A 112840-nucleotide genomic window follows, 5' to 3' on the forward strand; every position below is an offset into this window, starting at 1 on the left:
GCGTTGAACGTCTTGTCGACGTTCTTGCCCGACTCGACGTTCTTCAGCTTCGTACGCACGAACGCGGGGCCCTTGCCCGGCTTGACGTGCTGGAACTCCACGACCTGCCAGAGCTGGCCGTCGATGTTGAGGACCATGCCGTTCTTGAGGTCATTCGTGCTCGCCATGTCGCGCCAGCTCCTGTTGTTGGAAGGTCGGGTGGATCAGCGCGCGAGTCTAGCCGTCGCGGGGTGCAAAAAAAGATTTCGGAAGCGCGTTGCGAACCGCCTGGGCGGTGACAAGTAGCGGGTGAAGGTGGCTCGAGCCACCTTCACGGAGTTTCAGGAGTTTCACCGTGGTTTCCCCTCTCAACATGAAAGTCGCCGCCGGTGCGGCAGCTCTCCTGGTGGGCATCATCGGCGGGGCGTACGTGGCTGGTGCTGCCAGTCCGCAGGCCCAGACTCCTGTGGTGAGTTGGACGACGCCTTCTCGGGTGGCGTCGCCGAGCGCTCCTGCGATCCAGGTATACGTGCCGACGATCGCGCCCAGGGCAACGCTGCACAAGCCCGACCAACACCCGCCGGAGCACGCGAAGCACCATTCGCACGGCAATGGCGACTGACTTCGGTCAGTGATCAATGGAGAATGACCCTGTGACTTCGACCAAGTTCAGCCCACTGCACCTGGAGGCGCCTCGGCTCGTTGCCGACGTCGCCCTCGGTGAGCATCTGGCTGCCCTTGCTCGGGCGTCCGCCCCGAGCGGCACTTCTCGGGTGCGCCGCTCGGGGTGGAGGGTTCCCCTCGCTGCCATCGCCACCATCGCCGCCTCCGGAAGCGTGGCGTACGCGGGTCAGGCAGCACTCCACAGCGAGATCCGACCGGCCGCTCCTGCGGTCCCGGTGGATGCCTCGATCACCGAGGTCGCGGCGACCGCGGCCGACGCCACCGCTGCTGCGGCTGGCGCAGCCGTCCGCAGTCCCCGGCCAACCCATCCTCACGGCAAGATCGTCGGCCGTGGTCACCCCAAGACCGGCAGGGCCCTCGGTCATCCGGGCAAGCACGACGCCGGCAACCACGGGGCCCACAACCCTGACAAGGCGACGCCCTCCGGGGCCGACGACGACATGTCCCCGTGGCGGAAATCCGCCGGAACGGCGGGTACATCGACCCCGTGATGAGACCGGCGAAGGCTGACACCTCGACGGTTGCTCGAGCACGAGAGGGAGATCCAGACGCCTGGCGAGAGCTCTACGACGCTCATGCCGGGCGTCTGTTGCTGTGGCTGCGCAAGACGCCCCTCAGTGATCCGAGCCTCGATCACGAGGACCTCGCGATGGAATCCTGGACGCTGGCGGCGTCCAGGATTGCTGATTTCGACGAGGACGACGACGCCTTTCCGGCGTGGCTGTTCACCGTGGCACGCAACCATCTGATGAATGCCGTACGCAAGGCCGCCCGCCGGGCCACGTACGCCACCGCGGACCTCCCCGAGCAGATCGATCTGATCGATCACACGCTGAGGATCGAGCACGACGAACTCGTACGCGAGGCGATCGCGCAGCTGCCCGCACGTGAAGGTGAGGTGATCGCCTGCATCGACGTCGTCGACCTCGACGTGGCCACAACTGCCGCGATCCTCGGGATCAGCCGGGCGAACGTACGCATGGCCCGGTCGCGCGGGCTGGCGCGCCTCCGAAAGGCTGGCTGGAGGGTGTGAGGAGCGAGGTCACATGCCGCGCTCGCGCGCGCATGTGCGCCGAGCGACGAACTCCCGCGGCCGCAGGTCGCCCGGTCTAGCCGGCGGCGATGAATTCGAGTGCGCGGCGGTAGCCGTCGACGCCCTCGCCCTCGATGACGAGCACCGCATGCGGGCTCACCACCGACGTGTGCCGGAACTCCTCCGGCCGCTTCGAGGGAGCACTGATGTGGACCTCGACCAGCGGCGCCGTCAGTTGCGCACACGCGTCGAAGAGCGCGTACGAGTAGTGCGTCCACGCCGCAGCGTTGAGCACCACCGGGGTGGCGTCGTCCGCGGCGGTGTTGAGCCAGTCGAGCAGTTCGCCCTCATGGTTCGTCTGCCGCACCTCGACGTCGAGACCGAGGGTGCTCCCCCAGGTCACGCACAGCGCGGCAAGCTCCGCGTACGTGGTGGAGCCGTAGATCTCCGGCTGGCGCTTGCCGAGCCGACCGAGATTGGGGCCGTTGAGGACGAGGACCTTGCTGGTCATGCCGACACCGCCGCGTACGCCGCGCGAAGGTCCTCATCCGTCGGGCCACGCAGGATCACGGGGTTGCCCACCTTGGTCAGGACCAGGAAGCGCAGCACCGAACCGCGGGTCTTCTTGTCCACCCGCATCGCTCCGATGAGGTCGTCGAACGAGGCACCCGGGTACGACGTCGGCAGGCCTGCACGACCGAAGGTGTCGCGGTGGCGCTGCACCGTACTGGCATCGAGCAGACCCGCCCGGAGGGCGAGTTCAGCAGCGTACACGCACCCGATCGCGACCGCCTCGCCGTGGCGGATCCGGTAGTTCTCACGCTTCTCGATCGCGTGCGCCAGCGTGTGTCCGTAGTTGAGAGCTTCGCGGCCGGGGTGGCCGTCGGCTCCGCCGGTCTCCTTCAGGTCGGCGGCGACGACGTCGGCCTTCACCTGGATGGCCCGCTCGACCAGTTCGGCGAGCACCGGAGAGTCGGCCGTGAGCGAGCCGACCGGCGCCTGCTCGACAAGCTCGAGGATGCGCTCGTCGGCGATGAAGCCGCACTTGACCACCTCGCCAAGACCGGCGACCAGTTCGGCGGCCGGGAGCGTACGCAGGAAGTCGAGGTCGCAGAGCACCGCTGCAGGCTCGTGGAACGCTCCGACGAGGTTCTTGCCAGCGCCGGTGTTGATCCCCGTCTTCCCGCCGACGGCAGCGTCGACCATGGCCAACAGGGTGGTCGGCAGGTGCACGACGCGTACGCCCCGCAGCCAGGCGGCGGCGATGAAACCACCGACATCGGTCGTCGCACCTCCACCGAAGGTGACCACTGCGTCTGACCGGGTGAATCCGGCCTCGCCGAGTGCCTCCCAGACCGCACCACAGACCTCGAGCGTCTTGGCATCCTCGCCGTCGGGGAGTGCCAACTGGACGACGTCGTAACGCTCACTGAGTACGTCGATGACCGGCGGAGTGAGCGCCTCAAGCGGCTCGGGGTAGATGAACGCAACCCGCTGGACGGCCTCGCCCAGGATCGAGGGCAGCACGGAGGCCAGATCGCGACCCACGAGCACCTCGTACGCGGTGCCGACCGGGATCCGGCGCTGGATGCTGGTCATGCGTTGTCTCCCTTGGGTGCTGGGTCAACCAGCAGTGCTTCGATCTCGGCGACGACCGAGCCCGTGTCGCGGCCGTCGGTCTCGACGACGTACGTCGCTACAGCGTTGTAGATCGGAGCACGCTCGTCCAACAGTTTCTTGATCGTGGCGCGGACGTTGCCCACCAGCAACGGGCGTCCGTGGCCCAGACCAACACGCTTCACGGCGTCGGCGAGGCCGACGTTGAGGAACACCACCGTCTGACCGTCCAGGTGCTCCCGGGTGGCCGGATCGAGAATCGCTCCGCCGCCGAGGGACAGGATGCCGTCGTGATCGCTGATCGCCGAGGCAACCGCGTCCCGCTCCATCGCACGGAAGGCCGACTCGCCGTCCTCGACGAAGATGTCCTGGACCGACTTGCCCGCCAGATGGGCGATGTCGGCATCGGTGTCGCGGAACGTCACACCGAGCCGGTGCGCCAACCGCTGACCGACCGTCGACTTCCCCGCCCCCATGGGACCGACCAGGATCACCTTCGGGGGCATCAGTACGCGAGGTTCGCCAGGTAGGACTCGACGTTGCGCCTGGTCTCACCGACCGAGTCGCCACCGAACTTCTCGACCACGGCGTCGGCCAGCACGAGCGCGACCATCGCCTCGGCCACGATGCCCGCCGCCGGAACCGCACAGACGTCGGAGCGCTGGTGATGCGCCACTGCTTCTTCGCCGGTCGCGACATCGATCGTCCGCAGGGCCCGCGGGACGGTCGCGATCGGCTTCATCGCGGCGCGTACGCGCAGAACCTCGCCGGTCGACATGCCGCCCTCGGTGCCGCCGGCGCGTCCGGACGTACGCCGGATCGCTCCGGTGTCGTCCTTGACGATCTCGTCGTGCGCCAGGCTGCCCGGGGTGGCGGCGAGCTCGAAGCCGTCGCCGATCTCGACACCCTTGATGGCCTGGATGCCCATCATCGCCGCGGCCAGACGAGCGTCGAGGCGCCGATCCCAGTGCACGTGCGACCCGAGCCCGGGCGGCAGTCCGTAGACCACGACCTCGACGACGCCGCCGAGTGTGTCGCCGTCCTTGTGCGCCTGATCGATGCGGGCGACCATCGCGGCCGCCGACTCGGCGTCGAGGCACCGCACCGGGTCCGCGTCCAGTCGCGCGGTGTCGGGAGGAGTCGGCACGTCGCGGCTGGTGGTGCGTACGCCGCCGAGCTCGATCACGTGGCTGACGATTTCGGCGCCCAGGACCTGCTGGAGGAAGTTGCTGGCGACGCGACCGAGCGCGACCCGCGCTGCGGTCTCGCGGGCAGAGGCACGCTCGAGGATCGGACGAGCCTCGTCGAAGTCGTACTTCTGCATTCCGACCAGGTCGGCATGGCCCGGGCGCGGACGGGTGAGCTTGGCGTTGCGGCCGGTCTCCTTGAGCAGGGACGGGTCGACCGGGTCGACCGACATCACGGTCTCCCACTTCGGCCACTCGGAGTTGCCGACGTTCAGGGCGATCGGGCCGCCCTGGGTGACGCCGTGGCGTACGCCACCGGTGATCGTCACGACGTCCTGCTCAAAGGCCATCCGGGCACCGCGGCCGTAGCCGAGCCGACGACGCGCGAGCGAGTCGGCGATGTCGTCGGTCGTGATCTGGACGTGAGCGGGCAGCCCCTCCAGGATCGCGGTCAACTCAGGACCGTGGGACTCACCAGCCGTAAGCCAACGCAACATGGGCGCCATTCTCCCATTCCTCGTCCGTCACTCCGGTACCGCGTCCACGGTGCCAGCACGGCCGCTCAGGGGATGACACGCAAGTGCGGAGCGAGCGCCATACCGGCGTACGCCCCCGCGATCATGAACGGTCCGAACGGGTACGCCTTCTTGAGGATCCCGCGATCGCGCCGGATGACCATCAGGCCGACGCCAAACACCGCGAACCCGACGAATCCCGCGTAGAGGCCGATGAGCCAGGCGTTCCAACCGACCGCAGCCATGAGTATCCCGAGCGGCAGGGCGAGACGTACGTCTCCCAGGCCCATTCCCGCGCGGCGGATGAACCACAGCAGCCCGAAGATCAGCCAGGCGATGGCGCCACCACAGAGCTCACGGATCAGGTCATCGGTGTTGCGACGGACAAGCCAGTCGATCAGCGCGAGCAGGACGATGACTGCGGTGAGCGGGCGGACGACGATCCGAGGCAGGAGACGACGGCGCCAGTCGACGACGACCAACAACGCACACACCGGCGCCACGACCATGGCGACCCAACCGACGCGTTCAGGGATGACGTGCCAAGCCAGGGTCGTCAGAGCTAGGAGTGGCCACACCGCCCACCATCCGCGTCGAAGCCGGACAGCGAGCTCGACGTACGTCTCGGACAGCCCCTCGTCACGCAACATCCGGTGCAGCGAGGTTTCCTCCGCCGATCCTTCCGGAGGGAGCTCCACCGGTGGCGGCTCGGGAAGTCGCTGCACGACCGGCGGAATGGCGATCGCTCCGATGACCAACGTCACCAACTGCGCCAACTCCAGGGCGGGCCAGTTCATCCGGCGGGCGCCTCGATCAGGTCCTCTAAGACAGCCGGCTCGAGCGAAGCCCGCATCGCCTCCATCGGCGCCACCTGACCGGTGAACAACTCGAACTGCAACGCAGCCTGATGAATCAGCAGGTCATGCCCACTCACTACAGCTCCGGTCGCCGCGGACGCGAGCGGCGTCGGCCAAGGGTCGTAGATCGCGTCGAAGATGATCGGGATGTCCTTGTACCGCGCCACGAGGTCGGGCGTCTGAGCGGCCGCCGGGATCGTGGAGATCAGGATGTCGACGTTCTCCAGGACGGTCTCGATCGGATCCACCGAGACGCCGACGCGGTGGTACTGGTCGTCGAGCACCGATACCGTCTCCCCTGCCCGTTCGGCGTGCCGGGCCAGGATCGAGATGTGCTCGGCTCCGAGCTCGGCGACAGCAAGGCCAATCGAGGCCGCGGTAGCACCCGCGCCCAGGATCGCCGCATGCACGATCGGGTGCGAGGACCGCTCCCTGATGGCGGCCACCGCCCCGGGGAGGTCGGTGTTGTCACCGGCCCAGCCGTACGAAGTGCGTACCAAGGTGTTGATCGCACCGGCTGTACGCGCCCGCGGGGACATCGAGGCCACCAGCGGAAGCGCCTCCCGCTTGAGGGGCATGGTCAGCGACAGCCCGCGTACGTCAGGGCCACACGTCGCCAGGAATGCAGCCAGGCCTCCTGCTGGCACCAGATGCCGGCCATAGGTCCAGTTCAGGCCGAGCGCTGCGTACGCCGCGTTGTGCAGCGTCGGCGACTGTGAGTGCTCGATCGGGTCCCCGAGCACCGCGCAGATGTAGTCGGCAGAGATCGCGTCGGTCATCAGTGGCAATTCGGAGACGTGGTCGACGCGCACCAGGCCCGCAGCTGGTTGACCGCCGCGTTGTGCTCGGCCAACGTGGTGCTGAAGACGGTCTCGCCGGTGTCGAGGTTGACCGGGACGAAGTAGAGCCACGGACCGTCCGCCGGATTGAGCGCGACGCTCAGCGCCTCCTCACCCGGGGAGCCGATCGGGCCTGGCGGCAGACCGTCGTGCACGTAGGTGTTGTACGGGGACGGATTGTCGAGTTGCGCCTGGGTCGACCAGACGGTGCCCGTCGAGCCGTTGGCGTACGCCACCGTCGCGTCCGACTGCAGCCGCATCGGCTTGGCCAAACGGTTGTAGAACACCCGGGCGATCTTCGGGAGATCGTGCGAGCGCTTGCCCTCCCATTGCAGCAGGCTGGCCATCGTCACGACCTGTTCGGGGGTCATGCCCAGCTTCGCCGCGGCCTGGGTGATGCCGAGCGATTCCTGCACGGACACGGCCTTGGCGACCATCTGCTGCAGCAGTTCGGTCGCGGTCTCCTTCGGCGTGACGTCGTACGTGGCCGGGAAGAGGAAGCCCTCGACATCGTTGTGGGCGTACGCCGGGAGCCCCAGCGTCTCCGGGTGCTTGAGCGCCGCTTCGAGAGCTGAGCGGGTGATCTTGGTCTTCGACACGATGGCGTCGATCACGGTCGAGAGTCGGGATCCCTCGATGACCGTGACGCCGTTGCGGATCCGCTTGTCCGGGTCGTCCAGCACGGCCAGCGCAGCGTCGGAAGACATCTCCAGCTTGAGGTGATAGATCCCCGGCTGGATGCCTGCAGCCTTCGGGTCCTTGGCGGCGGCGGCCACGAACGCGTCCACCGACTTCACCACGCCAGCGGCTTTCAGTGTGTTGCCGATCTTGGCCGCCGTGTCCCCGGCGTGCACCTGGACGACCACGTCGCCGTGGCCGGCGCCCGAGAAGTCCGGGGCACCACCGCACGCAGTGAGTACGCCGAGGGCGAGGACGCAGCCCGCCAGGGCCGAGATCCGCTTGTTATTCATTGTCCACCAACTCTCCGGGCGCACGCCCGGACGTACGTTCCGTATCCAGCGCATGCTGAAGGATCATGACAGCCGCAGCCTGATCCACGACGGATCTGCGGTCTTGTCCTTTGCGGCCCATGTCGCGCAGCATCGACTCCGCACTCACTGTGGTGAGCCGCTCGTCGACCAGGCGTACGGGCACCGGCAGCCGACGAGCCAACTGGGCGGCGAAAGCCCGGACCTTCTCCGTGGCCGGGTTCTCCCCGCCCTTGAGCGACCGCGGCAAGCCGACCACGACCTCGAGCAGGGTCGATTCCTCGGCGATCTCAGCGGCGATGTCCTTGATCCGCTGCAGGTCACCTCGGCCGCGCTTGACGGTCTCCACCGGCGTCGCCAGGAAGCCCGTCGGGTCGCTCCTCGCCACTCCGATCCGGGCATCGCCCGGATCGATGCCGATCCGTACGCCGTGCCTCATCGGAGTCGCAGTCTCATCCGCGGACGAGCGTCGGCACCAGGGCCAGCGCGTCGTCGATCTTGTCGACGTCAGTGCCACCGCCCTGCGCCAGGTCGTCCTTGCCGCCGCCCTTGCCACCGAGGATCGGGCCGACGCCCCGCAGCAGGTCGTTGGCCCACAGCCCCTTGTCACGCGCGCCCGCATTGGTGGCCGCCACGATCGAGACCTTGTCGTCCCCGTCACCGATGAGGACCACAACAGCCGGCTTCTCGCCGAGTCGGCTGCGCACGTCCATCGCGAGCGTACGCACGTCGCCGCCCGATGCACCGGGCGCGCGGGCCGCCACAACTGCCACGCCGTCGACATCCGTGGCTGCGGCGGCGATCTGGCCGGCGGAGGCGAGCAGCGCCGCGACGCGGCCCTTCTCGAGTTCCTTCTCGGCGGCCTTGAGGCGTTCGATCAGGTCGCCCACACGTGGGATCAGGTCCTGCGGCTGCGTCTTCAGCAACTCGGTCAACTGCGCGACGACGTCCCGTTCGCGGGCGAGGTACTTGAACCCCTCGACCCCGGTGAAGGCTTCGATACGGCGGTTGCCGGAACCGACGGAGGCCTCACCGGTGATCGCAACCGTACCGATCTGGCTCGAGTGGGAGACGTGCGTACCGCCGCAGAGTTCGCGGCTCCACGGCCCGCCGATCTCGACGACACGAACCTTCGAGTCGTCGTACTTCTCCCCGAAGAGCGCGATCGCGCCCCAGTCCTTGGCCTGCGACAGCGTCATGTAGTCCCACGCGACTGGCAGGTCGGCGCGCAGCGCGTTGTTGGAGACCTCTTCGATCTCCTTCACCTGGCCGGTCGTCAGGCTCTGGGTCCAGCCGAAGTCGAGACGCAGATAGCCGGGCCGGTTGTACGACCCCGACTGCATCGCGGTGGGGCCGAGCACCTCGCGGAGCGCCGCGTGGACGACGTGCGTGCCGGAGTGCGCCTGTCGGGCGCCGATCCGCCACTCGGGATCCACCTGGGCCAGGAAATGCTTGGCACTCGGGGTCAACTCACCGTCGACGACGCGGACCTGGTGCACGATCAGCCCGTTCTGACGCTGTACGTCGAGCACCTCCAGTCGGCCACCCTCGAACTCGATGACACCGGCATCGGCGATCTGACCACCGGACTCGGCGTAGAACGGCGTCCGGTCCAGGACGAGCTCGCCGACCTCACCGTTGCCGAGGACGTCCGTCGCCTTGCCACCCGAGAGCAGGGCCACCGGCGCCGACTCGGTCGTCAGGGTCTCGTACGCGAGCCACTCGGTCGGCCCGTGGGCGTCAAGGATGCCCCGGTAGACCGACAGGTCGGCGTGCTGGCCCTTCTTCGACTTCGCGTCAGCTTTGGCACGCTCACGCTGCTCGGCCATCAAGCTCCGGAAGCCCTGCTCGTCCACACTCAGACCGGCCTCAGAAGCCATCTCCAGGGTCAGGTCGATCGGGAAGCCAAACGTGTCGTGGAGGGCGAATGCCTTCTCGCCCGACACGGTCGTGCCGCCGCCCTTCTTGACCTCGGTGGCAGCCAGATCGAAGATCTGCGTCCCCGCCTGGAGCGTCTTGCGGAAGGCGTCCTCCTCGGCAAAGGCGACCCGTGCGATCCGGTCCCAGTCGCCGAGCAGATCGGTGTAGGTCTCGCCCATCTTGTCGCGGCTGACCGGCATCAACTCCGGGAGCGCCGGGTCCTCATACCCGAGCAGACGGACGTTGCGGATCGCGCGTCGCAGGAGTCGGCGCAGGACGTACCCGCGACCCTCGTTGCCTGGGGTGACGCCGTCGCCGATGAGCATCAGCGAGCTGCGGATGTGGTCCGCCACGACCCGGAAGCGGACGTCGTCGTCGTACGAACTCCCGTACTTCTTGCCAGTCAGCTCCTGGGCCTTCTCGATCACCGGGAAGACCACGTCGGTCTCGTACATGTTGTTCCTGCCCTGGAGCAGGTAAGCGACGCGCTCGAGGCCCAGCCCGGTGTCGATGCCGGTCTGAGCGAGCTTGCCCGCGATGTCGACGTCGTACTTGCTGCGGGCTGCGGAGATGTCGTCCTGCATGAAGACGAGGTTCCAGAACTCCAGGTAGCGGTCGCCCGCGTCCCAGTCGCGGTCAGCGCCGTACGCCGAGCCGCGGTCGATCAGGATCTCCGAACAGGGCCCTCCGGGTCCCGGCACACCCATCGACCAGTAGTTCTCGCTCGGGGGAAGTCGCACAATGCGGTCGTCCGGCAGGCCGGAGATCTTCTTCCACAGCGCGACGGCCTCGTCGTCGCCGTCGAGCACCGAGGGGTAGAGGACGGACTCATCGAAGCCGAACCCCCCGTCGGCGATCGCCTTGGTGACCAGATCCCAGGCGAGCGTGATGGCGCCTTCCTTGAAGTAGTCACCGAAGGAGAAGTTGCCGCACATCTCGAAGAAGGTGCCGTGGCGCGTGGTCTTGCCGACCTCTTCGATGTCAGGCGTACGGATGCACTTCTGCACGCTCGTCGCGCGATCGAACGGAGGCGTCGCCTGGCCGAGGAAGTAGGGCTTGAACGGCACCATGCCGGCGTTGACGAACAACAGGTTCGGGTCGTCCAGAAGCAGCGACGCCGAGGGCACCGCCGTGTGTGGCAGTTCGGCGTTGTCTGCGAAATGGCTGGTGAATCGGCGGCGGATCTCCGCAGTGCTCAACCAGGTGTCCGGGCGGTCGTCAGTCACCGTCGCTCGCTCTCTCCAACTCGGGGTTCTTCTGAGATGCCAGCGCGGGCATTCCGTAACGCTGGCGAAGTTCGTGTCGTCTGATGTGGTGCGCATCGCGTACGTCGTGGGCGAACGTGGCTGCGCCGTGGCTGATCGCCTGCCACCGGTCCTTGGCACCGTCCTGGGTGAGGATCTCGGTCGCACGCCGGATCTTGATCGCGCCGTACAAGGTGGTGCCTGCGCCGGCAACGAACCAGAACACCGGCTTCATGCTCCCTCTCCTGTGCCCGAGGCCGCGGCGTCGGAGTCGACCGGTGCCCGGTGCCTGGCGCGATACTCGCGCAGCGCTTCCTTCACTTCGGCCTTGCGGTCCTTGCGGACCCGGATCAGCTCGCGCTTGATCTCGTACGAGATCTTGGCGCGGTTCTCCTCGGACAACGCATTGCGTACGCCATGGGCCAGGCTCGCGGCTTCGATCATGACCGTACGCGCGACCTGCTCGAACTGGGGCCGCGCCTTGAACTCAACCCTCGCGGCTGTCTCGACCTCGTCCTCGACCTCGCCGACGGACGTGATCACGTACTCGGTCCGAGCAGCTGGCTTCCGGGGTTCGGGCACCCCGACGTTCAGATCAGTCACCATGGGGACCTCGACCGGCGTCGGCAGGTTCGCGGTGACCGCAGCCCTGATCCGTCGCCCGGCGACCCTGATCGCGACCACCACGCCGAGCAACACCCCGAGGACGAACGCGCCGGCGACGGCAGCGACGATCACAGGGGTGCTCATAACCCCCGACCCTATCGCCCGCGGATAATCCGTCTGACCCGCTCCCAGCGCTCGCGGACACCGGCTTCAGCCCCCAACGAAGTCGGCTCGTAGTAGACCGCGTCGACCAGCTCATCAGGCAGGTATTGCTGCTCTGCCACGCCGTACGGGGCGTCATGGGCGTACTGGTAGCCAACACCGTGAGCCAGCTTCTTGGCCCCGGCGTAATGGGCGTCGCGAAGATGCGGCGGGACCTGTCCGATGCGCCCCTGCCGTACGTCCTGCATCGCGGCGCCGATCGCTCGAGTCACCGCATTCGACTTGGGCGCCACTGCGAGTGCGATCGTGGCGTGGGCGAGGGTCAACTGCGCCTCCGGCATGCCGATCAACTGGACCGTCTGGGCCGCGGCCACTGCGGTGGTCAGCGCGGTCGAGTCCGCGAGACCGATGTCCTCACTCGCCAGGATCATCAGCCGACGCGCGATGAATCTCGGGTCCTCACCCGCTTCGAGCATGCGCGCGAGGTAGTGCACCGCGGCGTCGGCATCTGAGCCGCGCACCGACTTGATGAACGCACTCACGACGTCATAGTGCTGGTCACCATCGCGGTCGTAGCGGGGTGCCGAGCGATCGACCGCCGTCTCCGCGTCCTGCAAAGTAATCGTGGGTCGACTAGCCGAAGGCGTATCGAGACCCGAGACCCCCGCGGCGGCCTCGAGATACGTCAGCGCCCGGCGCGCATCACCACCGGCCAGTCGGACGATGTGCTCGATCGCGTCAGTCGAGGCCGTACGCCCGTGGAGGCCGCGCTCATCCATCAGCGCCCGATCCAGCACAGCGGTGAGCTGCTCATCGGTGAGCGGCTGCAGGCGCACCAACAAGGACCGCGACAGCAACGGCGAGATCACCGAGAACGACGGATTCTCGGTCGTGGCAGCGATCAGAGTGACCCAGCCAGCCTCCACCGCCGGAAGGAGCGCGTCCTGTTGGGCCTTGTTGAACCGATGAACCTCGTCGATGAAGAGGACGGTCCCCTGCCCCCTGGCCAGATGCTCGCGCGCTCCACTGATCGCGTCACGTACGTCCTTGATGCCGGCCGACACCGCCGAGAGCTCCACGAACCACCAGCCGGTCACGTCGCTCACCATCGAGGCGATCGTGGTCTTGCCGGTGCCGGGCGGACCCCACAGGACAATCGAGAGCGGTCGACGATCCTCCAGCAACTGGCGGATCGGTGACCCGGGCGCCTTGACCTGGTCGTGGCCGATCAGGTCGTCGAGCGTTCGCGGCCGCATCCGCGCGGCCAGTGGTGCGCTCGCCGGCACCACAGGGCGTTCCGCCTCGACCTCGAAGAGACCGCCGCTGTCGAATGCTTCCTCCACCGAACGGACACTATCCCGGCAGACGCGCTGCTAGGGGCACCTGTTCAGCCGAGCCACGCGGCGAACGTCCAGCGGACCCCTGGGCCGACGACCACGCGCATGGATTGATCGTCCGCGCTCCCGACGTAATCCGTGCTGTAGATGTACGAAGTCGAGGAGCAGACACTGACCTGAAGTTCGGCAACGGATTTCCTGTTGGAAATAGTCGCCCCGCCATTGCCCAGACAATTGAATTTCAGCGTCAGGTGTCGGCCTGGAACTCGTTTCGGGATTCGAATTTCCGAGGGGCCCACACCGTTGTGCTCAACAACTTGCTGACCGACCGGCGGCTGCACCTCTTTCGATGGCAACGGAGATATTCCCGCGTTCGAGGGTGATTGACCAGGAGCTACCGCCGGATTCGTTTTCGCGCACCCGGCCAGAGGGGCCACAACGAATCCGGCGACGCTCGCGACCGCGAAAGCTCGAAAAAGTATGGCGTTATCCCCTTACGTCCCAGAAAGCCGGAATGTGATACGGCGCATTTGCAGTTCCCGATCCGACGACGCGCTCCTTGCACGTGGGCTGCAATTCCAGGTATTGCCAGGTGAACGACTCGCGGTCAGCACCGGCATGGAGCTGACCTCTGGTCCAGGTCGCCGGCACGGTCCAGGAGTCTCCGTACGTGATTCCCGCAGAAAGCGACGCGGACACGGACACTCCCAGCGACTGGTGCGCGGAGAACAGAATCGCACTCTCATCGAAACTGATATCGCCCGAGACGGTGGCTGACACCGAGATCCCCGCCGAAATGGTGATCGACAAGGTGTGTCCGCCGGGAGCACTCACGTACGGAACCAGGTCTTTGTAATTGTGCGAGCCGTTCGCCGTCCCGTACGACTCTTCGGGGGCACAGCCCGCAAAAGCCGGCAATGCTGTGGGCCCAAGAGCAACAAGCCCTCCGGCACCCATGACGACCGCAGCCGTTTGAGCAAACATTTTCCGCATTGAAGCCTCCACACTGTCAATTTGGCGTCTGAGCCCCGTCGATGCCCCGTTGGGATGCATTGTTCGTGACTATTTGTGACAGTGACGCTAACACTCATGGAGACCTCGCGTCAGGGCTTATCAACTGAATATTGCCTAAACGTTTTGTGAGACGTCCTGTGGAGCGGAACAGGCTGCACCTCACACTAGGAACGTGAGAACCGCGGCCAGTACCAGAGCCGCCAGACTCAACCAAGGCGCCCTCGGGAAGATGGCAAACACGGGGCCCGGGTCCTCGCCCTTGGACTTCGCCTCGCTGACCGCCGAGCGCAGGTAGTCGACCGCGTACGCCACACCGCTCTCGACGTACTGGCGACCAGCCGGGCTCGCGACAAGGCCCCGCGCCACATCAGCGTCGCCGCGAGCCAGGCTGGACCGCTTGAAGCCGATAGCCGGCGACGTGTACCGCTTACGCCCGACCGTCAGTTCGAGATAGGACCGGACCCGTACGTTGTCGACGGCCGCCGCCGGGATACGCAGATCTCGCAGACTGTTGGTCAAGACGATGGCATCGCCGTCGACGGCCACGTGAGGCCGGACGAGAACGACCCAAGCAACCCAGGCGACACCCCACACCACCAGGCACGCGCGGGCACCTCCGACGGTCGGGCTGTCGACGAACAGGTACGCGCCGAGCGCAGCAGCAGCGGCGGCGCTGATCCACCCGATGATTCGTGTTGCTGCCGCGCGTGCACGATCACCGCGAGGTGTGCGACCTCGCACGATCAGTAGAGCCGCACGCGTGGATCGAGTACGGCGTACAAGAGGTCGACGAGGAAGTTCGCCACGACGACGAACACGCTGACCAGGACCAGGATGCCGACGATGACCGGTAGGTCCTGGTTGTTGATTGCGTTGACCGATTCGTTGCCGAGGCCGGGCATGCCGTAGATCTTCTCGGTCACGATCGTCCCGCCAGCCAGCGTTGCCAGGTCGATACCGAACTGGGTCACGACAGGGGTCAACGCACTACGAAGGGCATGCCTGGTGATGACCCGGCGTTCCGGGATGCCCTTTGCTCGGGCGGTGCGGATGTAGTCCTCGCTGAGAACCTCGAGCATCGAACCACGGGTGAACCGGGTGTATGCGGCAGCTGTGATGAGGGCGAGCGTCATCCATGGAAGGAACAGGTGCCTACCCCACTGGAACAAGCCGTGATCGCTACTGGTCGGGCCGGGCGCACCGAGCCACGGAGCGTACCCAGCTGCAGGGAACCACGGATGGTGCGCGACCGTCAGCTTGTAATACAGGAAGTACAGGAAGAGCGATCCGAGGACCAACGACGGCATCGAGTAGAAGACCAACGCCATCACGTTGAGCACGCGGTCGGTGATCGTACGCGGACGGATCGCGGAGATGATACCGGATCCGACGCCGAGGATGAGCCAGATGATGGCGGCGCCGATGGCGATCGAGAAACTGACGGGTGCGTCGGCCTTGATGATCGAGACGACTGACTGACCGTGGTAGTAGTCGTACCCCAAATCGCCGTGGAGCGCGCGCCAGATGAAGTGCCCGTACTGGTACCAGAGCGGCTTGTCCAGCCCGAGCCGGTGGTTGATCAAAGCGATCATGTCCGGCGTCGCCATCTTGCCTGCCATGGTGCGGCCAACGTCCGTCGGAGCTGCGAAGAACAACAAGAACGTCGTGACGGTAACCAGGAACAGCACAAGGATCCCGGTCAGGGCCCGAACGAAGATGTAGCGAATCACTTCTGGAGCAGCCTTTCGATCCGCGGGTCGAGTGCATCGCGGATGCCGTCACCGAGCAAGTTGAAGACCAACGTGGTGAGTACGAGGATCGCGCCGGGGAAGAACGCGGTCCACCAAGCCTGATAGAAGAGCCCCTGGTCGGATGCGTCGCTGATCATTCCGCCCCAATCCGCGGCTGGAACCGGTAGACCAAGCCCGAGATATGCCAGCGTCGCCTCGGACACAATGTTCACGGGCACCAACAGCGAGAAATAGATCAGGATCGGCATCACCAGGTTCGGGAGCAACTCCACGAACATGATCCTGTAGGTGCTTGCTCCGAGGGACCGCGCCGCTTCGACGAATTCGCGTTCGCGCAGCGACAGCACCTGGCCGCGGATGATGCGTGCCATCGTCGCCCAACTGAAGAAGGCGAGCACCAGAACGATGATCGTCAGGCTCTGCCCGAAGATCGCGACCAGTGCGACAGCAGTCAGGACGAACGGCATGGCCAGCACCACGTCGAGAATGCGCGCGATTACCGTGTCGACGATGCCGCCGAGGTACCCGGCAAGGAGACCCAGGACGACGCCGATCACTACGGCAAGGGCGGTTGAGAGCAGACCGATGCCCAACGAGACCTGACTACCGGAGATCATGCGCCCGAGAACATCGCGGCCAAGGGCGTCGGTGCCGAACCAGTGTGCTCCGCTCGGCCCGATCGGTAGGCCATTGGCGTCCGTGCCATTCGGGTCTTGGAAGTTCGGGCTCTGGCCGATCATGTCGTTGAGCAGTGGGGCGAAGATCGCCACCAGGATGATCAGCAACAGGATCGCACCAGAGATCAGCGCGACCTTGTCCTTGCGCAGGCGACGCCATGCCAGCTGCCAGGGGCCGCGGGCAACCACACCCGTGCTTGCTTTGAGTTGCACAGCCTCTTCGGGAGGCGCTGTGGAGGCGCTCACAGGCCGACCTCCGATCCAGTGGACACGACGTCAGCGGTCACGATGCTGTCCTTGATCTGCGGGGTGAAACTTGCCAGCTCGTCGTCCTTCCTCAGCGGATGGAGGCAGTCGACGAAATGACGCTCGTATCCCTCCCCGGAAAGCAGGTCGGAAGTCGGGACGATCGTCGTGCAGTCCATCTCCGCCTTCGGGCACCGTGGGTGGAAACGGCAGCCCGAGGGAGGCGCGATCGGCGAAGGAAGGTCGCCCGCAAGCACGATCCGCTCTCGCCGATCGGCCGCGGTCGGGTCCGCGGCCGGCTTGGCCGACAGGAGTGCCCTCGTGTACGGGTGGGCGCTGGCGCTGAAGATGGTTTCGGACGGACCGGTCTCGATCACTCGCCCGAGGTACATCACAGCGATGCGATCGCTGATGTGCTGGACGACCGAGAGGTCGTGGCTGATGAACAGGTAGGTGAGCCCGAACTCCTTCTGCAGGTCCTGAAGAAGGTTGATCACCTGCGCCTGGATCGATACGTCCAGCGCAGAGACCGGCTCGTCACAGACGATCAGTTTGGGCTTCAGTGCCAGAGCGCGCGCGATCCCGATTCGCTGCCTCTGCCCGCCGGAGAAGTCGGCCGGGTACCGGTTGAAGTGCTCAGGATTGAGTCCCACGACCTCCATGAGTTCCTGGACCTTCGCCTTGCGAGCAGGACCGTCACCCATCTTGTGGATGGCCAGTGCGTCACCGATGATCGACCCGACCCGCCGCTTGGGGTTCAACGAGCCGTACGGGTCCTGGAAGATCATCTGCATCTCGCGACGCAGGGGTTGCATGTCCTTGCGCGACGTCTTCGTGATGTCGCGGCCGTCGAAGGTGAGCGAGCCGCTGTCGATGTCGTACAACTTCGTGAGGCATCGGGCGAGCGACGACTTGCCACATCCGCTCTCCCCCACCAGGCCGAGCGTCTCGCCTCGACGGATCTCGAGGCTGACGTCATCGACGGCGGTGAGTTTGACCTTGCCTCCGAGCAGGCCACGGCTGCCAACGGTGAACCGCTTCGTCACCCCAGTTGCTGAGAGGAGTACGTCGCTCATCGCGCAGCCTCGGCTCCCAGACGGCGCTGGCGAAGTGCCTCGCGCTCTTCTGTGGACGGTGCGAGGAAGCAGGCCGACAGGTGTAGCTCGCTACGGCTTACGGGACCCAACAGTGGAACTTCCTTGTCACAGCGATCGAATGCGTAGGGACACCTCGGCTGGAACACGCAGCCAGGTGGCAGATTGATGAGGCTCGGCGGGACGCCCTTCACGGGGCGCAGCGGCTCACCGCGTTTCACTCGGCTCGGCATCGAGTCGAGCAGACCTTCGGTGTACGGGTGGTGCGGCGCGGCGAAGAGCTCGTTGCGTTGGGCGCGTTCGACGATCGTGCCGGCATACATCACGGCCACCTCGTCGGCTACGTCAGCGATCACGCCGAGGTCGTGAGTGATCAGAATGATGGCGGTGCCGAATTCGTCTTGCACCTTGCGCATCAACTCGAGGACCTGCGCCTGAACGGTCACGTCGAGAGCCGTCGTGGGCTCGTCTGCGATGAGCAGCGCCGGGTCGAGCGCCATCGCCATGGCGATCATCACGCGCTGACGCATACCGCCGGAGAACTGGTGCGGAAAATCATCCACGCGCTGAGAAGGAAACGGGATGCCGACCATGCCGAGCAGGTCGATCGCCCGTTGGCGCGCCTGCTTCTTGGTGATCTTCGTGTCGTGCCCGCGAATCATCTCGATGATCTGCCAGCCGACGCGATACGACGGGTGTAACGACGTCAACGGATCCTGGAAGATCATGCCGATCTTGTTGCCAAGAACTGCACGTCGCTGGGACGGGGTCGCCGTGATCAGGTCCACGCCATCGAAGATGGCGGAACCCGACACGGTTGCCCCCCGGGTGAGCCCGGCCAGGGTTTGCGTCGAAACGCTCTTCCCTGAGCCGGACTCACCGACGATGCCGAGGGTCTTGCCCCGCTCGACTTCAAAGGAGATGCCTCGTACGGCTCTTACGACGCCGTCATCGGTGTTGAACGAGACATGCAGGTCTTTGACCTCTAACAGGGCCACAGGTGAATCCTCAGAATCTTCGAAGTGCTGGTACTGCTACTTGAGCGCGGCGATCAGGTCGCTGTTCGCCTTGCCGACGTTGTACGCCCAGAGGTCGAACTGCTGCGAGCCGAGGATCTCCGCCGGAAGGATGTGGCTGAGCGGAATGTTCAGTTCCGGACCGCCAAGTACCTTGATCAGTGCATCACGGCTCAGAGCCTCCGACAGTGCCTGGCGAACAGCAGCCTTGGCCATCGCACCACCGTTGTTCGGCGAAGCCGTGTTGAACACCACGTACGGGTTGTTCGACGACGACGGCGTGATGATCAGGTTGGGGTCGTTCGACGCCTTCAGACTCGGAATCGTCGTAGCGGGCGGGAAGGTGTCCCACTCCATGTCGGCGTTGGAACTGCCGGTCTGGAGTTGCTGCTGGATAGCAGCCTGGTCACCGGACTCGTCCACGATCACCTTGGTGAAGTTCTGCTTGCGGATCGGGTCGTCGGCCTGCTTCCACAGTGGGTTCGGCACGAACACGATCGACTTGGTCGGCACATAAGACTGGATGGCGTACGGGCCGTCGGAGATCGTGTGCTGTGCGAGATCGTTGCCACCAGGCAGGTAGTTCAGGTACTCGACCGGTACCGGAGCGCTGATCGCCGAAAGGCCGGCGAGCATCGACACGAAGTATGACGCCGGCTGCGTGAGGTGGTAGACCACCGTCGTCGCGTTGGGCGCCGTCACACCAGACAACTCATTGTTGTTGATCGCCGTCTTGAGCGAGGCGACCGTCGGCGTCTTCCCCGCATCAGTAGCGAACTTGGCGCAGAACGCCGAGTAGCCCTCGATCAGTCCCGAAAAATCGGACTGCCCAGTGAACGGCTGAACCGGGTTACACGACCGCTTGACACCGAGCACGACGTCCTGAGCTGTCACGGCGCGCGCCGGCGACGTGTTCCACATCACGCCGGGGCGCAGGTGGATCGTGATGGTCTTGCCGTCAGCGCTGATACCGCCATTGGCTTGAGTCGGGATCTCAGTGGCGAGGTCCGCCGCTGCCTTTGTGGTCTGGCCCTGGATCGCCGGGTACGTGAACAGCTGCCGGGAATAGAAGCGCATCGCCTCGTAGCCCGTGCTGTAGTACGTCACACTCGGATCCATGTAGTCGACGTCGCCGACGCCGAGCATGTGCAGAGTCGAGGCATCCGCACCCGTCTTCGTGACATTGAGCGGGTCGATCTGCTGAAGAGACGGAATCGCGATGGCGTTTCCGAGGTTCTTCGAGTGGTAGTTAGCCGTCTGCGGGTCCGTGATCGGGTAGATCGCGGCATCCTGCATGACCTGACGGTCTGCCTTCGCCCAGTCGGCTTGCGCAGTCGCCGGGTCAGTGGCCGCCGCAGCATCCTTGATGAGTTGGTTGGTGGTGGCGCTGTTGTAAAGGCCGAAGTTGCTGCCGCCGTTCCACGGGAACGACTGCTCCCCGGAGAACAACGGAAGGAAGAACGAAGCCGCACCGTCGCCATACCAGTCCGGACCCCAACCTGCGATCGCGAGGTCGAACTGCCCAGCCTTGGCGGCCGTTTTGGACTGGAGGTACTTGGTGTAGAAGTCTGCATTCGATGCGGGGAGTCCCTTGACGGTCACACCCGCGTTGGTGAGCTCCTGCTGGATCACCTGGAAGGCCTTGGTGCTGCCAACCGACTTGTTGCGGTACAGGATCGTCACTGTCAGGCCCGTGGACTTGATGTTGGCGGTACTGCCGCCACTGCTGCTGCCGCACGCCGTCAGTGTGATAGCGCTCGCCGTGCTGGCGGCGATGGCGAGGAATTTCCTGCCGAGTTTCACGTCTGCCTCCCTATGCATCTGGGAGCGCCCCACAGTGGGTAACGCCCCGGTGACGTAGGCAACACACTTGCATACGTGAACAGCGACTGAACAGTGTTTGGCGCCGGAAACGCCAACTATTTTGATGTCGAAGGAATCTTGTGTTGCCTGAGTAACGCACACGTTACCCACGGACGCGTTTTGCGCGCACATCGGGCGCTGAACACCTATGCCGTCGGGCCAACCTCAGCGATCCAGGGCACGCCGTCGATGGCGCTCCGCCCCGCGGATCTGACCGTTGTAGCGACTACGAACGTGGTTGCGCGGTCGGCGCCTCCGGGGTCGCGTCGACCCCGGCTTCCTTGCGCTGCTGCTCGGTGATCGGAGCCGGGGCCTCGGTCAGTGGGTCGAATCCGCCACCCGACTTCGGGAACGCGATCACGTCGCGGATCGAGTCGGATTTCGTGAGGTGCTGCAGCACCCGATCCATGCCCAGGGCGATGCCGCCGTGCGGCGGTGCGCCGAACTTGAACGCCTCGAGCAGGAAGCCGAACTTCTCGTCGGCCTGCTCCTCACTGATCCCCATCACACCGAAGACGCGTTTCTGGATGTCCTCGCGGTGGATACGGATCGAGCCGCCGCCGAGCTCCGAGCCGTTGCAGACGATGTCGTACGCATAGGCGAGCGCCGAGCCGGGATCGGTGTCGAAGGTGTCCGCGAACTCCGGCTTCGGCCCCGTGAAGGCGTGGTGGACCGCGGTCCACTCCCCTGCTCCGACGGCCACATCGCCACTGGCCACGGCGTCGCCGGCGGGCTCGAACATCGGGGCGTCGACCACCCAGGTGAAGGCGAACGTGTCCGGGTCGAGGAGACCCAGTCGCTTGCCGATCTCCAGGCGAGCGGCACCCAGGAGCGCACGACTCGGCTTGGCGGCGCCGGCGGCGAAGAACGCACAGTCCCCGGCCTTGGCGCCGAGGAAGTCGGCCAGACCGGCCTGCTCGGTCTCGGACAGGTTCTTGGCGACCGGGCCGCCCAGCGTGCCGTCCTCGTTGAAGAGCACGTACGCCAGGCCGCGGGCACCGCGCTGCTTGGCCCAGTCCTGCCACGCGTCCAGAGTCTTCCGGGGCTGGCTCGCGCCGCCCGGGTAGAGGACGGCTCCGACGTACTCGCTCTGGAAGACCCGGAACGGCGTCTCCTTGAAGTACGCGGCGCACTCGACGAGTTCCATGCCGAACCGCAGATCCGGCTTGTCCGAGCCGTACTTGGTCATCGCATCGGCGTACGTGATCCGCGGGAGCGGCGTGACGACCTCGACACCGATCGTCTGCCACATCGCGGTGACGACGTCCTCCATCATCTCGATGACGTCCTCCTGATCCACGAAGCTCATCTCGATGTCGAGCTGGGTGAACTCCGGCTGGCGATCGGCGCGGAAGTCCTCGTCGCGGTAGCAACGAGCGATCTGGAAGTACTTCTCCACGCCGCCGACCATCAGTAGTTGCTTGAACAGCTGCGGGCTCTGCGGCAGTGCGTACCAACTGCCGGGGTGCAAGCGTGCGGGTACGAGGAAGTCGCGGGCACCCTCGGGCGTCGAGCGCGTCAGCGTCGGCGTCTCCACCTCGACGAAGTCGCGGGCAGCGAGGGTGTCGCGGATCGCCTTGTAGACCTGCGAGCGCAGGCGAAGGGCAGCTGCAGGACCGCTCCGGCGCAGGTCGAGGTACCGGTGCTTCAGACGGGCCTCCTCGCCGGGCTCGTCGTCGAGCTGGAACGGCAGCGGCGCGCTGGCGTTGAGGATCTCGAGGTCGGTGACGACGATCTCGATCTCACCGGTGGCAAGGTTCGGGTTGACGTTGCCCTCGGTTCGCGCGACGACCTCGCCGGTCACCTTGATGCAGTACTCGCTGCGCAGGCTGTGGGCGACGTCCTCGTCACGGAAGACGAGTTGGACCACGCCGCTGGCTTCACGCAGGTCGATGAACGCGACACCGCCGTGATCGCGACGACGCGCGACCCATCCGGCGAGGGTGACGGTCTGGCCGACATTCGCGGCGCGCAGCGCGCCGGCACTGTGCGTCCTGAGGGAGTGGGTGCGGATCACTTCTGGTCCTTGCTGATTGGGAGTGCGTCGTTCTGGGTGATGGTCGGACGGAGGTCGGCAGCGGCCGGGACCCACGTCGCAGGGTCGATCGGGACCTGCTCCCCCGACCGGATGTCCTTGATCTCGGGGCCGTTCTCGTTCAGGAACAGCACGTACGGGATGCCGCGCTTGTCGGCGTACGCGATCTGCTTGCCGAACTTGTCGGCCTTCGGTGCGACCTCGGTCGGAGTGCCGTTGGTCCGCAGCTGTTGCGCAACCGCCTCGGCCTCCGCACGCCCGTCATCGCTGGTGAGCGCGACAAGGACGGCACTCGGCACGCTGCGCGAGGCGCGTACGACTCCTTGCTGGAGCAAGGGCACCAGCGCCCTGCTGACCCCGAAGGAGATCCCCACGCCTGGATAGGTCGTACGGCCGTCGCTGGCCAGCGAGTCGTACCGGCCACCCGAGCAGATCGAGCCGAGCGACTCGAAGCCGTCGAGGCGGGTCTCGAACACGGTGCCGGTGTAGTAGTCGAGTCCGCGTGCGATCGAGAGGTCGGCGACGACGCGGACACGGTCGTCGGTGATCGAGGCGCAGCCGTCGACGACGGCGGCGAGTTCGGCCAACCCTTCATCGAGCAGATCGTGCGTCACGCCGAGGGCACGTACGGCCTCGACGAAGCTGGTGTCGCCGCTGCAGATCTGGGCGAGTGCGAGCGTCTGGTCGGCCTGGTCCGCGCTCAGACCCGCGTCGCTCTGCAGCAGCGAGGCGAGCTTCTCGGCAGGCAGCTTGTCGAGCTTGTCGACGAGCTGCATGACCTTCATCGGGTCACTCGCACCGAGGCCGAGGTAGAAGCCCTGGATCAGTTTGCGGTTGTTGACCTGGATCCTGAAGCCCGGAAGGAACTCGAGACGACCGAGCGCCTCGGCCATCACCCGGGCAACCTCGACGTCATGGTGGAAGCCGAGCGTGTCCCGGCCGACCACATCGATGTCGGCCTGGGTGAACTCGCGGAACCGACCGGCCTGGGGGCGCTCACCTCGCCAGACCTTCTGGATCTGGTAGCGACGGAACGGGAAGTCGAGCTTGCCGCTGTTCTCCAGGACGAACCGTGCGAACGGCACAGTCAGATCGAAGTGGAGGCCCATGCCCGCGTCTCCGTCGCCGGTGTCCTGCAGCCGTTTGAGGACGTACACCTCCTTGGAGGTCTCCCCCTTGGCCAGCAACTGGTCCATCGGCTCGACCGCCCGGGTCTCGAGGTTGGCGAATCCGTGGAGCTCGAAGGTCCGGGCAAGGGTCGCGACGACCTCCTGCTCGACGAAGCGTTCGGCGGGCAGGAACTCCGGGAAGCCGCTCAGCGGCGTGGGCTTGGCCATCAGATCAGATCCTGCAGATAGGGGTTGTACGCGCGTTCGCGACCGATCGACGTCTGCTCACCGTGTCCGGGCAGCACGACGACGTCATCGGCCAGCGGCAGGATCTTGTCGCGCAGGCTCCGCAGCATGGTCGCATGGTCGCCACCGGGCAGGTCCGTCCGACCGATCGATCCGGCGAAGAGGAAGTCTCCGCTGAACATCACCTGGCTGATCTCGTTCTGGTCGAACGGCGTACGGAACGTGATCGAGCCGTTCGTGTGGCCGGGCGTGTGGTCGACGATGAAGTCCAACCCCGCCAGCTGCAGTTCGGCGCCGTCGCCGATCTCCACGACGTTGTCCGGTTCGGCGTAGGAGTAGCCGCGTCCGAGCAACTGCACGATGTCCGGGCCGTGCGCGGGTGTCGGATCGATCAGCAGCCCCCGGTCGAGCGGGTGGATGTACGCAGTCGCGTCGTACGTCCCGGCGACCGGCGTGACAGAGAAGGTGTGATCGGCGTGACCGTGGGTCACCAGGATCGCAACCGGCTTGAGCTTGTGCTCTCGCACGATCTCAGCGATGCCATCGCCCGCACCCATGCCCGGGTCGACCACGACGCACTCACTCCCGGCCTCAGTCGCCACGATGTAGCAGTTCGTCCCGAAGGGACCAGCGGGGAATCCGGCGACCAACACCGGGTCAGCCTAGGCCAGCGCTTGCGCCCGGAGCACATTGATACTCGGTGTTCACCAGCCCCAACCACGGCGCCAACAGCCAGCCCGTACGATGCAACGGTGACTGACCAGCAGTGGGGCCGAGTCGATTCCGATGGCACTGTCTACGTCCGTACGAGCGACGGCGAGCGCGCCGTGGGTTCGTACCCGGCGGGTACGCCTGAGGAGGCTCTGGCCTTCTTCTCCAACCGTTTCGACCAGCTCGCCTTCGAGGTTGAGCAGACCGAGCGCCGCGTACACGCCGGCAAGGCCAGCCCTGACGAGTGCAGTGACGCGGTCAAGACCGTACGCGCGAAGGTGGGCGAGGCCAACGCTGTCGGCGACCTGGCCGCCCTCACCGCTCGTCTGGATGCGTTGACCCCGGCCATTGCCGCGCAGCGCGAGGCTCGCAAGGCCGAGAAGGCTGCCAAGCTCGAGGAATCGCGCGGCGAGAAGGAGAAGTTGGTCTCCGAGGCCGAGACGTTGGCGGAGTCCAGCGACTGGCGCAATGGCGCCAACCGTCTGCGCGAACTGCTCGACCTGTGGAAGGCCCTTCCGCGACTGGAGCGTGCTGCGGATGACGCCCTGTGGCACCGGTTCTCCGCAGCCCGGACGACCTACACGCGTCGCCGGAAGTCTCACTTCGGCGAGGTGAGCGTCGCCCGTGACGCCGCGAAGGCTGTCAAGGAACGACTGGTCGCCGAGGCCGAGAAGCTGTCCGAGTCGACGGACTGGGGCGTGACGGCTGGTCGCTACCGCGACCTCATGCTCGATTGGAAGGCCGCCGGGTCTGCCGCGAAGGACATCGACGACAAGCTCTGGGCCCGCTTCCGGGCGGCTCAGGACGTCTTCTTCGGTGCTCGCGACTCCGCGAACAAGGCGCTCGACGACGAGTTCGCCGGCAACGCGGAGATCAAGGAAGGCATCCTCAAGGAAGCTGAAGCGCTCCTCCCGATCACGGACTTCGCTGCGGCCAAGGCGGCCTATCGCACTCTGGCGGAACGCTGGGAGGCGGCCGGCAAGGTCCCGCGGGATCGCATCCGCGACCTCGAGGCCCGCATCCGCAAGGTTGAGCAGGCCATCAAGTCCCACGAGGACGAGCAGTGGCGGCGTACCGACCCCGAGAAGACCGCGCGAGCCAACGACATGGTGGTCAAGCTCGAGGAAGCCATCGCGAAGGTCGAGTCCGACCTCGAGAAGGCTCGTGCCGCTGGCGATGACCGTGCGGTGAAGTCACTCGAGGAGAACCTGGCTTCGCGTCAGATGTTCCTCGACGCGGCCAAGCGCGCCTCCGCCGACTTCAGCTGACCGCCGAGACCCGGCATCCGTCAGGTCGAGACCCGACGGATGTCAGGCCGAGAACTGAGTTTGGCGCTCATCGACCGGAATTCAAGGATTTCGCCCTCAACGACCGCAGCATCCGGAGTGCGGATCTCGCGACGACGGATGCCCCATCTCGGCCTGACCGATGTCGGGTCTCGGCGCTCAGGCGGTGATGCGGTACGCGTCAAACACGCCCGGCACATGGCGTACGGCGTTGAGCACCGTGTTCAGGTGCTTCGCATCAGCCATCTCGAAGGTGAACTTCGACTTGGCGACGCGGTCGCGGGAGGTCGTCAGCGAGGCCGAGAGGATGTTCACGTGCGCATCCGAGATCGCCATCGTGATGTCCGACAGTAGGCGGGCACGGTCCAGCGCCTCGACCTGGATGTTGACCAGGAAGCTGGAGTTGCCGGTCGGAGCCCATTCGACGTCGACCAACCTCTCAGGCTGAGCCTTGAGCTCGGCAGCGTTGGTGCAGTCGGTGCGATGCACCGAGACTCCCCCGCCCTTGGTGACGAAGCCGAGGATCTCGTCCGGCGGCACCGGGGTGCAGCACTTGGCGAGCTTGACCCAGATCTCCGGTGACCCGGCGACGACGACACCAGCGTCACCACCGAGCACGGGAGAGCGTCGCGGACGGTGGACCGGCTCCGCGCGTACGACCTCCTGGTCCTCGAGGCCGTGCTCGTGCTCGACCCGATGCACGACGGCCTGGGCGCCGATGTTGCCCTCGCCGACGGCGGCATAGAGCGCGGAGACGTCGGCCAGGTTGAAGTGTGCGGCCACAGTCGACAGCGACTCATGCGACATCAGTCGCTTGAGGGAGTGCCCGTCCTTGCGGATGAGCTTCGCGATCTGCTCCTGGCCCTTCTCGATCGCCTCTTCGCGGCGCTCCTTGGTGAACCACTGCCGGATCTTCGACCGAGCCCGCTGCGACTTCACGAACATCAGCCAGTCCTGCGAGGGCCCGGCCGTCGGCGCGCGGGAGGTGAGCACCTCGACCGAGTCACCACTCTTGAGCGAGGACTCGAGCGGTACCAGCCGGCCATTGACGCGGGCGCCGACCGTCCGGTGGCCGACCTCGGTGTGCACGGCGTACGCGAAGTCGACCGGGGTGGCATCGGCCGGCAGTGCGATCACGTCGCCCTTCGGCGTGAAGACGTACACCTCACTGCGATTCATCTCGAAGCGCAGTGAGTCGAGGAACTCACCCGGGTCCTGCACCTCGGACTGCCAGTCCATGAGCTGCTTGACCCAGCCCATGTCGGCATCGGAGCGACGCTCGGTGTCGACGGCGTTGCGGCCGTTCTCCTTGTACTTCCAGTGGGCCGCGACACCGTATTCAGCGCGGCGGTGCATGGAGAACGTACGGATCTGCATCTCGACGGCTTTGCCGGCCGGACCGATCACCGTCGTGTGCAGCGACTGGTACAGGTTGAACTTCGGGATCGCGACATAGTCCTTGAAGCGACCCAGGACCGGGCTCCAGCGGGAGTGGAGCACGCCGAGGACCGAGTAACAGTCCCGGTCATTGTCGACGAGGATCCGGATCCCGACCAGGTCGTAGATGTCGGTGAACTCTTTCCCGCCGACGACCATCTTCTGATAGATCGAGTAGTAGTGCTTCGGTCGGCCGGTGACCGTGGCCTTGATCTTGGCGTCCGTCAGATCGCCCTCGACCTGCTTGATCACGTCAGCGAGGAACTGGTCGCGCGAGGGGGCCCGATCAGCGACCAGGCGGACGATCTCGTCGTAGATCTTGGGGTGCAACGTCGCAAAGGCGAGGTCCTCGAGCTCCCACTTGATCGTGTTCATGCCGAGGCGGTGAGCCAGCGGCGCGTAGATGTCGAGGGTCTCCCGGGCGGATCGTTCCTGGGACTTCTGCGGGACGTACCGCAGTGTCCGCATGTTGTGCAGCCGGTCGGCCAGTTTGATGACGAGCACGCGGATGTCCTTCGACATCGCGACAACCATCTTGCGGATGGTCTCGGCCTGCGCGTTCTCGCCGTAGTGGACCTTGTCGAGCTTGGTGACACCGTCGACCAGCGCTGCGACCTCGCCGCCGAAGTCGACGGTCAGTTCCTCCAGCGTGTACGGCGTGTCCTCCACCGTGTCGTGCAGCAAGGCAGCGACCAGGGTCGCCTCGGTCATGCCCAGCTCGGCGAGGATCACGGTCACCGCGAGCGGGTGGGTGATGTACGGATCGCCGCTCTTGCGCAGCTGCCCCTCGTGGAACCGCTCGGCGGTCAGGTATGCGCGCTCCAGGAGCGCAAGATCAGCCTTCGGGTGGTTCGTACGCACCGCACGGAAGAGCGGCTCGAGGACCGGGTTGCCACCGCTGGTGCGCCCCACGCGCGCCAGGCGCGTCCGCATGCTCCGTGCCGAGGACGCGTCGCGAGCGATCACACCCCGCTCCCGCGGGGGCGCGGGTGACCGTTCGGCGTCCTCCATGCAGGGAGTCTAGTGGTGCGTGTGTGACGTCCCGCGTGCGCGGGTCGTACTACTTGCGCTTGGACCGGGACGTGCGGTTGGGCTGCGGTCGACCGGCGGCGCCGGAGTCCCGTACGGGCGACTTGCTCTCAGGCGTCGTGCGTCCGCTCAGGTCGCCGGTCGGGCGATAGCCCGGGGTGTGCCCCTGCGTCGGGATCGGGTCGCCCTCGTCACCGATCATGTCGGCGTCCAGCGGCTCCTCGATCGCCATGTCCTCGGTGAAGACCGGCACCGCGGCGTACTTGTCGTCCTTCTTGGCCCTCGCGTTGGCACGACGCGCAGCCTCCTTGACGAGCTTCTCCCCGGACTTGATGTGCACCAGGAACGGGGTGGCGATGAAGATCGAGGAGTACGTACCGGCGGCCATACCAACGAACAGCGCCAGCGAGATGTCCTTGAGCGAGCTCGCACCCAGGAGCAGCGTCGACGTCACGAGAATGGCCGCGACCGGCAGCAAGGCGACCAGGGAGGTGTTGATCGAGCGGACCAGAGTCTGGTTCAGCGCGAGGTTCGCGGCACCCGCGTACGACTGCCTGCTGGCGCGCAGGTTCTTCGTGTTCTCACGCACCTTGTCGAAGACGACGACGGTGTCGTAGAGCGAGAAGCCGAGGATGGTCAGGAAGCCGGTGACAGTCGCGGGCGTGACCTCGAAGCCGGACAGCGCGTACACGCCGACGGTGATCACGACGTCGTGGGCAAGTGCCAACAGCGCCGCTGCAGACATCTTCCACTCGCGGAAGTAGGCCCAGATGAACAGCGCCACCAGCACCAGGAAGACGCCGAGACCCCATTCCATCTTGTGCAGGACCTGGGTGCCCCAGCTCTTGCCGACGGTGCTGGAACTGATCTGGTTGGCGTCGACTCCGGCGTCGGCGGCAAGGATGCTCTGCACCTTCAGATCATCGGCGCTGCCGCTGGGGATGGTCCGGGTCTCGACGAGGATCGAGGCCTTGTTGCTCACCGGGTTGTACGCGGTCGTGACCGTCGGGGTCGCAGCGGCAGCGATGCCCGATCCGTTGAGATCGTTGCGGATCTTATCGACCACGCTCTGCGAGGAGGTCGCCACCTGGACGGTGTAGGAGTTGCCGCCCTTGAACTCGATGCCGAGGTTCAGCCCACGTACGGTCAGGCCGAGGACTGCCGCCACCAGAATGACGCCGGACGCGGCGTACCAGAGCCACTTGCGACCGACGAAGTCGATCGACCTCTGCCCCGTGTAGAGCTGGTTGCCGATCCGTGAGAACGCGCCCATCAGGCCTTACCTCCGACAGTGATGGCGTCAACGCCGAGGGTACGTGCGTCCAGTCCGGAGAGCCGGTGACCACGATTGAAAAACCGGCGCAGCGACAGGAGCTTGACCAGCGGGTGCGTGAAGTAGAAGAACACCACCAGGTCGATGACCGTCGAGAGCCCGAGCATGAAGGCGAAGCCCTTCACGTCGTTGGACGCGAAGAAGTAGAGCGTCAGAGCCGCCAACAGGGAGACCGAGTCGGCTGCCAGACACGTACGCCGTGCCCGGACCCAGGCGGCATCGACCGCGACACGCATCGACTTGCCGTCACGCATCTCATCTCGGATGCGCTCGAAGTACACGATGAAGGAGTCGGCGGTGATGCCGACCGCGACGATCAGACCGGCGATGCCGGGCAGGTCGAGGGTGACGCCCGCGCCCTTGGAGAGCAGCGCCACCAGGGAGTACGTCGCGGCACCGGCGAACATCAGGGAACCGATGACCACCAGCCCGAGTCCGCGGTAGTACACGAGCGAGAAGATCATCACCAGGAGCAGACCGATCGCGCCGGCCCACAGTCCTGCGGAGAGTTGGCTCCCGGCCAACTCAGGTCCGATGACCTGGACTTCCTGGACGTCAAACTTGACGGGGAGCTGCCCGAACTTGAGGTTGTTGGAGAGCGACTTCGCCTGGTCGAGCGTGAAGTTGCCGGTGATCTGGGCATTGCCGCCGCCGATGCGCTGGCTCGCGGTCGGCGCCGAAACGACCTGCCCGTCGACGGTGATGGCGAACTGGCCGCCGGTGCCAGCGATGTACGCGGTGGTGTCCGCGAAGACCTTGCTGCCGGCGTCCTTGAGGCTCAGGTCGACCTCGTAGGAGGCCGAGTTCGCCGACTGCCCGTACGAGGCGCTGGAGAGCTCGGTGCCCTCGATGATCGCCGGGGTCAGGAGGTACTTGCGCAGACCCTGCTGCGCGGCCGGGATCGGGTTGCCGTTCGCGTCCTTGGCATTGGGGTCCGGCTGGTCGCACGTGACGAGCGGCTTTCCCGGGACGTCGTTGACCGGCGTGCCGCAGATGTAGCTCTCGTACGCCGTTGCCGCTGCCTGCTCGTCCAGGCCGGCGCCCGTGAAGTACTTCTTGGCGTCGGCGAGGCTCATCACGTCGCTGGGAGTGGCGCTCGGCGCCGCGGTGGCCGTCGGCGTCGTCGAGGCCGTCGGCTTGATGGAGGCGGACGGGGTCGGCTTGGCCGTGGTCGAAGGACTCGCGAACGGTGCCCTCTTCGCGAGCGGACCGACCGCGGACCTGGCGAGGCCCTGGCAGATGGTGTCGCTGCCGGTGGAACACACGACCAGACGGAAGCGCAATTGGCTCGGCGCCGAGATCGCCTTCACGATGTTTTCGGACGCCTGTCCCTTGCCGGGAATGGCCACGTCGATGCCGCTACCGCCGTCGGTCGTCACCTTGGCACCCGACACGCCGGAGCCGTTGGCGCGCTGATCGATGATGTCGCGGGCCAGCGCGAACGAGTCGGAGGTGAGGGTCTGTCCGCCCTGTTGGGTCGACGCCTTGAGCCGGACCATCTGGCCGCCCTGCAGATCGAGACCCAACTGCGGCTTCCACGCGTTGTTGACGCCGATGAGTACGTACGCGAGCGCCAGGATCGCGCCGAAGATGAAGAGCGTCCGCGACGGACGCATGGTCTGGCTCGCCATCAGTCGGTCTCCACAGCCTCGTCAGTCGGCGCAGCGGCGTCGTCAGCCTCGTCGGACTTCTCCGGGGTCACGTTCGCGATGGCCACGCGCGTGACATGGATGACGACGCCCGGCGCGATCTCGACGCCGATCTTGGCGGAGTCCTCGTCGACCGATGCGACGCGACCGAAAATGCCCGAGGTCAGCATGACCTCCGCGCCGACCGAGGCCGTCGCCTGGTCCCGACGCATCTCCTTGTTCCGCTTGGAGGCGGGTCGGATGAAGACCGCCCACAGAATGACGAAGAAGACTGCGTAGACAGCCAGCGTGACGTTCACAAGGACCAACCTCAAAAGGTGCGCAACAGATGAAGATCAGCGCGCCATACAGGTCGACGCTGACCGAGGTGTGAGTCTAGCCGTCAGCTGAAGTCGAGAGTGTCATCCGCGGACCCGTCCACCAGATAAGCACCGACACCTGCCGGCGGGGTCAGGCCGAGATGGCGCCAGGCAGCGGGAGTCGCGACCCGTCCGCGGGGCGTACGCGCCAGGAAACCGTTGCGGACCAGGAACGGTTCCGCCACCTCCTCGACGGTTTCCCGCTCCTCGCCGACGGCGACCGCGAGCGTCGAGATCCCGACCGGACCTCCCCCGAATCGACGCACCAGGGCATCGAGTACGCCTCGGTCCAGGCGGTCGAGACCGAGGGGATCGACTTCGTACAGATCCAATGCCTGCGAGGCGATCTCGTGCGTCACCACTCCGTCGGCTCGCACCTGCGAGAAGTCCCGTACGCGCCGCAGGAGCCGGTTCGCGATACGAGGCGTCCCGCGCGAGCGGGAGGCGATCTCGGCTGCTCCCCCGTCGGTGAAGGCGACATCGAGCAGACCTGCCGAGCGACGAACGATCAGTTCCAGTTCATCGGCCTCATAGAACTCCAGGTGCGCGGTGAAGCCGAAGCGGTCACGCAGCGGCCCCGGCAGCAGGCCTGCCCGCGTGGTGGCCCCGACGAGGGTGAACGGTGGCAACTCCAGCGGGATGCTGGTCGCGCCCGGCCCCTTCCCGATCACCACATCGACCCGGAAGTCCTCCATCGCCAGGTAGAGCATCTCCTCGGCCGGACGTGACATCCGGTGGATCTCGTCGACGAAGAGGACATCGCCCTCGTTGAGACCCGAGAGGATCGAGGCCAGATCACCCGCATGGGTGATCGCCGGGCCGCTGGTGATCCGCAGCGGAGCGCCCATCTCGGCAGAGATGATCATCGCCAGCGTGGTCTTGCCGAGACCGGGAGGACCACTGAGCAGGACATGGTCGGACGTACGCCCACGCTGCCGTGCCGCTTCCAGCACCAGACCCAGCTGCTCACGTACGCGCGTCTGCCCGATGACCTCGTCCAGGGTGCGCGGCCGCAGCGCAGCCTCCACAGCCCGATCGTCGGCGCCTGCATCGGCCGCCGTCACGTGCTCCTTGAGGTGCGCCGTCTCCGCGGCAAGAAGGTCGTCCTCGTGCATGTCAGGCCCTGCTCAGACTCTGCAGAGCGGCGCGCAGCAGCAGTCCGACGTTGGCGGCATCGCCGGCCTGGTCGGCCACCGCGTCCACCGCACGCTCGGCGTCCTTGACGTTGTATCCGAGCCCGACGATCGCCTGGGTGACCTGGTCACGCCACGTGGGCGTTGCCGACACGGCTGCGATCCGCGCGGCGACCGGCGCACCGATCCGGTCCTTGAGTTCGAGGATCAGACGCTGAGCGCCCTTCTGACCGATGCCCGGAACCCTGGTCAGCGACTTCACGTCGTCACCTGCGATGGCCACACGGATGCCATCCGGTGACAGCACCGCCAGCAACGCCTGAGCCAGCTTCGGACCAACGCCGCTGGCCGTCTGCACGAGTTCGAAGACCTGCTTCTCGTCGTCGTCGGCGAAACCGAAGAGCGTCAGGCTGTCCTCGCGTACGACCAGGCTGCTCGCCAACGTCACGGACTCACCCAGACGCAGTCCGGCGAGCGTGTTCGGCGTCGCCATCAGTTCCAGACCGATGCCGCCGACGTCCACGACGGCGCTCGACAGCGTCACGCCCGCGACCGTGCCTCTCACGTACGCGATCACCGGGTCCCCCTACCTGCTGCCGCAACCGCGGCGGCGTACTTGTTCTGAGCTTCCGTGATCCGCTCGTGCGCGCCGCCCCGCCAGATGTGTGTGATCGCGAGAGCGAGCGCATCAGCGGCGTCAGCCGGCTTCGGCGGCGCATCCAACCGCAGGATGCGGGTCACCATGGCCGTGACCTGCGCCTTGTCAGCACGGCCGTTGCCGCTGACGGCGGCCTTGACCTCGGACGGCGTGTGCAGCGCCACCGGTATGCCTCGGCGAGCAGCAACGACCATTGCCAGTCCACTCGCCTGGGCGGTCCCCATGATCGTGGAGACGTCGGATCGGGCGAAGATCCGTTCGATGGACACCGCATCGGGACGGTGTTCCTCGATCCAGGCGTCGAGTGCCTTCTCGATGGTGACCAGCCGCTCCCAGACCGGCAGCGTGGACGTCGTCCGCACCACGTTCACGTCGATGAGCCGAAGCGGCCGGCCCACACTTCCTTCGACGACGCCGACACCGCATCGGGTCAGACCCGGGTCGATTCCCAGTACGCGCATGTCACCGCCTTTCGAACGTCTGTTCGTAAAACGTAATTGACGCCGGCACCCCGGGTGCTCGCGACACGCTGCCGAAGGTCGTCCGGCATCATGAGCGTCATGACGCGCGATTGGCAGGACGACCAGCCGTACCACCGCTCCGGGTCCGGAGAGACCGTGGTGCTGATCCACGGCTTCACCAGCAGTTGGCACCTGTGGAAGCCGGTCATCGAGATCCTGGAGAAGGACTACGACGTCCTCGCGCTGTCGGCGCCCGGTCACCTCGGCTGGCTCTGGCCCGACGGCCTTGAGGTGTCCATGGACAACGCGGTTGCCCTGGTCGAGCAGCGTCTCGGCGAGCTCGGCGTCGGGCAGGCACATGTGGTCGGCAACTCGCTCGGCGGAGCGATCGCACTCTGGATGGCGTCGCGGGGCACCGCTGCCACTGCGGTCGGCCTTGCCCCGGCGCTCGGCTGGGTGTCGGGCAGCATCCCAGTCGATCGCCTGTTCCTCGCCTCCCGCAAGGCGGTCACCGAGGCCATGCCGCAGGCCGCCGAGATCTTGGGCTCTCCCGAACTCCGCCAGCAGATCCTGGGTGTCTTCATGAACCGCGGCGACCGGGTTCCGTTGGAGGAGGCCGTACGCATGTGGGAGGCCGTCCTGGCCGTGGACCCGATCGAGGACTACCTCCAGGTCCTCCACTCATTCGAGCTCCCGACCCTGACCACAGACCAGAAGGCAGCGATCATCTGGTGCGGGGACGACACCCTGCTCCCGTACGACACCTGCTCGCAGGGCTGGATCGATCACGCTCCGTACGCAGCCTTCAGCACGCTCGAGGGCGTGGGCCACTCCCCCATGTACGACGACCCGCAGCGGGTGTCGGACGCCATCATCGGCGCGATCAGGAGCGCGTGAGGCGAGCGTCGATCCCCTCACGGCTGTCGAGGACCATCTGGTCGAACGCCGCTGGCGGGATCAACCGGTCGGCGGTGAACCGTACGGCGCCACTGCTCGTCGGCAGACCACCCAGCAACCACGCCGCCCGCTCGATCGGCGCCGAACCGAACGGACAGAGCGAGAATCCGTGGGCGCGTACGACGATCGCCACCAGACCCCGGTCGCGGTACGCCAGGGCGGCCATCCCGTACTTGCGTGCGGGTATCGCCTCGGGCACCAGCTCCAGGGCTCGCGTGTAGTAACCGCGGATGATGTCCGCGTCTGCCTGTGCAAGTGTCTCCAGATACGCCTCGACCTCGGTCACGCAGCCAGAATGCCACGCGACCGAGGTCGATCGGATGAGGTCAGTCCTCGTCACTCATCTCAGCAAGAACTTCGTCCGTGATGTCAGCGTTGGTGAAGACGTTCTGCACGTCGTCGAGGTCGTCGAGTACGTCCACGAGCCTCATCACCTTCTCGGCCGTCGGTACGTCGCCGACCGGGATGTCCATGGAGGCGATGAACTCGGACTCGGCCGACTCATAGTCCAGGCCGGCTTCCTCAACCGCCTGACGGACCGCGATCACGTCGGTCGCCTCCGAGATCACCTGCCACGTGTCGCCGAGATCGTTGACGTCTTCGGCGCCAGCATCGAGGGTTGCCTCGAGCACCGCGTCCTCATCCACGTCCTTGCCGCCCTGCGCCTTGTTGAGGACGACGACGCCCTTGCGATTGAACAGCCGCGACACCGAACCCGGGTCGGCCATCGTGCCGCCGTTGCGCGTGACAGCGGTACGCACCTCCATCGCGGCGCGGTTCTTGTTGTCGGTCAGACACTCGACGAGCAGCGCGATGCCGCTCGGGCCGTAGACCTCGTACATGATCGTGTCGTAGGAGACGGCCTCGCCACCGATGCCGGCGCCGCGCTTGACGGCGCGGTCGATGTTGTCGTTCGGGACCGACTGCTTCTTGGCCTTCTGGATCGCCTCGTACAGCGCCGGGTTGCCGGAGGTGTCAGCGCCCCCAGCCTTCGCCGCGACCTCGATGACCTTGATCAACTTCGCGAAGCTCTTGGCGCGCTTCTGGTCGATCGCGGCCTTCTTGTGCTTCGTGGTTGCCCATTTGGAGTGGCCAGACATAGGTCCCTACTTCTTGAAACGGCACTGTTTGAGACGTGCACTGCTTGAAAGCGCACTGCTCGAAACGTGCACTGCGAACTGCGGATCCGAGTTTAACGACCGCGCACGAGGTCCACGAACGCGCCGTGGACGCGCCCGTCGCCATCGATCTCCGGATGGAACGAGGTGGCCATCAAATGCCCCTGACGGATAGCCACCGGATGCTCCCCGACCGCAGCCAGGATCTTGACCCCGTCGCCGACCTGCTCGACCCACGGAGCCCTGATGAAAACAGCGTGGACAGACCCGTCCACCCCGATCATTTCCAGGTCGGCTTCGAAGGAGTCGACCTGTCTGCCGAAGGCATTGCGGCGTACGGTCACATCCAGTCCACCGATGGTCTCCTGGTCGGCCGTACCATCCACGATCCGGTCCGCGAGCAGGATCATTCCGGCGCAGGTACCGAAGGTGGGCAGGCCCTCCCGAATGCACGCCCGGAGCGGCTCCAGAACCTCGAAGTGTCGCGCAAGCTTGGCGATGGTCGTGGACTCGCCACCGGGCAGGACGAGGCCATCGAGGCCATCGAGTTCGCGGGGCCTGCGTACGCCGAACGCCTCGACGTCCGAGGCCTCCAGGGCGCGTACGTGCTCGCGAACGTCACCCTGGAGCGCGAGGACGCCAATCCTCAACGGCGCCGCACCCAGGGTCACCAGCCGCGCTCAGCGAGCCGGTGCGGCTGAGGGATGTCCTCCACGTTGATGCCGACCATCGCCTCGCCGAGACCACGAGAAACCTTCGCGACCACGTCCGGGTCGTCGAAGAAGGTCGTCGCCTTCACGATCGCCTCGGCGCGCTGCGCCGGGTTGCCCGACTTGAAGATGCCCGAGCCGACGAAGACGCCCTCGGCACCCAACTGCATCATCATCGCGGCGTCGGCTGGAGTGGCGATGCCGCCGGCGGTGAAGAGTACGACGGGCAGCTTGCCGTTCTTCGCGACCTCGACGACCAGGTCGTACGGAGCCTGAAGCTCCTTGGCCGCCACGTACAACTCGTCCTCGGAGAGGGCGCCGAGCTGACGGATCTGCTGGCGGATCGTGCGCATGTGGGTGACCGCGTTCGAGACGTCGCCGGTGCCGGCCTCGCCCTTGGAACGGATCATCGCGGCGCCCTCGGTGATACGACGCAGCGCCTCACCCAGGTTGGTGGCCCCGCACACGAAGGGGACAGTGAACTTGAACTTGTCGATGTGATTCGCGTAATCGGCCGGGGTGAGCACCTCGGACTCGTCGATGTAATCGACACCGAGACTCTGCAGGATCTGCGCCTCGGCGAAGTGACCGATGCGAGCCTTGGCCATCACCGGGATCGAGACCGCCTCGATGATGCCGTCGATCATGTCCGGGTCGGACATCCGGGAGACGCCGCCCTGGGCGCGGATGTCGGCAGGCACCCGCTCGAGGGCCATCACCGCGACCGCTCCTGCGTCCTCGGCGATCTTCGCCTGGTCCGCAGTGACGACGTCCATGATGACGCCGCCCTTGAGCATCTCGGCCATGCCCCGCTTCACGCGGGAGGTGCCAGTGGTCGCGGTCGTGTCAGCGGGGTTCGACATGTCTCAATCCTACGGACGTGAACGACAAGCGAACGAACCGGCGTACGTACTGAGCGGTAGCTTGCGCTAGTCGGTCGACGTCGCCTCGGTCGCGGCCGCTCGAGTGATGTCGCGGGACTGGATGTGCACCGCATGGATCCGCTGCGCGACCGTGATCGAGCTCGCGACGGCGAGGTAGCCGAGCATGATCGGGATCGCCCACAGGATCCGGCGATCGACTCCCAGATCGTGCAGGAGCGCGGCGATCCCCGTGGTCACCAGGATGAAGACGAGCCGATCCGCACGCTCCGCGATGCCGACCTTCGCCTGCATACCGAGCGATTCGGCCTTCGCACGGGCGTACGAGGTGACGTTGCCCATCGCGAGACAGACGATGGCGAGAGCGGCGTACGCGTGGTTGTGACCCGGACCTACGTAGTACATCGCCAGCCCGCCAAAGATCGCAGCATCGCCGATCCGGTCGAGCGTCGAGTCGAGGAAGTTGCCGTAGAGCGACACGTTCCCCGTCGTACGCGCCATGTAGCCGTCGATCATGTCGCTGAACACGAAGGCGGTCACGACCATGACGCCGGTGAAGAGGTGTCCGGTCGGGAAGAAGATCAGGGCTCCTGCGACGACGCCCAGCGTGCCGACGAAGGTCACCGTGTTCGGGCTGACTCCCCACCGGATCAACAGGTTGCCGAGGGGGGCCCAGATGGCGGTCCAGAAGGCGCGGAATCTCTCAAGCATGGCTGGCTCAGGGTATCGGTCAACTGGGGCTATCGCCGCGTCACGGCCTAACGGCGGCGCGTCCAGTCGGTGCCGGGCGTACGCGACTCCAACCAGGCCTGGAAGCCGATCAGCGACTGGGGAGACATGGCCAGTTCGACGGCCCGGTCGCGTTCGACGCACCGCACGACGAGGTGCTCGGGATAGATCGCACTCGCCTCGAGGCCTTCGGGGGCGTGCGAGGACTCGTACGTGAGATCCGTACGGTGCCACACCCGTTTGGGAGCGCTCGAAAGTGTGAAGACCCGGAACCACTCCAGGTCGTCGCCGGAATACCGGCCCATGCCGAGCTGCCAACCGCGTCCGGGTCGGGAGACCCGGACGCGGTGGCTCAGCTCGAACGTCCCGCCTGAGCGGGAGATGACGCGACGGCGCAGCACGAGTGCGACGCCGTACGCGAAGGCCAGGGCGATGGCCGAGGTAAGGACCCAGACAGGCCAGTCATACCAAGGCATCGTGACCGATCAGACCAGCGTGACGTGTTCCGACAGGATCGACACGCGATCCTGCGCAACAGACAGGAAGCCGCCGTCGACCGTGGCGTGAACCTTCTCGCCGTTGGTCGCCACGATCTCGACCGTGCCCTCGCCCAGCAGCGAGAGGACCGGGGTGTGCCCGGTCAGGACACCGAGTTCGCCCTCGACCGTACGAGCGTTGACGACCGAGGCCTCCCCGGACCAGACGCGCTGGTCCGCGGAAACGAGCTCTACCTGCAGCGTCATCAGAGCGACTTCTGGATCTCGGCCCACTTCTTCTCGACGTCGTCCAGACCGCCGCACATGAAGAAGGCCTGCTCGGCCACGTGGTCGTAGTCGCCGTCCGCGATCTTGTTGAACGCGACGACGGTCTCCGACACCGGAACCGTCGAACCCTCGATGCCGGTGAACTGCTTGGCGACGTAGGTGTTCTGCGACAGGAAGCGCTGGATACGACGGGCACGCGACACGATGGTCTTGTCCTCTTCGGACAACTCGTCGACACCGAGGATGGCGATGATGTCCTGGAGCTCCTTGTTGCGCTGCAGGATCTGCTTGATCCGGATCGCGCAGTCATAGTGAGCCTGACCGATGTACTGCGGGTCGAGGATTCGCGACGTCGAGGTCAGCGGGTCGACAGCCGGGTAGATACCCAGCGAGGCGATCTCACGCGAGAGCTCGGTGGTGGCGTCGAGGTGGGCGAAGGTGGTCGCCGGCGCCGGGTCGGTGTAGTCGTCAGCCGGGACGTAGATCGCCTGCATCGAGGTGATCGAGCGACCACGGGTCGAGGTGATGCGCTCCTGGAGCGTACCCATCTCGTCCGCGAGGTTCGGCTGGTAACCAACGGCCGACGGCATACGACCGAGAAGGGTCGACACCTCCGAACCGGCCTGGGTGAAGCGGAAGATGTTGTCGATGAACAGGAGGACGTCCTGGTTCTGGACATCGCGGAAGTACTCCGCCATCGTCAGCGCCGACAGCGCCACCCGCAGACGCGTGCCCGGCGGCTCGTCCATCTGACCGAAGACCAGGGCGACCTTGTCGAAGACGCCGGCTTCCTTCATCTCGACGATGAGGTCGTTGCCCTCACGCGTACGCTCACCGACGCCGGCGAACACCGACACACCACCGTGGTTCTTGGCCACACGGGCGATCATTTCCTGGATCAGAACGGTCTTGCCGACACCGGCACCACCGAACAGACCGATCTTTCCACCGGTGACGTACGGGGTGAGAAGGTCGATGACCTTGATGCCGGTCTCGAACATCTGGGTCTTGGACTCGAGCTGGTCGAAGGCCGGAGCCTTGCGGTGGATGCCCCAGCGCTCGGTGACCTCGTACTTCTCGCCCTCTTCGAGGTTGAGCACGTCGCCGGTCGCGTTGAACACGTGACCGAGGGTCACGTCGCCGACCGGCACCGAGATCGGGAGACCGGTGTCGCGAACAGCCTGGCCACGGACCAGACCGTCAGTGGGCTTCAGCGAGATCGCGCGGACGATGCCGTCACCGATGTGCTGAGCGACCTCAAGCGGCAGGGTCGTGGTCTCGCCGTCAAGCGTGACGTCGCTCTCCAGCTTGTTGTAGATGGCCGGCATCGCGTCGACGGGGAACTCCACGTCGACAACCGGGCCGATAACGCGGGCGATGCGGCCCACAGTGGTGGTGTCAACCGTTGCAGTCATCAAAGATTCCTTAGTTACGTGGTTTCTCAGTCGTTGGCAGCGGAGGCGTCGGCGAGCGCGTTCACGCCACCCACGATCTCGCTGATTTCCTGGGTAATGCCGGCCTGGCGAGCCTGGTTCGCGATCCGGGTGTACTTCTTGATCAGTTCGGACGCGTTGTCGGTCGCCGACTTCATCGCCTTCTGACGGGCCGCGAGCTCGGAGGCAGCAGACTGCAGCAACGCGTAGTAGACGCGGCTGTTGACGTACTGCGGGAGCAGACCGTCGAGGACCGCCTCAGCACTCGGCTCGAACTCGTAGAGCGGGAGCACCTCGCCGGACGACGGCTTCTCGGCACCCTCGACGACCTCGAGCGGCAGCAGACGCACGGCGTGCGGCAGCTGGAGAAGCATCGACTTGAACTCGGTGAAGACGATGTGGACCTCGTCGTGACCATCCAGACCGCTGTCCGCCAGGAAGGTGCTGATCAGCTCGGAGCCGATCTCCTTCGCCACGTCGTACGTCGGCTGGTCGGAGTGACCCGTCCACGCCTTGACGACAGGGCGTCCCCGGAACTTGTAGTACGCCTCACCCTTGCGCCCGGAGACGAAGACGCTGACGTCCTTGCCCTCGGACTTGAGCAGCTCCACGAGCCCCTCGGCCTCACGCAGCAGCGAGGAGGAGTACGCACCGGCCAGACCGCGATCGCTGGTCACGACCAGGACGGCGGCCTTGGTGGACGTCTCCGGCTCGCTGGTCAGCGGGTGGTTGACGTTGGAGTACGTCGCCACCGCCGACACGGCGCGGGTGAGTTCACGGGCATACGGAGCAGCGGCGTTCGCACGCCCCTGCGCCTTGATGATCCGCGAGGCGGCGATGAGCTCCATGGCGCGCGTGATCTTCTTGGTCGACTCGACCGACTTGATCTTCGCGCGATATTCACGCAGTGACACTGCCATCAGTACTCACCTCCCTCGAAGCAATCAATGTGCGTCAACGCGATCAGCCGCGCTTCTGCTTGACGATGGTCTCCTGCTCAACCTCATCGCCGTCGATCGGGTCCTCGTGGGCCGTACCCGCGTGAATGCCACCGTGGCTGCCCTCGAAGGTGGGCAGGAAGTGGTCGTACGCAGCGGTCAGGTCGGCCTCGGTGGAGTCCTCGAACTTCAGCGAGTCGGCGATGGCCTTGAGGATTTCCGGCTTCGACGTCTCGAGGTAGGACAGGAAGTCCTGCTCGAACTTGATCACGTCGGCGGTCTCGACCGGGTCGAGACGACCGGTCGTACCGAGCCACAGCGAGACCGTCATCTTGTCGACCGCGTACGGCGAGTAGGCCGGCTGCTTGAGCAGCGCCATCAGGCGCTGACCACGAGCAAGCTGCTGCTTCGACGCGGCGTCGAGGTCCGAGGCGAACATGGCGAACGCCTCCATGGCGCGGAACTGCGCCAGGTCGACCTTGAGCGAACCGGTGACAGCCTTCATCGCCTTCGTCATGGCCGCGCCACCAACTCGCGAGACCGAGACACCGACGTCGATGGCCGGGCGCTGGTTGGCCGCGAACAGGTCCGACTGCAGGAAGATCTGGCCATCGGTGATCGAGATGACGTTGGTCGGGATGAACGCCGACACGTCGTTGGCCTTGGTCTCGATGATCGGCAGACCCGTCATCGAGCCGGCACCGAGCTCGTCGGAGAGCTTCGCGCAACGCTCGAGCAGACGCGAGTGCAAGTAGAAGACGTCACCCGGGTACGCCTCGCGGCCCGGCGGACGGCGGAGCAGCAGCGACACGGAGCGGTACGCCTCGGCCTGCTTGGTCAGGTCATCGAACACGATGAGGACGTGCTTGCCGTCGTACATCCAGTGCTGACCGATGGCCGAGCCGGTGTACGGGGCGAGGTACTTGAAGCCCGCGCTGTCCGAGGCCGGCGAGGCGACGATCGTGGTGTACTCCAGGGCGCCCGCAGCCTCGAGCGCGCCGCGGACGGCCGCGATGGTCGAGCCCTTCTGGCCGATCGCGACGTAGATGCAGCGAACCTGCTTGGAAGGGTCACCGGTCGCCCAGTTCTCCTTCTGGTTGATGATCGTGTCGATCGCAACCGTGGTCTTGCCGGTGGCGCGGTCGCCGATGATCAACTGGCGCTGGCCGCGGCCGATCGGGGTCATCGCGTCGATGGCCTTGATGCCGGTGGCGAGCGGCTCGTGGACCGACTTGCGAGCCATGACGCCCGGGGCCTGCAACTCAAGGGCGCGGCGGCCGTCGATCGCAGTGATCTCGCCGAGACCGTCGATCGGCTGGCCGAGCGGGTCGACGACACGGCCGAGGTAGCCGTCACCGACGGGGACGGAGAGGATCTCTCCGGTGCGGCGAACGGCCTGGCCCTCTTCGATCTTGTCGAAGTCACCCAGGACGACGACACCGATCTCCTTGGTGTCGAGGTTCAGGGCGATGCCGAGCGTGCCGTCCTCGAACTGCAGGAGCTCGTTGGCCATGGCCGACGGCAGACCGGCGACACGGGCGATGCCGTCCGCGGTCTGGGCGACGGTGCCGACCTCTTCAGTGGTGGCAGCCTCGGGCTTGTAGTCGGCTACGTACTTCGCCAACGCGTCGCGGATCTCGTCCGGCCGGATGCTCAGGTCCGTCATGTCTCTCTCGTCTCTCGTCTTGAGTCGTGTCTGGAGCCGGCGTCAGCCAGCGAGAAGTCGTCCGGCGTTCTCAAGCCGGGTTGCGATGGTGCCGTCGATGACGTCGTCGCCAATCTCCACCTTGACTCCACCGAGGAGGGCGGAGTCGACAACGGTGTTGATGTGGATCGGACGCTTGTAGATCGCTGCCAGAGCTGTTTCCAGCCGAGCGGCGTGCTCCGTGGTGAGCTGGGCCGCCACGGTGACCGTGGCGATGCCCTCTCCGTTGACCTCGGCGGCCAGACGGCGGTAGGCCTCGAGCGCCTTGGAGACGGTGCCGTACGAGCCGCTCAGCGACTGCTTGGCGAGCTCCTGCGCGGCCGGCGATGCCGAGGCAAAGACGGTCGAGAGCAGGCCGGCCTTGTCGGCGGTCGAGCGGTTCGGTTCCGAGAGCGCGTTGCGCAGCTCGGCATCACCGTTGACCGTACGACCGATCACGAAGAGCTCGTCGCACAGCGCGCGGTGATCGCCGGCGCCGAGCACCGAAGCAATCTCCGAGAGCCGCTCGGCGGCTTTCGCAACGTCGCCCGCACCGGTCCAGCGCTGCTCGGCGATGCCCTTGAGGAGATCGGCCGTCGCAGGACTGACCTTGCCGCCGAAGACCTGAGCCACGAGGCCGGTCTTGGCCTCGCCAGCCACAGTCGCGTCGGCGAGGAAGCGGCGCAGGGCCGGGTCGTTCCGCAGGAGCCCGGCGACGGAGTACAACTCCCCCGCCAGACCCTCGGACGCACCGTTGGCCTTGAGTTGGTCGGTCAGCGCGGCAACCGCACCAGCCGACGCACCACGGAAGTCAACCATCAGGCGCTCAGTTCTCCGTGGACTCGAGGTCGGCGAGGAAGCGCTCGACGACGCGGCTCTGCACCGCGCTGTCCTCGAGGCTCTCTCCGACGATCTTGCCCGCCAGAGTGGTCGCCAGCGAGCCGACGTCCGAGCGCAGGCTGTGGGCAGCCTGCTGACGCTCGGCCTCGAGCTGGCTCTTGCCCTGGTCGACGACGCGCGCCTGCTCCGCGACCGCCTGGTCGCGTGCAGCACTCACGATTGTCACGCCCTGGGCACGCGCCTCCTCACGGATGCGGTTCGCCTCCTGACGCGCCTCGGTGAGCTGAGCCGCGTACGCAGCCTTGTCGCTCTCGGCGTCGGCCTTGGCCTGCTCGAGTTGCGAGAACTCGGAGCGGATCGCCTCCTGGCGCGCCTCCATGGCCTTGTTGATCGGCGGAAGGACGAACTTGCCCAGCAGGAACAGGATGATCGCGAATGCGATCACCTCCACGATGAACGTGGCGTCCGGTACCAGGAAGTTGCTCTCAAGCGGAATCACGTTGGGGTACTCCTCTACCTCGTGTCCGTCGTTGCTCTGGTGGTGAGTGGGTGCAGCCCGTGAGGGCTGCGATCACTTGCCGCCGAGGACGAAGACGAACAGGGCCATGAATGCGAGGTTGATGAAGAACATCGCCTCGACCAGACCCACGGTCAGGAAGAAGATGGTCTGCAGGCGGCCCTGGGCCTCCGGCTGACGAGCAACACCCTGGATGTACGACGAGCCGGCGAGGCCGTCACCGATACCCGCACCGATGGCGCCGCCGCCGAGGGCGAGACCGCCACCGATGAACGCGCCGGCGAGGGTGGTGGCCTGCATCTGAGTCGTCACTGCCATTGTTCTCTCCTTGGTTCTGCGCCGCTCTCGGGCGGCGACGTTTTTACCTCTGGTGCTGAATGAGCGGGTGCTCAGGCAGCGAGTTCGTGTGCGTGTTCAGTTGTGTGGTCGTCACCGTGGTCGTCGTGCTTGGCGCCAGCCATGCCGAAGTACAGAACGGTGAGCAGGGAGAAGATGAAGGCCTGGATCACGCCGATGACCATGTCGAACAGCTTCCAGACGACGTTCATCACGACGGCGAGGCCGCCACCGAGCGGAACCGGACCGATCTTCCAGGCGACCAGCCCGGCGATCAGGGCGAGCATGATGCCACCGGCGAAGATGTTGCCGAAGAGTCGGAGCGCCAGCGTGATCGGCTTGACCAGCTCCTCCAGGATGTTCAGCGGGAGCAGCACCGGGTACGGCTGCACGAAGTGGCTGAGGTAGCCCTTCAGACCCTTCTGGCGGATGCCGTACGTCCAGACACCGACGATGACCAGAATGCCCAGCGCGTACGTGAGGTTGGTGTCCGCAGTCGGAGCCGCGAGAAGGTGCATCGGCTGGCCGAGGACCTCGTGCTTGTTGTATTCGCTGGGGATCATCTCGAGCCAGTTGGCGATCAGGATGAAGAAGAACAGCGCCACGGCAAGCGGGACCACGAACGGGTGCATGTGGCCGAGGTTCTCCTCGACCTGCTTGGAGACCTCGCCGACGATCGTCTCCCAGAGAATCTGGAGCTTGGTCGGAATGTGGTCCTGCGTCTTCTTGGTGAGCTGAGCCCGGAGCCAGAAGCCGAGGCCGACGACGATCGCGCCGGCGATGATGGTGCACCACACGGTGTCAGCGTTGAACGTGACGCCGAGGACGGTCGCGCGCGGGTGGACGCCCGGGTGGATGTCGATTCCCTGCGGAAGCATGCCGATCACTGGTTCTTGAGCTCCTTCAACAGCGGGATCGTGGTCATCACGAGGGCAATCAGGCGGAAGATCGCCAGCCCGAACAGCACGCCAAGTGCATCGGGCCAGCCGAAGATTACCGCAGCAACGGCAGCCACCGCAGTCAGGGTCGTCAGACGCAAGATGGTGCTGCGCGTCATCGCTCCCCTGGTCGGTGAGGCGCCGGCCACGACGATCTTCAGACCCCACCATTCAGTGGCGAAGTGGTTGAACAGGCCGAGACCGACACCGGTCACGATGGCGAACCCGAGACCCCAGCGGCCGAAGCCGACTGAGACCCACAGGCCGGCGCCGGCCATCCCTGCTGCGAGCAGGATCGCCTTGCGCTGGAACTTGAGCAGCGTCCCCACCGTCACCTTGGTCGGCAGGTCGCCCACCGAGGACTCACCAGTCGTCATCGTCACCGTCATTGCTCACGCCTCCATGCCACGGCTCGATCGGCTCGCGCATCGCAGCGCGGATGCGCGCCGCGAAACCGAACCCTGCGAGCGCGATGCCGACGAAGACGCCGATGACCGCACACAGTGGGCTGGAATGAAGGACCGAATCAAGCCACATCCCGAGAGCCGTACAACCGACGACGGCACCAACGAGGAACGCGCCAAGACCGAGAAGGTCGCGGCCTCCGAAGGTCGGCGAGTCACCTGGCATCTGGCAATACCGTCGGTCGTCATGAGTGGCGGCCGTTCTGTGGGGGTTGGCAATTCCGCCCACCTGAGAAATCTCCGTGAGCGCGGTGGAAACCTATCACAGCGACCCGGGTCGATCCGAGTTCGGGAATCCGTTCACAAGCAGGTCTGAACCGACGATGACGCGTGCAGGTCAGGCTGTGTTGGAGGACTTCAACTTGGGCAGACCGAAGGTGAGCGCAGTGGTCACCAACAGTCCCACGCCGAGTGCGCTCCAGAGCCACGGCCCGTCGTACAGGCTGGCCAACACGGAGCCGAATGCGATCAGCGCCGCCCATGCCCACATGATCAACACCGCGATGCGCTGGGAGTGTCCGATCTCGAGCAGACGGTGGTGCAGATGCAGCTTGTCCGGTGCGAAGGGCGAGCGGCCCGCTCGGGTGCGGCGAACGACCGCGAGCACCAGATCCGCGATCGGAACGATGAGGATCGTGATCGGCAGGAAGATCGGCAGCAGGGTCGGCAGCAGGTTGGCATGAGTGCCGTACGCGCCGGTGGACAACTGGTCGGCCGAGAACTGGCCGGACAGGCTGACCGCGCTCGCCGACAGGACGAGGCCCAGCAGCATCGACCCGCTGTCTCCCATGAAGAGCCGGGCGGGGTTCCAGTTGTGCACCAGGAAGCCGACGCAGGCACCCGCCAACGCGACACTGAGCAGGGCCGCCGTGGTGGCTCGATCGACTCCGTTGATCCGGGTCAGGGAGTAGCAGAAGACGAAGAAGGCGACCGCACCGATGCAGACGACGCCAGCCGCGAGACCGTCCAGCCCGTCGACGAAGTTCACCGCGTTGATGGTGGCCACGACGACGAAGCCGGTCAGGAGCGCCGACTGGGCCGGATCGAGGACGAACTGCGACCCGTCGGCCTTGGTGAAGAAGATGTACTGCACGTTGAAGTAGATGAGCACCGCAGTCGCGAGCAGCTGGCCACCCAGTTTGGTGAGGGCGTCGAGCTCGAGCACGTCGTCGAGGATGCCCACCACGCAGATCAGCGCGCCCGCGGCCAGCACGACCCCCGCGTCGTGGAGGACGAACTGCGACTTGGCCAGGAAGGGCAGCTGCCGCGCAACCAGATAGGCCGCGGCGAGTCCTCCGAGCATCGCCACCCCGCCCATGTAGGGGATCGGCTCGTCATGGACGTCGCGATCGCGCACCTTCGCTACCGCGCCGAGGCGCAGAGCGATCTCGCGCGCCACCACGGTCAAAAGGTAGGTCACGCTGCCGGCGACGGCGAAGAGCAGGAGGTACGCCCTCACTCGGCGGCCCCGAGGCGATGGCCGAACGGTACGAGGACCTCATCGAGCTGGGCGAGCGAGATGGCACCGAGACGCAGGATCCGCGGCGTACTCGTCGTCGCGTCGACGATCGTGGAGGCCTCGCCCACCGGCGAATCGCCGGCATCGAGGGTGACGAGATCGCCGAGCATGCGTTCCGCGTCCGCGGCGCTGGTGGCGGCGGGGCGCCCGGTCGTGTTGGCAGAGCTGACGGCGATCGGTCCGACCGAGGCGATCAGGTCGAGGGCGATCGCGTGGTCAGGCATCCGTACCGCCACGGTGCCCTTGGTCTCCCCCAGGTCCCACATCAGCGAAGATTGTTCGTGGAGGACGAGTGTCAGCGGCCCGGGCCAGAACTTCGCGATGAGCGCGCGCGCCCAATCCGGGATCTGGACCGCGAGAGCATCGACGGTGGCAGCCGTGGCAACCAGGACCGGCGGCGGCATCGAAGGGCCGCGGCCCTTCGCAGCAAGGAGGGCGCGCACCGCCTCGGGCTTGAACGCGTCGGCGGCGACGCCGTACACGGTGTCAGTCGGGATGACGACGACCTCACCCGATCGCAGGGCTTTGGCAGCGGCGGCCAACGCCGTCTCCCGCTGCTCAGCGGACTCGGTGGGGTACTGCACTCGCCTATCCTCGCAAACGCGCTGTCAGAAAGCGCGCACGGCCGGCCAGATCCTTGTGGTCGCGTACGTCGCTCCACCGGCCGGTCGCCCGAAACACCTCGGGCGCCGACTCGCCCTGGGCGTCGGCGTGCTCGACCCCGACCACACCCCCGGGCCTGAGAAGCTCGGCAGCTCGGAGCTCGAGCAGGCGGATGGCGTCCAGGCCGTCCTGCCCGGAGAAGAGCGCGATCTGCGGATCGTGGTCGCGCGCCTCCAGCGCCACCGACTCCCACGCCTCCAGCGGAATGTACGGCGGATTGCACGCGATGACATCGACCGTGCCGACCAGGTCGTCGAACGCCTTGAAGGCATCGCCCTGCCTCAGATCCACGTCGATGCCAGCGAGGTTCTTCTCCGCCCAGGCGAAGGCATCCACACTGAGCTCAACAGCGTGGACCTCAGCCGCCGGGCACTCGTCCTTCACCGCCTTCGCGATGGCACCCGAGCCCGTGCAGAGGTCCAGCACGATCGGTGATCTCGATACGCCGCCTTCGGCGTCTACCCGACCCGCTGGGTCGGCGGCGTCGATGGCCCATCCTGCGAGCAGCTCGGTCTCGGGCCGCGGGATGAAGACACCGGGACCCACCTGGAGTTCCACATGACGGAAGTACGCGACGCCGGTCAGGTGCTGGAGCGGGATCCGTGTCGCCCGTTGCGCCACCAGGGCCTCGTACTCTGCCTCGGCAGCGGCATCGATCTCATCGACGAGTGTCAGTTGGCTGCGGGTCACCTTCAGGACGTGGGTGAGCAATTCGGTGGCGTCGGACTGGGGACTCTCCACGCCCGCACCCGCCAGACGTCCGGCGGCGGCGGCGATGAGGTCGCGGGGCCGGCTCACGTGTCCAACGCCGCGAGGCGCGATTCGAGGTCGGCATCGACGCAACTGGCGATGATCGGTGCCAGATCGCCGTTCAAGACCTGGTCGAGGTTGTACGACTTGTAGCCGGTGCGATGGTCGGAGATCCGGTTCTCGGGGAAGTTGTAGGTCCGGATCCGCTCGGATCGGTCGACCGTACGCACCTGGCTGCGACGGGCGTCGCCGGCCTCGGCTGCGGCGGCTTCCTCGGCTGCAGCCAGCAGGCGCGCGCGGAGGATCCGCATGGCCTGCTCCTTGTTCTGCAGCTGCGACTTCTCGTTCTGGCAACTCACCACCGTCCCGGTCGGGATGTGGGTGATCCTGACAGCCGAATCCGTGGTGTTGACCGACTGGCCGCCGGGACCGCTCGACCGGAAGACATCGATGCGAAGGTCGTTCTCATCGACCACGACGTCGACCTGCTCGGCCTCGGGCATCACCAGGACGCCTGCTGCGGAGGTGTGGATCCGACCTTGCGACTCCGTCGCAGGCACGCGCTGCACACGATGCACGCCGCCCTCGAACTTGAGCAGCGCGTACGGTGCCTGACCCGGCTCGGGAGTGCCTTTGGCCTTGATGGCGACGGTGACCGACTTGTAACCGCCGAGGTCGGACTCGTTGGCGTCGAGGATCTCGACCTTCCAGCCGAGTTGCTCGGCGTACCGGCTGTACATCCGGAGCAGATCGCCGGCGAAGAGCGCAGACTCCTCGCCACCCTCCCCCGACTTCACCTCGAGGATCGCGTCCTTGTCGTCGGACGGATCGCGCGGAACGAGCAGGCGGCGGAGCTTCTCCTCGGCCTCGTTGCGCCGCACGACGAGTGCGTCGACCTCGTCGGCAAAGGCCTCGTCCTCCGCAGCGAGTTCGCGGGCGGCCTCGATGTCCTCACCGAACGTCAGCCAGTCGCGGTAGACGCCGATGATCGCACTGAGTTCGGAGTAACGCGTGTTGAGTTTCTTCGACAGGCGCGCGTCTGCGTGCGTCTCAGGCGCACCCAGCCGACCCTCGAGTTCGCCGTGCTCGGCGACGAGTCCCTCAACAGCATCAAACATCCGTACTCCTCCATGCGCAGCGGAAAAGACAACACCGCCCGCCTCCCATGGGGAAGCGGGCGGTGCCATTGGAACTACTTCTTGCCGTAGCGGGCCTCGAAGCGGGCCACGCGGCCGCCGGTGTCGAGGATCTTCTGCTTGCCGGTGTAGAACGGGTGGCACTCGCTGCAGACGTCCGCACGGATGGAACCGGTCGGGTTGGTCGAGCGGGTGGTGAACTCAGCGCCACAGGTACAGGTCACGTTGGTGACGATGTACTGCGGGTGGATGTCGGCCTTCATGGGATGTCCTTTCATGGTGCCGGGTCCCCTGCCCCGACGGGGCACAGCGTCTTCGCGACGCCGTGGGGTGAACCGGAACTGACTGATGAAGTTTACGCAGCGAGTTTGCGTACGCCCAAAACGCGCGTACGCCCCGTTCTTATTCCGAGGATCCGCCCGGGGTGGTGTTCTGGACCTGCATCAGGAACTCACCGTTGCTCTGCGTCTTCTTGAGGCGCTCGAGCAGCAGCTCGAGTGCCTGCTGACCGTCGAGCGCGGAGAGTACGCGGCGAAGCTTCCAGATGATGGCGAGTTCGTCCTTGCCCATCAGGAGTTCCTCGCGGCGCGTACCGGACTGGACCGCGTCGATGGCCGGGAAGATGCGCTTCTCCGCGAAGTCGCGGCGGAGGCGGATCTCCATGTTTCCGGTGCCCTTGAACTCCTCGAAGATGACCTCATCCATCTTGGAGCCGGACTCGATCAGGGCAGTGGCGAGGATGGTGAGCGAGCCACCGTGCTCGATGTTGCGCGCCGCACCGAAGAAGCGCTTCGGCGGGTAGAGCGCGGCGGAGTCGACACCACCGGACAGGATGCGACCCGACGCCGGAGCGGCGAGGTTGTACGCACGGCCCAGACGGGTGATGCCGTCGAGGAGCACGACGACGTCGTGACCCAACTCGACCAGGCGCTTCGCGCGCTCGATCGCGAGCTCGGCGACGATCGTGTGGTCGGTCGCGGGCCGGTCGAAGGTGCTCGAGATGACCTCACCCTTGACCGAGCGCTCGAAGTCGGTGACTTCCTCCGGACGCTCGTCGACGAGGACGACCATCAGGTGACATTCGGGGTTGTTGATGGTGATCGAGTTCGCGATCGACTGCATCACCATCGTCTTGCCGGCCTTGGCCGGCGACACGATCAGACCGCGCTGGCCCTTGCCGATCGGGGCGGCGATATCGATCACGCGCCCGATCAGGTTCGTGTTGTCGGTCTCCATCCGGAGACGCTCGCTGGCGTACAGCGGCGTCAGCTTGGCAAAGTCCGCGCGCCCGGCAGCCTTGCTCGGATCGACACCGTTGACCGAGTCGATCTTGACCATCGGGTTGAAGCTGGCGCGTGCCTCGCCCTCACGGGGCTGGCGGACCTGACCGACGATCGCGTCACCGCGGCGCAGGCCGAGCTTGCGCACCATCGAGATGGAGACGTACACGTCGTCCGAGCTCGGCAGGTAGCCGCTGGTGCGGACGAAGGCGTACTTGTCGTTGACATCCAGGATGCCGGCCGCCGGGACGAGTACATCGTCCTCGCGCACCTCGGTGTCGATCTCGCCACGAGGCATGCCACCGCCACCGGCGGCGCCGCCGCGACGGTCGCGGTCACGGCTGCGACGTCGACGGTTGCGACTGCTGCGGCTGTCGCCGTCGCCGTCTCCGAAGTTGCCGCCGCCCTGGTTGTTGCCGCCGCCCTGGTTGTTGCCGCCGCCCTGGTTGCCCTGGTTCTGGCCGCGCTGGTTCTGGTTGTTGTTCTGGTTGTTGTTCTGGCGGCGCTCATTGCGCTGCGGCTGCTCACCGCCGTCGCCTGCCTGCTCGCCTTGGGGAGCGTCCGTCTTCGGGGCGTCAGCCTTCGGGGCGTCCGAACCGGCGTTCTCGCCGGCATTCGTACGCGGCGCACGCTCACGACGAGGACGCTCACGGCGCTCGCCCTGCTCGCCGGCGTTGTCGCTCCTGGGGGTGTCGCTCTTCGGAGCGTCGTTCTTGGGCGCATCAGCCTTGGCAGCCGCCGACTTGGCGGACTGGGCAGCCTTGATCGCGGAGACCAGGTCGGCCTTCTTCATCGATCCGGTGCCGCTGATACCGAGGCCACCCGCCAGCGACTTGAGGTCGGCGAGCAGCATCGAGTTGAGTCCGCCGGACGCCTTCTTGGCAGGCGCAGCGGATTCGAGGGTTTCCGTCACGTGAGGTCCTTCCCACGTATGAGCCCGCTTCGGCGCCTATCGCCGGCTGGGCAACTCTGGGTTCTCCCCCGCCTCGGGATGTGGCTCGCGGAGCCACGGTGGCGGAGGGAGGAGATGCATCGTGCGGGCGTGTGCCTCGCTGGATGCCACGTCGCTCAGGGGCGACGCTCGTTCAATGTAGCACCTGCGACCGTAGATCTATTCCCTGTGTGTCAAGCCCGCGCGTCGCGAGCCCCGGCACCCGTGGTGGGAGACGTTCAGGCCAGGGAGGCGCGTACGCCGGCGGTGTCGATCCGGAGGTGGTGCGAGACCCAGCCTGCAGGCGTACGCGCGAGCAACTCGTCCGCGTTCTCAACGACAAATGCCAGAACGGTAGGGCCGGCACCGGAGACGATCGCGGCGATCCCATCGGCCCGCAGCGCATCGACCAGAGCCAGCGATTCGGGCATCGCCGGACGGCGGTAGTCCTGATGCAGGTAGTCCCGCGTCGCCCGGTGCAGTTGGTCGGGCGCGAACCCGAGGGCAGCAACCATCAAGGCTGCTCGACCACTGTTGGCAGCCGCGTCGGCGTGCGGCACCTCAGCCGGCAGCAACCCCCGGGCGACCTTCGTCTCGACACCGGTCGGCGGGATGAACACGACAGCGCTCAGGCGTTCGTCGACGGGCGCCGTGACCGCGTAGAAGGCGTCGTCGTTGCCGGAGATGGTGAAGCCTCCGTACACCGCTGGCGCCACGTTGTCGGGGTGGCCCTCGATCTCGGCTGCAAGCTCGAAGAGCTCATCATCAGTCAGGCGCTCGCGGCCGTCCCGGACGAGCGCACGAGCCAGCGCCAGACCACCGACGATCGCGGCGGAGGACGAACCCAGTCCACGCGCATGCGGAATGACGTTCTCGCAGGTCAGACGCAATCCCGAGGGGTTCTCCCCCAACACCGCGAACGCCTGCCTCATCGACCGCACGACCAGATGCGACTCGTCACGTGGGACCGAATCGGCACCAGCGCCCGTGACCTCGATCTCGAGTCCCCCCGCGATCACCTCGGCGTGCAAGGTGTCGTGGAGACCGAGCGCGAGACCGAGCGAGTCGAACCCCGGGCCGAGATTGGCCGACGTCGCCGGGACCGTGACGGTGACCCGTCCGGCGACCAGACTCATGCCAGGCCTGCGGCGCCCGCCGCGGCGTCGATGTCCGCGTCGACGACCACATCGTCGATGTCGCCGTGGTGCTCCAGCGCCGTGACCGTGTCCTTGAGGCCGTTGCCGGTCACGACGATGACGACCTTCTTGCCGGCGTACGAGTCGCCTGCGGCGAGCTCCTGCAGCAGACCGGCCACACCGGCCGCCGATGCGGGCTCGACGAAGACACCGTCCTCGCGGGCCAATGCTGCCTGGGCGTCGAGGATCTGCTCGTCGGTGACCGAGGCGAACCGACCGCCCGAACCGTCACGCGCGGCCTCCGCGAGCTTCCACGAGGCAGGGTTGCCGATCCGGATCGCAGTGGCGCGGGTCTCCGGGTTCGCGACCGGGTGACCGAGCACCAGCGGCGCGGCGCCGGCCGCCTGGAAGGCCCGCAGCACGGGGGTGCGGGTGGCGCGGCCAAGCTCGGCGTACTGCTGATAACCCAGCCAGTAGGCGCTCATGTTGCCGGCATTGCCGATCGGCATCAGTTGATAGTCCGGGGCATCGCCGAGCGCGTCGACGATCTCGAAGGCTCCGGTCTTCTGGCCCTGGAGACGGACCGGGTTGACGCTGTTGACCAGCGCGACGGGGTAGTGCTCGGCCAGACCACGGGAGAGTCGGAGGCAGTCGTCGAAGTTCCCGCGGACCTTGATCACCTTGCCGCCGTGCATGATCGCCTGCGCCATCTTGCCGGCCGCGATCTTGCCGTCCGGGACGAGCACGATCGGAGTGATGCGGGCCTTCGCCGCGTACGCCGCCATCGAGGCCGAGGTGTTGCCGGTCGAGGCGCAGACGACGGCCTTGGCACCCTCGTGGACGGCAACCGAGATCGCCGCCGTCATGCCGCGGTCCTTGAACGATCCGGTCGGGTTGGCACCCTCGACCTTGAGCCAGACGTCTCCGCCGGTCAGGCCGCTGAGCCACTCCGAGCGGACGAGTGGCGTACCGCCCTCGCCCAACGAGATCGCCGGGGTGTCCGCCGGAATGTCGAGGAATTCGCGGTACTCCTCGATCAGGCCGCGCCACTGGTGACTCATGCGTCGATCCCCTCAACCCGCATCACCGAGGTGACGTCGCGGACAACATCCATGCTCCGAAGGTGCGCCACGGTGGCGGCCAGTTGGGCGTCCGTCGCGTCGTGCGAGACGACCACGAGCTGCGCGTCCTGGTCGCGACCTTCCTGGCGTACGGTCTGGATCGACACGCCATGTTCGGCGAAGGCGCCGGCGATCGTGGCGAGCACGCCTGCGGTGTCGTCCACGTCGATCGCCACGTGATAGCGCGTCAGGGTCTCCCCCATCGGCTGGATCGCGCGAGCGGCGTACGCACTCTCGCCTGCACCTTTGGTGCCAGCGAGGCGGTGGCGAGCAACGGTGACGAGGTCGCCCAGAACTGCGGAGGCCGTGGGCGCGCCGCCGGCTCCGCGTCCGTAGAACATGAGCTGGCCGGCAGCTTCGGACTCGACGAAGACCGCGTTGTACGCCTCGCGCACATTCGCCAAGGGGTGGCGGCGAGGGATCATCGCGGGGTGGACGCGTACGCCCACCTGGTCGCCCTTGAGTTCGACGATCGCCAGGAGTTTGACGACGGAGTCCATCGCCTTGGCGCTGGCAACATCGGCGGCGGTGACCTCGGAGATGCCTTCGCGGTAGACGTCGCTCGCGGTGACGCGCGTGTGGAAGGCCAGCGAGGCCAGGATCGCCGCCTTGGCAGCAGCGTCGAAGCCTTCGACATCGGCCGTCGGGTCGGCCTCGGCATAGCCGAGTTCCTGAGCCTCAGCGAGAGCCTCCAGGAAGCCCGAACCCTGGCTGTCCATCTTGTCGAGGATGTAGTTCGTGGTGCCGTTGACGATGCCGATCACCTTGGTGATCGAGTCACCGGCCAGCGACTCGCGCAGCGGCCGAAGGATCGGGATCGCTCCGGCGACGGCTGCCTCGTAGTAGAGGTCGCGACCGGCCTTCTCGGCGGCCTCGAAGAGGGTGGCGCCGTCCTCGGCGAGCAGCGCCTTGTTTGCGGTGACGACGCTCGCGCCGTTCTCGAGCGCGCTGAGGATGAGAGTACGCGCAGGCTCGATGCCGCCGATGACCTCGACGACCAGGTCGGCACGCGTGACGAGCTCGACGGCGTCGGTGGTGATCAGGTGCTCGGCGAGTTCGACGTCGCGCGGCGCGTCCAGGCGGCGTACGGCCACTCCGACCAGTTCGATCGGCGCACCGATGCGGGCGGCGAGGTCATCGCCGTTCTCCTGGAGGAGGCGTACGACCTGCGAACCCACGACTCCGCAACCGAGAACGGCCACGCGCAACGGCGTGCTCATACAACCCCCATGTCAGTGCCCAGCAGGTCCTCAACCGTCTCACGTCGCACGATCACGCGAGCGTGGCCGTCTCGCACGGCGACCACCGGGGGGCGGAGTGCGTGGTTGTAGTTCGAGGCCATCGACCGTCCGTACGCCCCGGTGGCCGGAACCGCGATGAGATCCCCGGGCTGGATGTCCCCGGGGAGAAACTCGTCCTTGACCACGATGTCACCGGATTCGCAGTGCTTGCCGACGACCCGCGCCAGGACCGGCGGCGCCTCCGAGCGTCGCGAGGCGAGCGTGCACGAGTAGTCCGCGTCGTACAGCGCGGGACGGATGTTGTCGCTCATGCCGCCATCGACGCTGACGTACGTACGTACGGCGCCACCATCGAGTTCAACCTGCTTGACCGTGCCGACCGTGTAGACGGTGCACATCGAGGGGCCGACGATCGCCCGGCCGGGCTCGATCGAGAGGCGCGGCTCGTCGATCCCGAGGGCACGGCATTCGTGGACGACGATCTCGCGCATGCCGGCAGCCAGTTCGCCGGGTGTCTTGGGGTCGTCCTGGGCGGTATAGCCGATGCCGAACCCTCCGCCCAGATCCATCTCGGGCATCGTGTGCCCGAGTTCCGCGGCGACCCGGGCGTGCAATGCCAGGACGCGGCGCGCAGCGACCTCGAAGCCGGAAGTGTCGAAGATCTGCGAGCCGATGTGGCTGTGCAGACCGAGGAGATCCACACCTTTGGTCCCGAGCAGGCGCTGGGCAGCCTCGTACGCGGCCCCGGTCGCGATCGAGAACCCGAACTTCTGGTCCTCGTGGGCGGTGGCGATGAACTCGTGGGTGTGCGCCTCGACGCCAGCGGTGACGCGGATCATCACGCGCGCCGGCAGGCCGGTCTCACTGCAGATCGCCGCGATCCGGTCGATCTCGTCGAAGGAGTCCACGACGATGCGCCCGACGCCGAGCGTGACCGCGCGACGCAACTCCATCGCCGACTTGTTGTTGCCGTGATAGCCGATCCGCTCCGGCTCGACACCACCGTTGAGCGCGACGGTCAGCTCGGTGTCGGAGCAGACATCGAGGGACAGACCCTCCTCAGCGATCCAACGGGCCACGGTCGTACACAGGAACGCCTTGCTCGCGTAGTAGACGTCTGCTCCGGCGAACGCTTCCTTGAAATCACGGGCACGGGCACGGAAGTCGTCCTCGTCGAGGACGTACGCAGGCGTGTTGACGTTGGCCACGAGGTCCGGGAGAGACATGCCACCGACATGGAGAACGCCGTCAGCGTCCTTGGTCGCGGTCGAGGACCACAGCGTCGGTAGGAGGGCATTGACGTCGGCCGGTTCGCGGAGCCACTGAGGTGACGTACCTGCGTAACTACCTGGAACATGGCGCGAGTTGTTCATTGACATGCTCACATACGCTCCGGGGCGCTGACGCCGAGGAGACGCAGGCCGTTGGCCAGAACGATCTGGACGGCGCGAGTCAGGACAAGGCGGGCCTCATTGACCGGCGCGACCGGTTCGTCCCCCTGCGGCAGTAGGCGGCACTCCCTGGTGTCATACCACCGGTTGAAGATCGCCGTCGTCTCCTCGAGGTAACGCGCGACGCGGTGCGGCTCCCGGAACGACGCTGCGGCTTCGACCACGCTCGGGTACTCCGCGAGTGCCCGCAGCAGGTCGCCTTCGCGCTCATGGGAGAGCAGCGACGGGTCGAAGTCCTCAGGCAGCGAGAGGCCCAGGTCGGCCGCGTTGCGCAGCAGTGCACTGGTCCGGGCGTGGCCGTACTGCACGTAGTAGACCGGGTTATCGCTCGCAGCCTTGGTGATCTCGGCGACGTCGAGGGTCAACGGGCTGTCGGCCGGGTAACGCGCGAGTGAGTAACGCAAGGCGTCGACGCCGATCTCGTCGACGAGCTCGTTGAGCGTGACGATCGTGCCGGCACGCTTGGAGAGCTTGAGTTCCTGACCATCGCGAAGAATCTTCACGAGCTGACCGATGAGGACGTCCAGCGTCTGCGCCGGGTCGTCGCCGACGCAGGCCGCCATCGCCTTGAGGCGGTTCACGTACCCGTGGTGGTCGGCGCCGAGCAGGTAGACGCAATTCTCGAAGCCGCGCGCCCGCTTGTTGAGGTAGTACGCGGTGTCGGAGGCGAAGTAGGTCAGCTCACCGTCGGACTTGATCAGGACGCGGTCCTTGTCGTCGCCGAAGTCGGTCGTACGCATCCAGAGCGCACCGCCGTCCTCGTAGACATGCCCGAGATCCTTGAGCCTGGCCAGCGTGTTCGGGACTCCGCCGCTCTCCTGCCCGGTCTCGTGGAGTGACAGCTCGGAGAACCAGACGTCGAAATGAGTGTTGAACAGCTCGAGCTGATCCTGCTGCTCCTTGAGCTGGATCGCGTACCCGACCTTGCGGACAGCCGCGAGACGGTCGTCACCCTCGAGCTGGAAGATGCCGGGATGGGCTGCCTCCACGGCCTTGGCGAGGTCGTCGATGTAGCCGCCGGCGTACCCGTCCTCCGGCTTCGGCAACCCGAGCGCACTGGCGATGATCGAGTTGGCGAAGTGGTTCATCTGGACGCCGCGGTCGTTGATGTAGAACTCGCGAGTGACGTCAGCACCGGCCGCGCTGAGCACCCGTCCGATCGCATCGCCCAGGACCGCCCACCGGGTGTGACCCAGATGAAGCGGACCCGTCGGGTTGGCCGAGATGAACTCGACGTTGATCTTCTTGCCGCCCAGCGCATTCGAGGTGCCGTACGCATCCCCGGCTGCGACGATCGCGGCAGCAACGGCGCCCTGGGCACCTGCGGATACGAAGACGTTGATGAAGCCCGGGCCGGCAACGTCGACCTTGTCGATGCCCTCGAGGGCGCTCAACGCATCGGCGAGCTTGGCGGCGAAGTCGCGGGGGTTCATGCCGGCACCCTTGGCGAGCTGCAGCGCGACATTGGTGGCGTAGTCGCCGTGCTCTCTCTGCTTCGTCCGGTCGACCTTGACCTCGGTCGGGACCCCGTTCGAGAGCACGATCTCACCGCGATCGACCAGCCCCCGCAGAGCGTCGGCGATCGTGGCGGAGAGTTGCTCGGGAGTCACCGTGGAATGTTATCGGTGCCCCGGACGCCTCTCCCACCCAATAGATGCCGATGGGACGGGTGGGATTGGTCTCGCTCGAAGGCGTGGGGGTAGGGTCTGGGCTTGCTGTCGGACTCCGGTCCGACGGTGTTGCCTCCGTAGCTCAGGGGATAGAGCGTCGGTTTCCGGTACCGCAGGCCGCAGGTTCGAATCCTGCCGGGGGCACTCTTCTGACCAGCGCAATCAGGTCAGAACGGTTCAAATTCGGGGTTCTGTGGCCATTAGCCCAAGCGTGAGCCCATCCGCAGGTCTAGTTTGAAGGACCGGCCAGTCAGATGCACTCAGTGCCCGAAACGCGCACCTTTTTCCTCCTCGATCGCCCAGGACCGGACGCCTTTAGCGTCACTTGGGAGGACCTGATCCGGGATACATCGCCCATCTCCTCGGCCACGGAGCCACTCCCCGCACCGCCGCCTCGTGGGACCGTCATGCCCGCCACCTGGGACGTGAGATCGGACGGCCGCCGGCGCTCGTCACGGCGGATAACCTCCTCGCCCACCTGAACCGGCTTCACCTGACCCGGGCATCCCGGAAGCCGATGCTCCGCAACTTGTCGGGACTGTTCTCCTGGGCGCACGGCACCGGCCGCCTGGCCGAGAACCCTGCAGCTGCACTCCCCACTCCGGGGCGACTCAGGCCACAGCAGAAACCGGATGCACTCCCCTCCGTCGATGCCGTCGGCTACGCACACGTGATGTGGCCTGAGCTGCTGGAGGGCTTCGCAGCGGCGCTCCTCGCGCGCGAGGCAACCACCTACACCTCCGCCGTCTACACGGGGAACGCTCGGCGCCTGGCTCGCGAGATCGGCAAGACTCCCGCACTCGTCACCACTGAGGAGCTCATCGTCTATCTGAACCGTCCGGAGTGGGCCATCGCCACACGACGATCGCAGCGCAAGAGCATGTCGGTGTCCTTCTCCTGGGCTCATGCGGCGGGGCACCTGTCAGCGAACGTCGCAGCAGGCCTTCCGACCGTCCGAACGCTCGCAGGACTCCCAGATGAAGCGGAGTTCACGCTGAGAGACGAGGCATGCCGGGCAATCGAGGCCAGTCCTGTGCACCCGGCGCGAGCGTGGGCGCTGACGTCGGGCGGGAAGTGCCGCCGTCTGGCACGGTTCCTCGGAGTGTGCTGCTCGAGTGGCAGAGTGCCGGATGCCCCCCTGCGCTCGGCGGCAACGCACAAGGCCCGGAGCCGAGCTGCTCGAGGCGTACTTGGGTGACGGCGAGGCTTTCGGGCTCGGCTCCTCCACGCTGCGGACGAATCGGCACCGCGTACTCGCGCTCGTGCGCCGCGCCGCGGCCATCTCCCCAACTGAGGTCACACGGCGCGACATCATCGACTACCTGGCTGCGCACCCCGACTGGGCGCCCGAAACCCGTCGAGGCAACCGCAGTGCGCTGTCTGCGTTCTTCCGCTGGGCGTTCGAGGAAGGGCGCATCGAGGTGAATCCGGCAACGCGGCTCCCCCGTGTACGAGTCCCCGGAGGAGCGCCGTTTCCGGCCCCCGAGCCGGTAATTCGCGACGCAATCAATGGCGCCCGCGGACGTGCGTCTGATGATCCTGATCGGCGCGCTCGCAGGTCTCCGCCGCAACGAGATCGCCCGGTTCCACACCGACTGCGTGACCGAGTATGGGCTCAGAATTGAGGGGAACGGGGACCGCGTACGCATGATCCCGTTGCACCCTGCCCTCGCCTGTGAGATCGACGCATATCGAACTGAACGGGCGCTGACAGCGGGCTATTTCTTCACGCCTTCGGTCTCGAGCCGCCCACACAGCACCAGCCATGTCGGAAAACTAATCGGCCAACGGATGTCTCCAGGGATAACGCCCCACAAGCTGCGTCATCGCTTCGCCTCGAAGTCCCACGCCGGGACCTACAACCCCCGTGCCGTCCAGGAGCTGCTGGGCCACTCCTCTCCTGCGACCACGGCCCGGTACGTTGCCACTCCTGAGGAGTCCCTGGTCGCCGCCGTCGACGCCGTTCCCGGAATCGAGGGCCCAGAGCCGATCTACCACGCCCGCCTCAGCGTGGTTCGCAGCCGAGGCTAGTGTTTCAGAACATCGTGACGGCCTGACACCTCGCTGGCCGTCAAGGTCTCGGTAGATAGCCCTGCTCATAGGCCCACGCGAAGAGGCTCTGGCCCGATGCGATCGGCAAGTACATACCAGTTGCAATGAGGTCGTCGATGACCTGCTCAGCGCGGGTGCGGTCGTAGTCGAAGATCGTCGCGTACGCCTCGACCACGAGCCAGAGAGTGTCATGGCTCTGAACGTTGCGAGCAGTTGCCTGCACGATCGCACGACGCTCGTCCAACAACGCAACGAGACCGCGGTGCTGGGCGCAGGCAATGACCGCACACTCTCCGAGATGTTCGGTCGGCCCACCGCCCAAGGACGCCTTGACCGACAGTTGGAGTTCCACTTCACGCTCCGAGAGAGTCGCGACCCTGGTCCACGAGTTCGAACCTGGCATGATGACGTTCTGGTGGAGTATCTGGGCGGCTCGAATCTCGACATCAACATCATCGGGAACCAACAAGACGCCCCCGGGTGCCAGGCTTTCAAGAATCTGGATGTGGCCGGCGCGTGAGAGGTGGGTGTAGACGCTTGTGTCAGTTACCCATTGGGCGGCGTCCAGCACCTGCCTCTTCCTAGCCGCCATGCCCCATGAACGCTTGGCGCAGATCCTCTAGCGATCTCGCCTCAATCTGCGGCAACTGCGACGCATCCAACCGGCCGCGCAGGAGTCCAAGGACTCGCGCCTCAGTGAGCTTCTCCTCGGTGTACCCGGTCAAGCAGGCAGCCATGAACCCCGGTGAGAGATATGGCGCCTCCAACTCCTCGACCCAGGACAAGCCGAGGCGCAAGTAATCTCCCGCGCGAGGTTCTCTAAGTTTCAAATCGTCATGCTGCGCATGGCTAATCAACGCCAGATTCATCAACTGCCCGACGGTGGCGGACCAACTGAGCTGGAACTCAACACCAACCGCGAGCGCGCGGTCTCGTATCGGCGAGTTGGAATTTTCAGACCAAACCTTTTGCACTCCAGCCCGCGGCGCCAGAAAATGAACCGCGAACGAACTAATCATCCGCTCGCTGTCGCGAGAGGCTCCGTGGTCGTACGCGTCGCCAAAGAGCCAGTGCCCGAGCTCGTGAGCAAGCGTCATCCTACGGCGGCCTGAGCCGGCATCTCCGTTGATGACAGCGGCGCCCACCGTGCCGGAGTCGTCGGCCACCTCGATACAAGCACCGTCGGGCCCAGACTCGCCGAGCGCCGCTGCAAACGTGTACAGCCCCGCGGTCTCACAAACCCGACCAAGATTGAGGACCGGGCTTTGGGAATCCAGTCCCAGCCGCCGCCGGAAGGAGGTCGCCGCATCCTCAGCAGCCCGGTGGGAGCGAGGAACTCGGGCACGCGCGTCACGCTCGGCTCCAGAGAGTAGCCCCAATCGAACGAGCGCCCGTACGTCGAGCGCAAACTGATCTATCTCAATATCAAGGACGCGAGTGGAAGCGTGCGCGAGCGACGGAGCCGACCGGCGACTCACGGCCGCAGGAACCGGCGTCTCAACGAAATAAGACAGAGGCCGGCCGAGCACTTGGGCGATCTGCACGAGTTCTGGAACCTTGAGGTTGCGATCCCCCTTCTCAAGAAGCACGATCGCCGTACGCTCCAAGCCAACGGCCCGCGCAACGCTGTCCTGCGTCATGCCTGCCGCGTCGCGGGCCTCTGCAAGACGTTTCCCAATCGAAACCCTGTCCACATGTGCGATAATCGCACACAAGTTCGCGGCTTCCAATGGCCGGTCCAGTCTAGGGGACGTGCGACATTCAGACTGGCGCGACTAGGCGGGGCATCTGGTGCCGTCGCAGGCCCAGGGTTTCCGGAAACCGCCACCGCACAGTACCGACCGAACTTCCGCCTGGCGTGGTCAATGCGGTCGGTTCGTCTTCGACCCCCGCACTTGAACGCCGGAACGGGATTTCACTGCGTACGACACGAGCCCGTAGTGCAAGCACAGGCGTCCGTATGCTTGCACTAGCCGAGGTATAGTGGGTTTCGGCAAGCAGAATCGAGTGGATGCTTAGGGGTTACCGTGACGTACGACAACGACGATATGACCGGGTCGATGGGCGGAAAGGCCCGCGCCGCCGCTCTCACTAGGGAGCAGCGCTCGGAGATCGCGAAGAAGGCTGCGGCGAGTCGCTGGATGGCGGTGCCTGAAGCGGTCTGCGGATCCGCCGATACCCCACTGATGATCGGGGACACGGCCATCGAGTGCTACGTACTTGAGGACGGCACTCGGGTCATCATGCAGAGCAGCTTCCTCCACGCATTTGGCCGCGCCCGCACCGTCCGTCGAACCGACGACACAATCCCGCCGATGATGCAAGGACAGGCCCTTCGTCCCTTCATCACGGATGAGGTGATCGCCCGAAGCAAGCCGATCCCGTTCGAGGTGAACGGCCGCCGTGCCGTGGGCTACAACGCGGAAGCGCTGCCTGATGTTTGCGAGGCGTTCTTGGCAGCCCGAGCTGCCGGCGTTCTGCCCACGAACCAGAGGCCGATCGCCATCCAAGCTGAGTTGCTCATGCGGGGTCTCGCGCGGGTTGGAATCATCGCGCTCGTCGACGAAGCCACCGGGTACCAGGACGTACGGACGAAGGACGCGCTCGCAAAGATCCTCGAGGAGTTCGTTGCTCGCGAACTCCAGCCCTACCTCACCACATTTCCTCCGGAGTTCTACCGAGAAATGTTCCGCCTCCGTGACCTTCCCTACTCAGTCGAGAGTGCTCGACGACCGCAGTATTTCGGGCATCTGACTAACGACATCATTTACAAGCGGATCGCCCCGGGCGTTCTCGAAGAGCTCAAGAACGTTCAAGACAAGGACGGCTCTGGCAACCCCAAGCACAAACTCTTCCAACGCTTGACCCAAAACATCGGATACCCAAAGCTGCGTGAGCATCTCGGCTCGGTGGTCACGCTGATGCGGCTCTCGTCCGATTGGGACGACTTCAAGGCAAAGCTCGACACCATCCACCCAGTCATCGACGGCCAGGAGATGCTGCCCATCTCAGTGCAGGTCCAGCCCAAGCCGAAGAACGAGCCGGCCTGGCAGACGCCGGACTCGAACTGACAACCATTCGCTTGACGGACACAGCCGCGTACCAGCGCGAACTCATCGCGGGACTGTCTAACCTCTTGTCCCGTGACCTCGTCCCCATCGCCCGAAAGGCGTTACCAAGTGTTCGTCAGTTCGACCTATCTCGATCTTGTCGAAGAGCGGCGAGCGGTCATCCAGGCGCTCCTGGAGCTCGACTGCATTCCAGCAGGCATGGAGATGTTCCCAGCGGCCAGCGAAGACCAATGGACGCTTATCCGCGAGGTGATCGACGTCAGCGACTTCTACCTGGTGATCGTCGGCGGCCGCTACGGGTCCGTGACGTCTGAAGGTCTGAGCTACACCGAGAAGGAATACGACTACGCCGTAGAAATCGGTCTCCCCGTGCTTGGCTTCGTCCACGGCGATCCAGGCGAGATCCCAGCGAACCGGACGGAACTCGACCCCGAAGCTCGCGAGAAGCTCGACGCGTTCCGCAGCAAGGTGATGAAGCGGATGGTTAAGGACTACCGGTCAGCCGACGAACTTGCCTCGGTGGTCTCTCGGGGGCTAGTTCGGGCCATCAAGCAATACGACCGGCCAGGCTGGGTCCGTGGCGACCACGCGATGACCGACGCCGTCCGCGCGGAGATCGCGGAATTGCGTGCCGCCCTCGCCGTCGCCGAGAAGGAGCAGACCGAAGCCGCCACAAAGCGCGGCCGAACCGAACTCGATACATCCTTCGCGCACGGGCCGGACAACGTCACGCTCGCCTTCGAGGCAAAGTTCCACGAGTACTACGAGTACAAGACCGAGCGCGTTGAGCTTACGTTCACCTGGGACGAGATCCTTAACCTGCTCGGCCCCCACATGCTCGACGAAGCATCGGAGCCCACACTCCAAGCGCTGCTTGGCAGAGAGGCCAAGCAAGTCCTTCTCGACAGGCCGGAGGGTGATTGGAACGACGTATCGGGGCTCAGCGTGGACCCGACCGGCGACGCGTGGGGACACGTCCTCGTCCAGCTCCGCGCCCTTGGCATCCTCCAGGCCGGACAGAAGAAGCGCACGGTCTCCGATCGAGCCGTGTACTGGGCGCTGACGCCCGCCGGCGACGACTACCTCGTTCGCTTGAAGGCCACAAAGCGGGACGGCGAGACGGGACGAGCCACCGGGGCCACCTCGATGGATTCCCGCTAACCGAATCACAAAAGACGTCGGCGCCGGGTCGCCAAGCGCGACACGTCGCGCCTGTGGTGTGGCACCTCGAGCGAGATATCTCCGCAGGTCGGAGTACGTCAGAATCCTGTCGGGGACAGGCCCGTACACAACTAATTTGAATCCTGCCGGGGGCACAGAATGAGTGGATCTCCGCTCACACCGGGTGTGACACCATGCCGTACGAGAACGTGTTCTTATTCGGTGGGGGTTTCATGCTGACCAAGGTGATGTTCGCGCTGCACGGCGCTGAGCGCGCGGACGGGCTCTTCAGCCCGGACTTCCGACAACAACTCCACCGCGTCGGCGTCTCCCGACTGCAGGTGAACATCGATGATGCCGCCGTCGCCCCCGCGCTGAGATTCGGTCCCGGGGAGCCGATCGCCGCCGTCGTCTCGATCTGGACGACCGGAACGGCCGAGGACGCCGTGCGTGTGGTCACGAGCGCGACGAGCGATCCGAACCTGCATGCGTACCGCGTCAGTGAACGAGTCCGCCTCGATCTGGCAGCGGTCGACGACGGGGTCCGGCATCCGGTGCTGGCGCAGGTCGCGCTCCTCCGGCGCCCGGCGACGATGTCCCAGGACGAGTACCGGGCGTGCTGGATGGGGACGCACACCGCGATCGCCATCCGCACCCAGAACACCTCGGCGTACGTCCAGAACATCGTCGAGGAGTCGCTCACCCCGGGCGCGCCGGTGCTGTCCGCCATCGTCGAGGAACACTTCCCGATGGAGGCGATGGCCGATCCGCATCAGTTCTACGGAAGCCGCGGCGATGACGCCGAGCTCGGCCGCCGGATCGGCGAACTGATGACGAGCGTTGCCGCGTTCGGCGCCGACCGGGACCTCGACCTCGTGCCGACCAGCGCGTACGGCTGGGATCTGTAGACCCCAGCCTGGTCTCTGTCAGGGAATGACGTCGCGGCGATCGATGTCCATCCACCGCTCAGGGTGGGCGAGCGGAGCAAAGCCGGCCTTCAGGTAGACGCCGTGGGCGTCGAGGGTGGCGAGAGCCAGTCTCGGTACGCCGGCCGCGGCGAGCGCCCGTACGCCCTCCTCGATCATCCAGACACCGATCCCCCGACCGCGTACATGCGGGCCGACCCAGACGTCACAGATCCAGCCGAACGTCGCGAAGTCGGTCACGGCCCGGTAGAACGCGACCTGGACGCCCTCGGAGTCGTACACGCCGTAGGCCACCGAGTGCTCGATTGATCGCTCGATGGTCTCCCGACTCCGGGTGGGCGCCCAGTAGGACTCACCGAGCCAGGCGACGATCCGGTCCAGATCCAGCCGTGTCCGGTCATCCGACATCACGAAACCGTCTGCGCGTTCGATCTCCACGACCTCATTGTGGCCGGGTCCGCCGCACCTCTTGCCAGCAAACGCACGAGGGGAAGAGAGTCAGCGCATGACCGAAGCCCGACCCGTCCCCGCGTACGCCCGCTTCTTCCAGGGGTTCATTCTGGGGAAGCTGGTCTACGAGATGCCGGGTGGGCCGCGGCTGATGAAGTTCGCGACGGTCATCAACTTCCAGAAGGCGTTGATGTTCCCGTACCTGCTGGGACTGATGTGGCTGTACCGCCACCACAGTTCCGCGCACACCACGGCGGCGTGGATCTACGTCGGCCTGCACGGCACGTACGGACTGGTCTGGTACCTGAAGGACAAGACGTTCCCCGATCCCGGCTGGCAGCAACGGATCACCATCGTCGGCGCGATCGACTCGATCATCGGCGTGCTGGGCTGGTACTGGTTGTTCGGTTGGCTGCTCATCTCCGGCCACGGCGGGACGTACCCCATCAATGAGAAGCCGTGGTTCGCCATCGCGATCACGCTGAGCACCCTCGGAATGGCGATCATGATCGCGGCCGATGCGCAGAAGTACTACACGCTGCGGGTCCAGCGAGGCCTGATCACCGACGGCATGTTCCGGTACGTCCGTCACCCCAACTACACCGGCGAGATGATGATCTACCTCGGCTTCGCCCTGCTGGTGTGGCAGTGGATCCCGTTCGCGGTGCTCGCCTGGGTGTGGTTCGGACTGTTCACCGCCAACATGATGGCCAAGGAGGCCAGCATGAGCCGCTACCCCGAGTGGGCGGCATACAAGAAGCGGACGACCTGGGTCATCCCCTTCATCCTCTGACGTCAGTCCGCCAGCAGGCGATCGACGGCGGCAATGATGCGCTCCGCCGACAGGTCGACATCGGCCTGGATCTTGTTCATCGGCGAGGTGGGACCGAACCGCTCGGCGCCGTCGGCGATGAGGTACTCGTACCGGATGCCACCGATCGCCTCGGTGATCGACCAGAAGGCGGCGTTCACGTACCCCGGGTGGAACAACTCGAGCACCCGTGTGCCGGGCTGGATCCACAGGAGGTTCGTCAGCGCAGCCCCGTGCGGTCCGACGATGACCTCGGCGCCGGCGAAGACGTCGATCTGCTCCTGCGGGGACAGCTTCTCCGGCGCGATGCAGACGAAGCCACGCTGCTCCAGCATCGGCAGCAGTCGCTCCTCCTCCACCACGCGGCGAGTACGCGGTGCCGTGCCACGTGTGACATAGATCCGACGCGGGCGGTCGTTCAGGTCCTTCGCCGGGAGCCGGCTGCGCAGCCACGCCACGGTCGCCGACGGTGCCACCTCGTTCGTGTTCGTCAGGCTCGGCGCGATCAGTCGGGTGGCGCGTACCGCACTCTCGCCGGAGGCGGGCAGTACCTTGAGCTCTCCGAGTCCCGCCATCTCCAGCAGGGTGCGCTGCCAGCCCGCGTGGACCGGCGCGTAGATCGCGTCCGCCTTCATTCCGGCCATCGCGTCCTCGAAGACGCCCAAACGAGGCAGGACATCGGTCAGGAAGTGGTAGAAATTGCGCCCACCGCCCCGGGCCGCGATCGACACCACAGTGCCGTCGAAGTCCTCGATCTCCGGCAATTGGCGCTGGAGGTAGACCGGGTGTTCCTTCCACCCCGCCAACCCGAAGTATTCGCTGGTCCCGTAGTCGAGCACGCCGCCGGGCGTGATGTTCGTGCCGTCCGGCCCGGTGGTGATCCCACCGGCGATCTCCAGACAGTACGGAGCCGGAACCTCGTACTGCGCGCGACGGGCGAAGACCCAGTGCTCAGCGGGAAGTCCCGTCGGGAGCGTGCGATTGATGTGCTCGGCCCCCACCCCGATCCCGGGGTGCAGCGTCACGGTTTCGGGCTCGAGAGCCGCCGTCTCGGCGGAGAACCTGGTGCCCTGCAGAGGGAGTGCGCGGTCTCCGTACGCGGAGCGGGTGCGCCGCGCCACAGAGCCCGACGTACGCGCCGCGAACCGGTGCGCGCGCTTGGCGACTGGCCAGAGCGGCTGCAACTGCGAAGGAAGGCGGGTCATCGCGCGCCTGCGTCGGCCAGGAACGCCAACGACTCCTCGACACCCGACTCCAGTCGCTGCAGATCGACGTTGACCAGCTGGGCGACCAGTTCCTCGAAACTGGTGGTGGTCGACCACCCCAGCCGCTGCTGCGCTCGTGAGGGATCGCCACGCAGCCAACGGGCCTGGGTGGTGCTCCACATGGTGTGGTCCATCCGGACGTGGTCCAGGGCGTCGTCCCGTCCGACGGCTGCGAAGGCAGCGTTGAGCAGGTCACGAACCGTGTGCGTGGTGCCAGTCGCGACCACGTAGTCGTCGGCGATGTCGTGGGCCAGCATCAGCCGGGCGGCGCGTACATAATCAACTGCCGCTCCCCAGTCACGGTGAACGTCCATGTCGCCGAGGGTGACGGTCTCGTGCTCGCCGCGGGCAGCCAGCGCCGCAACGCGGGCGATCCGGCCGGCGATGAACTTCTGGCCGCGGAACGGGCTCTCGTGGTTGAACATGATGCCGTTGCAGGCGAACAGGCCGTAGTGCTCGCGGTAGCAGACCACCAGTTGGTGCGCGGCGCTCTTCGCGGCGGCGTACGGAGTACGCGGCTGGTGCGGCGTCGACTCGTCCAGACGTCCTTCGGTGCGGTCTCCGTAGACCTCAGCGGTCGAGGCCTGGAACAGCCTCACCTCGATCCCCGTCACGTCGCGGAAGCGGACCATCGCCTCCAGCATCCCGGCCACGGCGGCGGCGTTGCTCGAGAAGACCCGCTCGGGGTCCCCCCAGCTGGCACGCACCGCACTGAAGGCAGCCAGGTTGTAGACCTCCGCCGGGCGGTGCCGGTGCAGGAGATGGGCGAATCCGGCGACATCGGCCACATCGTGGCTGACGATCTCGACACCCTCGAGGTAGGGAGCCATCCGGGCGAGCCCCGGCGTACCGGGCCGTGCGGTTCCGATGACGGTACGCCCCTCGTCGACCAGGGCACGGGCCAGCAGCATCCCGTCCTGGCCGGTGACTCCGGTGATCAGTACCGGGCCTGGTGCGTCCTGAGTCTCGACCTGGGGCTCATGCATGCATGGATCGTATCTACGTAGTACGGACGGCGACCGGTGGGGCGTAGGTGTTGCACCTAGTCCGTGTACGCCGGGTAGTCGGTGTAACCGCGGTGGTCTCCTCCGTAGAAGGTCGACGGATCGTGCTCGTTGAGGGCCAGACCTTCCTCGAGTCGTCGCGGAAGATCGGGATTGGCGATGAAGTCCCGACCGAAGGCGGCCGCGTCGATCAGACCGGCCGTGAGCAACCGCTCCGCCTTCTCCGGCGTGTACGCGCCCGCGCCGATGATGACTCCGGGGAACGCAGCGCGCAGCTGTACGCGGTACTCATCCGTCAACTGAGGGCCGCCGGCCCAATCGGGCTCCGACAGGTGCAGGAACGCGATCCCCCGCTTGCCGAACTCGGACGCGAGATGGAGTCCCATCTCAGCCCCATCCGGGTCCTCGACACCGTTGAAGGAGCCGATCGGCGAGATCCTGATGCCGATCCGATCGGGCGACCAGGCCTCGATGGCGGCGTCCAGCGCCTCCAGGGTGAGGCGGGCGCGGTTCTCGATCGAGCCGCCGTAGGCATCCGTACGCACGTTGCTGTCGGACGCCGAGAACTGGTGCAGCAGGTAGCCGTGGGCGCCATGCAGTTCGGCGTAGTCGAACCCAGCTTTGCGTGCGTTCGCCGAGGCTCGGCGGTACTGGTCCACCACGCCCGGGATCTCGTCGAGTTCGAGAGCGCGCGGGACCGGGCAGTCCACCCGCACCGGTCGCCCGTCGGCGCCGCGTACGGTCGTCCGGTTCCGGTACGGCAGCGCCGAGGCGCTCACCGGGAGCTCGCCATCGTGGAATGACTCGTGCGAAACCCTGCCGGTGTGCCACAGCTGGGCTGCGATCCGGCCGCCCTCGGCATGCACCGAGTCGGTCACCCGGCGCCAGGCCGCGACCTGGTCGTCACTGTGGATGCCGGGCGTGTCCATGTAGCCGCGGCCCTGCTCGGAGATCTGGGTGCCCTCGGACACGATCAGACCCGCGGTCGCCCGCTGCCGGTAGTACTCCTGGATCAGGTCGTTGGCCAGATCACCGGGCTGCGACGCGCGCATCCGGGTCAACGGCGCCATCACGACGCGGTGGGGCCAGGTCAGGGGGCCGACGGTGAGCGGCTCAAAAAGTGAAGGCACGCCGCTAGTAACTCACGGAGGCGGCCGTTCAATTCCCGGCGGGCGGAGCTCCGGTCTCCCAGGTGGGGACGTCGAGCGTACGAAGCTCCTCGTCGGCCAGCGTCACCAACTCTTCGCGTGACATCTGGATGCCCTTGCCCGTCGGGCTGAGGTTGAGGAAGAACTCATGGCCCTGGGTCGGAGCCCACGACTCCTCCCAGAGGTCGATGTACCCCAGCGTGGCGAGGTCGTGCACGAGCAGGCGCAGATGGTGCGGCGTGAACACCCAGTTGTGCATGTCGATGTATCCGGCCTGCTGCTCAGCGCGCTTGAGGTTGGCCTTGACCTGGTCGATGCCGTTGACCCAGGTGTAGTCGCCACGGTGACCCGGCGCCCACGAGGTCGTGCCGCGGTGCTTGACCGCGTTGAGGGTGAACTCCGCCATCGTGCCGGGCGTGTGGAACGTCGGGGCGTTCGCGGCGGTGTCGATCACGCGGGCCAGCGTCGTACGCCCGCGGAAGCGGTCGAAGGTGAAACGGCAGTCGGGCACGACCAGCGCGATCCGACCATCTGCCGCGAGCAGCCGCGCGCACTCGTTGAGGAAGTGCACGAGCGACAGCGAATGCTCGATCACGTGCGAGGCGAGCACGATGTCGAAACGCTCCGGGATGAGGTCGGCCATTTCCGAGCCGGCCTCGAGGACGTAGTCGACCTCCTCAATGTCGTTCGGGTCGTACGGGTGGTTCTTGTATTTCTCGACCAGACCCTGACGGTCCAGGTAGTCCGTGTTCCTGGTGTTGAACCCGTCCTTCTTGGCGCAGGTCGGATTGTGTGCCGGTCCGATCTCAAGGATGGAGCTGTCCCGAGGGCGATCCATGAGCGCCACGGTCTGGCGCAGCGCTGTCCGTTCCTCCCGAGGCAGCGTGCCCGGCCGTTCCGAGATGGCGGTGGGGCGTGCCGCGACGACCTTCTCGACGACCTTGAAGACCGGCTTCTCCAGGATGCGGTCTGCCAGCTCCGGTTGGTCCAGCACCGCACGCTTGATGCGACCCAATCGACGGCGGGTCTCCGGCGGCAGGCTGTCCTTCAGACGGTCTGCATACCTCGACATCGTTCCTCCTGGCATCCGGCGTTGCGCTCCGAACCGCGCCCGCGCGATCACCCTACAAGCGCACGCGACAGCCGTGGCGCGTCCGCAACGGCCGCGTGCCGAGGCGGACTGCGGCGAAGGCGCCGCTAGCCTTCTGCGCATGCCTTCGTTCACGTTGTCGGCCCACGCGCCGACGGACGTCACCACGACCTTCGACTATGTCGCCGACTCCTCGAACACGCCCCAGTGGTTCTACGGGATCAAGAAGTTCGAACCGATGACCGAGCTCACCCGCGGCCTCGGCGCGACGTTCGAAACTGAGGTACACATGGGCGCGACGCTCAAGAGCACGGTGGAGTGCACGGAGTACGTCGAGAACGAGATCTTCACGATCGAGTCGATCAAGGGCATCCAGAACAAGTCGCGCTGGACCTTCGCCCCCAGCGCCGACGGTGGCACCGAGATCGACGTCGAGTTCTCGTACCACCTGGGCAGCGGCATCGCTGGCGCAGCACTGAGCCGTCTGGTCGAGCCGTTCGTGGCGATCACCGTCAAGCACACCACCAACTCGTTGGTCGCCCAGCTGAGCTGATGATCAGACTCGCCGCCATCGAGGACGCGTCCACGGTCGCGGCGCTGCTGGACGCCTTCAATCGCGAGTTCGACACGCCGACTCCGGGGCCGGCGGTCCTGGCCGTACGGCTGACGCACCTGCTGGCGGCGCCCACGACGTACGCGGTCCTCGCCGAGGATCCTGCGGTCGGCGTCGCCCTGGTGACGATCCGGACGAACGTGTGGGCCGACGGTGCGGTGGCTCTGCTGGACGAGTTGTACGTCGTCCCCGGGCAACGCAACGGCGGGCTCGGCAGCGCCCTGTTGGCGGTGGTCGAGCAAACTGCCCGCGACCGCGGCTGCGACTGGCTGGAGATCAACGTCGACGGCGAGGACACCGATGCCCGCCGCTTCTACGAACGCCACGGATACAGCCACCACGACGAGGGCCAGACCGAGCCGCAGCTCTACTACTCCCGCGATCTGTGAAATCAGTCACTCATGCGGTGGAGGTAGCACCACCGCCAGTGCTCACCGGCCTCAGCCGACTGTGCGACGACATGCCCGGTTGCTCGGAAATGGGCAGCCGCGTGTGCTCCGACCGATGAGTCACTGCAGCCGACATGACCACAGGTGAGGCATCGTCGGAGAGCCACCCAGGTATGTCCGAGCGGACCGCACTCGTCGCACGCGTCCGCGCTGGCGTCCGGCAAAGGTGCGACCCGCTCGAGGTCGACACAGGAGGCCCGTGTCGCGCCCTGCACCATCCGCGCGCGGGCCCGGTCTGAGGTGTCGAGCGCTGCCTCCTCGACGTCGAGCATGGCCAGGACGTCGGCGACGACCGGGGCAGGCACGCGTCCCGATCGGCGTACGTCCAGCACCTGCCGTCGCTCCGCGTGGATCATCGAACGGCGCAGCCGACTCATCGTCTCCGGCGGCGATTCGGTCTCCTGGGGAGCACCGAGTCGCGCCCAGGCGGCTCGCGTACGCGCCTCGAGGCCGTCCAGGAGTTCGGCCCGGACGCCGTAGCGATCGTCGAACTCCTCGGCATCCAGAGCCGCCTCGCCGGCGTCGGCGGCCCTCTGCAGCAGTCGGGCACGAGCCAGGGCGTCCGCGGCCGGGTCGGGCGCGGGCACCTTGAGCCGGCGCGCGACCCAGGGCAACGTCGCACCCTGGAGAAGGAGCGTCCCGGCCACGACGGCGAAGGCGATCGTGACGAGGACGGCGCGGAGCGGATCACCGTCCTCGATCGGCGGCAACAGGAAGGCGGCCGCCAGTGTGACCACGCCGCGCATACCTGCCCACGCGAGGACGAACGTCGAGGTCCAGGGCGGCTTGCGCCCGGTGCTCGGATCGATGCCGGGTCGCGAGATCGCGTACCGCACCACCACGACCCAGATCAGACGCAGGATGATGACCGTCGCCAGCGTCGCCAGGCAGACGATCGCGATGGCGGAGTCCGACATCTTTGAGGAGTGCGCCTCGTCGAGGATCGTCCGGGCCTGCAGTCCGATGAGCAGGAAGACGACGTTCTCGAGGACGTGCGCGATCGTGCGCCAGTTGAGTCGGTCGGCGATCCGGGCCTGCGCCGTCTGCAGCCGCGGGGCCAGGTGCCCGAGCAGCAGACCCACGACCACGACGGCGATGACCCCCGAGGCATGGATCTGCTCTGCACCCAGGTAGGCCGCGAACGGGATGATCAGTGACACCGCCGCATCGGTGACGTAGTCACGAACCAGGCGGCGGATACGCGAGACGATGACGAACGCGAGGAAACCGACGACAGCTCCCCCGCCGGCGGCGAGTACGAAGTCCAGCCCGACCCGCCAGGCGCTGACTGCCTCGCCGGCGGCCACACCGAGGGCCGTGCGTACGAGCACGAGCGCCGTGGCGTCGTTGAGGAGCGACTCCCCCTCCAGGATCGTGGTGATCCGTCGCGGCAGACCGATCCGGCGCCCGACGGCGGTGGCCGCAATGGCATCTGGCGGTGCCACCACGGCTCCGATGGCGAACGCAAGCGGCCAGGACAGCCCGGCGACCAGGGCGTGGGTCACCACCGCGACCCCGGCCGCGGTGAAGGCCACCAACCCGACCGAGAGGAAGAGGATCGGGCGCTTGTTGGCTGCGAAGTCGACCAGCGATGTCTGGAACGCCGCGGCGTACAACAGCGGCGGCAACAGCCCGAGGAGCACCACATGCGCGGAGAGATGGATCGGTGGAAGCGCGTACGACCCGGCAACCCCGACGACGATCAGGACGAACGGGGCCGGGACGTCGAGCCGCTCCGCCAGGATCATGCAGGCGAGCACAGCCGTGGCGATGGCAATCAGGAGCATCGCGACGGACATGGGCACATTGTCGCCGGTCAGACCTGAGGAAACATGGGCGTAACCGTGTATCTCACGCTCCGGTGTGAATCGCGGGTCGCTGCCCAAAATCCCTGGCGGGTGACTAATCTGGACCGTCGGCGGGACATCCCTGCCAGAGGCAATCGGAAGAGGCGAATAGAAGCCGTGTCACAAGACACCACTCCCGGCATCCCCGCAGACTTCGGAGCCAACGAATGGCTCGTCGAGGAGATGTACAACCAGTACAGCAAGAACCCCTCGAGCGTGGACTCCGCCTGGGTCGCGTATTTCCAGAAGAACGGTTCGCCGGCCAGCCCCGCTCCGGTCGCCCCGGCCGTCCCCATCGCCTCGGCCCCGGCGGCCAGCGTCGCACCTGCGCCGATGGCGCCTGCCCCCGCCGCGGCCCCCACGACCTCGCTCAACACCGCCGGCGGCCCGATCGCCCGCGACGTTCCGAAGCCTGCTCCGTCCGCCGCTGACGACGCGCCGACCTACACGGTCCTCAAGGGCGCACCGGCGCGTACGGCGCTCAACATGGACGAGTCGCTGACCGTCCCGACCGCCACCTCGGTGCGTACGGTCCCGGTCAAGCTGCTGTGGGACAACCGCACGGTCATCAACAACCACCTCGCGCGCGCTCGAGGCGGCAAGGTCAGTTTCACCCACATCATCGGCTACGCGATCGTCCAGGCGGTCAAGGCGATGCCGAGCATGAACGTGGGCTTCGAGGTCGTCGACGGCAAGCCGAACCTGATCACGCCAGCCCACATCAACTTCGGTCTCGCGATCGACCTGCCGAAGCCCGATGGCAGCCGCGCCCTCGTCGTGGCCGGCGTCAAGGGTGCCGAGTCGATGGACTTCGCCGCCTTCTGGTCCGGCTACGAGGACATCGTCAAGCGCGCCCGTGACAACAAGCTCACGGTCGCGGACTTCCAGGGCATCTCGATCTCGTTGACGAACCCCGGCGGCATCGGCACCGTGCACTCAGTCCCGCGCCTGATGAAGGGCCAGGGCTGCATCGTCGGTGTCGGCTCGATGGAATACCCGGCCGAGTGGCAGGGCGCCAGCGCCGACGTCATCGCCCGCAACGGCGTCAGCAAGGTCATGACCCTGACCTCGACGTACGACCACCGCGTCATCCAGGGCGCTGGCTCTGGCGAGTTCCTCAAGCGCGTTCACGAGCTGCTGCTCGGCAAGGACGGCTTCTACGACGACATCTTCCGGTCGCTGCGGATCCCGTACAAGCCGATCCAGTGGGCGCAGGACGTCTCGACCTCCCACGACGACCAGATCGGCAAGCAGGCCCGGATCCTCGAGTTGATCCACGCCTTCCGGGTACGCGGTCACCTGATGGCCGACACGGACCCGCTCGAGTACGTGCAGCGCACCCACCCGGACCTCGAGGTGGAGACGCACGGCCTGACCCTGTGGGACCTGGAGCGCGAGTTCCCGACGGGTTCGTTCGGTCGCGCCGACCGTCCTTTCATGAAGCTGCGCGACATCCTCGGCATCCTGCGCAACTCGTACTGCCGCACCACCGGCATCGAGTACATGCACATCCAGGACCCGGCCGAGCGCGCTTGGCTGCAGGAGCGGATCGAGCAGCCGTTCGCCGCGGTCCCGCGCGATGAGCAACTGCGGATCCTGTCGAAGCTCAACGAGGCCGAGGCCTTCGAGACCTTCCTGCAGACCAAGTTCGTCGGCCAGAAGCGCTTCTCCCTCGAGGGCGGCGAGACCACCATCCCGGTCGTCGACGAGATCGCCGAGGCGGCCGCGCAGGCCGGTCTGGACGAGGTCGCGATCGGCATGGCTCACCGCGGCCGCCTGAACGTGCTCGCCAACATCATCGGCAAGTCGTACGCGCAGATCTTCCGCGAGTTCGAGGGCAACATCGACCCGCGGACCGTCCAGGGCTCCGGCGACGTCAAGTATCACCTCGGCGCCGAAGGCGTCTTCAAGGCCGGAACCGGCGAGGAGATCAAGGTCTCGGTCGCCGCGAACCCGTCACACCTGGAGACCGTCGACCCGGTCCTGGAGGGCATCGCCCGCGCCAAGCAGGACGTTCTGGACAAGGGCCAGGAGTACCCGGTGCTGCCGGTCCTGCTCCACGGTGATGCAGCGTTCGCCGGTCAGGGCGTCGTCATGGAGACCCTGCAGCTGGCTGGTCTGCGCGGCTACCGCACCGGCGGCACCATCCACGTGATCGTCAACAACCAGGTCGGCTTCACCACCGCCCCGGCGAACTCGCGCACCTCGACGTACGCCACCGACGTGGCCCGTACGACGCAGGCACCGATCTTCCACGTGAACGGTGACGACCCGGAGGCGTGCGTACGCGCTGCTCGCCTCGCGTTCGACTTCCGTCAGGCGTTCCACAAGGACGTCGTCATCGACATCATCTGCTACCGCCGCCGCGGTCACAACGAGGGTGACGACCCGTCGTACACCCAGCCGCTGATGTATGACCTGATCGAGCAGAAGCGTTCGGTCCGCAAGCTCTACACCGAGGCGCTGATCGGTCGTGGTGACATCACCTTGGCCGAGGCCGAGGAGGCCCTCGCCGACTACCAGCGTCGCCTCGAGTCGGTGTTCACGGCGGTACGCGACGCCGACGCGAAGCCGGACCAGTGGACGACCGTCCCCGACTACCCGGAGAAGCGCGACTACGCCGCGACCACGGCGGTCACTGCGGAGGTCCTCAAGCGGATCGCCGACGCGTACGTCTCCCCGCCGGAGGGCTTCACCGTCCACCCGAAGGTCATGCCGCAGTTGCAGCGTCGCGCCACCTCGATCACCGACGGCGGCATCGACTGGGGCACCGGCGAGATCCTCGCGCTGGGCTCGTTGCTGATGGAGGGCCGCCCGGTCCGCCTTGCGGGCCAGGACTCGCGTCGCGGCACGTTCGTGTCCCGGTTCGCGACCATGATCGACAGGGTCAACGCGAACGAGTGGACCCCGCTCACCCAACTCAGCGAGGACCAGGCGAAGTTCTTCGTCTACGACTCACTGCTCAGCGAGTACGCCGCGCTCGGCTTCGAGTACGGCTACTCGGTCGCCCGACCCGACGCGCTGGTCCTCTGGGAGGCCCAGTTCGGCGACTTCGTCAACGGCGCTCAGAGCGTCATCGACGAGTACGTCTCCGCAGGCAAGACGAAGTGGGGCCAGGACTCGGGTGTCGTCCTCCTGCTGCCGCACGGCTATGAGGGTCAGGGTGCCGACCACTCCTCGGCCCGCATCGAGCGGTTCCTGACGCTGTGCGCCGATGAGGCCATGGTGGTGGCTCAGCCGTCCACCCCGGCTTCATACTTCCACTTGCTGCGCCAGCACGCACTCGGCGGCAAGCACCGTCCGCTGATCGTCTTCACGCCGAAGTCGATGCTCAAGCGCAAGGAAGCGGCCTCGCAGCCGGCCGACTTCACCTCGGGCACGTTCCGACCGGTGATCGGCGACGACACCGTCAACGCTGCTGCAGTCAAGACGGTCCTGCTGGTGTCGGGTCGTCTGACTTGGGACCTCGTTGTGGACCGCCAGAAGCGCGAGCGCGACGACGTGGCGATCGTCCGCGTCGAGCAGCTCTACCCGTGGCCAGTCGAGGAGCTCAAGGCCGAGCTCGCGAAGTACCCGAACGCGACCGTCAAGTGGGTCCAGGACGAGCCGTACAACCAGGGCCCGTGGCCGTCGTACTACCTCAATGTGGTGCCGCAGCTCGGTCGCCCGGTCGAGCCGGTGACGCGCCCGTCGTCGTCGACCACGGCGGTCGGCACGCTCAAGCGTCACCAGGCCGAGGCCAAGGAACTGCTGGACAAAGCCTTCAGCTGATCTAGTCGCAAAGGGCCCTCTCGCTGCGCTGCCTCAGGCGCGTACGAGGGGGCCCTTTCCGCAAGGAGAACCCATGTACTTCACCGACCGTGGCATCGAAGAGTTGATCAACCGCCGGGGCGACGAGGAGGTCAGCCTCGCCTGGCTGGCCGAGCAGTTGCAGGCGTTCGTCGACTCCTACCCGGACTTCGAGACGGCGATCGAGCGCTTCGCGACCTGGCTCGCCCGGCTCGACGACCCGGAGGACTGAGTGGGCCTGTCCGAGGCCGTGAGGCTTCGCGCGTCGCGCTCAGCACCTGCCCGCCGGATACAGGGCCGATGGGTGAACCCCGGCTGCATGGCTCTACTGGCCCTGCTGACCGTCGCCGTGTACGCCGGCCCGGCCCTCTCGGCCTTCAACAGTCTCCGCCTGGGCACGCCGGGAGACTCGACGGAGTTTCAGTACTTCCTCGGCTGGAACGTGCATGCGCTCGCGCATTTCCAGAACCCGTTCTTCACGCATTCCGTCTTCGCGCCCGACGGACTCCATCTGGCCACCGTGGCATCGATCCCGAGCGTGTCCATACTCGTCGCACCGGTGACGCTGCTGATCGGCAGCACCGCGGCGTACAACACCGCACTCCTCCTGGGGATCGCAAGTTCGGCGGCTGCGATGTACCTCCTGGCCCGCGAAATGTTCTCCAACGCAGTCGCCGCGTTGCTGGTCGGCGCACTCATGGTGGTGTCGCCGTACGAGGCGGAGCATGGACTCGGCCACTTGAATCTGGTCTGGATCGGCGGCTTGCCCTTCGTCGCGTACCTCACGGTGCGCCTCTTCAAGGGAACCGTGAGCAGGCGCTGGTACGTCCTCGGCACCGCCGTCGCGGTCGCCTTCACGATCGGCGCGTCGACCGAACTCTTCGTGACGGGATCATTGTTCGGCGCGATCGCACTACTGATCGCGCACCTACTCAGTTCAGATGCCGACAGGGTTGCGCTCCGCGCGTGCCTCCTGCCGCTGGCCCTCGGAGTCCTCGTGGGCCTGCTCCTCGCGAGCCCGGCGATCTGGGCAGCACTGACCACTGGCCTGCCGTCCGAAGGACTCAACGGTCCGGGAGCGTTCTCCTCGGACCTGACCAACCTCGTCCTGCCAGCCGGTGCTGCACCCGGGAGTTCCTACGTCGCATCCATCAGTCGCCTCTGGATCGGCAACCAAGCCGAGAACACGGCGTACCTGCCGGTCACGTTGCTGGCGTTGGTCGTGATCGCGGTCGTGTGCGCGCGTGGTCATCGCGTGGCCAGGGGCATTCTGATCTTCATCGGGACCGCGGTCATCCTCAGTTTCGGACCATCCCTGACCATTGCCGGCCACCGGGTCCTCGTCTGGCCCGGCATCATCCTGGCAGCCCTTCCGGTCACGCGTTTCGCCCTCCCCGGACGATTCTCGGCCTACGTGTTCATGGGCGCGGTGCTCCTTGTCGCGTACGCCTGGTCCAGCGGCAGGATCCGCCGGGCCTGGGTACTCGGCCTCAGCGTCGGTACGTTCGTACTCCTGTACCCCTCGTTCGGCGGACTCGGGGTGCCGGTCGACACGCGTCCAGCCGCCTACGTCTCCAGCGGCCAACTGGCGCGGGAGCACGGTGGCGAGAGCATCCTCGTTCTGCCCCCCGGACAGTACGGGCCGGGGCTGATCTGGGAGACGGACACCAATTTCGCGTTCCGGATGCCCACAGGCCCCTGCTGCGGAGCGACGTTCCCTCCCCAGTATCGCGATCCGACGGCAGCAGCTCTGTACAGCCTGCCGCATGGATTCGACTGGGCGAGAGCGCTTCCGCCGTACCTGACGCGGGTCGGGGTCACCACTGTCCTGGTCGATCCGTCAGCCCATGACTGGCTGCAGATCATGCGGCGCGCGTTCCCCGGCAAGGGCCGCGTGGTTGGTGGGGTATGGGTCTTCGACCTGACGTCGGCGCCGGGTCGACCACTCTCGTGAGAGGGTCGGCCCGTGGCGATCTATCCCTACCCTGTACCCGACGTCGCCGAGTCGCTCGCTCTGAAACCCGGGTTCTGGCGCCAGCACCTGATTCAGGGCGGCGTGCCGCTGGAGCGCGAAGGGCGCGAGTTCCGCGTACGCCTCGTCAACGGCGACACCACGCCCGCCCGGTTCCAACGCGTCCTGCTCGGCTTCGATATCCCTAACCTCGTCGTCAACGGTCAGACCTATGCGTACGCGCCCCGACTGCCGGTCGCTGTCGCCATCTGGTGCTTCCTCCCGATCGCGCTGGTGACGCTCGGCGGATTCATCCCTGCGGTCATCGGACTGCTGGCCGCGATCGGCAATCTGCGGCTCATGCGCACCAATGCCCCGGTCTCCGCGAGGGCGCTGGCGAGCCTCGGACTCACGCTCGCCGCCACAACGATCGTGTTGCTGATCGGGAGTCTGCTGAACCACCTAGTGCATCGCTAGGTCCTTGCGTCAACCGGTGGGCTCGCCTACGGTTTGAATGTTGTTCAAGTGCTACCGGAGGCGACATTGGACGGGATCGACACGATCGTGATCGGCGCCGGGATCGCCGGTCTGACCGCCGCGCGCCAGTTGCAACGTGCAGGTCAGCGGGTGGTCGTCCTCGAGGCTCGGGACCGGATCGGCGGACGCCTGCACACGCTGTGCACCGACGGCCTCGCCACGGACCTGGGTGCATCCTGGATTCACGGGATCGCCGACAACCCGCTGTTCGACCTCGTCGAGTCGTTTGGCCTGGCGACCAGGGAGTTCACCGTCGGGAGTTTTCAGCCGGATGGTCGACCGATCGCCTACTTCGATCCGAACGGACAGCGGCTGAGCAACGCGGCCTGCGCCGCTTTCGTGCAGGACGTACGCACTGTGGATGCACAGCTGGCGATCGAGATCGCGGCCTCAGCGCCGTCAACGTCGTACGAGGACGTCGTCGAACGAAGCCTGGCCCGCATGCAGTGGGACGAGGACCGCCGGGAGCGAGTCCGTGAATTTCTCCGGCACCGGACCGAGGAACAGTACGGAGTCTGGATCGGCGACCTTGACGCCCACGGTCTGGACGACGACCAGGTCGACGGGGACGAGGTCGTCTTCCCAGACGGGTACGACGCCGTGGCGACCGCGCTCGCCAGCGGGCTGGACATCCGGCTCGGCACGGTGGTCACTGAAGTCGCCTGGGCAGCCGAGGGCGTACGCGTCACCGCAGACGAGACCTTGGTGGCAACCCGAGCCGTCGTCACGGTTCCGGTCGGGGTGCTCCAGTCAGGGGACCTGACCTTCGTCCCTCCATTGCCCGCCACCGCGTCCGCGGCACTTGTCGGACTGCGGATGAACGCGTTCGAGAAGGTGTTCCTCACCTTCCCCGAGCGCTTCTGGGACGAGGGTCTGTACGCGTTCCGGCGCCAAGGCGAGTCCGGAGCCTGGTGGCACTCCTGGTACGACGTCACCTCTCGGGACGGCAGCCCGACGCTCCTGACATTCGCCGCCGGCCCCGCGGCTCGGGCGATCCGCGGCTGGGATGACGCCCGGGTCGCGGGCTCGGTGATGACCACCCTCCACGAGACCCATCCCGATGCGCCCGCGCCGACGAAGGTCCAGGTGACGCACTGGCAGGACGATCCGTACGCCCGCGGCTCCTACGCGTACATGACCGTCGGCTCCCGGTGCGAGGATCACGACCTGCTGGCCACCCCGATCGGCGGAGTGCTGCATCTCGCGGGAGAGGCGACGTGGTCCGAGGACCCGGCGACGGTCACCGCCGCGTACCGGTCCGGCCATCGCGCCGCCGAGCACATCCTCGGCCGGACACTTCCGTTCACCTGAGCCGCGAGGACCGCGTCCTCACATCAGGGCGATGTTGAAACTGCCGTCCGCCGCATTCCCGGTGGTCGTGCTCGAGGTGTGCACGATGATGCAGTCGATCTCGGGTGTCGTCGGCGACGCGTCCTGACAGTTGAACGCCCCACCGATCGAGACCGTGATCGAGGAGAGGGTCGAGGAGACGATCGGGAATCCCAGGGTCAACCCCATCTTGTTGGCATTGGGCTTGTTGCCGAAGACGACCTCGTACGCACCGGGGCCGGTCTTCTTGACCAGGACCGTCGACCCGTACGTCGCTGAGTTGCACACCCACCCACCGAAGACACCTGCGGTGTCGAAGTCCGTGGTGGAGGCACTGAAGCCGGAGACAGCGGCCTCCGCCAACACCCCGCCTGATTGACAGGAGCGCTGGAAGCCCGACGAACTGATCCCGTTGAGCTTGTCGGCATTGAGGTTGGCGACCTTCCCCGCGCCGGCACTGATCGCCATCGGCGCATGGCCGGACGGGACGATGAGCGTCAGCGCCGGTCCCGATCCGTTGTTGCGGACGGCCAGTTGCGAGGACGATGTCGAGCCGATGAGCGAGGTGGAGGCATTGACCGAGTTGGCTCTGCCAAGGTTGAAGATCCCGCCGACGCCGGTGCCCGCGAGGGCCGACGTACCGAGGACGAGGGCAGTGGCGAAGACACCACCGGCGACCGCGCTGCGCATGCTGAATCCGGACATGAAACACCTCCGTATGAGCGACCTGATCACACGCTAGTGCTCAGATCTCCCGGCCGCGAGGGGTCAGTCGGCCCGGACATGACGATGGGCCCGCAGGAGTTGCCTGCGGGCCCATCGCCGTCAGATTCAGTCCTCGTCGACCGGCTCGTCCTCGGCCCGACGGTCCTCGGCCGCGATCCTGGCCTGGTCACGCAACTCGAACAGTTCCGTGGCGAGGTTGCCGATCGCACCAGCGACGTCCTTGACGGCGTTCGTCAGGATCTTCGACACGTCCTGGACGGTGTCCGCAGCCACCTCGACGGCGCCCTGGACGGTGTCCTTGCGGATCTCACTCTTCGACAGTCGCGTTTCGCTCACGTCGACGATTCTCCCTCAGCGGCGCTCAGGCCGCCATCGGCGCAGCGGTCACCTCGGTCACAGCGGTGACCTTGCGGCGCGGCGTCGGGAACGACAGTCGCACGATCTTGGCGAACACCGACCCGAGCTGACGGTGCAGCGGACCGCTGTTGTACGGCAGGTCGTACCGCTCGCAGATCTCACGGATCTCGGCAGCGATCTCCGGGTAGCGACGGGCCGGCAGGTCCGGGAACAGGTGGTGCTCGATCTGGTGCGACAGGTTGCCGCTCATCACATGCATCAACTTGCTGCCGGAGATGTTCGCCGAGCCGAGCAGCTGGCGGTAGTACCAGTGGCCCCGGGTCTCGTTCTCGCACTCCTCGATCGTGAACGTCTGGGCACCGGCCGGGAAGTGGCCGCAGAAGATGATGTTGAAGGTCCAGATGTTGCGCACGATGTTGGCGGTGAAGTTGCCGGCGAAGGTGAGCGGGAACAGCGGGCCGGTCAGCAGGGGCCACATGATGTAGTCCTTGGTGACCTGCTTCTTGACCTTCTTCCAGATCCGGGCACCGATGTCGCGGTTCTCGGCCCAGGTACGGCGACCGGCGACGAGTTCGTCGACCTCGAGATCATGGACGCCGACGCCCCATTCGAAGAGCATCATCAACCCGAAGGCGTACGCCGCGTTGCCGAGGTAGTACGGGCGCCACGGCTGGTCCTCGGCCATGCGCAGGATGCCGTACCCGACGTCGCGGTCCTTGCCGACGATGTTGGTGTACGTGTGGTGCATGTAGTTGTGGCCGTACTTCCAGTTCTCGGCCGGAGCCATGGTGTCCCAGTCGAACACGCGCGAGTTGTAGTCCGGGTCGCCGAGCCAGTCGTACTGACCGTGCATGACGTTGTGACCGATCTCCATGTTGTCGAGGATCTTGCTCACCGAGAGCGCAGCCACGGCCGGCAACCAGCCGATGACCGGCAGGTAGAACAGCGCCCGGCCGGCGATCTCGCAGCGACGCTGGATCCTGACGATCTTGTAGAGGTACTCACGGTCGACCTCGCCGAGGTCGGCGATGACCCGGGCGCGGATCGCGTCGAGCTCGACGCCGAAGGCGTCCATCTGCTCGGGCGTCAGGGTCGGGACAGCCTCGTCCTCGCGGAACTTGAACGGGTTCTTCAGCGCAATCTTGTTCATCACAGTCGTGGTCATCACAGTGTCCTTAGAGATCGATGACGCAGTCGCCCTCGGGGGCGCTCACGCAGATTCGGATGTCTTCGTCGGGGAGTTCAGAGGTCTCGCCGGTCAGCACGTTGCGGACCAGGCCGGACTTCTTCGTGGCGGTGCAGGAGAAGCAGATACCCATGCGGCAGCCGAACTCGGGCGTGAGGCCGGCGGCCTCGGCCTGCTCGAGCACGGTCTCACCGGAATTGGCCGACTCGGTCCCGGTGCGGGCGTACGAGATCTGGCCGCCGGCGACGCCGGTCGACTTCGGGGGCTGGAAGTACTCGGTGCTGAGCGCCTCGCTGTCCGCGTACGCGGCCTTGACCGCCTCCATCAGCGGAGCCGGACCACAGGCCCAGGTCGGGATCTCGGAGTACTCGCCCAGCAGTTTGGTGAGGTACGCCGGGGACAGGTTGGGGTCGCCCGCCTCGGGGTGCAGCAGGTGGATGTCGACGCCGTTGCCGGCGATCCCCGCGAGCTCCTCGCGGAAGATCTGGTGGTCCTCGCTGCGGGCGTAGTGCAGGAAGGTGACCTGACCGCGGTGCGTACGCCGCTGGAGCGAGCGCAGCATCGACATCAGCGGGGTGATCCCGGAGCCACCGGAGATCAGCACGATGCGCTCGGGCACCCGGTCGGGAAGGACGAAGTCACCCTCGGCCTGGGAGAGATGCACCATCTGCCCCGGCTTGGCCTCGTACGCCAGGAAGCTGGAGACGCTCGGCACCCGGTCCGGGTTGGCGCGCACCGTGATGGTGAACCGCTCCCCCGGCTTCGAGTCAGCGCTGGAGACCGAGAAGACGCGGGTCGTACGCCGAGTGCCATCGACCTCGACGCCGACGCTGACGTGCTGGCCGGCGCGGTGGCCGGCCCAGGTCGAGGTCGGCTGCAACGTCACGGTGGCCACGCGCGGCTCGCCCGGGAGGTCGACCTCGTGGTGGATGTCGACGATGCGGGCGCGGACCTCGTGGGCGGCCCACATCGGGTTGATGTGCTTGAGATAACGGTCGACGCCATGGGGCGTGGTGAGCGCAGCCACTGCGTTCGAGCGCAGGATGCGGGTGCCGAGTGCGACAGCCATGGGGACCTCCCTTCGCAGTGTCTGGACAACAAGTTTCAGTGAACGTTTGTTCACTAGAACTATCTCCGGGGATGCCCTGCACGGTCAAGGACGTGACGACGTGATCCCAGACACGGTGCACATGCGTTCACTCAATGAGAGATCGTCTGATCGTGGGTCGACGAGGTCGTCCTCTACGATGGCGTCGTGACCGAGACCGCCTCACGCGCTGACCAGAAGGCGCGGACTCGCCAGGCGATCTTGGACGCCGCCCTCACGCTGACCGCTGATTCCAGCCTGGTCGCCCTGTCGTTGCGACAGGTCGCCAAGGAGGTCGGCATCGTCCCGACCGCCTTCTATCGCCATTTCGCGTCGGTCGACGACCTGGGGCTCGCACTGGTCGATGAATCGTTCGCGCTGCTCCGTGCGATGTTGCGGGATGTCCGGCGGCCTGAGGCCGGCGCGACCTTCATCGGCATCGCGGACGCCTCGGTGGAGATCCTCGCCGACCACGTCTCACGTCAGCGGGCGCACTACGTCTTCATCGCCCGCGAACTGGTGGCCGGCCCGGCTCCGGTCCGCGACGCGATCCGGCTCGAGATCGAACGGGCCGAGGGCGATCTCGCCACCGATCTGGCTCGAGTCCCGGCCACCCGCGAATGGTCGACCTCGGACCTGCATGCACTCTCGGCCCTGATCGTGTCGGCCATGGTCGGCACCGCGCAGTCGATGGCCACCGCCCGTCCCGAGCAGGCCGCGCGGATCGCCGATCAGGCCCGGACACAACTGCGGATGGTGCTGATCGGCGCCTTCAGTTGGCGCTCCGGCGAACGGGACTGACCACGTCTCCTAGTGCCCGGAGCCGCCTTCAGGGGCATCCACCCGAGTCGGAAGCAGCACAGCCATCCCCAGGACGACCAGGCCGAACACGGTGCCCGCCATCAAGGCCCACTGAAGCCCGCCGACAAAGGCGTGCGCCGGCGATGCGCCACCGTTGGCCAACGACGTCGACCGGCCCTTGAGGATCGCGACCAGCAGCGCCATCCCTGCCGCGCCGGCGACCTGCTGGGAGGTGCCCAGCAGTGAACTTCCGTGCGAGTACAGGTGCTGCGGCAGCGAACCGAGTCCCATGGTGAACACCGGCGTGAACACCATCGCCAAGCCGGACATCAGCGAGACATGGAGCACGAGGATCTCCCAATAGGGCGTGTCCAGCTGGATCTGGCTCAACAGGCCCAGACCGAGCACGAGGATGGCGGCTCCCGGGATCACCAACAGACGAGAGCCATGCTTGTCGTAGACCTTCCCGACCTGTGGGCCGAGGAGCCCCATCGCGAGGCCACCGGGCATGACCAGAAGTCCGGTCCACAGGGTGCTGAGGTGGCGGTAGTTCTGCAGGTAGAGCGGCAGCAACACCATCGCGCCGAAGAACGCCATGAACGCGGCAGACATCAGCACGATCGCCACCGCGAACGTCCGAATCCTCAGGGTTCGCAGGTCGAGCAGCGGCGTGCCCACGCGCTGGAGCCGCAGTTGATACGCAACGAAGGACGCCACGAGGAGCGCACCGGTCGTGGCGAACGCCACCGGCGTCACCCAGCCGCCGGCGCCGAACTTGCTCAGGCCAAACACCAGGCTCGCGAAACCACCGCTCGCCAGGAGCACGCTCAGCCAACTCACCGCAGACGCCTGCGGCTCCCCGATGTTCGGGATCTTGCGGAAGCCGGCGATCCCCATGAGCGCGGCGAGCGGAAGCACGACAGCGAAGATCAGCCGCCATGAACCCACCTCGAGCAACAGACCCGAGACCGTCGGCCCCAGCGCCGGAGCCACCGAGATAGCCATGGTGACATTCCCCATCACCCGGCCGCGGTCGGCCATCGGCACCACGGTCATCAGGGTGGTCATCAGCAGAGGCATCATCACCGCCGTGCCGCAGGCCTGCACGCCGCGGGCCACCAACAGGACCTCGAACGACGGTGCCAGCGCGCCGATCAGGGTGCCGGCGCAGAACGTCGTCATCGCCACCGCATACGCCGTCCGCGTCGAGACACGTTGCAGGAACCAGCCGGTGAGCGGGATGACCGAGGCCATCGTCAGCATGAACACCGTGGTGATCCACTGGCTGGTGCGTTCGTCGATCCTGAAGTCAGACATCAGGCGAGGCATCGCGTTGACCATCGTGGTCTCGTTGAGGATCACCACGAAGGTCGAGGCAACCAACAACTTCACGACCAGCGGCGTCCGCCCGGTCGACTCAGCGACGGGCGCCGCAACGTACTGCTCGTCGGTGTCAGACAGCGCGCTCATGGATCTCCTTCAAAGTTCGTGACGGCCGTACGGTCGTTCACCTACTCCACGAACGGGAACCGGCGAATACGACACGGGTGGCTCTGGAATCAACCTAGAAGGGACCACCGACAATTCCGAATCAATATCCGGAATCGGCTCAGCGGGGCCTGATCACGACCTCGGGGATCAGCGCGTCGTTCGGAAGATCAATGATCTCCACGACCTTCCGGGCGACGGTCTCGGGCCGGATCCAGCGCTCGGCGTCGTACGCGGAGCCCTCCTGCGCATGGACCGACTCCTGCATCGGCGTGGCCGTACGCCCCGGGAAGATCGACGTCACGCGCAGCGACTTCTCCTCCTCGCGCAGGCCGTCGGCCAACGCGCGCAGACCGTGCTTCGACGCCGCGTACGCACTCCAACCGGCCGACACCCTCAGGCCGGCGCCGGAGTTCACGAAGACCACAGTGCCCTGAGCGCGACGAAGCGCGGGCAGCGCGATCCGGGTGAGCATCGCAGGAGCCAGCAGGTTGATCCTGAACTGGCTCTCCCAGTCCTCTTGCGCTGAATCCGCAATGGCGCCGAGAGTGATGGTTCCCGCCGAGTGCACCACCGCGTCGATCTCCTCGGGCAGGTCGGCGACCGTCAGCGAGAGCGGTTCGGCAAGATCGGCCACGATCGCGTGGTCCCGGGGATCGGCCCTGGACGCATCGCGTACGACCACCCACAGCTCGTCCCCGCGCTCACGCAGGATCCGCGCGACCTCCTGCCCGATGCCCGACGTGGCTCCGGTGAGCAGGACCTTCACCTCGTCAGCACGATCTTCCCGAAGACGTCGCCGTCGCGGATCGCCTCGAAGCCCTGCCGCGCGTCCTCCATGGCGATCTGGCGGTCGATCAGCGGACGCTGGCCGGTCGCATCGAGCATCTGGACCAGCGACGCGAGCTCGCTTCGCGTGCCCATCGTCGATCCGATCACCCTCAGCTGCAGGAAGAAGATGTGCGGCAACATCGCATTGTCGAGGTTCGGACCCGAGGTGTTGCCCGACGTGACCAACGTGCCGCCCGGACGCAACGAGCGGATCGAGTGCTCCCAGGTGGCTCGGCCGATCGTCTCCATCACCGCGTCGACCTTGAACGGGAGTTTCTCGTTCGACCCGAACACTTCGTGAGCGCCGATCTCGATCGCGCGTACGCGCTTGGCCTCATCGCGCGAGGTCGCGTACACCTTGAGGCCTGCGGCACGTGCGAGGACGATGCAGGCGGTTGCGACACCGCCACCGGCGCCCTGGACGAGTACGGAATCGCCGGCCTTCAGACCGCCTTGGGTGAACAACATCCGGTACGCAGTCAGCCAGGCCGTCGGGAGGCAGGCAGCCTCAGCGAACGACAGCGACGCGGGCTTGGCGATCACGTTCGAGCGCGGCACCGCCACCCGTTCGGCGAACGTGCCCTGGTGGAGTTCCGAGAGCAGCGAGCGCTTCGGGTCGAGGGTCTCGTCGCCGGCCCAGTCGGGCGAGGAGATGACAGCGTGGACCACGACCTCGCTGCCATCCTCGTCGAGGCCCGCGGCGTCGCAGCCCAGGATCATCGGGAGCCGCTCGGCCTTGAGCCCGACACCCTTGAGCGACCAGAGGTCGTGGTGATTGAGACTCGCGGCCTTCACAGTGACCGTGGTCCAGCCGTCTGGCACGACCGGCTCGGGACGCTCGCCCAGGACCAACTGGCTCAGTGGATCTTCGGCCGAGGCGCCGTTGGCGTACACAGCAAACATGGCTTCAACCTAACGAGTGACGCCTTCGAGCTTCGCTTGGGCCGCCACGGCAGCGGCCACAGCGGGGCCGACGCGGGGGTCGAACGGTGCCGGGATGATGTATTCCTCGGCCAGATCGTCACCGACGAGCTCGGCCAGCGCGTTCGCGGCAGCGAGCTTCATGCCCTCGGTGATCTTGCGGGCCTTCGCGTCGAACGCACCCCGGAAGACGCCCGGGAACGCGAGCACGTTGTTGATCTGGTTCGGGAAGTCCGAACGACCGGTCGCCACGACACGGGCGTACTTGTGGGCCACGTCCGGGTGGATCTCCGGGTTCGGGTTCGCCATCGCGAAGATGATGGCGTCCTCCGCCATGGTGGCCACGAACTCGTCCGGGACGGTGCCGCCGGAGAGCCCGATGAAGACGTCGGCGCCGTCGAGTGCCTCGCCATAGCCACCGGTGCGACCGCTGATGTCAGCCGTGATGGCTGCCAGGTCGGCCTTCGACTCGGTGAGGTGCTCACGGCCGGAGTGGACGATGCCAGCGCGGTCGAGCACGACGATGTCGGTGATGCCTGCGTTGAGCAGGATCTTGGTGACCGCCACACCGGCAGCACCCGCACCCGAGATCACCACGCGGGTGTCCTCCGGGTTGCGGCCGGTGAGTTTGAGGGCGTTCTTGAGCGCCGCCAGCGTCACGATCGCGGTGCCGTGCTGGTCGTCGTGGAAGACCGGAATGTCGAGCGCCTCACGCAGGCGGTCCTCGATCTCGAAACAGCGCGGGGCCGAGATGTCCTCGAGGTTGATGCCACCGAAGCTCGGCGCCATCCGGATCACGGTCTCGATGATCTCGTCGGTGTCGGTGGTGTCGAGGCAGATCGGAATGCCGTCGACGTTGCCGAACGCCTTGAACAGGATCGCCTTGCCCTCCATCACCGGCATCGCCGCAGCGGGGCCGATGTCACCCAGTCCGAGCACCGCGGTTCCGTCCGTGACGACCGCGACCGTGTTCGGCACCCAGGTGTAGTGCTGGGTCAGCGAGGGGTCCTGAGCGATCGCAGTGCAGACCCGGGCAACGCCAGGGGTGTACGCCATGGACAGGTCATCCCGGTTGGCGACCGGGGCCGTCGGGACGATCGCCATCTTGCCGCCGAGGTGCAGGTCGAAGACCGGATCGCCGGCGAACGGGATGTCAGACATGGGAACTCCAGGGGACGTACGCGGAAGACATGAGGGCGATCGGCGGCGAAGGTGGCGCCTGCCAGACCGTGGAGGAGGGGTGGTAACCCCGTCGCTGAGTGTCTCACGCGCTCCGCAAGCCGAACCAATCTGCCAGTCCTCGGGACTCCTCAGCCCGCCGTGAACAAGCGCGGCCTGGGCCACACCCGAGCACGTACGACAGCCCGAATGCGCTCGTCCTCGAGCGGGCCGCGGTGCCGCGAGTCGACTCCGTGGTCCGCATTGTCCGAGGACAACCACCAGCCGGTCTCACGCTTCGCAGTGATGCGCTTCACAGCGCGTACGCCGTCGGGGAACGCCGCAACGACCAGATTGCCGACGCGCGGGCGCCCTCGGTACGCGATCAGCAGCCGGTCGCCTGCCCGCAGAGTCGGCTCCATCGAGCGCCCGTGAACGATCGCAAACCCGAATCGTGCGTCCCGACGGGGGACGCCCGAATAGGTCTGAGACATGCGGAGTAGTGTCACACAGACAGACCCGATCGAGAGGACCCTGATGTTCGCCCGACTCTTCGCCCCGACCGTTGCCGTTTCGGCTCACTGCGACCTTCCCTGCGGCGTGTACGACCCCGCCCAGGCCCGCATTGAGGCCGAGTCGGTGAAGGCCGTCATCGCCAAGGCACTCGACAGCCAGGACCCGGACTTCCGGACCCGCGCCATCGTGATCAAGGAGCAGCGCTCCAACCTGGTGAAGGAGCACCTGTGGGTGCTCTGGACGGACTACTTCAAGCCGCCGCACTTCGAGAAGTACCCGCAGCTGCACACCCTCTTCAACGAGGCCACGAAGCTCGCCGGTGCAGCCGGCACCAAGGGCACGCTGGACGCCGACATCGCCGACCAGCTCCTCGCCAAGATCGACGAGATCGCCAAGATCTTCTGGGAGACGAAGGCTGCGTAAGTCTTGCTTCCCCTCGTCGGGCCCGCCACGCATCTGCGTGGCGGGCCTGACGCGTTTCATCCACAGGTCGGGTCGGCGTTCTTGTTGTGCACAGGCGTCCCGCGGCGTCCCGGGTTCCGTCGGCGTCCAGACGTTCGATGGCTGCATGGACACCGACGAACTCATTCGCAGCCACCTCCCCTTGGTCGACTCAATCGCCCGTCGATACATCGGGCGCGGAGAGCCCCTGGAGGATCTCCGACAGGCCGGAGCGCTCGGACTGGTCCTGGCCGCCCGTCGGTGGGAGCCCGGCCGCGAGATCACATTCGGCGCGTACGCGACTCCCGTGGTGACCGGCGAGATCAGACGACATCTGCGAGATCACGGCCGACTCGTACGGCTCCCCCGCCGGGTCTGGGAATCCGCAGGGCGTTGCCGAGGAGCAGTACGCGAACTCACGGCGAGACTGGGCCGCCCTCCGACCACCGACGAGATCGCCGCCCACGTGGGGATCGACACCGCCGCCGTCATCGAGGCCCTGAACGCGAGCGCATGGCCCGCTCGGCTCGAGGAGATCGCCGAGACATCGCAGCCGGTTCCGCCTCCGGATCGATCGCTTCAGGCACTGGGCTCACTACGCCCGGGGCAGCGGCGGCTGCTCGAACTGGTGGTGATTGACCGGCAGAGTCAGCGGCAGATCGCGGCGCTGTACGGCATCAGCCAGGCGCAGGTCTCACGAGCACTGTCGGCCACGGTGAGCGACATCCGGCGGCTCACTGCCGATCAGGGGCTTCCGGATCACGAGTCGCCGGACAACGCCCGTGTGCTCGCCGGGTGAAGGACGCACACGAGCACGGCGAGTCCGAGGACTACCCCGATCGACGCGATCACAGCGTCGTCGCGCACGTCCCAGGCCATCCCAAGGATGACCAGCTGTGCGAGCACCACCGGAGCCCGTCCCCAACTCCTGCGCTCCCACAGGCCGACGGCGGCGAGAGCCAGGCCGACGGCCGACACGAGATAGACCACACCCAGCCCGACGGCGACTCCGACGTTCGACGGATCGATCACGCCCCGCACCGCCACGACGAGCAGGAGCAGGGCTTCGAGGGCGACGAGAGCGGCGGCAAGTCGCAACGAAAGGGGTGAAATCACGGAAACTCCACGTGGACTAGACCGGAACGTGAGGAAACACACCCTGTTAAGCCCTTGTGCGCGCGCAACATACTTGAAACGCTACACACCCGCGTGCATAGCGTTGATTCGTCACGCCCTCAGCGCGGGAGAGCCCTGTGGCTCGAACCCAGAACTAGGAAAGAGGCAACCTCACCGATGGATTGGCGTGACCGCTCGGCCTGCCTCGACGAAGACCCGGAACTGTTTTTCCCGATCGGGAACACCGGACCGGCGATTCTCCAGATCGAGGAAGCAAAGCAGGTGTGCCGGCGCTGCGACGTACGCGAGCAGTGCCTGCAGTGGGCGATCGACGCCGGCCAGGACCACGGTGTCTGGGGTGGCCTCAGCGAGGACGAGCGTCGCGCGCTGAAGCGTCGTAACGCGCGCTCGCGCCTGCGTACCCCGGTCTGATCCCGACCTAGTCACGCCCTCGCGGCGCGATCGGGATCACGATCCGCGCCTCGGCGCCTCCGGATCGGCCGTTGCCGAGTTCGAGCGATCCTCCGAGTTCTGACTCCACCAGCGTCTGGACGATGGACAGCCCGAGGCTGTCCGTCGACGTCGGATCGAAGCCTTCAGGGAATCCGACCCCGTCGTCGGCGATCCGGACTGCCATCGCCTCGCCCTGGCGAGACACATCCACGATGATGGCGCCGTCCGCTCCCCCGGGATAGCCATGCTCGACCGCGTTCTGCAGCAGCTCGGTCAGCACCATCGCCAGCGCCGTGGCCACCTCGGACGGCACCTCACCGAATGAACCAGTCCGCTGGATGGCGACCTTGGACCGGACCGCACCGACGTCGTTGACCATGCTCGAGAGTCGGTCGGCGATCTCGTCGAAGCCGACATTCGCCTCGACCGGCTGGCGGCTGAGGATCTCGTGCACCACGGCGATGGACCCGACGCGGCGTACCGCCTCGTCGAGGGCCTCCTTGGCGGCTCCGTTCTGGATCCGCCGTGCCTGCAGTCGCAGCAGCGCCGCCACCGTCTGGAGGTTGTTCTTCACCCGATGGTGGACCTCGCGGATGGTCGCGTCCTTGGTGACGAGTTCGCGATCACGGCGCCGGACCTCGGTCACGTCACGGAGCAGGATGAGGGCACCGGTGCGCTCGGCTCCCGGCTGGAGCGGAATGGTGCGGAGCACGACGGTCACCAGATCGGTACCGATCTCGGTGTCACCATCCAGCCGACCGGTGATGAGACCTGACAACGACTCCTCGCCCGAGCGGAGCCGCGGAGGTACGACGGCACGCACGACATCGGGAAGGCGCAGGCCTGCCAGGTCACCAGCGAGACCGAGCCTGCGGAATGCCGACAGGGCGTTGGGCGATGCGTACGTCACGACCGCCTGGGCGTCGAGGCGCAGCATCCCGTCGCCGACGCGTACCGACTCCGTGTGGTGGCTGAGCTCGGCTGTGCCGGGGAAGTGCCCGAGCGAGATCATCTGCACGAGTTCGGCAGCGATGTCGAGGTAGGTCAATTCCAGCCGCGACGGCGTACGAACGCCGTGCAGGTTCGTTGACCTGGCGATGACCGCGATCACGCGCCCGCCGTGCCGTACCGGAATCGCCTCGACCCGCACTGGCACGTCGTCGCGCCACTCCGGATCCCCCTCACGGATGACTGTGCCCGTCGCCAGGGCTTCGTCGAGCACCGGCCGACGCTGGCTGGGTACGAAGGTCCCGATCACGTCATCCACGTACGCCGTCGGCCCGGTGGTCGGGCGCATCTGACCACCGGCCCAGAAACCCTTGCGGTCCCGGTCGGGCAGCCAGAGCACGAGGTCGGCGAACGACAGGTCCGCAACGATCTGCCAGTCAGCGGTCAGCAGTTTGAGCCAGGCGACGTCGTCCACCGACAGATCGGTGTGGCTGCGCGCGAGCTCGCTGAGGGATGGCACCCCCGAATGCTAGTGCTCGGGAAAAGCAAGAAGCCCTGCGTGAGCAGGGCTTCTAGGGACCTGAGTGCGAATGACGCGTGCGTGTCCGAGGAGTCCGCGCGCAAGCGGGCCTAACGGCCCGCGAGCACGGAACGACGAAGGAAACGCTCCGTCAGTCGTACTCAGGCGTTGGGGCGCTTACCGTGGTTAGCACCCTTCTTCTTGCGCGCGCGGCGCTTGCGGCCGGTCTTGCCCATCGGGTCCTCCTGGGTGCCAATCTCCGCAGGAACTGCCGCGGATACCCGCCAGTCTCCCAAACAGGATCAGGAATCCGAAATCTGGACCCGCATCTCCTGCAGTTTGAGCATGACCTTCGAGCGCAGCTCGCCGGGAGCCACCTCACTGCACGAACGCGCGACGACGCGCTTGACCGTCACCTGGATGTCGTAGGACGCCAGGCACGGGCTGCAGGAATCGAGGTGTTCACGGACCGCTGCGCAGTCACCTCCGGGCAGCTCGTTGTCGATCAGCGCGACGATCCGCTCGAGGTAGTCGACGCATTCTGCCGGGGTCGGCTCAGTGGAATCAGTGCTCATGGCGGTCCTCGTCCAGGTCGTACAGATCATTGCTGCGGACGTAGTCCGTCAAGAGGTCACGCAACTGTCGGCGCCCTCGGTGCAGGCGCGACATCACGGTCCCGATCGGAGTGCCCATGATCTCGGCGATCTCCTTGTACGGGAAGCCCTCCACATCAGCCAGGTAGACGGCGAGGCGGAACTCCTCGGGGAGCTTCTGCAGCGCTTCCTTGACCTCGGAGTCGGGCAGGTGCTCCAGAGCCTGGACCTCGGCGGACTTCAACCCGCTTGAGGTGTGCGACTCCGCACGGGCGATCTGCCAGTCCTCGACATCCTCGGCCATCGACTGCTGCGGCTGACGCTGCTTCTTGCGATACGAGTTGATGAAGGTGTTGGTCAGGATCCTGTAGAGCCACGCCTTGAGGTTCGTCCCCGGCTTGAACTGGTGGAAGCTCGCGTACGCCTTGGCGAACGTCTCCTGGACCAGGTCCTCGGCGTCCGCCGGGTTGCGGGTCATCCGCATGGCAGCCGCGTACAGCTGGTCGAGGAAGGGCAGCGCCTCGGCCTCAAAACGGGCCGACGCGTCCTCACCAGAGGTGAGGGCATCGAGTGTGTCGAACTCAGTCATCGAAGCCCAGCCTACGGTGCCGGTGGGCCGTTCCATGACTGCGAGCATGCAGGGTCAACGCCAGCCAGCCGCGCAGTCATTCCCGACCGCTGCCCACGATCTCGCGTACGAGCCACTCCAGAGTCGCCTCCACGATGAGATCGAGGGCCTCGGTCTGGGTGATCGGCGCGCGCGCCGCGACCTTGAAACCGTGGTCCGCGAACGGCACCACGGCGATCTCGGTCCGCTCCGGGAAATCGTCCGGACGGCCCATCGGATCGTTGGCTCCCTGCACCACGAGGACCGGTACGCCGGCCGCCAACTCGTCCTTCCGGCTCTTCTCCGGCTTGCCCGGAGGGTGGAGCGGGAAGGCCAGCGCCAGGACGCCCCGGGCGCCCAGCTCACGAGCCGAGCGGCAGGCGGAGCGCGCACCGGCGGAGCGGCCACCCACTATGAGTGGGCCAGAAGTCGAAGCCGTCGACACCAGCGAGGCAACGGCTGCTTTCAGACCGACGTCGAGGGTCGCCGGCGCCGTGGCCACCTTTCGTCCCGCGACCCGCCACGGCTGTTCGAACCGCGCAACGGCGAAACCCTCGCCGGGCAACGACGCGGCCAGTGCCTCCAGGTCCCGGGTGTCGATCCCGTTGCCCGCGCCGTGCGAGAGCAGCAGCGTGCCGATCGGGTTCTTCGCCTGCGCCACGACCAACCGGCCCGGTCCGTACGGGGTCTCGACGGTGATCATGCGTCTACCTCCAATGGCTGGATCAGCTCAGGACCGTTGTTGCGGACGCTGTTGACCAGGGTCGAGACCGGGTACGCCGTCAGGCCGATCTCCACCGCAGGATGCAGCAACTCCGCCGCATCGCTGACGGTCGGGTCGAGCCAGGCCGCCCAGTCGTCCGACTGGACCACCAGCGGCATCCGATCGTGGATCATCCCGATCTCGTCGGCTGCCGCAGTCGTGATCACCGTGCAGCTCAGCAGCCAACGATCCGGATCGTCCTCGGCCTTCGCCGGATCGGGCCACCATTCGTACAGGCCCGCCATCGGCAGGGTCTCGCCGTCGCGCGGTGTCAGATAGAACGGCTGCTTCACCGGCTTCCCGGCCTTGGACTCGGCCGTCACGTACCACTCGTAGTAGCCATCGGCCGGAATCAGACAACGACGCGACGCGTACGCCCTGCGAAAGGCGGGCTTCTCGGCGAGGGTTTCGCTGCGCGCGTTGATCAACCTGGACGCGATGCCGCGGTCTTTCGCCCACGAGGGCACGAGCCCCCATCGGGCCACGGCCAGCGTGCGTACGGGCTCCTCGCCGCGCGACATCACCACGTAGGTCTCGTCGGTCGGAGCCACGTTGTAACTGGTGGCGATCGGGAACTCGACGCGCGACTCGATGACGTCGAACTCGTCGATCAAGTCCTCAGGACGTCTGCTCGAGGCGTACCGGCCGCACACGCAGGCAGTCTAGGGACTGCCCGGGCAGTTGGTCTCTCAGTGAGAGGTACGCGCCAGTTCGTCGAGCAGGAAGGCGGCGCTGCCCTCGCTCGTCGGCAGACCCTCGATCCAGACGCGCTGGGCGTTGTCGCCGACCATGCGCCGCAACAGCGCCACCCGCTCGCCAAGGCCGGCGGAGCGATCGGCCAACACGACGATCCGGCCGTTGCCGACCTGACTGATCGTCTCGTCGCGAGCGAACACGGAGCGGGCGTGCTGGCCCAGCAGGGTCATCGTCCGGGCCGAACTCATCGCCATGCCACGGTCGGAACTGTCGAGGACGACCAGCGCACGGTTGCCCGGCTCGGCGTCGCGATAGACCGCCGCGATCGCCTCCCGAAGGTGAGCCTGGGTGGCGAGCCCTGTGAGCGGATCCACGCAGGACAGCCCGTGAAGGTAGCCCAGGGTTGCCTCGCTCCAGCCGAGCGACAACGCATGGGTCTCGTCGAACGACGGGTCACGTCGGACGGCGAGTCGGGTCGTCGTACGCAGGTCGCGAAGGGCCCCGTCGAGGCTCACCCCGAGGGCCGCGAGATCGCGCCCGACGACGTCACACACGTCGATCACGGCAAGGCCCGCGACGATGGCTTCAGCGATGACGTTGAACATGGGCGGCAACGACTCGACGACAGCGTTCGGCAGCGAGGTGCGGCGCGAGGAAGGGATGAGGCGCAGCCGCCTGGCGCGCTTGCGGTCCGACATTTCACCCTCCCTCAGTCCAACGACACGGGTGCCCTCCACGAAGCACCGTGCGACGATGAGACGAGACAACATCACAGACATGACGCCGAATCCCGCGTCATCTTTTCGACATTGGAACGTTGGTACAACGTGAGCAGCCAGCCGGACTACGCCGCGCCGGGTGCGTCTGCGCCCGGAATCGACGGTCCTGGCGACGCTGAGCTCATCTCGGCCGTACGCGCTGGCGACATCGAGGCGTACGGAACGCTCTTCGCCCGGCACGCCGATGCGGCTCGCCGGCTGGCCCGACAGCTCGTCTCCGCTGGTGACGTCGACGACCTGGTGTCCGAGGCCTTCTCGAAGGTCCTGGGCGTGCTCCAGCGTGGTGGCGGCCCCGATCTCGCGTTCCGTGCGTACCTGCTGACCTCGTTGCGACGACTTCACGTCGACAAACTGCGGGCCTCCTCGCGCCTGACGACGACCGACGATTTGACGCCGTACGACCCGGGCGTGCCGTTCAACGACACCGTCGTCAGCGGTTTCGAGAACGCGACCGCTGCGAAGGCCTTCGCCTCGCTCCCCGAACGCTGGCAGCAGGTCCTGTGGCACACCGAGGTCGAGGGGCAGAAGCCCGCCGACATCGCTCCCCTCCTGGGCATGAGCGCCAACTCGGTGTCCGCGCTGGCGTACCGGGCCCGCGAGGGCCTGCGTCAGGCGTTCGTCACCATGCACGCCAACGACGCTGCCGAGGACGTGTGCGCGAACGTCCGTGGCGAGTTGGGTGCCTACATCCGCGGCGGGACGTCGCGTCGTACGTCCGTCAAGATCGAGGAGCACCTCGGCGAGTGCCGCGAGTGCACCGCCATCTATCTCGAGCTCACCGAGGTCAACTCGCACCTCGGCGCGATCCTGGCGCCGGCCCTGCTCGGCACTGCGGGCGCCGGCTATCTCGCCGCTGCCCACGGGATCGCCGCCAAGGGCGTACTCGTCGGTTTGGGTCACTGGCTGATCCACACTCCGGCAGGCAAGGCGACCAGTGTCACTGGCGGTGTCGCCGCTGCCGGCGTCGCGGTCGCGGTGGCCGTCGCAGCAACCTCGGGCTCACCGGCACCCGTCGTGGCAGGTCCGAAGCCGCCCATCACCTCCGCCCCGGCTCCGACGACGCCAGCCGTCACCCCGCCGGTTGTGACGCCGTCACCGACGCCCAAACCGCACGTGCCGCCTGCTCGGGTCACGGTTCCGCCGAGCGTCGCGCCCACCCCGCCGGCGACTCCGCCGCCGACGGGACCGCAGATCGTCCAGCCGCCAGCACCCGTGACCGCGCCGCCGTCCGGCAGCGTGACCCTCAACTTGTTCCTCGGGATCAAGGACCCGGCCGACGGCCTGCACATCGTGAAGGTGACGGCGGCTCACGGCACCGTCAGCATCCCCGCGCTCAGAGCTTCCCTCGTGTTTGCGCGCACTGCCCCGGGCACAGTGATCTACACCGCCAAGCCGGGATGGAAGGGCACGGACACCGTCCGCTACACGATCGGTGACACCAACGGACTCACCGTGACTGGGTCCGTGAACGTCACCACACTGGACGCCGCTCCGATCGCACCTGCCGTGTCCACCGCCGCGCCGGCGAGCTGGACCCTGCCCGTTCCAACCACGATCCCGCTGCTGGCCGGCGCGACCGACCCGAACGGTGATGTCCTGACCCTGGTCCCGACCTCGGGGACCACGACCCACGGCGGCACCTTCTCGATCAGTGGCGGATCGGCCGTCTACCGCCCGGCTGCGGGCTACGGCAGCGTCCCGGGATCCCCCGTGACCGACTCGTTCACCTACACGGTGTCCGACGGCACCCTGCGTACGACCGGTGACGTCCAGGTGACACTCGGCGTCCTGGCCGCACCGCAGGCGCATGACGATGCCGTCTCCCTGACCTCCTCCAGCCCGGTGCTGATCAGCGTGCTCGCCAATGACAGCGACCCCTCCGGGGCGACGCCCGTCGTCCTCACCCAGGGCAGCCACGGCGCAGCCACCGTCGTCGGCGACCAGATCCGGTACGCACCGAGCGGGAGCCCGCAGGCGGACTCCTTCACCTACTCGATCACTGATGCCAAGGGGCAGTCCTCGACCGCCACGGTCACGATCTCCGTCCCACTTCCAGTGGCCCAGCCGACCTTGATGGTCGACACCCACGACTACGGCACGTACCAGCACCTCCGCGTGAAACTCCACGGTCTCGCGGCCGGGTTGACGTCGACCGTGTCGATCACGCTGACCGGCTTCGATGCCTGGGCTCCGGCTCTGAGTGACGAATCCGTCTGCGGCAGCGCCGCCGGTGCCGCTCCCGGGACAGTCGTGCTGACCTGCTCGTACACCTCGACTGGTCCGGGCGACCAGCAACTGCTCCATTTCGACTTCATCCCCAGCGGCCCGTGGTCGTACGCGGTCTCCGTCGCAGGGACGAACTACCAAGGCGACGCGTCGGTCAGCGGTCCGTAGACTTGCCACCCGTGACCCTCGATCCCTGGCCGGCGCCCTTCGCGAGCGCACCCGTACAGGCGAAGGTCTCGCTCCCCGGATCCAAGTCCCTCACGAACCGCGCCCTGATCCTGGCGGCGCTGGCTGACGGACCTTCCCTCGTCAGCGGAGCGCTGCGGTCCCGCGACACGCTGTTGATGGCGGCGGCCCTGAGGTCACTCGGCGCCGACATCGACACCACCCGCGCTGACTGGACCGTCACACCCGGGCCGCTGACCGCTGACGGATCCATCGACGTCGGCCTCGCCGGCACCGTCATGCGCTTCGTGCCGCCGATGGCAGCATTGGCGAGTGGAACCGTCGCCTTCGACGGCGACGAGCACATGCGACAGCGTCCCGTCGGGGAGATCCTGGCGGCACTGCGAGCGATCGGCGCCGACGTCGAGGGCGATCGTCTTCCGTTCGCCGTGCACGGCACCGGGTCCGTACGCGGAGGCGAGGTGACGATCGATGCCTCGCAGTCCTCCCAGTTCGTGAGCGCGCTGCTGCTTGCCGCTGCGCGGTACGACACCGGCCTCGACGTACGCCACGTGGGTGCACCAGTGCCCTCGCTCCCCCACATCGAGATGACGATCGAGATGCTGCGCGACCACGGTGTCGTGGTGGACGACTCGGTCGCCGACCGCTGGACGGTCGCGCCGGGGCCGATCAAGGCGGTCGATCGCCGGATCGAACCCGACCTGTCGAACGCCGCGCCCTTCCTCGCGCTGGCAGCGATCTCGGGCGGGACCGTGACCGTACGCGACTGGCCCGAGCGCACCACGCAGGCCGGTGATGCGCTGCGGGACATCCTGACCGCCTTCGGCTGCGAGGTGACCTGGTCGAATGACGGCCTCACCGTCGTCGGACCCGACGCGCTCCGAGGTGTGGATCTGGACCTGCACGACGTCGGCGAACTCGCCCCGGCAGTCGCAGCACTGGCCGCCCTCGCCTCGTCGCCCTCGCGCCTCACCGGCATCGAACACATCCGCAAGCACGAGACCGACCGTCTCTCCGCGCTGGCGAACGAATTGAATTCGGTCGGCGGCAAGGTCACCGAGTTGGCCGACGGACTGGTGATCGAGCCGGCGCCCCTGCACGGCGGCGTCTGGCGTACGTACGCCGACCACCGGATGGCCCATGCCGGTGTGATCATCGGGGCTGCGGTCGAGGGGATCGAGGTCGAGAACATCGCGACCACCTCCAAGACCTTCACCGACTTCGACCAGGCCTGGTCGGCGCTCTTCTGATGGCGCGCTACTCCGAGGACATCGAGGCGTACGACCGCCCGAAGAAACGGGGTACGCGACCGCGCACCAAGGACCGTCCGACATACGAGGGCGCCACCGAGGCGACCGTGGTCACCGTGGACCGGGGCCGGTTCACCATCGCCCTCACTGAGGAACTCAGTGACAGTCGTCAGATCTGGGCAGTCAAGGCACGACCCCTCGGCCGCAAGGGGGTGGTGGTCGGCGACCGCGTCAGGGTCGTCGGAGATCTCTCAGGCAGCGACGGCACCTACGGCCGCATCGTCGAGATCCAGCCGCGGAAGTCCACCCTGCGGCGCACGGTGGATGACGACGACCCGGTCGAGCGGGTGATCATCGCCAACGCCGATCAGTTGGTCATCGTCACCGCTCTGGCCGACCCGGAGCCCCGATCGGGGCTCATCGACCGAGCCCTCGTCGCCGCGTACGACGCCGGCCTGGCACCCCTGCTCTGCCTCACCAAGGCCGACCTCAAATCGCCCGACGAGTTCCTCGGCGCGTACGCATCCCTTGGGGTGCCGTGGGTGGTGACCCGTCGCGGTGGCGACCTGGCCGATGTCCGCGAGCACCTTGTCGGCCGGACCTCGGTCCTCCTGGGTCACTCGGGCGTCGGCAAGTCGACGCTGGTCAACGCGCTGGTGCCGGGTACGGACCGCGAAACCGGTGTGGTCAACGCCGTGACCGGACGCGGGCGGCACACCTCCACCTCGGCACTGATGCTCGCGCTGCCGCCCGAGTGGGGGCAGGACGGCTGGATCGTCGACACCCCGGGCATCCGGTCCTTCGGCCTGGCCCACGTGAACCCGGACGATCTGATCACCGCGTTCCCCGACCTCGATGAGGCGACCGAGGAGTGCCCTCGTGGCTGTACGCACGGCACCGACGAGCCCGAATGCGGGCTCGATGTCGCGCTCGAGGCAGGCGAGATCGACGCCGACCGGGTCAACTCGTTCCGCCGCCTGCTGGCCGCACGCTCAACCCCCGACTGGCAGCTCTGACCCGCCGAAACCCGGCATCCGTCATGCCGAGACCCGACATCTGTCACGTCGAAACCCGGCATCTGTCAGGTCAGTGGCTGTAGTAGCCGCCGTAGGAGTCACGTGCGCCCGCTTCGCCGGTCTTGAACGTGAAGTAGCCGAGCGCGACGACCCCGACGATCAGCGCGGCTGACAGGACGAGACGGACAACGCCCGAACGCCGATGGAGCGCAAGCCGTACGAGCGCGAAGGCAGCGAACCCGTACGTCACCCATTTGAGGGTGTTGGCAGCATCGATGTGCTGTTTCAGCGTGGCCGTCGGAGTCGGGAACTTGTCGTGCTGGAACGACTCGCCGGTCTTCACCGTGAACCAGACCAACGCAGCCGTGAAGAGCGCCAGACCCACCGCCGGAATCCGGAGTCGATCACGCCAGCGCGGATGCAGTGACACCAGCGATACGAGCACCAGTGCAGGCAGCGTCACGACCGTCAGATGGACGACCAGGACATGGAGCGGGAGGCCGTTGAACGTCATGAGTGCAGTCTGCAGCAACCGAGTGAGACTACGGTGTAGCCCGTGGTTGATTACACGGACGATCTACGTCTCGCGCACCTGCTCGCTGACGACGCGGATTCGATCAGTACCGACCGCTTCAAAGCGCTCGATCTGCACGTGATGACGAAGCCCGACCTGTCGCCCGTGAGCGACGCCGACCAGGCCGTCGAGGAGTCGATCCGCCGCACGCTCGCGAAGGCGCGTACGCGGGATTCGATCACCGGCGAGGAGGAGGGCTCCAGCGGCACCTCCGCCCGCCGCTGGATCATCGACCCGATCGACGGGACCAAGAACTACGTACGCGGCGTCCCGGTGTGGGCCACGTTGATCGCGCTCGCCGTTGAGGACGAGGTCGTGATGTCGGTCGTCTCCGCACCCCAGCTCGGACGCCGCTGGTGGGCCACCAAGGGTCAGGGTTCCTACACCGGCAAGTCCCTGATGAAGGCGGCACGCAACCAGGTCTCCGACGTACGCCGCCTCGAGGACGCCTCGTTCGCGTACTCATCCCTCAACGGGTGGGAGGACCGCGGTCAGCTCGAGGATGTCCTGGCACTGATGCGACGGGTCTGGCGTACGCGGGCGTACGGCGACTTCTGGTCCTACATGCTGCTCGCCGAGGGTGCGGTCGACATCGCCGCCGAGCCTGAGCTCGAGTTGTACGACATGGCAGCCCTGGCGCCGATCGTGACCGAGGCCGGCGGCACCTTCACCTCGCTGGACGGTACGCCGGGGCCATGGGGCGCCAACGCGATCGCGACCAACACGCATCTCTACGAGGCTGCGATGTCGTTCCTCGGCGGGTCCGACGAGCACGACCCCGACTGGCCCGAGGCTCTCGGTGGGACGGTCACTCCCCTGTTCGGAAAAGACTGATCAGGAGATCCGGCCGAAGTCGTACGCCTTGCCGCAGCTCATGTAGCCGCTGCGCCCGGCGGTGAGTTTCACCGACACCGTGTGTCCGTGTTGCGCGCGCGTGAGCGTGTACTGGTGGCTCGTTGCCCCGGGCTGAGCCACGCCGTCAACGTACCACTGGGCGCGGACTGCGGCGGCGGGCGAGAACGTCCCGGGGCTGCTGATGCCGAGGGTCCAGTAGTTGTCCCGGTAGAAGCTCGGCGCCGAGGTGCGTACGACCCAGGGCAGGCTCGCCGTGGCACGCTCGCGGCTCGCGGCCGGGAAGTACGCTCGCTCCCCGTTCCAGGTGAACACGTCCGCACGGTCACGGGTGTCGAGGCCTTCGAGGAACACACCGGCACCGGCATGCCCGGAGGCGAGCGCCGCCCCTGCTGTCAGCGGACCACAGACGTTCATCAGGAGGCCGTTGCGCACCGTCGCACTGCCGCCGTACATCCAGACGAATTCGGCGTACAGAGCGTTGGAGGCCCGTGACCACGCGCTGGCGTGTGGGGTTCCGGCCGGCATGTGCGAGGGAGGCTGCGGAGTGGCGTACTTGTTCGCACCCGTCTGCGCTGCCGCATTGAGCGCGCTGGAGAGCCCGTTGAACGGTGGCAGGTGGCGATCGATCCGCTCAATGTTGATCAGTACGAACAGCTGCTTGGGCACCGACAGGTGCACGAAGTTCGTCGGCAGGACGATCGGTCCGAGGCCTTCCTTGTGTCGCGCGATGTTGAAGTCGGCGACGGCCGCGTGGAGACAGCTGGCGGTGATGGTCGCTTGTTGGCAGTACGTGACGGTGGCGTGTGACGCCGGAGTCGCGGTGACGGCACCAGCCGGGACACCCGACCCGAATACGAAGGACACCGTCGCCAACAGCGCCACGGCCACTGCCCCAGATCGGCGCGTACCGCGACTCATCGGCTCCCGATTGCCCATGGTGGCGACGGTACGCATCGATGCTGAGAAACCGGGCAGTTAGGCTCGGGACATGCCAACGAAGCCTGAAGTTGATTTCGTCGACCCGACTCCCCCGACCGATCTGGTGATCACCGACCTCGTCGAGGGCACCGGCACCGAGGCCGCCTCGGGCTCGACCGTGTCGGTCCACTATGTCGGGGTCGCCCACTCGTCCGGCGAGGAGTTCGACGCCTCGTACAACCGTGGCGAGCCGCTCCGATTCCGTCTCGGTGCGGGCATGGTCATCCAGGGCTGGGACCAAGGTGTGGCCGGCATGAAGGTCGGCGGTCGTCGCCAGCTCGTGATCCCGCCGCACCTCGGCTACGGCCAGCGCGGCGCCGGCGGCGTGATCAAGCCGGGCGAGACCCTGATCTTCGTCGTGGACCTGCTCGAAGTCCGGTAGCTCACAAAGACATCAAGCGGCGTCGTCCTTCGGGGCGGCGCCGCTTTCTGTGCCCGATGTCGGGTCTCGACGTGACAGATGCCGGGTTTCGAGGTGACGGATGCCGGGTCTCGGCGGATTACCAGGGGAGGTTGTCCTCGAAGTCGGCCTCGTTGACGACGCGTACGGTCTGACCCCCGAACGACACCAGGTCGCCTGCTCGCAGCTGCCGACCGCGGCGTACGTCCACCTCGCCGTTGACGACGACCTCGCCTGCGGCGATGACCTCCTTGGCCTGGCCGCCGTGCTCGACGAGGCTGGCGAGCTTGAGGAACTGCCCCAGGCGGATCATTTCCTCGCGGATCGGGACATCCTCGTACGCCGGCTTCTCCGGCTCCTGCGACTTCTTCGTACGTCCGAACACAGGATCAGTGAACCAGTGTCGAGACGGTGTGGATCACGACCCCCGCCAGACCGCCGACGATCGTGCCGTTGATCCGGATGAACTGCAGGTCGCGACCGACGTGGAGTTCGATGCGTTCTGAGGCTTCGCGGCCGTCCCAACGTTCGATCGTGTGGGTGATCACGGCGGTCGCCTCCTTGCCGTAGCGCTGGACCATCCACACCGCGGCCTTGGCGGCGGACGCATCGAGTTTGGCGCGCAGCGAAGCGTCCTCGACGATCCGGCGAGCGGCCAGTTGGGCCTCGTCGGCGATCCGGTCGCGCAGGGCACCGTCAGGATCGCGCAGAGCTGCTGTGAGCGCTCGCCGCAACGCGTTCCACAGCTGCACGGTGGTCGCGAGCACCTGCGGGTGATCAAGGAGCCGCACCTTCAACGCCTCGGCGCGCTGTTGGGTGTCCGGGTTGTGCTGCAGGTCCTGGGCCAGTTCGGCGAGCCAGCCGTCGAAAGCCTTGCGGGCGCGGTGGTACGGGTCGTCGCGAATGTCGGCGACCCAGCGCAGGATCTCCTGGTGCAGACGTCGGGTGATCGGATCCTTCAGCGCCTCGGGCGTCCACCACGGAGCCCGTTCGGCGAGGACGTCGATCACCGTCTCCTCATGCGTCGAGAGCCAGCCGTACAGCTCCGTGAGGCCGAGATCGATCAGCCCGTGCTGCAGGTTGTCGGCCACCGCTCCCTCGAGGGAGACACCGAGTAGAGGAGCCATCGGCTCCTCCATGAGCCGCGGCACCAGGGCTTCGGTGAAGAGCGCCGACACGTGGTCGTCGCGTACCTGACCCAGGGCCGTCGCGCCGACGGTCGAGAGTTCGCCCACCAACCAGACGGCGTTCTCACGCTCAGAGAGCCAGCGCCCGAACCGGAGCGACGGTTCGGTGACCTCGATCCGGCCGCGGATGACCTCCTCGGCCAGGAAGTTGTCGAGGACGAACTCCTCGAGCGAGGCGCCGATCTCGTTCTTCCGCTTCGGCACCAGTGCCGTGTGCGGGATCGGCAGCCCGAGCGGGTGGCGGAAGATCGCGGTGACCGCGAACCAGTCCGCGATCGCACCGACCATCGAGGCCTCGGCGCCGGCGTTGACGTAGCCCCAGACCCCACCGTGGCCGATGGTGGCCAGGAAGATCACGGCGGCGATCGCCAGGAGGGATGTCGCGATGATCCTCATCCGTCGCAGGTCGCGACGGCGTACGCGATCCGCGGGGGTGTCTGCCATCAGGCCGGCCATGGATCCGATTCTGTCCTACCGGTCCATGTCCGAGGCGGATCAGCTCCGGGAGATCCCCAAGCCATCGATCACCACAGGGTGGCCCGAGGTCAGAACCTTGATCGTGACCGTGCCAAGTCGATAGCTGAAATGCGGCAACACGATCAGCACCCGGTTGGCTGCGTGCGCCGCTGCCAGGTTCACGGTGCCCACCAGACTCGACCCCACGTACACCGCGATCTTGCCGCAGGTCGGGCACCGCGTGGCCACGATCGCCAGTCGATCCAGTTGGGCGCCGGAGAAGCTCATCCGTGCGCCGAGGGTGGTCGTCGAGGTGGCGGTGCCATTCCAGTACGCCGCCGAGCTCACGCGCTTCCAGTGACTGTCGGCCGACACCGCCCGGTCATCCAACGGGACCGACACGCAGCGGGATCCAGTCCAGCCGGTGGTACCTCCCGGACCGATCGCCCGCACCGAGTAGCAGTAGTCGCCGCCTCGGGCCAGTCCGGTGGCATTGGCCGCCACCGTGCTCGCCGGGTACGTGCCGATCGTGCTCCACGTGCCGAAGCCGCCCTTCGCCGAGGCGATCTGGCGTCGCAACTGGATCGTCGTCGCGCCGGTCGAAGACCACTGGACCTTGACCGTGGACGCCAGGGTGAACGGCACCGACGGGCTCACCAGAGAGATGGTCGGCAGTGCCGCGGCGGGCGTCACGTGCTCGACCAGACCTTCGTTCGTCGTGGCACTCCCCAGCACCCAGCAGGACGTGGGCGCATCGCACGCGACCGCCCACATCGTGCTGGCGTGCGGCAGCGGGAAGGCCGAGGACACCGGATCGGGCGCATCCTGCGTCGTCCAGACGCCTCCCGCGTACGTGGTGATCGCCTGTTGCGCCTGGTACGCGGACCCGCCAGCCGTGCCGACGCAGAAGGTGGCAGATCCGCAGCCCCAACTCGTCAGGACGTGCGGGAACGTGGTCGTGACCGCCGACCAGGTGCTGCCGACGAGTTGGTCGACGTAGTTCGGAAACCCGGTCGGAGTGGCGGTGTCGGAGTAGTTGCCGCTGAGCAGGCAGTTCGCACCGCCGGACACCGCCACGCACTCGGTGGACGCGACAGTGGGCATCCCGCCGCCCTGGACGGGAGTCGGCGTCGGAACGGGGGCCAGCGGAGATGAGCCGCCCCCGATCGGCAGGACGACCCGGTGGAAGACATTCCCCGCGTCGGCATAACTCCCCACTCCCAGACAGCCGCCGGAGGCGGCGCACGAGACCTGCTCGACGGTACCGAACGCGGAGACCGCACCCAACGGCATCTGGGTCGCGTTGACCGTCTTGGCACCGGGGTCGATCGCTGCGGCAAAGCCGCGTCCGGTGCCGTCTGCGACCGGATAGGTGCCGACGGCGAAGCACAGGCTCGATGTGCACGAGACATCAGCCAGCGAGGTGACGGCAGTCCCAGAGCCAGCCGTACCGAAGTTGATGTGGTCGGCAGGAGGCGTGATCGTCTGGGTCGACCAGACACCGCCCTGGTCAATGGCGACGTACGAGTGCCGCAGAGTGTCGCCGGTCTGATCGTAGAAGTTGCCGACCACGACGCATCCGGTGCTCGCACACGCGACTCCAGCGACGCTGTAGCCGTAGCCGCCGGCCGGGATGGGTACGCCCAGATCCCCGATGTGCCAACTGCCGCTGGTGAGGTTGAGGACTGAGGTGTGTTGGTGGTTGTCGGTGGCGGTGTAGGTCCCGTACGCGGCGCACAACCCGATCCCGCCGCAGGCGGCCTTGAGGATCGAGGACGCCGACCCGGCGGCTGCGTTGGCGGGCAGCGGTGCCACCTGCGTGGTCCAGGTCCCGCCGGACCAGGTGTCGATCAGCCCCTGCAGCGTCGATCCGACCAACACCTGCCCGACGGCGACGCAGAACCCGGGTCCGCCGCATGCCATCGACATGAGCGACGCATTGCTGTCTCCGCTCGGGGTCGGGAGGACCGTCGCGACGATGGTGGGCGGGGGTGATGTCGCGCCGGCCGGGGCCGGCACACCTGCCAGCCCTGCGGAGCACAACAACACAGCGAGGATGAGGCGTGAGCGGTTCATCGATTCGACCTCGGGCGCTGGACGCAACAGAGACTTCGCCATTCTGTACCCGGCCCCGGGGCAGACACCAGCGTTGTGACCGCGCACACTGAGCCCATGCGAGTCCACCACCTCAACTGCGGCACGATGGCCGTACCGGCGATGAACCTGGTTGCGCACTGCCTGCTGCTCGAGCTCGATGACCGGCTCGCCCTCATCGACGCCGGGTACGGCCTGGGCGACGTCGCGCAGCCGAGCCGGCTCGGCCCGGGCAGGTACGCGACATTCCCGGTCCTCGACAAGGCCGAGACGGCGTACGAACAGATCAGGGCGCTGGGTCTGGATCCGGCTGACGTACGCGATGTGGTCCTGACCCACGCCGATCTCGATCACGCCGGCGGCGTACCCGACTTCCCGGATGCGGACATCCACATGACCTCCGCCGAGGCGTACGCGTGGCTGCACCCGGGCCGCCAGGAGGCCCTGCGTTATCGGCCGGCGCACCACGCCCACGGTCCGCGCATCGTCGAGCACACGGCCGACGGTGAGCCGTGGCGGGGGTTCGCGGCCGCCAAGCCGATCCTCGGCGACTCCGTCGTGATGATCTCCATGCCGGGGCACACGTCCGGCCACGCGGCGATCGCGGTCGAGGCCGACGACCGGACGATCGTGCATGCCGGCGACGCGTTCTTCGACCGCCGTCAGATCCGTGGCGGGTTCCCGCACCCGGGACTGGTCGCGTTCGAGGCGTTGATCGGCCTCAACAAGCGCCAGGTGATGGCCAACCACGGTCGCCTCAAGGAGCTCCACCGTTCCGGCGGCGAGTCGGTGAAGGTCATCAACGCCCACGACGCGGTGATGTTCCGCGAGATGGCCGGCTCGTGACTCTGGAATCCCTCAGCAACGACTGAAAGGATCGATCCATGCCGTCAGCTGAGCGCACCATCACGATCAACGCACCGATCGAGCACGTCTTCGCCTTCTTCACCATGCCGGAGAACGACCCGTCGTGGCGCAGCGGGATCAAGGACATCCACGGTCACGGCGAGCCGGCCGTCGGCAACGTCGTGCACCAGACGATCGCCGGTCCGATGGGTCGCGGGATCGGCGCGGACATCGAGATCACCGCGTACGAACCGAACAGCCGTTACGCGTTCCAGGTCGTCGCAGGCCCGGTCCGTCCGGTGGGGTCGTACGACTTCGCGCAGGTCGACGGCGGCACTGCGGTCACGTTCAAGCTGTCCGCCGAGGTCACGGGCCTCAAGAAGGCGATGATGTCCAAGCCGGTCCAGAAGAACATGGACGCCGAGATGGCGGCTCTGGACAACGCCAAGCGGATCCTCGAAGGCTGACGAGCGATGCGGATCGCGATCCTCGGCACGGGCATGGTTGGCCGCGGGCTCGCGGCTCGCTTCGCCGATCTCGGTCACAGCGTCACCGTCGGCACCCGGGACCCGGAGCGGTCGACCACCGGGGATGGCGAGTACGCGCTGTGGCTGGCGGGTGAGCCGACGATCGACACGCGTACGTTCGCCGAGGCTGCCGCGGCGGGCGAGGTCGTCGTCAATGCGACCAACGGGCACGTCTCGCTCGACGTCCTGCACCTGGCCGGCGCAGAGAATCTCGCCGGCAAGGTCCTCATCGACTTGGCGAATCCGATCGAGTTCGGACCCGAGGGTCTGACGCTGTTCGTCAAGGACACCGACAGCCTCGCCGAGCAGATCCAGCGCGCGTTCCCCGATGCGCGGGTGGTGAAGACCCTCAACACCATGAACGTGTCGATGATGGTGAATCCGGGTCAGCTCGCCGAGGAGACCAGCGTGTTCGTCTCCGGCAACGACGAGGCCGCGAAGGCCACCACGACCCGCCTGCTCAACGAACTCGGACACGACGACGTGATCGACCTCGGCGACATCACGACCGCCCGCGGCACCGAGATGTGGCTGACCCTCTGGATCCGGCTGATGCAGTCACTGGGGACGGCGACGTTCAACCTCAAGATCGTCCGCTGACCGTACGCGGGCGCTCGGGTCAGTGGGCGCCCTGCAGGTTGAGTACGACGACGCCGACCACGATCATCGCGATCGCTGCAACCTTCATCAGCGTGAGTTGCTCGCCCAGGTAGAGCACCCCGATAGCGGCGATGGCTGCCGTACCGACACCGGCCCAGATGGCGTACACGGTCGACACCGGCAGGTGCCGGACGACCAGCGAGAGCAGCCAGGTGGAGACGACGTAACTGCCGACCACGACGGCGCTCCAGAGCGGGTCGCGGAAGCCGTTGGCGCGCGGAAGGGCAGCCGTACCGATCACCTCGGTGGTGATCGCGACGAACAACAGGCCCAATGCTCCGAGCATGATCCTTCTCCTTGGTGTAGCGGTCGCTACATGTTAGCGTAGCGACCGCTACATAGACGAGTCCGAGAGGTCAGCGCCATCGCCAGGGACACCGCACGTCGCAGCGTCTGGACCGAGGCTGCGACGGACTACGCGCTCAGCCATGGGCTCATCGGACTGAGCCTCCGCCCACTCGCAGCCGCGCTGGGGACCAGCGATCGGATGCTGATCTACCACTTCGGCACCAAGGATCAGTTGGTCGCCGACGTGCTGCACGCGTCCATCGACCGATCGACGGGTCACATCGCCGCACTGCCACCCTCGGCCGATCTGCGGTCTGCAGTGATCGACCTCTGGGTTGCCGCGCAGACCGCCCCGGTGGACGGGTGCAACCGCCTCTACGTCGAGGCCTCCGCGCTCGGACTGTTCGGCCGCGAGCCGTACGCCAGCGCTGTGCGGGTGGGCAACGAGCGGTGGATGGCCGCGCTCGTCGGCCACCTCACCCGGTCGGGCGTCGAGGAGACGCGCGCGGTCCGAGCGGCCGAACTCGTCGACGC

General features: G+C 66.6%; 119 protein-coding genes and 1 tRNA gene (2 of these 120 cut by a window edge). 32 read left to right on the forward strand and 88 right to left on the reverse strand.

The window, feature by feature from the left end; all coding sequences use genetic code 11:
- On the reverse strand, positions 1-167 hold the beginning of the coding sequence (gene efp / locus KCTC_RS02945) for an elongation factor P (protein WP_125566609.1). It extends 400 nt beyond the left edge of the window; the window shows 167 of its 567 coding nt (coding positions 1-167); its start codon is at positions 165-167; the stop codon falls past the left edge of the window.
- A 167-nt stretch (positions 168-334) separates the two neighbouring features.
- Here efp and KCTC_RS02950 point away from each other — a divergent pair, with 167 nt between their 5' ends.
- The 3 genes from KCTC_RS02950 to KCTC_RS02960 are packed head-to-tail and all read left to right on the forward strand — an operon-like array spanning position 335 to position 1696.
- Entirely contained in the window at positions 335-601 is a 267-nt protein-coding gene (locus KCTC_RS02950; protein WP_125566611.1) for a hypothetical protein, read from the forward strand.
- 31 nt (positions 602-632) lie between these two features.
- The gene (locus KCTC_RS02955; protein WP_125566613.1) at positions 633-1154 is read left to right on the forward strand and encodes a hypothetical protein; all 522 of its coding nucleotides are present in this window, start codon (positions 633-635) and stop codon (positions 1152-1154) included.
- The gene (locus KCTC_RS02960; RefSeq protein WP_231998881.1) at positions 1154-1696 is read left to right on the forward strand and encodes an RNA polymerase sigma factor; all 543 of its coding nucleotides are present in this window, start codon (positions 1154-1156) and stop codon (positions 1694-1696) included. The genes KCTC_RS02955 and KCTC_RS02960 overlap by 1 nt, the downstream gene beginning before the upstream one ends.
- Positions 1697-1772: 76 nt before the next feature.
- On the opposite strand, the gene KCTC_RS02965 is transcribed toward KCTC_RS02960, so the two are convergent.
- From KCTC_RS02965 to KCTC_RS03065, 22 genes are all read right to left on the reverse strand, one after another.
- Positions 1773-2207: a type II 3-dehydroquinate dehydratase gene (locus KCTC_RS02965; RefSeq protein ID WP_125566617.1), complete on the reverse strand. Its 435-nt coding sequence runs from the start codon at positions 2205-2207 to the stop codon at positions 1773-1775.
- Positions 2204-3295 (reverse strand): 3-dehydroquinate synthase, encoded by a 1092-nt coding sequence (gene aroB / locus KCTC_RS02970; protein WP_125566619.1) that lies wholly within the window; start codon positions 3293-3295, stop codon positions 2204-2206. The genes KCTC_RS02965 and aroB overlap by 4 nt, the downstream gene beginning before the upstream one ends.
- Complete coding sequence (locus KCTC_RS02975; protein WP_125566621.1) at positions 3292-3819, reverse strand: shikimate kinase; 528 nt, start codon at positions 3817-3819, stop codon at positions 3292-3294. The genes aroB and KCTC_RS02975 overlap by 4 nt, the downstream gene beginning before the upstream one ends.
- The gene (gene aroC, locus KCTC_RS02980; protein WP_125566623.1) at positions 3819-4997 is read right to left on the reverse strand and encodes a chorismate synthase; all 1179 of its coding nucleotides are present in this window, start codon (positions 4995-4997) and stop codon (positions 3819-3821) included. Before aroC ends, KCTC_RS02975 begins: the two co-directional genes overlap by 1 nt.
- Positions 4998-5062: 65 nt before the next feature.
- Positions 5063-5812, reverse strand: coding sequence for a prepilin peptidase (locus KCTC_RS02985; RefSeq protein WP_125566625.1), 750 nt, complete (start codon positions 5810-5812; stop codon positions 5063-5065).
- Positions 5809-6651, reverse strand: a complete 843-nt coding sequence (locus KCTC_RS02990; protein ID WP_125566626.1) for a shikimate dehydrogenase — start codon at positions 6649-6651, stop codon at positions 5809-5811. Before KCTC_RS02990 ends, KCTC_RS02985 begins: the two co-directional genes overlap by 4 nt.
- A complete protein-coding gene (gene mltG / locus KCTC_RS02995; RefSeq protein WP_164512447.1) occupies positions 6651-7682 on the reverse strand; it encodes an endolytic transglycosylase MltG in 1032 nt (343 codons plus the stop codon). The genes KCTC_RS02990 and mltG overlap by 1 nt, the downstream gene beginning before the upstream one ends.
- Positions 7675-8139, reverse strand: coding sequence for a Holliday junction resolvase RuvX (gene ruvX, locus KCTC_RS03000; RefSeq protein ID WP_125566630.1), 465 nt, complete (start codon positions 8137-8139; stop codon positions 7675-7677). The genes mltG and ruvX overlap by 8 nt, the downstream gene beginning before the upstream one ends.
- 13 nt (positions 8140-8152) lie before the next feature.
- Positions 8153-10819 (reverse strand): alanine--tRNA ligase, encoded by a 2667-nt coding sequence (gene alaS, locus KCTC_RS03005; RefSeq protein ID WP_164512619.1) that lies wholly within the window; start codon positions 10817-10819, stop codon positions 8153-8155.
- A gap of 19 nt (positions 10820-10838) precedes the next feature.
- Positions 10839-11099, reverse strand: a complete 261-nt coding sequence (locus KCTC_RS03010) for a DUF6167 family protein (protein WP_125566634.1) — start codon at positions 11097-11099, stop codon at positions 10839-10841.
- Positions 11096-11614 carry a hypothetical protein gene (locus tag KCTC_RS03015; protein WP_125566636.1) on the reverse strand — a complete coding sequence of 173 codons (519 nt, stop codon included), beginning with the start codon at positions 11612-11614 and terminating at the stop codon, positions 11096-11098. The genes KCTC_RS03010 and KCTC_RS03015 overlap by 4 nt, the downstream gene beginning before the upstream one ends.
- A gap of 11 nt (positions 11615-11625) precedes the next feature.
- Positions 11626-12975: a replication-associated recombination protein A gene (locus KCTC_RS03020; RefSeq protein WP_408636104.1), complete on the reverse strand. Its 1350-nt coding sequence runs from the start codon at positions 12973-12975 to the stop codon at positions 11626-11628.
- A gap of 480 nt (positions 12976-13455) precedes the next feature.
- Positions 13456-13953 carry a hypothetical protein gene (locus KCTC_RS14610; RefSeq protein WP_164512448.1) on the reverse strand — a complete coding sequence of 166 codons (498 nt, stop codon included), beginning with the start codon at positions 13951-13953 and terminating at the stop codon, positions 13456-13458.
- A gap of 189 nt (positions 13954-14142) precedes the next feature.
- Positions 14143-14724 carry a hypothetical protein gene (locus tag KCTC_RS03025; protein ID WP_125566638.1) on the reverse strand — a complete coding sequence of 194 codons (582 nt, stop codon included), beginning with the start codon at positions 14722-14724 and terminating at the stop codon, positions 14143-14145.
- A gap of 2 nt (positions 14725-14726) precedes the next feature.
- Positions 14727-15713 carry an ABC transporter permease gene (locus KCTC_RS03030; RefSeq protein WP_125566640.1) on the reverse strand — a complete coding sequence of 329 codons (987 nt, stop codon included), beginning with the start codon at positions 15711-15713 and terminating at the stop codon, positions 14727-14729.
- Positions 15710-16657 carry an ABC transporter permease gene (locus KCTC_RS03035; RefSeq protein ID WP_197715237.1) on the reverse strand — a complete coding sequence of 316 codons (948 nt, stop codon included), beginning with the start codon at positions 16655-16657 and terminating at the stop codon, positions 15710-15712. Before KCTC_RS03035 ends, KCTC_RS03030 begins: the two co-directional genes overlap by 4 nt.
- Positions 16654-17733 (reverse strand): ABC transporter ATP-binding protein, encoded by a 1080-nt coding sequence (locus KCTC_RS03040; RefSeq protein ID WP_125566642.1) that lies wholly within the window; start codon positions 17731-17733, stop codon positions 16654-16656. The genes KCTC_RS03035 and KCTC_RS03040 overlap by 4 nt, the downstream gene beginning before the upstream one ends.
- Complete coding sequence (locus tag KCTC_RS03045; RefSeq protein WP_125566644.1) at positions 17730-18749, reverse strand: ABC transporter ATP-binding protein; 1020 nt, start codon at positions 18747-18749, stop codon at positions 17730-17732. The genes KCTC_RS03040 and KCTC_RS03045 overlap by 4 nt, the downstream gene beginning before the upstream one ends.
- 36 nt (positions 18750-18785) lie before the next feature.
- The gene (locus KCTC_RS03050; protein ID WP_164512449.1) at positions 18786-20570 is read right to left on the reverse strand and encodes an ABC transporter substrate-binding protein; all 1785 of its coding nucleotides are present in this window, start codon (positions 20568-20570) and stop codon (positions 18786-18788) included.
- Between the two features lie 286 nt (positions 20571-20856).
- Positions 20857-22647: an aspartate--tRNA ligase gene (gene aspS / locus KCTC_RS03055; protein WP_231998808.1), complete on the reverse strand. Its 1791-nt coding sequence runs from the start codon at positions 22645-22647 to the stop codon at positions 20857-20859.
- Positions 22644-24002 (reverse strand): histidine--tRNA ligase, encoded by a 1359-nt coding sequence (hisS, locus tag KCTC_RS03060; RefSeq protein WP_125566648.1) that lies wholly within the window; start codon positions 24000-24002, stop codon positions 22644-22646. The genes aspS and hisS overlap by 4 nt, the downstream gene beginning before the upstream one ends.
- On the reverse strand, positions 24002-24673 hold the full coding sequence (locus tag KCTC_RS03065; protein ID WP_125566650.1) for an MBL fold metallo-hydrolase: 672 nt from the start codon (positions 24671-24673) through the stop codon (positions 24002-24004). The genes hisS and KCTC_RS03065 overlap by 1 nt, the downstream gene beginning before the upstream one ends.
- Before the next feature lie 99 nt (positions 24674-24772).
- On the opposite strand from KCTC_RS03065, the gene KCTC_RS03070 reads away from it, so the two are divergent.
- Positions 24773-25999 carry a DUF349 domain-containing protein gene (locus tag KCTC_RS03070; RefSeq protein WP_125566652.1) on the forward strand — a complete coding sequence of 409 codons (1227 nt, stop codon included), beginning with the start codon at positions 24773-24775 and terminating at the stop codon, positions 25997-25999.
- Positions 26000-26176: 177 nt separating this feature from the next.
- On the opposite strand, the gene KCTC_RS03075 is transcribed toward KCTC_RS03070, so the two are convergent.
- The 7 genes from KCTC_RS03075 to ruvC form a co-directional block, all read right to left on the reverse strand.
- Positions 26177-28387, reverse strand: coding sequence for a RelA/SpoT family protein (locus KCTC_RS03075; protein WP_125569979.1), 2211 nt, complete (start codon positions 28385-28387; stop codon positions 26177-26179).
- A gap of 127 nt (positions 28388-28514) precedes the next feature.
- Entirely contained in the window at positions 28515-29756 is a 1242-nt protein-coding gene (secF, locus tag KCTC_RS03080; protein ID WP_125566654.1) for a protein translocase subunit SecF, read from the reverse strand.
- On the reverse strand, positions 29756-31447 hold the full coding sequence (gene secD / locus KCTC_RS03085; protein WP_125566656.1) for a protein translocase subunit SecD: 1692 nt from the start codon (positions 31445-31447) through the stop codon (positions 29756-29758). The genes secF and secD overlap by 1 nt, the downstream gene beginning before the upstream one ends.
- The gene (gene yajC / locus KCTC_RS03090; protein WP_164512450.1) at positions 31447-31764 is read right to left on the reverse strand and encodes a preprotein translocase subunit YajC; all 318 of its coding nucleotides are present in this window, start codon (positions 31762-31764) and stop codon (positions 31447-31449) included. Before yajC ends, secD begins: the two co-directional genes overlap by 1 nt.
- An 83-nt stretch (positions 31765-31847) precedes the next feature.
- Positions 31848-32939 (reverse strand): Holliday junction branch migration DNA helicase RuvB, encoded by a 1092-nt coding sequence (gene ruvB, locus KCTC_RS03095; protein ID WP_125566661.1) that lies wholly within the window; start codon positions 32937-32939, stop codon positions 31848-31850.
- 1 nt (position 32940) lies between these two features.
- Positions 32941-33534: a Holliday junction branch migration protein RuvA gene (ruvA, locus tag KCTC_RS03100; RefSeq protein WP_125566662.1), complete on the reverse strand. Its 594-nt coding sequence runs from the start codon at positions 33532-33534 to the stop codon at positions 32941-32943.
- Positions 33531-34076 carry a crossover junction endodeoxyribonuclease RuvC gene (ruvC, locus tag KCTC_RS03105; RefSeq protein WP_125566664.1) on the reverse strand — a complete coding sequence of 182 codons (546 nt, stop codon included), beginning with the start codon at positions 34074-34076 and terminating at the stop codon, positions 33531-33533. The genes ruvA and ruvC overlap by 4 nt, the downstream gene beginning before the upstream one ends.
- Positions 34077-34175: 99 nt before the next feature.
- Here ruvC and KCTC_RS03110 point away from each other — a divergent pair, with 99 nt between their 5' ends.
- On the forward strand, positions 34176-34973 hold the full coding sequence (locus tag KCTC_RS03110) for an alpha/beta fold hydrolase (protein WP_164512451.1): 798 nt from the start codon (positions 34176-34178) through the stop codon (positions 34971-34973).
- On the opposite strand, the gene KCTC_RS03115 is transcribed toward KCTC_RS03110, so the two are convergent.
- The 27 genes from KCTC_RS03115 to argS form a co-directional block, all read right to left on the reverse strand.
- Complete coding sequence (locus tag KCTC_RS03115) at positions 34960-35319, reverse strand: hypothetical protein (protein ID WP_125566668.1); 360 nt, start codon at positions 35317-35319, stop codon at positions 34960-34962. The two genes, KCTC_RS03110 and KCTC_RS03115, sit on opposite strands and share 14 nt — an antisense overlap.
- A gap of 40 nt (positions 35320-35359) precedes the next feature.
- Positions 35360-36133 carry a YebC/PmpR family DNA-binding transcriptional regulator gene (locus KCTC_RS03120; protein ID WP_125566670.1) on the reverse strand — a complete coding sequence of 258 codons (774 nt, stop codon included), beginning with the start codon at positions 36131-36133 and terminating at the stop codon, positions 35360-35362.
- A 92-nt stretch (positions 36134-36225) separates the two neighbouring features.
- Complete coding sequence (gene pdxT / locus KCTC_RS03125; protein WP_125569980.1) at positions 36226-36816, reverse strand: pyridoxal 5'-phosphate synthase glutaminase subunit PdxT; 591 nt, start codon at positions 36814-36816, stop codon at positions 36226-36228.
- Between the two features lie 2 nt (positions 36817-36818).
- Entirely contained in the window at positions 36819-37724 is a 906-nt protein-coding gene (pdxS, locus tag KCTC_RS03130; RefSeq protein WP_125566672.1) for a pyridoxal 5'-phosphate synthase lyase subunit PdxS, read from the reverse strand.
- A 66-nt stretch (positions 37725-37790) separates the two neighbouring features.
- On the reverse strand, positions 37791-38453 hold the full coding sequence (pgsA, locus tag KCTC_RS03135) for a phosphatidylinositol phosphate synthase (RefSeq protein ID WP_125566674.1): 663 nt from the start codon (positions 38451-38453) through the stop codon (positions 37791-37793).
- Between the two features lie 47 nt (positions 38454-38500).
- A complete protein-coding gene (locus KCTC_RS03140) occupies positions 38501-38947 on the reverse strand; it encodes a DUF2550 domain-containing protein (RefSeq protein WP_125566676.1) in 447 nt (148 codons plus the stop codon).
- 9 nt (positions 38948-38956) lie between these two features.
- On the reverse strand, positions 38957-39214 hold the full coding sequence (locus tag KCTC_RS03145; protein WP_125566678.1) for a F0F1 ATP synthase subunit epsilon: 258 nt from the start codon (positions 39212-39214) through the stop codon (positions 38957-38959).
- Entirely contained in the window at positions 39214-40650 is a 1437-nt protein-coding gene (gene atpD, locus KCTC_RS03150) for a F0F1 ATP synthase subunit beta (RefSeq protein ID WP_125566680.1), read from the reverse strand. The genes KCTC_RS03145 and atpD overlap by 1 nt, the downstream gene beginning before the upstream one ends.
- A gap of 26 nt (positions 40651-40676) precedes the next feature.
- The gene (locus tag KCTC_RS03155; protein ID WP_125566682.1) at positions 40677-41588 is read right to left on the reverse strand and encodes a F0F1 ATP synthase subunit gamma; all 912 of its coding nucleotides are present in this window, start codon (positions 41586-41588) and stop codon (positions 40677-40679) included.
- A gap of 43 nt (positions 41589-41631) precedes the next feature.
- On the reverse strand, positions 41632-43272 hold the full coding sequence (gene atpA, locus KCTC_RS03160) for a F0F1 ATP synthase subunit alpha (protein WP_125566684.1): 1641 nt from the start codon (positions 43270-43272) through the stop codon (positions 41632-41634).
- 42 nt (positions 43273-43314) lie between these two features.
- Positions 43315-44109 (reverse strand): F0F1 ATP synthase subunit delta, encoded by a 795-nt coding sequence (locus tag KCTC_RS03165; RefSeq protein ID WP_125566686.1) that lies wholly within the window; start codon positions 44107-44109, stop codon positions 43315-43317.
- A 7-nt stretch (positions 44110-44116) separates the two neighbouring features.
- A complete protein-coding gene (locus KCTC_RS03170; RefSeq protein WP_125566688.1) occupies positions 44117-44629 on the reverse strand; it encodes a F0F1 ATP synthase subunit B in 513 nt (170 codons plus the stop codon).
- Between the two features lie 72 nt (positions 44630-44701).
- Entirely contained in the window at positions 44702-44965 is a 264-nt protein-coding gene (locus KCTC_RS03175; protein ID WP_331852197.1) for a F0F1 ATP synthase subunit C, read from the reverse strand.
- A gap of 71 nt (positions 44966-45036) precedes the next feature.
- Positions 45037-45861 (reverse strand): F0F1 ATP synthase subunit A, encoded by an 825-nt coding sequence (gene atpB / locus KCTC_RS03180; RefSeq protein WP_125566690.1) that lies wholly within the window; start codon positions 45859-45861, stop codon positions 45037-45039.
- A 5-nt stretch (positions 45862-45866) separates the two neighbouring features.
- Complete coding sequence (locus tag KCTC_RS03185) at positions 45867-46310, reverse strand: hypothetical protein (RefSeq protein WP_125566692.1); 444 nt, start codon at positions 46308-46310, stop codon at positions 45867-45869.
- Entirely contained in the window at positions 46285-46551 is a 267-nt protein-coding gene (locus KCTC_RS03190) for an AtpZ/AtpI family protein (RefSeq protein WP_125566694.1), read from the reverse strand. Before KCTC_RS03190 ends, KCTC_RS03185 begins: the two co-directional genes overlap by 26 nt.
- A gap of 171 nt (positions 46552-46722) precedes the next feature.
- Positions 46723-47844 (reverse strand): MraY family glycosyltransferase, encoded by a 1122-nt coding sequence (locus tag KCTC_RS03195; RefSeq protein WP_125566697.1) that lies wholly within the window; start codon positions 47842-47844, stop codon positions 46723-46725.
- Complete coding sequence (locus tag KCTC_RS03200; protein ID WP_125566699.1) at positions 47841-48488, reverse strand: L-threonylcarbamoyladenylate synthase; 648 nt, start codon at positions 48486-48488, stop codon at positions 47841-47843. The genes KCTC_RS03195 and KCTC_RS03200 overlap by 4 nt, the downstream gene beginning before the upstream one ends.
- Before the next feature lie 4 nt (positions 48489-48492).
- Positions 48493-49365 carry a peptide chain release factor N(5)-glutamine methyltransferase gene (gene prmC, locus KCTC_RS03205; RefSeq protein WP_125566701.1) on the reverse strand — a complete coding sequence of 291 codons (873 nt, stop codon included), beginning with the start codon at positions 49363-49365 and terminating at the stop codon, positions 48493-48495.
- Positions 49362-50435: a peptide chain release factor 1 gene (gene prfA / locus KCTC_RS03210; RefSeq protein ID WP_125566703.1), complete on the reverse strand. Its 1074-nt coding sequence runs from the start codon at positions 50433-50435 to the stop codon at positions 49362-49364. The genes prmC and prfA overlap by 4 nt, the downstream gene beginning before the upstream one ends.
- Before the next feature lie 74 nt (positions 50436-50509).
- On the reverse strand, positions 50510-50716 hold the full coding sequence (rpmE, locus tag KCTC_RS03215) for a 50S ribosomal protein L31 (protein WP_125566705.1): 207 nt from the start codon (positions 50714-50716) through the stop codon (positions 50510-50512).
- A gap of 139 nt (positions 50717-50855) precedes the next feature.
- Positions 50856-52586 carry a transcription termination factor Rho gene (rho, locus tag KCTC_RS03220; protein ID WP_125569982.1) on the reverse strand — a complete coding sequence of 577 codons (1731 nt, stop codon included), beginning with the start codon at positions 52584-52586 and terminating at the stop codon, positions 50856-50858.
- Between the two features lie 317 nt (positions 52587-52903).
- Complete coding sequence (gene thrB, locus KCTC_RS03225; protein WP_125566707.1) at positions 52904-53800, reverse strand: homoserine kinase; 897 nt, start codon at positions 53798-53800, stop codon at positions 52904-52906.
- Positions 53797-54861, reverse strand: coding sequence for a threonine synthase (gene thrC, locus KCTC_RS03230; RefSeq protein ID WP_125566709.1), 1065 nt, complete (start codon positions 54859-54861; stop codon positions 53797-53799). Before thrC ends, thrB begins: the two co-directional genes overlap by 4 nt.
- Positions 54858-56141 (reverse strand): homoserine dehydrogenase, encoded by a 1284-nt coding sequence (locus KCTC_RS03235; RefSeq protein ID WP_125566711.1) that lies wholly within the window; start codon positions 56139-56141, stop codon positions 54858-54860. Before KCTC_RS03235 ends, thrC begins: the two co-directional genes overlap by 4 nt.
- Entirely contained in the window at positions 56138-57535 is a 1398-nt protein-coding gene (gene lysA / locus KCTC_RS03240; RefSeq protein WP_174233063.1) for a diaminopimelate decarboxylase, read from the reverse strand. Before lysA ends, KCTC_RS03235 begins: the two co-directional genes overlap by 4 nt.
- A gap of 8 nt (positions 57536-57543) precedes the next feature.
- A complete protein-coding gene (argS, locus tag KCTC_RS03245; RefSeq protein ID WP_125566715.1) occupies positions 57544-59223 on the reverse strand; it encodes an arginine--tRNA ligase in 1680 nt (559 codons plus the stop codon).
- 131 nt (positions 59224-59354) lie between these two features.
- Here argS and KCTC_RS03250 point away from each other — a divergent pair.
- From KCTC_RS03250 to KCTC_RS03260, 3 genes are all read left to right on the forward strand, one after another.
- Positions 59355-59427: transfer RNA gene (locus KCTC_RS03250), tRNA-Arg, on the forward strand.
- Between the two features lie 181 nt (positions 59428-59608).
- Positions 59609-60481: a hypothetical protein gene (locus tag KCTC_RS03255; protein WP_125566717.1), complete on the forward strand. Its 873-nt coding sequence runs from the start codon at positions 59609-59611 to the stop codon at positions 60479-60481.
- A gap of 311 nt (positions 60482-60792) precedes the next feature.
- The gene (locus KCTC_RS03260; protein WP_125566719.1) at positions 60793-61314 is read left to right on the forward strand and encodes a tyrosine-type recombinase/integrase; all 522 of its coding nucleotides are present in this window, start codon (positions 60793-60795) and stop codon (positions 61312-61314) included.
- A 40-nt stretch (positions 61315-61354) separates the two neighbouring features.
- Here KCTC_RS03260 and KCTC_RS03265 read toward each other — a convergent pair whose 3' ends face one another.
- Positions 61355-61927 carry a hypothetical protein gene (locus KCTC_RS03265; RefSeq protein ID WP_125566721.1) on the reverse strand — a complete coding sequence of 191 codons (573 nt, stop codon included), beginning with the start codon at positions 61925-61927 and terminating at the stop codon, positions 61355-61357.
- A complete protein-coding gene (locus KCTC_RS03270) occupies positions 61917-63029 on the reverse strand; it encodes a helix-turn-helix domain-containing protein (RefSeq protein ID WP_269461440.1) in 1113 nt (370 codons plus the stop codon). Before KCTC_RS03270 ends, KCTC_RS03265 begins: the two co-directional genes overlap by 11 nt.
- Positions 63030-63362: 333 nt before the next feature.
- Here KCTC_RS03270 and KCTC_RS03275 point away from each other — a divergent pair, with 333 nt between their 5' ends.
- The 3 genes from KCTC_RS03275 to KCTC_RS03285 all read left to right on the forward strand — a co-directional run bounded on the left by KCTC_RS03275 (position 63363) and on the right by KCTC_RS03285 (position 66475).
- Complete coding sequence (locus tag KCTC_RS03275) at positions 63363-64406, forward strand: P63C domain-containing protein (RefSeq protein ID WP_197715238.1); 1044 nt, start codon at positions 63363-63365, stop codon at positions 64404-64406.
- Positions 64407-64514: 108 nt separating this feature from the next.
- Positions 64515-65567 carry a DUF4062 domain-containing protein gene (locus KCTC_RS03280; RefSeq protein WP_164512453.1) on the forward strand — a complete coding sequence of 351 codons (1053 nt, stop codon included), beginning with the start codon at positions 64515-64517 and terminating at the stop codon, positions 65565-65567.
- Between the two features lie 233 nt (positions 65568-65800).
- Positions 65801-66475 (forward strand): hypothetical protein, encoded by a 675-nt coding sequence (locus KCTC_RS03285; RefSeq protein WP_231998810.1) that lies wholly within the window; start codon positions 65801-65803, stop codon positions 66473-66475.
- 18 nt (positions 66476-66493) lie between these two features.
- Here KCTC_RS03285 and KCTC_RS03290 read toward each other — a convergent pair whose 3' ends face one another.
- Positions 66494-66931 carry a GNAT family N-acetyltransferase gene (locus KCTC_RS03290; protein ID WP_231998811.1) on the reverse strand — a complete coding sequence of 146 codons (438 nt, stop codon included), beginning with the start codon at positions 66929-66931 and terminating at the stop codon, positions 66494-66496.
- A 67-nt stretch (positions 66932-66998) separates the two neighbouring features.
- On the opposite strand from KCTC_RS03290, the gene KCTC_RS03295 reads away from it, so the two are divergent.
- A complete protein-coding gene (locus KCTC_RS03295; RefSeq protein WP_125566728.1) occupies positions 66999-67736 on the forward strand; it encodes a methyltransferase family protein in 738 nt (245 codons plus the stop codon).
- Between the two features lie 2 nt (positions 67737-67738).
- Here KCTC_RS03295 and KCTC_RS03300 read toward each other — a convergent pair whose 3' ends face one another.
- From KCTC_RS03300 to KCTC_RS03315, 4 genes are read right to left on the reverse strand one after another with little or no spacing between them, the layout of a single operon-like run.
- A complete protein-coding gene (locus KCTC_RS03300; protein ID WP_125566730.1) occupies positions 67739-68959 on the reverse strand; it encodes a glycosyltransferase family 61 protein in 1221 nt (406 codons plus the stop codon).
- Complete coding sequence (locus KCTC_RS03305; RefSeq protein WP_125566732.1) at positions 68956-70005, reverse strand: GDP-mannose 4,6-dehydratase; 1050 nt, start codon at positions 70003-70005, stop codon at positions 68956-68958. The genes KCTC_RS03300 and KCTC_RS03305 overlap by 4 nt, the downstream gene beginning before the upstream one ends.
- Before the next feature lie 56 nt (positions 70006-70061).
- Positions 70062-71153: an N-ethylmaleimide reductase gene (gene nemA, locus KCTC_RS03310; protein ID WP_125566734.1), complete on the reverse strand. Its 1092-nt coding sequence runs from the start codon at positions 71151-71153 to the stop codon at positions 70062-70064.
- A 28-nt stretch (positions 71154-71181) separates the two neighbouring features.
- Entirely contained in the window at positions 71182-72243 is a 1062-nt protein-coding gene (locus KCTC_RS03315) for a methyltransferase domain-containing protein (RefSeq protein WP_164512454.1), read from the reverse strand.
- A gap of 139 nt (positions 72244-72382) precedes the next feature.
- On the opposite strand from KCTC_RS03315, the gene KCTC_RS14615 reads away from it, so the two are divergent.
- Together KCTC_RS14615 and KCTC_RS03325 are read left to right on the forward strand one after the other, a co-directional pair.
- Positions 72383-72814 (forward strand): SRPBCC family protein, encoded by a 432-nt coding sequence (locus KCTC_RS14615; RefSeq protein ID WP_164512455.1) that lies wholly within the window; start codon positions 72383-72385, stop codon positions 72812-72814.
- On the forward strand, positions 72814-73263 hold the full coding sequence (locus KCTC_RS03325; protein ID WP_125566738.1) for a GNAT family N-acetyltransferase: 450 nt from the start codon (positions 72814-72816) through the stop codon (positions 73261-73263). Before KCTC_RS14615 ends, KCTC_RS03325 begins: the two co-directional genes overlap by 1 nt.
- A 2-nt stretch (positions 73264-73265) precedes the next feature.
- Here the strand turns inward: KCTC_RS03325 and KCTC_RS03330 are convergent, their stop codons facing one another.
- Positions 73266-75122 (reverse strand): cation:proton antiporter domain-containing protein, encoded by a 1857-nt coding sequence (locus tag KCTC_RS03330; protein WP_125566740.1) that lies wholly within the window; start codon positions 75120-75122, stop codon positions 73266-73268.
- Positions 75123-75287: 165 nt separating this feature from the next.
- On the opposite strand from KCTC_RS03330, the gene KCTC_RS03335 reads away from it, so the two are divergent.
- The 5 genes from KCTC_RS03335 (at position 75288) to KCTC_RS03350 (ending at position 82758) form a co-directional block, all read left to right on the forward strand.
- Complete coding sequence (locus KCTC_RS03335) at positions 75288-78941, forward strand: multifunctional oxoglutarate decarboxylase/oxoglutarate dehydrogenase thiamine pyrophosphate-binding subunit/dihydrolipoyllysine-residue succinyltransferase subunit (RefSeq protein WP_231998812.1); 3654 nt, start codon at positions 75288-75290, stop codon at positions 78939-78941.
- 73 nt (positions 78942-79014) lie between these two features.
- Positions 79015-79191 carry a DUF6104 family protein gene (locus KCTC_RS14620; RefSeq protein ID WP_164512456.1) on the forward strand — a complete coding sequence of 59 codons (177 nt, stop codon included), beginning with the start codon at positions 79015-79017 and terminating at the stop codon, positions 79189-79191.
- An 87-nt stretch (positions 79192-79278) separates the two neighbouring features.
- Positions 79279-80913 (forward strand): hypothetical protein, encoded by a 1635-nt coding sequence (locus KCTC_RS03340; protein WP_125566745.1) that lies wholly within the window; start codon positions 79279-79281, stop codon positions 80911-80913.
- 12 nt (positions 80914-80925) lie between these two features.
- Complete coding sequence (locus KCTC_RS03345) at positions 80926-81387, forward strand: hypothetical protein (RefSeq protein ID WP_125566748.1); 462 nt, start codon at positions 80926-80928, stop codon at positions 81385-81387.
- A 66-nt stretch (positions 81388-81453) separates the two neighbouring features.
- Positions 81454-82758, forward strand: a complete 1305-nt coding sequence (locus KCTC_RS03350; protein ID WP_125566751.1) for a flavin monoamine oxidase family protein — start codon at positions 81454-81456, stop codon at positions 82756-82758.
- Between the two features lie 18 nt (positions 82759-82776).
- On the opposite strand, the gene KCTC_RS03355 is transcribed toward KCTC_RS03350, so the two are convergent.
- The 4 genes from KCTC_RS03355 to KCTC_RS03370 form a co-directional block, all read right to left on the reverse strand.
- Positions 82777-83481, reverse strand: a complete 705-nt coding sequence (locus KCTC_RS03355; RefSeq protein WP_125566753.1) for a hypothetical protein — start codon at positions 83479-83481, stop codon at positions 82777-82779.
- Between the two features lie 126 nt (positions 83482-83607).
- Positions 83608-83838: a hypothetical protein gene (locus tag KCTC_RS03360; protein WP_125566755.1), complete on the reverse strand. Its 231-nt coding sequence runs from the start codon at positions 83836-83838 to the stop codon at positions 83608-83610.
- A 25-nt stretch (positions 83839-83863) separates the two neighbouring features.
- Complete coding sequence (locus KCTC_RS03365) at positions 83864-85024, reverse strand: fatty acid desaturase family protein (protein WP_125566757.1); 1161 nt, start codon at positions 85022-85024, stop codon at positions 83864-83866.
- Positions 85025-85034: 10 nt separating this feature from the next.
- Positions 85035-86114 (reverse strand): ferredoxin reductase, encoded by a 1080-nt coding sequence (locus KCTC_RS03370; protein ID WP_125566759.1) that lies wholly within the window; start codon positions 86112-86114, stop codon positions 85035-85037.
- 186 nt (positions 86115-86300) lie between these two features.
- Here KCTC_RS03370 and KCTC_RS03375 point away from each other — a divergent pair, with 186 nt between their 5' ends.
- Positions 86301-86933, forward strand: coding sequence for a TetR family transcriptional regulator (locus KCTC_RS03375; RefSeq protein WP_125566761.1), 633 nt, complete (start codon positions 86301-86303; stop codon positions 86931-86933).
- Positions 86934-86942: 9 nt separating this feature from the next.
- On the opposite strand, the gene KCTC_RS03380 is transcribed toward KCTC_RS03375, so the two are convergent.
- From KCTC_RS03380 to KCTC_RS03400, 5 genes are all read right to left on the reverse strand, one after another.
- Entirely contained in the window at positions 86943-88403 is a 1461-nt protein-coding gene (locus KCTC_RS03380; protein ID WP_125566763.1) for an MDR family MFS transporter, read from the reverse strand.
- A 139-nt stretch (positions 88404-88542) separates the two neighbouring features.
- The gene (locus KCTC_RS03385; RefSeq protein WP_125566765.1) at positions 88543-89190 is read right to left on the reverse strand and encodes an SDR family oxidoreductase; all 648 of its coding nucleotides are present in this window, start codon (positions 89188-89190) and stop codon (positions 88543-88545) included.
- Positions 89187-90155 carry a zinc-binding dehydrogenase gene (locus tag KCTC_RS03390; protein WP_125566767.1) on the reverse strand — a complete coding sequence of 323 codons (969 nt, stop codon included), beginning with the start codon at positions 90153-90155 and terminating at the stop codon, positions 89187-89189. The genes KCTC_RS03385 and KCTC_RS03390 overlap by 4 nt, the downstream gene beginning before the upstream one ends.
- Positions 90156-90164: 9 nt before the next feature.
- Positions 90165-91334: an NAD(P)-dependent malic enzyme gene (locus KCTC_RS03395; RefSeq protein ID WP_125566769.1), complete on the reverse strand. Its 1170-nt coding sequence runs from the start codon at positions 91332-91334 to the stop codon at positions 90165-90167.
- Positions 91335-91483: 149 nt separating this feature from the next.
- Positions 91484-91825, reverse strand: coding sequence for a S24/S26 family peptidase (locus KCTC_RS03400; protein WP_125566771.1), 342 nt, complete (start codon positions 91823-91825; stop codon positions 91484-91486).
- Positions 91826-91868: 43 nt separating this feature from the next.
- Between KCTC_RS03400 and sodN the strand changes: the two genes are divergently transcribed.
- Both sodN and KCTC_RS03410 read left to right on the forward strand, forming a co-directional pair.
- Positions 91869-92270, forward strand: coding sequence for a superoxide dismutase, Ni (gene sodN / locus KCTC_RS03405; protein ID WP_125566773.1), 402 nt, complete (start codon positions 91869-91871; stop codon positions 92268-92270).
- Between the two features lie 145 nt (positions 92271-92415).
- Entirely contained in the window at positions 92416-93087 is a 672-nt protein-coding gene (locus KCTC_RS03410) for a sigma-70 family RNA polymerase sigma factor (protein ID WP_125566775.1), read from the forward strand.
- Here the strand turns inward: KCTC_RS03410 and KCTC_RS03415 are convergent.
- Positions 93048-93404 carry a hypothetical protein gene (locus KCTC_RS03415; protein WP_125566776.1) on the reverse strand — a complete coding sequence of 119 codons (357 nt, stop codon included), beginning with the start codon at positions 93402-93404 and terminating at the stop codon, positions 93048-93050. The genes KCTC_RS03410 and KCTC_RS03415 overlap by 40 nt on opposite strands.
- 177 nt (positions 93405-93581) lie before the next feature.
- On the opposite strand from KCTC_RS03415, the gene KCTC_RS03420 reads away from it, so the two are divergent.
- Entirely contained in the window at positions 93582-93836 is a 255-nt protein-coding gene (locus tag KCTC_RS03420; protein ID WP_125566777.1) for a WhiB family transcriptional regulator, read from the forward strand.
- A gap of 7 nt (positions 93837-93843) precedes the next feature.
- Here the strand turns inward: KCTC_RS03420 and KCTC_RS03425 are convergent, their stop codons facing one another.
- The 7 genes from KCTC_RS03425 to KCTC_RS14625 all read right to left on the reverse strand — a co-directional run bounded on the left by KCTC_RS03425 (position 93844) and on the right by KCTC_RS14625 (position 98682).
- On the reverse strand, positions 93844-95325 hold the full coding sequence (locus KCTC_RS03425) for a sensor histidine kinase (protein WP_125566778.1): 1482 nt from the start codon (positions 95323-95325) through the stop codon (positions 93844-93846).
- A 161-nt stretch (positions 95326-95486) separates the two neighbouring features.
- Positions 95487-95561, reverse strand: coding sequence for a 50S ribosomal protein bL37 (locus tag KCTC_RS15235; protein WP_369759046.1), 75 nt, complete (start codon positions 95559-95561; stop codon positions 95487-95489).
- 66 nt (positions 95562-95627) lie between these two features.
- Positions 95628-95900, reverse strand: coding sequence for a mycothiol system anti-sigma-R factor (gene rsrA / locus KCTC_RS03430; RefSeq protein ID WP_125566779.1), 273 nt, complete (start codon positions 95898-95900; stop codon positions 95628-95630).
- Positions 95890-96507, reverse strand: a complete 618-nt coding sequence (locus KCTC_RS03435) for a sigma-70 family RNA polymerase sigma factor (protein WP_174233027.1) — start codon at positions 96505-96507, stop codon at positions 95890-95892. The genes rsrA and KCTC_RS03435 overlap by 11 nt, the downstream gene beginning before the upstream one ends.
- Before the next feature lie 76 nt (positions 96508-96583).
- Positions 96584-97228: an alpha/beta hydrolase family protein gene (locus tag KCTC_RS03440; RefSeq protein ID WP_125566782.1), complete on the reverse strand. Its 645-nt coding sequence runs from the start codon at positions 97226-97228 to the stop codon at positions 96584-96586.
- Entirely contained in the window at positions 97225-97941 is a 717-nt protein-coding gene (locus KCTC_RS03445) for an SOS response-associated peptidase (RefSeq protein WP_125566784.1), read from the reverse strand. The genes KCTC_RS03440 and KCTC_RS03445 overlap by 4 nt, the downstream gene beginning before the upstream one ends.
- Before the next feature lie 36 nt (positions 97942-97977).
- Positions 97978-98682, reverse strand: coding sequence for a hypothetical protein (locus KCTC_RS14625; protein WP_164512457.1), 705 nt, complete (start codon positions 98680-98682; stop codon positions 97978-97980).
- Positions 98683-98811: 129 nt separating this feature from the next.
- Here KCTC_RS14625 and KCTC_RS15130 point away from each other — a divergent pair, with 129 nt between their 5' ends.
- From KCTC_RS15130 to rsgA, 3 genes are read left to right on the forward strand one after another with little or no spacing between them, the layout of a single operon-like run.
- The gene (locus tag KCTC_RS15130; RefSeq protein WP_164512458.1) at positions 98812-101157 is read left to right on the forward strand and encodes a sigma-70 family RNA polymerase sigma factor; all 2346 of its coding nucleotides are present in this window, start codon (positions 98812-98814) and stop codon (positions 101155-101157) included.
- Between the two features lie 11 nt (positions 101158-101168).
- Entirely contained in the window at positions 101169-102425 is a 1257-nt protein-coding gene (aroA, locus tag KCTC_RS03460; protein WP_231998813.1) for a 3-phosphoshikimate 1-carboxyvinyltransferase, read from the forward strand.
- Entirely contained in the window at positions 102425-103441 is a 1017-nt protein-coding gene (rsgA, locus tag KCTC_RS03465; RefSeq protein ID WP_125566791.1) for a ribosome small subunit-dependent GTPase A, read from the forward strand. Before aroA ends, rsgA begins: the two co-directional genes overlap by 1 nt.
- A 70-nt stretch (positions 103442-103511) precedes the next feature.
- On the opposite strand, the gene KCTC_RS03470 is transcribed toward rsgA, so the two are convergent.
- Positions 103512-103955: a hypothetical protein gene (locus tag KCTC_RS03470; RefSeq protein ID WP_125566793.1), complete on the reverse strand. Its 444-nt coding sequence runs from the start codon at positions 103953-103955 to the stop codon at positions 103512-103514.
- A 42-nt stretch (positions 103956-103997) separates the two neighbouring features.
- Between KCTC_RS03470 and KCTC_RS03475 the strand changes: the two genes are divergently transcribed.
- Positions 103998-104849: an inositol monophosphatase family protein gene (locus KCTC_RS03475; protein ID WP_125566795.1), complete on the forward strand. Its 852-nt coding sequence runs from the start codon at positions 103998-104000 to the stop codon at positions 104847-104849.
- Here the strand turns inward: KCTC_RS03475 and KCTC_RS03480 are convergent, their stop codons facing one another.
- Positions 104850-105806, reverse strand: a complete 957-nt coding sequence (locus KCTC_RS03480; RefSeq protein ID WP_125566797.1) for a hypothetical protein — start codon at positions 105804-105806, stop codon at positions 104850-104852. It abuts the gene before it with no gap.
- A 52-nt stretch (positions 105807-105858) separates the two neighbouring features.
- Here KCTC_RS03480 and KCTC_RS03485 point away from each other — a divergent pair, with 52 nt between their 5' ends.
- On the forward strand, positions 105859-106230 hold the full coding sequence (locus KCTC_RS03485) for an FKBP-type peptidyl-prolyl cis-trans isomerase (RefSeq protein WP_125566799.1): 372 nt from the start codon (positions 105859-105861) through the stop codon (positions 106228-106230).
- 118 nt (positions 106231-106348) lie between these two features.
- On the opposite strand, the gene KCTC_RS03490 is transcribed toward KCTC_RS03485, so the two are convergent.
- The 3 genes from KCTC_RS03490 to KCTC_RS14630 all read right to left on the reverse strand — a co-directional run bounded on the left by KCTC_RS03490 (position 106349) and on the right by KCTC_RS14630 (position 109967).
- Positions 106349-106573, reverse strand: coding sequence for an RNA-binding S4 domain-containing protein (locus KCTC_RS03490; protein WP_269461452.1), 225 nt, complete (start codon positions 106571-106573; stop codon positions 106349-106351).
- Positions 106574-106637: 64 nt separating this feature from the next.
- Complete coding sequence (locus tag KCTC_RS03495; protein ID WP_197715240.1) at positions 106638-107891, reverse strand: DUF445 domain-containing protein; 1254 nt, start codon at positions 107889-107891, stop codon at positions 106638-106640.
- A 39-nt stretch (positions 107892-107930) separates the two neighbouring features.
- A complete protein-coding gene (locus tag KCTC_RS14630; RefSeq protein WP_164512459.1) occupies positions 107931-109967 on the reverse strand; it encodes a hypothetical protein in 2037 nt (678 codons plus the stop codon).
- A gap of 96 nt (positions 109968-110063) precedes the next feature.
- Here KCTC_RS14630 and KCTC_RS03505 point away from each other — a divergent pair, with 96 nt between their 5' ends.
- From KCTC_RS03505 to KCTC_RS03515, 3 genes are read left to right on the forward strand one after another with little or no spacing between them, the layout of a single operon-like run.
- Positions 110064-110831 (forward strand): MBL fold metallo-hydrolase, encoded by a 768-nt coding sequence (locus tag KCTC_RS03505; RefSeq protein WP_125566801.1) that lies wholly within the window; start codon positions 110064-110066, stop codon positions 110829-110831.
- A 38-nt stretch (positions 110832-110869) separates the two neighbouring features.
- Complete coding sequence (locus KCTC_RS03510; protein WP_125566803.1) at positions 110870-111298, forward strand: SRPBCC family protein; 429 nt, start codon at positions 110870-110872, stop codon at positions 111296-111298.
- A gap of 6 nt (positions 111299-111304) precedes the next feature.
- Positions 111305-111958, forward strand: a complete 654-nt coding sequence (locus KCTC_RS03515; RefSeq protein ID WP_125566805.1) for an NADPH-dependent F420 reductase — start codon at positions 111305-111307, stop codon at positions 111956-111958.
- Between the two features lie 19 nt (positions 111959-111977).
- On the opposite strand, the gene KCTC_RS03520 is transcribed toward KCTC_RS03515, so the two are convergent.
- Positions 111978-112304, reverse strand: a complete 327-nt coding sequence (locus tag KCTC_RS03520; protein ID WP_125566807.1) for a DMT family transporter — start codon at positions 112302-112304, stop codon at positions 111978-111980.
- A gap of 78 nt (positions 112305-112382) precedes the next feature.
- On the opposite strand from KCTC_RS03520, the gene KCTC_RS03525 reads away from it, so the two are divergent.
- A protein-coding gene (locus KCTC_RS03525; protein ID WP_125566809.1) for a TetR family transcriptional regulator crosses the window boundary here: on the forward strand, positions 112383-112840 show its 5' portion. It continues 103 nt past the right edge of the window; only the first 458 of its 561 coding nucleotides appear in the window; it begins with the start codon at positions 112383-112385; its stop codon lies off the right edge, out of view.

It is taken from the genome of Nocardioides baekrokdamisoli (genome assembly GCF_003945325.1).
GTDB lineage: Bacteria > Actinomycetota > Actinomycetes > Propionibacteriales > Nocardioidaceae > Nocardioides > Nocardioides baekrokdamisoli.

Bases quoted from the DNA above. Each gene is read 5' to 3' on its own strand.
- KCTC_RS02960 (WP_231998881.1), top strand. From the start codon at position 1,154: ATGAGACCGGCGAAGGCTGACACCTCGACGGTTGCTCGAGCACGAGAG.
- KCTC_RS02965 (WP_125566617.1), bottom strand. From the start codon at position 2,207: ATGACCAGCAAGGTCCTCGTCCTCAACGGCCCCAATCTCGGTCGGCTC.
- aroB (WP_125566619.1), bottom strand. From the start codon at position 3,295: ATGACCAGCATCCAGCGCCGGATCCCGGTCGGCACCGCGTACGAGGTG.
- KCTC_RS02975 (WP_125566621.1), bottom strand. From the start codon at position 3,819: ATGCCCCCGAAGGTGATCCTGGTCGGTCCCATGGGGGCGGGGAAGTCG.
- aroC (WP_125566623.1), bottom strand. From the start codon at position 4,997: ATGTTGCGTTGGCTTACGGCTGGTGAGTCCCACGGTCCTGAGTTGACC.
- KCTC_RS02985 (WP_125566625.1), bottom strand. From the start codon at position 5,812: ATGAACTGGCCCGCCCTGGAGTTGGCGCAGTTGGTGACGTTGGTCATC.
- KCTC_RS02990 (WP_125566626.1), bottom strand. From the start codon at position 6,651: ATGACCGACGCGATCTCTGCCGACTACATCTGCGCGGTGCTCGGGGAC.
- mltG (WP_164512447.1), bottom strand. From the start codon at position 7,682: ATGAATAACAAGCGGATCTCGGCCCTGGCGGGCTGCGTCCTCGCCCTC.
- ruvX (WP_125566630.1), bottom strand. From the start codon at position 8,139: ATGAGGCACGGCGTACGGATCGGCATCGATCCGGGCGATGCCCGGATC.
- KCTC_RS03010 (WP_125566634.1), bottom strand. From the start codon at position 11,099: ATGAAGCCGGTGTTCTGGTTCGTTGCCGGCGCAGGCACCACCTTGTAC.
- KCTC_RS03015 (WP_125566636.1), bottom strand. From the start codon at position 11,614: ATGAGCACCCCTGTGATCGTCGCTGCCGTCGCCGGCGCGTTCGTCCTC.
- KCTC_RS14610 (WP_164512448.1), bottom strand. From the start codon at position 13,953: ATGTTTGCTCAAACGGCTGCGGTCGTCATGGGTGCCGGAGGGCTTGTT.
- KCTC_RS03040 (WP_125566642.1), bottom strand. From the start codon at position 17,733: ATGAGCGACGTACTCCTCTCAGCAACTGGGGTGACGAAGCGGTTCACC.
- hisS (WP_125566648.1), bottom strand. From the start codon at position 24,002: ATGGCCAAGCCCACGCCGCTGAGCGGCTTCCCGGAGTTCCTGCCCGCC.
- KCTC_RS03075 (WP_125569979.1), bottom strand. From the start codon at position 28,387: ATGCGGACGCGCCTGGCGCGCGTGGGGCGCACCAGCGGTGGCAACCCG.
- secF (WP_125566654.1), bottom strand. From the start codon at position 29,756: ATGGGCGCGTTCTCACGGATCGGCAACCAGCTCTACACGGGGCAGAGG.
- secD (WP_125566656.1), bottom strand. From the start codon at position 31,447: ATGGCGAGCCAGACCATGCGTCCGTCGCGGACGCTCTTCATCTTCGGC.
- ruvB (WP_125566661.1), bottom strand. From the start codon at position 32,939: ATGCACGAGGACGACCTTCTTGCCGCGGAGACGGCGCACCTCAAGGAG.
- ruvC (WP_125566664.1), bottom strand. From the start codon at position 34,076: ATGCGCGTACTGGGAATCGACCCGGGTCTGACCCGATGCGGTGTCGGC.
- KCTC_RS03110 (WP_164512451.1), top strand. From the start codon at position 34,176: ATGACGCGCGATTGGCAGGACGACCAGCCGTACCACCGCTCCGGGTCC.
- KCTC_RS03120 (WP_125566670.1), bottom strand. From the start codon at position 36,133: ATGTCTGGCCACTCCAAATGGGCAACCACGAAGCACAAGAAGGCCGCG.
- pdxS (WP_125566672.1), bottom strand. From the start codon at position 37,724: ATGTCGAACCCCGCTGACACGACCGCGACCACTGGCACCTCCCGCGTG.
- pgsA (WP_125566674.1), bottom strand. From the start codon at position 38,453: ATGCTTGAGAGATTCCGCGCCTTCTGGACCGCCATCTGGGCCCCCCTC.
- KCTC_RS03140 (WP_125566676.1), bottom strand. From the start codon at position 38,947: ATGCCTTGGTATGACTGGCCTGTCTGGGTCCTTACCTCGGCCATCGCC.
- KCTC_RS03145 (WP_125566678.1), bottom strand. From the start codon at position 39,214: ATGACGCTGCAGGTAGAGCTCGTTTCCGCGGACCAGCGCGTCTGGTCC.
- atpD (WP_125566680.1), bottom strand. From the start codon at position 40,650: ATGACTGCAACGGTTGACACCACCACTGTGGGCCGCATCGCCCGCGTT.
- KCTC_RS03155 (WP_125566682.1), bottom strand. From the start codon at position 41,588: ATGGCAGTGTCACTGCGTGAATATCGCGCGAAGATCAAGTCGGTCGAG.
- atpA (WP_125566684.1), bottom strand. From the start codon at position 43,272: ATGACGGACCTGAGCATCCGGCCGGACGAGATCCGCGACGCGTTGGCG.
- KCTC_RS03165 (WP_125566686.1), bottom strand. From the start codon at position 44,109: ATGGTTGACTTCCGTGGTGCGTCGGCTGGTGCGGTTGCCGCGCTGACC.
- KCTC_RS03175 (WP_331852197.1), bottom strand. From the start codon at position 44,965: ATGGCAGTGACGACTCAGATGCAGGCCACCACCCTCGCCGGCGCGTTC.
- atpB (WP_125566690.1), bottom strand. From the start codon at position 45,861: ATGCTTCCGCAGGGAATCGACATCCACCCGGGCGTCCACCCGCGCGCG.
- KCTC_RS03185 (WP_125566692.1), bottom strand. From the start codon at position 46,310: ATGACGGTGACGATGACGACTGGTGAGTCCTCGGTGGGCGACCTGCCG.
- KCTC_RS03190 (WP_125566694.1), bottom strand. From the start codon at position 46,551: ATGCCAGGTGACTCGCCGACCTTCGGAGGCCGCGACCTTCTCGGTCTT.
- prfA (WP_125566703.1), bottom strand. From the start codon at position 50,435: ATGTTTGATGCTGTTGAGGGACTCGTCGCCGAGCACGGCGAACTCGAG.
- rpmE (WP_125566705.1), bottom strand. From the start codon at position 50,716: ATGAAGGCCGACATCCACCCGCAGTACATCGTCACCAACGTGACCTGT.
- rho (WP_125569982.1), bottom strand. From the start codon at position 52,586: ATGCTGCTCGCCGACCTCAAGTCGCTGGCGGGTGGCCTCGGTATCAGC.
- thrB (WP_125566707.1), bottom strand. From the start codon at position 53,800: ATGAGTCTGGTCGCCGGACGGGTCACCGTCACGGTCCCGGCGACGTCG.
- thrC (WP_125566709.1), bottom strand. From the start codon at position 54,861: ATGAGTCACCAGTGGCGCGGCCTGATCGAGGAGTACCGCGAATTCCTC.
- KCTC_RS03235 (WP_125566711.1), bottom strand. From the start codon at position 56,141: ATGAGCACGCCGTTGCGCGTGGCCGTTCTCGGTTGCGGAGTCGTGGGT.
- lysA (WP_174233063.1), bottom strand. From the start codon at position 57,535: ATGAACAACTCGCGCCATGTTCCAGGTAGTTACGCAGGTACGTCACCT.
- KCTC_RS03260 (WP_125566719.1), top strand. From the start codon at position 60,793: ATGGCGCCCGCGGACGTGCGTCTGATGATCCTGATCGGCGCGCTCGCA.
- KCTC_RS03265 (WP_125566721.1), bottom strand. From the start codon at position 61,927: ATGGCGGCTAGGAAGAGGCAGGTGCTGGACGCCGCCCAATGGGTAACT.
- KCTC_RS03285 (WP_231998810.1), top strand. From the start codon at position 65,801: ATGCTGACCAAGGTGATGTTCGCGCTGCACGGCGCTGAGCGCGCGGAC.
- KCTC_RS03295 (WP_125566728.1), top strand. From the start codon at position 66,999: ATGACCGAAGCCCGACCCGTCCCCGCGTACGCCCGCTTCTTCCAGGGG.
- KCTC_RS03300 (WP_125566730.1), bottom strand. From the start codon at position 68,959: ATGACCCGCCTTCCTTCGCAGTTGCAGCCGCTCTGGCCAGTCGCCAAG.
- KCTC_RS03305 (WP_125566732.1), bottom strand. From the start codon at position 70,005: ATGCATGAGCCCCAGGTCGAGACTCAGGACGCACCAGGCCCGGTACTG.
- KCTC_RS03315 (WP_164512454.1), bottom strand. From the start codon at position 72,243: ATGTCGAGGTATGCAGACCGTCTGAAGGACAGCCTGCCGCCGGAGACC.
- KCTC_RS14615 (WP_164512455.1), top strand. From the start codon at position 72,383: ATGCCTTCGTTCACGTTGTCGGCCCACGCGCCGACGGACGTCACCACG.
- KCTC_RS03325 (WP_125566738.1), top strand. From the start codon at position 72,814: ATGATCAGACTCGCCGCCATCGAGGACGCGTCCACGGTCGCGGCGCTG.
- KCTC_RS03330 (WP_125566740.1), bottom strand. From the start codon at position 75,122: ATGTCCGTCGCGATGCTCCTGATTGCCATCGCCACGGCTGTGCTCGCC.
- KCTC_RS14620 (WP_164512456.1), top strand. From the start codon at position 79,015: ATGTACTTCACCGACCGTGGCATCGAAGAGTTGATCAACCGCCGGGGC.
- KCTC_RS03340 (WP_125566745.1), top strand. From the start codon at position 79,279: ATGGCTCTACTGGCCCTGCTGACCGTCGCCGTGTACGCCGGCCCGGCC.
- KCTC_RS03355 (WP_125566753.1), bottom strand. From the start codon at position 83,481: ATGTCCGGATTCAGCATGCGCAGCGCGGTCGCCGGTGGTGTCTTCGCC.
- KCTC_RS03365 (WP_125566757.1), bottom strand. From the start codon at position 85,024: ATGACCACGACTGTGATGAACAAGATTGCGCTGAAGAACCCGTTCAAG.
- KCTC_RS03370 (WP_125566759.1), bottom strand. From the start codon at position 86,114: ATGGCTGTCGCACTCGGCACCCGCATCCTGCGCTCGAACGCAGTGGCT.
- KCTC_RS03380 (WP_125566763.1), bottom strand. From the start codon at position 88,403: ATGAGCGCGCTGTCTGACACCGACGAGCAGTACGTTGCGGCGCCCGTC.
- KCTC_RS03390 (WP_125566767.1), bottom strand. From the start codon at position 90,155: ATGTTTGCTGTGTACGCCAACGGCGCCTCGGCCGAAGATCCACTGAGC.
- KCTC_RS03395 (WP_125566769.1), bottom strand. From the start codon at position 91,334: ATGTCTGACATCCCGTTCGCCGGCGATCCGGTCTTCGACCTGCACCTC.
- KCTC_RS03400 (WP_125566771.1), bottom strand. From the start codon at position 91,825: ATGTCTCAGACCTATTCGGGCGTCCCCCGTCGGGACGCACGATTCGGG.
- sodN (WP_125566773.1), top strand. From the start codon at position 91,869: ATGTTCGCCCGACTCTTCGCCCCGACCGTTGCCGTTTCGGCTCACTGC.
- KCTC_RS03410 (WP_125566775.1), top strand. From the start codon at position 92,416: ATGGACACCGACGAACTCATTCGCAGCCACCTCCCCTTGGTCGACTCA.
- KCTC_RS03420 (WP_125566777.1), top strand. From the start codon at position 93,582: ATGGATTGGCGTGACCGCTCGGCCTGCCTCGACGAAGACCCGGAACTG.
- rsrA (WP_125566779.1), bottom strand. From the start codon at position 95,900: ATGAGCACTGATTCCACTGAGCCGACCCCGGCAGAATGCGTCGACTAC.
- KCTC_RS03435 (WP_174233027.1), bottom strand. From the start codon at position 96,507: ATGACTGAGTTCGACACACTCGATGCCCTCACCTCTGGTGAGGACGCG.
- KCTC_RS03440 (WP_125566782.1), bottom strand. From the start codon at position 97,228: ATGATCACCGTCGAGACCCCGTACGGACCGGGCCGGTTGGTCGTGGCG.
- KCTC_RS14625 (WP_164512457.1), bottom strand. From the start codon at position 98,682: ATGTCGGACCGCAAGCGCGCCAGGCGGCTGCGCCTCATCCCTTCCTCG.
- rsgA (WP_125566791.1), top strand. From the start codon at position 102,425: ATGGCGCGCTACTCCGAGGACATCGAGGCGTACGACCGCCCGAAGAAA.
- KCTC_RS03470 (WP_125566793.1), bottom strand. From the start codon at position 103,955: ATGACGTTCAACGGCCTCCCGCTCCATGTCCTGGTCGTCCATCTGACG.
- KCTC_RS03480 (WP_125566797.1), bottom strand. From the start codon at position 105,806: ATGGGCAATCGGGAGCCGATGAGTCGCGGTACGCGCCGATCTGGGGCA.
- KCTC_RS03485 (WP_125566799.1), top strand. From the start codon at position 105,859: ATGCCAACGAAGCCTGAAGTTGATTTCGTCGACCCGACTCCCCCGACC.
- KCTC_RS03495 (WP_197715240.1), bottom strand. From the start codon at position 107,891: ATGGCCGGCCTGATGGCAGACACCCCCGCGGATCGCGTACGCCGTCGC.
- KCTC_RS14630 (WP_164512459.1), bottom strand. From the start codon at position 109,967: ATGAACCGCTCACGCCTCATCCTCGCTGTGTTGTTGTGCTCCGCAGGG.
- KCTC_RS03505 (WP_125566801.1), top strand. From the start codon at position 110,064: ATGCGAGTCCACCACCTCAACTGCGGCACGATGGCCGTACCGGCGATG.
- KCTC_RS03510 (WP_125566803.1), top strand. From the start codon at position 110,870: ATGCCGTCAGCTGAGCGCACCATCACGATCAACGCACCGATCGAGCAC.
- KCTC_RS03515 (WP_125566805.1), top strand. From the start codon at position 111,305: ATGCGGATCGCGATCCTCGGCACGGGCATGGTTGGCCGCGGGCTCGCG.
- KCTC_RS03520 (WP_125566807.1), bottom strand. From the start codon at position 112,304: ATGCTCGGAGCATTGGGCCTGTTGTTCGTCGCGATCACCACCGAGGTG.